The organism is Vibrio xiamenensis (assembly GCF_900100015.1).
GTDB classification, from domain to species: Bacteria; Pseudomonadota; Gammaproteobacteria; order Enterobacterales; family Vibrionaceae; genus Vibrio; species Vibrio xiamenensis.
Window position 1 is genome coordinate 1 of record NZ_FNDD01000005.1, and the last position, 115,343, is coordinate 115,343.

A 115,343-nucleotide genomic window follows, 5' to 3' on the forward strand; every position below is an offset into this window, starting at 1 on the left:
GCTATCCGATTGTTTAATAAATTCCCGCATATTAGAAAGAAATTATGGGGTAATCATTTTTGGGCGAGAGGGTACTTTGTTGACACAGTCGGTGTAAATGAAGAGATCATCAGGCGGTATGTCAGGCATCAAGACAAGAAAGATCAAGAATATGAGGCACAGTTAGAGTTGAAAATGAACTAACAGCGAAGGAATGCCCCCTTTTAGGGGGCTGTAAACCAAAGCCGCCTTCTAAGAAGGCGGATTTTTACTCCGATATAGGATTAGGCAATCTTAGTTAGCCAGTTGTGGGTATCTGGTGCTTTGCCCCATTGAATATCGTTGAGTGCTTGGCGAAGTTTATTCGCGATAGGGCCTTCTTCGCCGCTACCCACTTTGATATCTTCACCGTTGTGGATAAAGGTACCCACTGAAGTTAGGACTGCAGCGGTGCCAGAAAGCATCGCTTCTGTGCCTGGTTTTGCAGCGCGTTCAAGCAGTTCTTCCACTGAAATTTCGCGTTCGCTGACCGTCATACCAAGATCTTCGGCAATGGTCAGAATACTTGAACGTGTTACGCCATGAAGGAACGTTGAATCCAGTGCTTTGGTGATGATTTCATTGCCATCTACCAATAAGAAGTTGGCTGCGCCAGTTTCAGTGATGTAACCATTTGGACAGAACAGGATTTGGTCTGCTTGGTATTGCTGCTTAGCTTCAAGTGTTGGAGCAAGCGCGCTGGCGTAGTTACCACCGCTTTTGATCATACCCATATGCGGTGCGCAGCGTTGACCCGTTTCATCAAGCAGTAAGCGCAGTGCTTTTGAGCCGCCAGCAAAGTAGTCGCCAACAGGAGAAAGCAGCACATAAACCATTGAGGTTAGTGAAGGCGCTGCCGCTTTACCTACAGCCGCTTCAGTACCGATATGCGTTGGGCGAATGTACATTGAGCCAGGAGGAAGTGGCACGTCCTGCGCGTATTTAGCGACGATGTCTTTGATCATTTGCGTCACTTGTTCGTTGTCGAGCTCAGGTAGTGCAAGTAATTTACTGCTTTGCGCAAAGCGTTTGACGTTTTGGTCCATTCGAAACACGTGCACACTGCCGTCTTCATGGCGAAATGCTTTTAGGCCTTCAAAGCAAGTACTTGAATAGTGAAGTACATGGGCGCCTGGGTGTAGTGAAATGCTGTCTGCTGAGACGATGCTCGCGTCAGTCCATTGGTTGTTTTCGAATGATGCTAGTGCCATTTCCGGCATAAATACGCTACCAAAAGCCGCCATTATGATGTCCTACTGTAAGAATTGCGAAGAAGATGAGATTAAGTTTGGTCAGGCGATGAAATTGGATGTCCAAGACTTAAGCTTAAAATACTAAAACTTGTCGAGCTGGTAATAAAGTAAAATTATCCATTTTAGTGAATTATTCTGTTTTGATATGGGTTAACTCAGTGAAATTAGGGTCTTTACTCTAAATTTAGAGGCTAACTCTTTGATCTTGTAAAGGCTCTGACATTAACGGGATGGGTTGAATCTTAAGTTTACTTTTGTGTTTGATGTTAATGGTTATATCGCTGGAATATTAGCGACTCGAATACACTTTTAGGGCTAGTGAAAATTGTTAAATATTTAAAACTTAAGCGCCTAAACGCATATGTATAATGCGCAGATATTTTCTGTGAAATAGAGTTATATAGTATGAGCATATTATTTGGCGAAACCAATCTTGATGGTAAGGGCAGTGCAGCGAATTTGCTAGAAAACGGGCAGATGATCGACTTATCGGTCAAGCAGTTTGATTTCAGTGACTTTCCTCATGAATGGTCTTGGGATGTCGAAGATGGCATGGCACTTGTTTCTTCTACCTTAGATCATTACCACAACATTTTTACTTCGGTGAGCAACACCGGCGAGTGGAATGAAAGCGGCATGAAAGAAGTCTACATTGATTCGAATGACGCAGAAACCTTGACTGGGGAATACAATCTAGAGTCATTGACGGTGGAAAATTACGTTGATGTCTATATTAACCTTACCGAAGAACTCGCGAACGAAAACGGCGAGACTCAAATTAATGTCATTGATGCCAAACGCGGTGAAATCGACACTCAAGATGCCGGTAGCGTTAATATTGAAATTCTGGCTAATAGTAATGGCGATAGCTGGAGCAACCTATTTGATGTCACCACCGGCGACAGTGATGATGAAGTACAACTTTATTACTCTAGCGAATCGTCAATGACCGAATGGACTGAGTTTTCAGTAGCGCTAAACGGTGGGGATGATTCATTCCATTATGATTTAGCGGATGCGGCGTCAGAGTTGCAAACTCGCTTTGTTGATGGTGGTGATGATGAAGATACGCTGGTTCTTTACAGCGATACGGATGACCTTGATTTTGCGAATTTTGAACATATCGAAACTGAAGCGTTAGAAGATGTCACGTTAACGCTTAATCAAGAACTGCTGAGCAATAATGCTGATGGTTTGACCATCTCAGGTGTGGATATCGATTTTTCTGATCAATATGACGAGATTTCTGCCACCGAACAGCTTGATGAAAACGGTCAAGATACCGGTTATTGGGATGTGACCGTAAGCTATGATGACGCTTCTTACACACTCGTTACTGATAGCATTGATCAAGATTGGGCAGCGTAACATTTGCTACTCACTAAAATTGCACAAGCGCCTAATATTAGGCGCTTTTTTATTATTCTAGAATATCTCCTCGCTCTTACGAGTGATGTAATGACCCACCAAATAGCATCATTTTTTTGGTTAAAAAGTGGTCAGAAATTAACCGAAAATTCACCTTCGCGCGACCTATACTCTGAGGCAAAAAGAATCAAAGGGTAGAGGAAATGACATTAATAGTAGGAACAACCAATCTTGATGGTACCGGTAGCGCATCGAATTTGACGGCAGACAACGGCACGGTCATTGATATTGGGGACAGTAACTCGTTTCAAAATGTGCTCAATGAGGAATGGGGCAGCGAACTTATTTTAGACAATATCGAAATCGATAAAGGAGGGGATCATTATGGTTCGCTCAGTGTCTTGATATACAACACCGCCGAATGGAATGCTGAGGGGATGAAAGAAATTTATCTGGATTCTACGGCAATGGAAGCGTTGGATTGCTATCAGGGAGGAATCAGCATATACAACTTTGTCGATGTCTATATCAATTTCTCTGACCCTGATACGTTCGGTGATTACTCGTGGAACATCGGTGTAAATATATATGGTGCCAAACGAGGTGATATCGACCTTAGTTCCCTCGATATCTCCTTAACTTGGCTGAATATCGTACCTTACAGTAACGGTGACAGTTGGAGTAATATGTTTACTGTGACGACGGGCGACTCGGACGACTACGTTACCTTTACTAGCAGTAATTATGCATATACTTCAGACGCGACCCAATGGACAGAGTTTGATGTCTCGCTTAATGGTGGTGATGACACGTTTACCTACGCCCTTGATGCCGCAGCATCTTCAGATCAGACCCGTTATGTCGATGGTGGTGACGGCGATGACACCTTAGAACTAGAAACAGACTCGGGCATATTGGATTTTGCCAATTTTGAAAGCATCGAAAATGGCAGCGATGATGATCTCACCGTAACGCTGAGTGAAGATTTACTTGAGGCGAACTCGGAACTCACTATTACTGATCTGGATATTGAGTTTAGCGACGATTATGACTCGATCACAGTCGAAGAAACCGATTCGGATTACTACACAGTGACCGTCGTTTATGATGATGAGTCTTTTACTCTTTCGACCAATGTGATTAATGATGACTGGTTACTCGCAAGCTAATCGGCAAAAAGCGCCCCGAAGGGCGCTTTTGTTTAGTGAAACATGAGTTGTGGTGCTTAGTTCAACGCGTTTACTGATGGAGAGAACTTCTCTTGCCATTGTGGGTAATCGTTTTTGAACATCTTACCAGGACCAGTCACCAACCAGCTGTACTTCACGCGGCGCTCGTAGCTAACGTCTTCAAATTTATCGAGTTTGTCACCTTGGCGGTTAGAGTAAAGTGGTTGTAGGTTTTCGATATTGATAAAGCGTGGCCACACACTGCTGCCTTCTTTATCGATAACTACGCGGTTTACACCAAACTCCATTGTATCGTCAGGGGTTTTAACCATTTTCTTGCCAGGGATTTCTTGGCTCTTCAAGAACGATACGGCGCTGTTGATAGAATCAACCACTTCTGCCGACGGGTTTTCAACGCTCATTAGGAACTTAATCACGTTGACACTTTCATCGCCACTGATTGAAGCAAGTTCGTAAGAACGGCCGCGTTCACAGGCGAGGGTATCAACGTTGTACTGAGCACACCAACCGGTTTTTTGACCGTTAGAGACCACTTGGTTATCGAGCACAAAGCGTAGGCCTTGATCCATAGATGCTTGCGCACGTTTGGCTAGATCGTTTGGTACGAATGCGAACTCGTCTTTTTGGCTAGCCACATCGCGCATCACGTTGAGGGTATTCGCAATGGCATTATCGTTAAAGGTAACATGGCGATGGTAGCCTTCAGAATTAGGGAAGAATTGTGGCCAGCCGCCATTTTTGTATTGACCGTCAAGCAAGTATTCCACGCCGCGAATTACTGCGTCTTTGTATTCTGCTTTATTGGTGTGTTGGTACACTTTGGCCAACGTCATGATCTGAATGTAGGTCGCGTCATTATCGATGGTCGATTTTTGACGGTAAGTTGGGAAGGTGTCGCGATCATAAACTTGAGCAAGCGAGTCTGAGCTGCCGATCTTAAACCAGCCGCCGTCTTGGTTTTGGTTTTTCAGCATAGCGTCAGCAACCGATTGTGCTTCTGCGCTGCCATACCAATCGTCTTTTTGCTTGCCGATGGTTTTTAGAGAAATCTTGCCTTTTTTCGCTTTGAAAATAGAACCTTCAGGGCGAAGCAGCGTTACTTCAGCAAGTTGGCGTGAAGAGTTCCACTTATATTTGCCACCAAATTGTTCAAACACAAATTTGAACGGTACGTATAGGGCACCTTCGACCAATTTTGCAGCCGCTGGCGCTTCAACTTTCTTACCGTCAACAGACGCAACGGGTGAGCCATCGGTCATCGCAACGGTTTTACCGTTTAGCGTGAATTCGATTTTCTTACCATCAAATTTGGTTACACCGTTAAGTTCATCAATGATGTCGTCAAGTGGTGCCATCACAACTTTATCTTCGGTCATGATTGGTTTTAAGTAGTAAGAATCAAGCAGTTCGTGGTAGCTTCCATCCACTTTCATCATCGGCTCGCTCATCATCAGCGAAACGGTGTGAAGGTTTGCGTTATCCCAAGTCAGTTCTTGAGCTTGGATGGCACCTGTAAAACAGGCAGCGGTTAAAGCGGCAGCGATGTAGGTTTTTTTTAGCATTGTCATTTCACGTCTCCGGGGAGTTTTTCAAAAGCAAACTCGTGTTTCATTATTTATATACGAGATGGCAGATTTTTGAATTTCAAAATAATTTTACACAACCGGAGTCGAAGAAGTAGCGTCAATGTGGCGAGATAAGAGTTGGGTCACGACAAACAGGTTTTAACATTTTAAAACGTTATCTAGCTCTTAGTTGGTATAGGTAAATTAATGAAAAATGCCGATTTTTTGATACATAATCGACGATTTTTATTAACTAAGGCGGGAGTTGAGAAATGTGATTTTAGAGTGCCTTTTGGCAAATTCGCCATGCGCGGCACTCTAAACATGTGGAAATGGAAGCGAAAATAAAAACTAGAAACGCTTGATAGAAAACAAGTTAAGATCAAACTCGCTTGGTTTGCCAAGCACCAAGTCCGCGACCACTTCACCCACCACGCTGCTAAATTTAAAGCCGTGACCAGAGAAACCAGACGCTAACACAACATTTGAGTGGCGCGGGTGACGGTCAATAATAAAGTGCTCATCTGGGGTCATGGTATACATGCATGTTTTACCCACTTTCAGTGCGCCCACTTGCGGCATATGCAAATCAAGGAGCTGACGCAAATCTTTGCTGTCGGCGTCGTTGTCAAACGGTGCAAGCGGTGTATTGGGACTGTGGTCTTCACCGAGATCATGACGACCAATTTTGAGTCCGGCGCCATCAATACTTGGAAATCCGTAATAAATGCCATCGGCGGTATCAAACGAAAACGCCGGAAAAACCGTATCGCCATAAAGGGATTCAGGGGCATTAAACCAAGCAAAGGTTTTTCGAATCGGGCGGATAGGTAAGGTTAAGCCCAGCATATCAAGGATATCATTTGACCAAGCGCCGACTGACACCGCCAATTTATCTGCGCTAAAAGCGTGTCCGTTTGCCGTGATATGAACTTGGTCATCTTTAAGCTCAATATCCGTGACTTTATGGTGGGTGAGTAACGTCGCGCCGTGTTCAAGGGCCAATTCGCGGTAGGCCGAAATGCACTCTTCACACTTAAGCACGCCCGAGGTCGACTCCAAGCACCCAATGTATTGGTCAGGCAGATTTAAACCAGAGAAGCGGGCGTTGGCTTGCTCGGCGGTTAGAATTTCAATCGGCAGTTGGTATTTGGTGGCGCTTTGGATCAGCATTTGAATAAATGGCGATGATTTCGCACCGACATTTAATACCCCGGTTTTCAGTAGCAGCGTTTTACCGGTTTGCGCTTCAAGGTCTTCCCACAAGGCTTTGGCGCGAAGTGCGAGAGGGACGTATTCTGCACCTTCTCCGTAGGCATAACGAATGATGCGTGTTTCGCCATGATGACTGGCATGAGTGTGAGGTGGGTCGAACGCATCCAACAACAACACTTTTTTACCTTGTTTGGCGAGAAAATAGCCGGTTGCCATTCCCATTGAACCTGCGCCAACCACAGCGACATCGTAATGCATTGATACCTCGAATTATTTGCTAATGAAGAATCCAAAATCCTAACACCAAGCATACGCCTTACCAATAGAAAAGCGTCATCGATGTTGCTTAGTTGGTTTGTAAATAGACAATAAAGCCAATCCAGCTAACGATAAGCAGTGCCCAAGGCAGGATGGAACGGTTTGAGGCAGGCGCAGTGCCATCTGCTTGGCTCGGCGCGTTTGGTGTCGATGCGGTTTGTGGCTCTGGATTTGCCGATTTGGTTTTCTGCGCTTTCTTGCGCGCTTTATCCGCTTGGCGACTTTTTTCTTTTTGCTGCTTCTTATACAGCGCGATGCCTTTTTCAATGCCTTGCGCAATCAGTTTGGTTTGCTCTTTGGTTTGGCCCGGTTTCTGGGTGGCGTTGGCGATTTTAAATGCTTCTTGCTGGGTTTGCTCAGACGGTGCGATTTTATTTTTCATTGTGCTGTTATTTTGCCTCGGTGATACAAATTGGCGCTCAGCATAGCATGTTTCGCGTGGCGATCATTTGCTGTTAGGCGTACCGGCGACAATTCGGTACACTAGAGTTCGCTTTTTCTAACCTTAATTCTCAAGGACGTTATGACGGTAGAATTATTTCTTGGCGGCGCGCGTAGTGGAAAATCCTCTTATGCAGAGCAAGCGGCGCTATCTTATTTAGCCGAGCAAGGCCGAGCTGCGAGGCTGCATTATATTGCCACCGCCATCGCTTTCGATGATGAAATGCGCAAGCGTATTGCTCATCATCAGAGCCGCCGCGGAGCAGAGTGGCACAATCACGAATGCCCAGTCGCCTTGGCGCAGAAAGTCGCGCAACTAGAGGCGCACGATATTGTTTTAATTGATTGCCTCACGCTTTGGATCAACAACGTTATCTACAACGATGGCAATACCGCGACGCCAACCGAAATACGCCAGCAGGTTGAAGATTTGGTTGAGGTGCTCGATGCCTGTGCGGCGACTATTTTGTGCGTGTCGAACGAAGTGGGGCTCGGTATCGTGCCGCTTGGCGAAGTATCACGCCTGTATGTGGATCATGCAGGTTGGATGAATCAAGCGATTGCCAAAGTTGCGAGCCGTGTGACGTTTATGGCCGCAGGGTTACCCTTGATCTTAAAAGATAGTCAGGTTGATTCGACCACCAGCAAAGGGACATGCAGTGAGCGTTAATATCTATCTCATTCGCCATGGTAAAACGCTTGGCGCAGCGGCGCTCAATGGTCGAACTGACGTTGAGGTTGCAAAGAAGACTCAGCAGGAAATTTGCCAAAAATTGCTTGAGCAGTATGAATTCACTCAGGTAGTGAGCTCGCCGCTTAGCCGCTGCTGGGAACTTGGTAAACTCCTGCACCAAACCAAACCCAGCTTATCACTGCAATCGGTCGCGGCATTTCAAGAGTTGGACTTTGGCCGCTATGACGGCGTGCCTTATGATGAGCTTGGCGAAAACTGGCGCGATCTTGAAGCCTTTTGGCAAGCGCCAGAAAAAGTGACTTTGCCGGGCGCCGAACCGCTTTCACTGGGTTTTGCACGGGTGCAACTGGCTTGGCAACAACTGGTGTTAGGATGCCAAACCGATACGGCTTTGATTGCTCACGGCGGGACCATTCGTTTTATTTTGGCGGATGTGCTTGGCGTTAACTGGGCCAATCCGAAATGGTACTCCACGCTCGAAATCGCCAATCAAAGCGTCACTCATATCGAAATCAATCGTTATCAAGGCGAGACATTTTTCAAAGTCAAAACCATCGGTGCGCGTTTGTAGGCTAACGCACGCCGCCGTTCACCAGTTTGGTTAAATGAAAATTGGGGTAGTGCTCGGTGGCAATGCCCTGAATATCGTGTATCACGGCTTCGATATCGTGTTTGCTACTATCAAACAACATACCAACCACGCTGCCGCTGTGAGCGACATTAAGGCCATACAAATCATGGCGTTCTACGATATCCAGTAAGCAGGGAAAGCGCGGTTTACGCAGGATCTTCTGGCTTTGCAGGGCACTTATCATGCACGCTTGACCAAATTGACGTGGCGATTGGGTATCCAGCGCTACGCGTAGGGTTTGATAGGCGGTTTCGAGCTGCGGCGCAGAGTCACGCAGCGCTTGGCCGCGATCAATCAAATGGTACAGCGAAGTCTCAACGCAAATTGGACTTTCGAGAATTAAAATATCCAGCGAGCTAAAGCCGCTAAGCTTGGTGACGATCTCGCCGCGGTTGTGGTCAAACAGCGCGAGCGTGCTAATCGGTGTACTGTCGGTTGGTTCAAGATGAGCGCAAAGCAGCGCGATATCTTGTTCGCTGATGGTCTGTTCTAAAAATCGCGTGGTCGCCACTATGGTGGCAGCGATGTCTGCGGTACTGCTGGCCATGCCTTTGGCGACCGGAATCGTCGAATCGAATTCAATACGAAGCTGCGCTTCAAACGTGCTGCTGATTTTAAAGTAGTTCAGGGTTAGCTTAAGCGCTTTGCGCATTAATGGCCGTTCCAGCTGATAGTTGGGCGCGCCTTGTGTGACTGAAACTGTCGAATACCAATCAATCGGGCAAGAAATCAGTTTTTCTCCCCCTTGTAACCAGCCTTGTATCAGTTCCCCGCACGAGGCGGGGCATGCGGCTTCAGCCATTAGGCAAACACTCTTTTAATGCCTCTATAAGCCGTTTGTTATCGACCTCCGATTTGATCGCGACGCGATAAAATTGCTGATTGAGACCCGGATAATTGGCGCAGTGGCGAATTAAAATTTGCTGTTTCATTAACGCACTCTGCAGATCAAAATCCGCGATGTTGAGTTTAAAGAACAGGTAATTGGCGCTGGGTTTGAAGACCTCAAGCGTCGAAAATTCACTCAGTGCTTGGTAGAGATACGCTTGCTGCTCGCCAAGCCAAGAATGGGTCGCCTCTGTGTAATCATCATCGCTAAGCACCACCTGTGCGGAAAGCGCTGCAAAAGCGTTAATGGTCCACGGTTCTCGCTGTTCACGAATGGTATCGAGCAGCAATTGATTCGACGACAACAAATAACCCAGCCTTAGCCCTGGCATGGCGTAAAACTTGGTCATCGAACGCAGAACGTATAGGTGTGGATTGCCGTCAAGCAACTTGCTACAACCGCGATGATTCGGCAGGAAGTCGATAAACGATTCATCAATAAATAGCGCAATGTGCAGTGCTCGGCATTTGTCGATCACCGCTTCAAGCAGTGAGCGACTCGGCATTAATCCGGTTGGATTATTTGGTGTACACAAAAATAGGCAATCCAAGTCGGCGCTTAATGCATCGAGCAATGATTCATCCAGAGTAAAGCCACTTTGCTCTTTAAGATCAAAGGATTGAATTTGGCATTCATAGCGTTCAAGCGCGCGGCGATATTCGCCAAAGCTTGGCTCAACTAACAGTGCGGTTTTGGGGCGAAAGTAGTGCACCCAGAGAAAAATTAACTCAGTCGCTCCATTACCGGGTAACACCCACTCGGTTTGACAACCGACGTGCTGCGCCAAGCTTTGGTTGAGTTCGGTGTAATCGATATCGGGATAGTGTTCAAGGCAGTCAATATTTTCGATAAGTGCTGACTTTAACGAGTCGGGCAGTCCCATCGGATTGATGTTGGCGCTAAAGTCGAGCACCATTCTAGGATCGACGCCAAATTTGTGCGCCATTTGCAGTACATTACCGCCGTGTTGTCCACTTTTTGCCATGCTAACCTGCTTATTATTATGTGTGCGACTAAGCGCGATAGGCTGGTGTTATGCGGTTAAATTTGCCTTTAAGTGGTTATAAATTCAAGCGCTCAATCTTTGCTTGCACAGATTGACCCCGATTTTGTTCACATTATGCACAAAGCGTTTAAGCCGCCGTTTTGAAAGAATAATTATTTCTATGAATTGATTGATGTTTTTTGATAATGGTGGCAGTTTTTGCAAACTAAGTGTGTTGGTGTTTGATTCTAATGGCGCAGTTTCGACGTAAAGCCGCTTTTTTCACCGCATCTGTTTTATCCAGCACCATAAGCTGACAGGAAACCATCAATGAAAGCATTTTTAATTGCAGGGACAAACAGCGGTTGTGGCAAAACCACCATGACCCTTGGCATCATGCGCGCATTGGCGCGCCGAAATTTGAAAGTCCAGCCGTTTAAAGTTGGCCCAGATTATATCGACACAGCCTGGCATACTCGCGTGTCCGGAACCACATCACGCAATCTCGATGGTTTTATGCTTGACGATCAGGCCTTGCTGAATGCGTTTGCTCAGCAGGCGGTCAACGCCGATGTTTCGGTGATTGAAGGGGTGATGGGCATGTATGATGGTTATGGTACCGATCCTTATTACTGCAGCAGTGCCGGGCTTGCGATGGCGCTCGATTGTCCGGTGATTTTAGTGCTCGATGGCAAGGCCGTGTCTACTTCGGCGGCCGCCACAGTGATGGGATTTCAGCATTTTTCCGATAAGGTCAAGGTGGCGGGTGTGCTGGTCAATCACGTCAATTCGGAAACTCACTTTGAGCTGTTGAAAAATGCCATCGAGACTTACTGTAAAATCCCGGTACTTGGCCGACTGCCTAAAGTGCCTGATATTGAATTGCCATCGCGCCATCTTGGATTGTTAACGGCAGAGGAGTCGCAGCAGTTCGATGGCAGCTGGGACAAACTCGCTGATGTGGTGGAACAACATATCGATTTAGATGCGCTGCTTGAGGCGGCAACGATCAAACCGATTACACCAACGGCGTGTAGCGCGATTGAGCAAATCGGCAAAGGGCTGACGGTGGCGGTTGCTCACGATGAAGCGTTTAATTTCTACTACCAAGATAACTTGGATTTGATTGAACAAAGCGGCGCCACGATCGTGCGCTTTAGTCCACTGCATGATTCCGTGCTCCCTGAGTGTGACGCCATTTATATTGGTGGGGGTTATCCAGAAATGCATGCGAAATTGTTGGCCGATAACGTGTCATTACGCGAGCAAATTCTCGCAGCCCATCAAAGCGGTATTCCCATTTACGCAGAATGTGGCGGTTTAATGTATTTGGGCAGCGATCTGTTGGATCATCAAGAGCAACGCTTTGACATGGTGGGGATTTTGCCTGGCACCAGTAGCATGACCTCTTCGCTAAAACGTTTTGGCTATTGTTATGCCAAAGCCAATCAGGCGACGCTACTATGTGACAGCCAAGCGCTGATTCGCGGCCATGAATTTCACTATTCCCAATTTAGTACCGAACTAGAAGCGGCATTCTCTGTGTATAAAGAGCGCGATGGTGAAGTGGTTTCGAGTTGGCAAGGCGGTTATCAAGTCGGTAATACACTTGCTAGCTATTTGCATGTCCATTTTGCGCAGAATCCCAGCTTTTTAAGCCGCTGGTTTGAATGCGCGCGAGCACGTCAATGACGCTGGGGTTGTATTTTGGCGCTTGGGTACTTGATGGCTTGCTTGGCGATCCGGTCAATTGGCCACATCCGATTCGCTGGATAGGATTGCTTATCAGCAAATGTGAAAAGCTTGCGAGGCGAGTATGCCAACACCGCGTCTCGCTTTATATCGCTGGTGGTATGATTTGGCTGGTGGTGGTTGGCACTGCGGGGATCGGCTGTTGGGCGCTACTTGAACTGCTCGGCACTGTTCACCCGATGCTGCGATTGGTGGTCGAGCTTTGGCTGGGTTTTACGACCTTGGCTGGGCGCTGTCTGCGTGACAGTGCTTATGCGGTGATCGACCCGCTTAAACGTGGTGATATTGAAACCAGCCGAGTGATGCTTTCTTATATTGTCGGTCGCGATACTAAAGCGCTCGATGAGCAGCAAATTTGCCGCGCCACAGTCGAGACGGTGGCGGAAAACAGTGTCGATGGCGTTATTGCGCCGCTGTTCTATCTGTTTATCGGTGGCGTACCACTCGCAATGGCGTATAAGGCGATCAATACTTTAGATTCCATGCTTGGCTATAACAACCAAAAATATCGTCAAATTGGCTTTGTTAGCGCCAAAATTGATGATCTCGCGAATTACTTGCCTGCGCGGCTTGGCTGGCTATTACTCAGCGTTTCGGCTTATTTGCTCAAGCTCGATAGCAAGGCGGCATTTAGCATTGGTTGGCGCGATCGCTATAACCATAAAAGCCCGAACAGTGCTTGGTCTGAAGCCACGGTCGCTGGCGCGCTTAATGTGTGTTTGGGTGGGCCAAACCTCTATTTCGGTCAAATGGTTGAGAAACCTTGGATTGGTGATGACATAGAGACCATCGCGCCCAAACATGTTGAATTGGCGTGCAGGCTGATGTTGGCGGCTAGTGCTGTGGCGGTGGTGGTGTTCGCCGCGGTTTGGTATGTCGTTCAATAGCAACACGATGTCGTTATAGTGCGAGTCACTTATGCTCGGTAGTGTCTATTAGTGCGTAATCAATAGTGCGTAATCAAAAGCGCCCAATAAAAAAGCCTGCATAATTGCAGGCTTTTGCGTTTTAACCAACGGAGTTTATTCAGTGACGCTTGGCGACCAGCCTTCACCGTCGTTGTAGCCTGCGAATACCGCTTCGCGAGAGCTGTAGTTTTCGACTTCCTCATCACTTAGCCAATATACGCCTTGGCGAATACTTGAGTCGACTGCAACGCCGTACAGGTCAGTAGTGTTGTATTCACGCCAGCCTGCGGTTGCCGTCGCCGGATCTGGCGTTGGCGCAGGTTGACCATTAGTGCCTTCGACTGCCCAACCGATATCGGCGATGTGAGTATCGGCTTTACAGTTCACCAGTACCACGTTGTCATAGTAGCTAGAGTTGCCGCTACTGCGCGCAAAGTAGGTAGAACCTTCGACAACGCTATTACCTGTTGGGCCTTCACCTTGGGTGAATTCACTATTGATGAATACAAAACCTGGGTCATCGGCGTTAACGGTACGCGCTTGCAATACGTAGCCACCATCGCTGGTAGTGTCGGTGCCAGATTTAGAGTCACCAATGGTGCGAATTTCACTGTTTTCAAACACGGATGTGGTGTTGTTACCCCAGATGAAGTCGACGTTACCTGCCACTAATGTATTGTAGAACCAAGTGTAACCTTTGAGTTGCAATGTATCTTGTTCACTGATGAAGTTGGCATTGATAGCCACTAAACGGTCCGAACTATTAAAGTAGATCGTTTCAGCTTGGTTTGAGTATTCACTTGAGCGAACATGGGAGTTTTTCAGCGTCAAATTCTTGAGCGTTAGCATATCCATGTTTTCTGCAAGGAACACCGCGCGGCCGCCTGATGGCGTGCCTCCAGGAGTTTCGCTCTTACCAGAACCTGAGTTTAGAGTTTCGTAGTTATCGTATTGGATGATGGTACCTTCACGGCTTTCACCTGTGATGGTGACATTATCGTGGTCACGCAGGTACAACAGTTCGTTATAGGTGCCATCGGCGATTGAAATGTCGATCGCATCATCCGTCGAGTTGTTCTCCATAATGTGGTTAAACGCGCCTTGCAGTGTTGAGAAGTCATCGCTGTCATCACTACCCACATTAAAGCTGGTTCCAGACGGTGCGTTCACTTTAGTGGTGAATTCCCAGTTACTGTTTTGACCTAAGCCAACAAAGTCGATGCCGTTAAGCTCGCCATCGGCAACGACGCCATCACCGATCACCACATAGTATGTCTCACCGTAGTCAAGTACGTCACTGTGCAGTTTGACAGTCAGCGTATTGCCCTCAAAGGTTAACGGATTGAAGTAGACAGTACGTTTGTTGGTTTGATCTTGATAACCAATCGAATCGGTTTCTTCCGAGGTTTTAATCGTATCGATCAGTTCATCATCGCTTAGACGATAGATGCGAACCTGGCCGCTAGAGCCGGCTGAAATTTCGTTATCAAAGGTGAGTGATACGCTGGTATCGGTAAATTGTTCGGTGCTATCGATTTGTGGAGTTACTAACGCTGAGATATCACCATAGGTCTGCGTTGGCATTTCAAATTTCGGATCGACACTCACTTCGATGGTTTTCGATAAGCTGCTGTCAGAGCCAGAGTAGAACGTCACCGTAGCATCGCCTTCAGCAAGCGGAGTGAGGGTGACGACGTTATCAACAATGTCGACACTGACAATGTTTTCGTCACTAGACTCGACGGTAAAGGTGTCCGCTGTGGTGCCATCACTTTGTAGTGCAGTAACCGTGACAACTAAAGGATCGCCACCAGCGACCGCGCTGGTCCAAGATGTGGAGCTGTAATCGAGAGTTAACTGAACCGGTTTAATACTTGGATCGCCAACGGTAATGTAGTCGATTTCAAAAGAGCGGTTATTGGTAAAAATACCAAAGTTACCCGGATCAGAATAAAGCGAGTAGTCGGTTGTGGTACCAATAGGCTCACCATCAAGATAAACCGTCAGGGCATTATCGATCATCTCAAAACGGGTTTTGTACCAAGTACCGTCGTCTTCACCACCTTTTTCACCCAGTTCAATCACACGCTTCGCTTGTACAGGTCGGCCAATTGAACCGTCTTGGCTGACCGCCACTTCAACTTGAGTACTAGAGGTGGAGTTTTGCACATTCAAACCGCCGCCATACCAGTTACCCACGCTATCGTAGCGCCCCATGAAATAGATCTGTTTGTTGGCTGTTGTGCTGTTCTGGCGTGGGCGTATTTTTGCTTCGACAAAGTAGTTACCGCTCGCAGGTAGTGCATCTAAGACAGATTCCGCTGCGAGTAACACTTCGCCGCCTGAACTGCCTGCGGTGTAGCGTAAATAGCCTTTGCCTTCAGGGATATCAAAAACGCCATCTGGGCTACCACCGCTGGTGGCCAAAATTTGCCAGTTAGATGTATCTTGAGAATCAAAATCATCACAGAAATACAGGTTGGTCATGTCATCACACACAGAAGTACTGGTTTCTACGTCGGTATCTGTTCCAGTATCTGGATCTGTGGTGGCTTCTTCATCACAGCCGGCAAGTGCGATGATGATGGCTAGTGGCAGAAATCCTAGCTTGGTTTTCATTATTATATTCCTCAATCATTATTATTTTGGCAGTAGGGTAGTAATGAGTGGAATAATATAAAGATCCTATTTTATTTAATTTGTGCGCTTGGTTTTATATAAGGAATTTAATTCTATTTTCACGATCTTTTTATTAAAAAAATGATATAGATCGTTTAATGAACCAATGTTTTATTTTTAATATATATAATTAATAAAAACCTATTAGTTTTATATATTCCTCCATTTAAATAAAAAAGGGCTTATATAAAATATAAGCCCTTTGATGAATGTAAAACTTAATTACTCTTCGATTTTACCAACGCCTGCATTATTAATAACGTGCTGCTTAACCGTATCAACGGATTGCAGCTCATAGTCATAACTTGCCTGCGGTGTCCAGAATGCATCACCGGAGTCTGGGTCGATAATCGTCAGCTCGGTGGAACTGCTTGATGATGTCGAATTGGTGCTGGCAATCGTATTTAAATCAATACTGTCACCGTCCAATGTATTTCCACTGGCGTAGAAATAGGTACCGCATTCATCTTCGTTATAACCTTTAGAGACACATTTGGTTTTATTTGACTCTTTTGAGCTATAACCAATGATTTTGCTCGAAGCGTCTGAACTGGAATTAATTTCAAACACGTTATTCTCAGCAAAAATTTTCGATGCCGTACCTAAAATAATTGCATCGCCCATTGGGTAATAAGGAGACACATCACTGCTGGTATTCAGGTCGTAGTAGTTGTTGTATAAGTGCACACGACCAAAACGTACTCGTGGCAAGCGCTGTCCAGTATTGCTCCAGTAGTTGTTATGGAAGGTGACATCAATCGCACCTGGCCCATAGTCGATGTCTGGTTTCGCAGTATCGCTGCCACCAAGCAGGTTGGTTTTGTCGTGGTTTTCAAATTTGTTGTACGACAAGGTGACTTTGGTTGCTGAGTTGGTGATATCGACTAAGCCATCATGGTGCTGAACTTTTTGCTCTTTGGCGTTGTATGGTTCGTCAAATACGGGCGGGTAGTTGTCATCAGTGCGTTCGCCGTCGCTAAATTCGTTATGGTCAATCCATACTGCTGTGGCGTTGTCGACGCTGATTAAATCGTACTCTGAGTTCCAGCGCCCGCCCTTGATTGTTTCACAACCGTTAGGGTTTACGGTGTCGCTTTCATATTCTTCGCTACAGTTACCTGTACCTACTTCAGAAGACGAAATGCTAAATGAATCACCCGGATCCCAAGCTGGGAACATATCAAACGCATCGGTAAAGGTGACGTTGCGAATAATAATATTTGAAACCGCCTCGGGGCTGGTGGTAGAGGATTTACCCAACACTAAATTACCGTATTTGATTTCAGCGCTATCGCCAATACCAATGATCGATGTATTTGAGCCGACGCGGAACTTGATATATGCCGCTTGTGCTTGTTGGTAACAGCTACGCGCTTCTTCCAGTTCACCGGTCAACTCTGGTGGATCGCCATCGACAAGCGATTGATTATTCCAAACATTTGGATCGTACTCTGCCTCATACGCGGTGTAGAAGGTCTCGTAGTCGGTGTAGTTATCGCCGATGTATTCACTACACTCGGCCATAAAGCTTTCTTCGTCACGAGAGTTGCCTTCATCATCAGCGGTTAGGTCGATACTGCCATTGATATAGATGATTTTTGCCTCATCGCTCGGCGTGTCGTTTAGCGACGCATCTGCATCGCCATAAAGCGCTTCAATAAGCTCGCTACGTGAGGTGACGGTATAGATGTGATCTTCATCGGCATCAGCACCGCCAGTGACACTGCCATCGACTGCAGCCCAACCATCAGCACTGGTAATGACGCTGGTGGTATCTTCGACGGTTGTCGCATCATCTCCAGTGTCGGTTGTATCGTCTTCCAACGTACATCCAGCAAGAATTAATGGCAGCAAAAGGGAGAGGTAAGTCTTCTTCATTTTTCATTAGCCTTTTATTGTTATCTCAAAATGAAACACAATTTCATATTAATAATTAATCTAATTACAAACTGTGGTTTTGATCTAATAAAACTAACAATATATATTATTTATCACAGGCTATGACAAATTGATCTAAGCACTAATTCTTTTTTATTATTAGCGTGAAATAAATAATTGTGATCTAGATGATATTATTAATGAAAGGTTAAATTGGTACCAAGTGAGAAAATAAAAGGCTTTGTAAAAAAAGATGATATTTATAAAACTTAAAATCGTGATATTGATTCAAGAATAGGAGTGAGGTCCATCACACTGATAAACAGCCGCAATTTGCGTTTAAAATACAACTTAAGTTTATTAATTATTTTTTATAGTAAATCTTTTTGGACGCTTAAATAGTGACAACTCGATCGTTTGAATGGTATTTGTCAGTTGGTGGACACATCTGTTCTCCCTGTTTTTCTGAAAGAAACGGCGTTAGCACACTTATTTAAGTTCACTCTGTGGTTACAAAGAAGCAGGCAAAATGAACGTAAAAAGGGTGAGATTGTGTAATTGATAATTCAATAAACAATTAACTTATATTCGCAACATCGTGAGTTCAACGTTGCTTCCTTGAATCTGTTTGTTTCACTTTCACACTGATCGCATCACCTAATCTTGGAGCCACTTTGATGCGTCTAACTCCCATCGCGATAGCATGTCTGTTATCGAGTCCAATTCATACTGTTCATGCTCAATTGCCACCATTATCTGTTATGACCGCAACTGTCTATCATGCTGACCTCAACTTAAGCGAGTATTGGGTCAGCGAAAAGCTTGATGGTATTCGAGCTATTTGGGATGGCAGTTCGTTGAGAACGCGAGGCGGCCGAGAACTCAAGGTTCCGGCGTGGTTTACGCGTCCGCTACCGTCTTATGCGGTCGAAGGTGAGTTGTGGGCAGGTCGAGGCAACTTTCATCTTGTGCAACAAACCGTATTGGATCAAACGCCGGTCGAAAACGCATGGCAAAAAATGCGTTTTGTGTTGTTTGATTTGCCGACCGATAGTGAGTCGTACGCGCATCGTTACTTACGATTGTCTAAGTGGGTACAACCTTTAAAAGGCTCCCATATCGAATTAATTGAGCAACATAAAATTGATAGCGAAACTGCCTTGATGGCCAAGTTAGACGCAATTGTGGAGCAGGGTGGTGAAGGTGTGATGCTTAAGCGTATCGATAGCCTTTATCAATCAGGTCGCTCTTCTGATTTGGTCAAACTGAAAAAGTATCAAGACGGCGAAGCCACCGTGATTGGCTACAAACCTGGCAAAGGAAAGTTGTTAGGGATGATGGGGGCACTTCTAGTGCAACTACCATCTGGACAACAATTTTATCTCGGCGGCGGTTTTAGTGATGAGCAACGTAAGACGCCGCCACCGATTGGTCAGCAAATTACGTTTCGCTTCAATGGATACACTCAAAATGGTATTCCCAAATTTGCCCGTTTTATCCGTCAGCGGAAAGATTGAGTTTACCCCCTAAGTTAACGCGGCAGCGCTTAAACAGCTGTTGCCAATACTTCACATGACGCTGAGTTTGCACTTTGAACTGTTGGTAGTGCTGCTCAAGTGGATAGCGATAACTGGGATGCGTTTGGTTGAGTAGCGTTAGCACGGGCTGATATTGAAAATAGAGACCATTTAGACGTGCGAGGTAAGGCTGAAGTTTTGCAAGGTAAAACTTGCTAAACACGTTGGTGAGATAATTAAGCTGAGTATTATTGCGATTCGCGCCGCACATGATGCGAGCATCATATTGCTCGAGCTGATCATTAAGCACATTAAGCCAAGCGCTGGCGTTACTCAGGGAATAGTCGAGTTTGCCAGTCATCGGCATCGCTTCTAATGTTTGTTGAACGGGCGTGATGTGTATCGGCGCTGCACTGAGTGTGGCAGATTTCAGCGTGGTTAGATGACTTTGCTTAAGGGTGGCAAATGCATGAATGACTTGGCTTGAGTGGCTAAAATCTGCCTCAGTTAACCAATCATGGGCTTCAAGTTGTGTGCGCATTGCTTGGCTGGTGAACATGACATTACTGAGCCGGTGAGGAAGCTGTTTGAATTTAATGGCTTGAATCTCGGCCAGTTGGGATTTAAGCGTAGCGCTAATGGCAGGATTTTCGATACAGCGGCCAAGACCAATAATCAATTGGCGCTGATAATCGTAGTCACGAAACTCATCTTGGACTTTACCAAGAATCGAATTTTTCTCCGCAATTAATTGGAACAGTTGGCAATGCCTAAGTTGGTAGCTGTCAAGCAAACCGAGCGAGGTGGTGCTGAGCGCGAACTTGATATCACGAACCGCTGGCAGACGTGTATAGCGGGTTGTGGGAGTCGCAAGCGGCTCAATGCCCTGGACATTGGCGATACGGCTAAGGTAAGTCGCAAAGTCGTCTTCTATCTGTGCACTTTGGCCTAAACAGCCGCTGATAAGCAGAGATAAAATCAGTGTGGCCAGTTTTCTCACAATGAAGCCTCGCACGGTTTTGGCTTGAGTTCGTCAATATAATCGAAAAGACCAGCGGATGGCTGGTCTTTTTAGCTTAGGTTAGCGAGAGGCGAAAGTGAGCAGTGTCTCGTGGCTTTGGGTGTGCATCCAACGTAGACGTAACCCTAAGAACAGCGCTGCCGAGGATAAACCGACGATGATCCCAATCCAAAAGCCCACCGCGCCCATGGGTTCAACAACCCAGTTGGTCATTGCCAGAATATAGCCGCAAGGTACGCCAAGGAGCCAGTATGCAACGAACGTACGCGAGAAGATTGCCGCCATATCTTTGTATCCGCGCAGCGCGCCAGCGGCGATAACTTGAACGGCATCAGTTAGCTGATAAACTGCCGAGAGCAACAGCAACTGGGTCGCAAGCTCAATCACTTGACGGTTATCGGTGTAAATCAGCGCCACAGGCTCACGCAGCAATGCGGTGATAAGAGCGGTAATCACTGCAGTGCTAACGCCTAAAAACAGTGCGACGCGACACGATATCATTGCACCGTGGGTGTTGTTTTCTCCCAAGCGGTGCCCAACTCGAATACTCACCGCGGCGCCAATACTCATTGGCAGCATAAATATCAATGATGAGAAGTTAATGGCGATTTGGTGTGCGGCGACCGTGGTAGGCCCAAGCGGCGCAATCATCATGGCTATCACCGCAAACAAGGTAACTTCAAAGAACAGTGCGGCGGCGACCGGAAAACCAAGTTTGAATAGTCGAGCTAACGCTTTGAGTTCTGGCTTATGAAAATGGCGAAACATCTCTATGTGCGCAATGCGTTTAGAGGTGAGAATGTAAAACAGCAGCATCAAAAACATTGCCCAATATACAATCATGGTCGCAACGCCACAACCCACGCCGCCTAACGCTGGGGCGCCGAATTTGCCGTAAACAAAAATCCAGTTGAGCGGAATATTGAGCAGTAATCCGATAAAACCAATGATCATTGCTGGTTTCGTGAGGGACATACCGTCGGTAAAACTGCGAAAGGTTTGAAACAGCAAAAACGCCGGGACGGCGTACATCATGGTATGAATGTAGCCGATGGTTTTGTGCGCCATCACAGGCTCGACATCCATCCAGCGTAAAATGGTATTGGTTTGAAACAGCACAGCAAGGGTCGGTATGGCGACCAAAGCGCTGAGCCAAATCCCTTGTTGAACTTCAAATGAGATGCGGTTTTGACGGCCGGAGCCGTTAAGCTGAGCAATAATAGGCACCAAAGCCATTAAAAGCCCCATGCCGAACAAAATGGTGGGAAACCACACGCTACTTGCGATGGATACCGCCGCCATATCCGTGGCACTAACGCCGCCGGCCATGATGGTATCAACAAACCCCATGCTGGTTTGCGCAACCGAGGCGATGAGCACTGGTGTCGCGAGTTGCACTAGGGTGGTGGTTTCTTGTTTATAAAGCTGCACTGATACACTCCGAAATAACGCGCCGTCGGATTGGCGACGCGGCAGGTAATCTCTGTTACCATTGACGAGCATAATAAAGAAATATCCCCCCAAGCTCTACGTAAAATTTGGAGAATCTCACTGTGTTTACCGGAATCGTTCTCGGCATGGCGCAAGTCGTTGCCATCGACAAAAAACAATCTTTCCAAACTCATACACTTAAGCTGACATCTGAAATGCGTGCTGGCCTTGAAATTGGCGCCTCAGTTGCGCACAACGGCTGCTGTTTAACCGTCACTAAAATCGATGCAGATCAGGTCAGTTTTGACCTTATGCAGGCAACCTTGAACACCACAAACTTGGGTGAATTAACGCTGGGGGATTGGGTGAATATTGAGCGTGCCGCCAAGTTTGGCGACGAGATTGGTGGTCACAGCATGTCAGGCCATATCAGCGTCACGGCGAACATCGTTGAGATAATCGATACTCCGAATAATCGAACCGTGTGGTTTGAACTGGATACGCCAGATATGAAGTATGTGTTGGATAAAGGCTACATAGGTTTGGATGGATGTTCGTTAACCATAGGTGACACCAACGGCCAGCGTTTCTGTGTTCATCTGATTCCAGAGACCATGAACAGAACATTATTTGGTCGTAAAGCGGTTGGGGCAGCGGTTAATGTTGAATTTGATCCGCAAACTCAAGCTATCGTCAATACGGTAGAACGCGTTTTGGCGCAGCAAACGCAAAGCTAGACGACTTAGAAAATCTGCTCGTCATCGGCGTCAATACTGAGCTCAATGCTGTCATTGAGCTCATCCACCACCATATTAAAATGTATCGGGTGACAACACGCCGGGCAGTCATCATAGAAATCTTGACTGCCGTTGGAGCAATCGAGCGACACTCGAATCATGTGCCCACAGTGCGGGCAGGTTACCGACTTTTCACTGAACTCTTTCATTGTTGCTGCCTCTTTGTATAATTTATAAAAGTTTATACAAGGAAGCGAAATTGCGCCTGTAATTTACACCCAGTATTAGGGGTATTTTGAGGCGAACGCTCTAACTCAATAGCTCATGACTTCATCAATCATTTTCTGGGCTTGATCTAAATAATGGCCGCCAAAATGATTGTAGTGGTTGAGAATATGGTACAGGTTGTAGATGGTTTTGCGCTGCGGATAGCTATAGGAAAGCGGGGAAATACTCTCGTAACCTTGGTAAAATTCCGCTTGAAAACCGCCAAACAGCTCGGTTAAAGCCAGGTCACATTCTCGATCGCCCCAGTAGCAAGCGGGGTCGAAACACAGCGGGCCGAAGGCGCTAATGGCGGTATTTCCATGCCATAGATCACCATGCAGCAGCGAAGGTTTGGGCTGGTGTCCATTAAGTAACTCACGAATTACTTGAGTAAACTCGGTGATATCAACAAGTTCTATTCCTTTTTCGCGCATCAATTGCAGTTGCCAACCAATGCGCTGCTCGGCGAAAAAGTGCGACCATTTTTTCTCCCATTTGTTGGGCTGCAACATTTCCCCTAAGTAGTTATCAATATCTAAGCCATACTCTTTCTGTTCACCCCAGTTGTGGAGTTTGGCGAGTTGTTGTCCAAACTTATAGCTGTTGGCGGCATCATCAAGTGGTTTAGTGGGCAAATAATTGAGCACCAGAAACGCATGCTCTTTGGTTTTTCCGAGCATGACTAGCTCAGGAACAAAGACGCTTGAGGTTTGGCGCAATAGGGCGATATTTTCGGCTTCTGCCTCAAAGTTGTGTAAACATTCGACACGATTGAGCTTGATAAAATAGCGCTGAGTGTTATCGCTGATCATGTAACATTCACTGATGTCGCCGCCGTGAATTTTCTGTTTTTCAACGATTTGAAAATCAAACATCAGGGTATCAGAAAGTTGCTGCGAAATGGCTTGCCACATAATCACTCCTATGAAGAAGATCTTCTTGGGTTAGAGTTTAGAATAACTTGTAAATAAAACTTTGCCACTGTGTCATTTTCCTTCCTATCGTAGCCAAGTGGAAATGAAAATGTACAATTTGTGACCAAAGCCGAGTGGAAAGTGGTAAAAAGTGGCGATTATAAGCCTATAAGTCATCACTCATTTATAAGTCGCAAGGGTGGAATTGAGGTCAATGTAGAAAATATCACGACGAAATCATCGAATGTTATGAAAATTATTTTTAATCGCTTAGTATTAGGTAAGGATTACAAACTGCCTTATCAATAGATGGAGAAACGATGTGGTTGTAGAGACCGACGGTTATCTGGCGTTAATCGAACACTTAGCTTTTAACTTAGACGTGTTCGCGTCTGACAATGGTGACATTGGTAAAGAAAGTGTCGAAGACGTGGTGACAGATATGGTTGCCAGCAACATTATGGCGATCTTTGAGCAAAACCCAGAGTTACACTCAAGCGTACGTTTTCAACTATTGAAAGAAGCCGATATGGTGGTAGAAGATCTTGGCGAAGTGTTGGCCGGTGTTTGGGCGAAGCCTGCGACTAACGGTCAAATTCTGTTTTTAGACGAATACATCGCACTGGTTAAGAACTTGTTTGACTCGGCAGTCGCAACCTACGATTAAGGGTTGAGCACGCGGCGGAACTGCCAAAACGTCGACGCCCAGTACGGGTTATCCAAACGAGAAATGATCACGCCTTTAGATTGCGAGGCGTGCATAAATTGCTTATTCCCCAGATAGACACCAACATGACGCGAATTGCTGCTTGGTCTGAAGAAGACTAAGTCGCCAGGTTCAGCGTTACGGTAGTCAAGTTGTTCACCGACTTGTACTTGATAGTAAGTGGTGCGAGGCAACTGAGTTTGCGCAGCATCGCGAAATGCAATTTGGACAAATGCAGAGCAATCAATCCCATTCTTTGATGTGCCGCCAAACTGGTAAGGCGCGCCTTCCCAACGATGAAATACCTGCAAAAAAGAACTCAGAACCTGCTGACGTTCATTGACCGTAACTTGATGAGTGTGGTTCACCGATTGCGGCTCAAATTGCGCCTGCTCGGGAGCGCTAGGTGCACTCGAACACCCAGCAAGTACGGTAGATATTGCCAGCGTGACCAACGCTAAAGCGCTGTGGCGTGTTATGTTTAATGATTGTTTTATTGACATATAACTGAAATGTTTTCGCCATAAACTGACGGCATCTAAACTATGGATTGAGTTGTTCAGGTTGTCATGCGTTTAAAAAACAAACAAAACTTCTCACTGTTACAGACCATCAGTGCGTTGTTTATAACTATTACCATACTTGTTGCATTACTGTCTGTAACCAGTGTGAGAAGTGTCGGTCGCATCGAAAATCAATTTTCGCTTCTATCACAACAAGCGTTGCCTCTTGCTTTGACCAATGCCACGTTAACTCAAACGGTATTAGAGCAGATCAAACAGCTAAGTTACGGTACCCAAGCGAGCTCTGAGCAAGAGTTGGCGCCGATTTCACAAAGTATTACCAGCCTCTCACAGCAAGTTACAGAACTGAGTCATCAAGTGTTAGCCACGTCGGCCAATTTCCAAGGTTCAGTGAGCCCTGAACAAAGCCAAGCATTACAACAAAATATCGAAACGCTGTTTAAACTCACTCAGTCAATTCTCGATGATCAGCAAGCGCTGCTGAGTATGCAGGCCCACATCGATGACCAAGTTCAAGAATTTCGCTATGGATTAAGCTCGATAGGGCCAGAAATGAGCCGAATCAGTTCGTTTCTGTCCAATGATGACCCTGAATCAATCGATGCCGCTAACCGCTTTTCTGCCAGTGCCAGTTCGATGGAAGGCACTTTCTTAATGATGTTGATGCAAAAAGACCAGCACCAAGCACAGCAACTGTTTAAAGAGATGCGTACGCGCATCGCTGGCATTAATTTGGCTTATGCGGATTTTGCTGAGTTGCACCCAGACGTTAAAGATTTTGCAAGCTTAACGGCTCCTTACCAGATGGTAATGTCGGGATTTTCTGAAAACGGCGTCTTAAAGCAGATAATGGACAAGCTTGAACGCGCCAGTCAGCAAAAGGCGTCTGTTACACGTGCGATTAGCGCCGCCAATGCAACCATTGCGACATTAAATGAGATTTCTAATACCGCCAATCAATTGATTTCAGGGAGTCAACACGTGGTCGAGCAGTCGATGACGACCATTACCACAGTATTGATGGTTGCAGGGGCATCGTTGGCGCTGTTGATTATCATATCTTGGTTGTTTCTGCGTCGCTGGATTGGGGCGGGTATCGATGCCATCAGTGTGTACTTGACGCGTTTAGTCGACAACGATTTTACCCATCAGGCGAAGCCCGTTGGGCCGCGAGAGCTTCAGCAAATCCGCCGCCAGTTAGATGAGGTCTGTGCAACGATTCGTGATTCTTTGATGACAGTAACTGAGAACTGCGAAATCTTGTATCAAACCGCAGAGCTTAGTCACGGCGCGGCAGAGCGTTCAAATTATGCGCTGAATACCCAAAATGAATCCTTAACCAGTATGGTTTCAACGGTGACAGAACTTGAAGCGTCGATTCGCGAAATTGCCAACGTCACCCTTGATTGTAATCAAGAGACCCAACAAGCAGTTCAACACGCGCAGTCGGGCGTTATCGCGCTTGGTGATAATCGCCAGCGTTTACAATCCCTAGAACAAAGTATGGACATCAATGATGTGGCGATGAAGGAGCTTGATGAGCGCGTGCAGCAAATTAGCGGTATGGTCGAGATGATTGCAGGTATTGCCGAAAGTACCAATCTGCTTGCGCTTAACGCCGCCATCGAAGCGGCCAGAGCCGGAGAACAAGGGCGGGGATTTGCGGTTGTCGCCGATGAAGTAAGAAAACTGGCCCAGGGCACGTCAGAGCAAACCAATAGTATTCGTCATAGCATGGATGAGCTTGTGAACTCAGCGCAGAAATCGCGTCTTGCGGTGCAAACATCGAGGCAGGAAATGGGCCAAGCGCTTGATTCCGGCGAGCATATGAAAATCACGTTTGAACAAATTCAAACCTCCGTTGAGCAAATTCGCGCCCGGGTCGAACAGATTACAGTGGCAACCGAGCAACAACAACGCGCCACTGCGGAGGTCAATCAGTCGATCTCGTATATTTCACAGCAAAGTGACGATACCAAATTACAGCTTGATGCCATGGTTGAAAGTTCACAGCAAGTCGCTGACATAGCAGGTCGTCAGCAAAACATGCTGCAACAATATCAACTTAATTGATTTTTCCGTTGCGAAACGGCTGCGTGAGCATGCGATCTAGCCATTGCTCACGTGGCTGACGAAAAATCGGTAAGCCGATTTGCATCTGTTGATGTCCTTGGCTCGGCATCGCCGTATAGGTGTTAAACCAGCGATCCCAGCAAGATAGGCAAAAGCCAAAATTCGAGTGCGTTTCGCGGGCGATGGTGGAGTGGTGGATACGGTGCATGTCCGGCGTAACGACGACTTTTCTTAGCCAATGGTCAACGCTAAGTGGTAAATGCGCATTACTATGGTTAAACATCGCACACGCATTGAGCACGATTTCAAAGATCAAAACACCGTAAACAGAGACACCGAGTGATAGGACTAACGCGATTTTAAATAGCATGGAGAGCAGAATCTCCACTGGATGAAACCGCGCTCCGGTTGTCACGTCGATATCTTGATCGCTATGATGCATGCGATGCAGTCGCCATAGCCAAGGAACACGGTGGAACAAAACATGCTGCAGGTAAATCGCGAAGTCTAATATGAGTAAACTCAAAACCAGATTCAGCCAAGGAGAAAGCTGGGCTAGGTTCATCAAACCGAGTTGATGGGCATTGGCGTATTGGGCCGCATCAATAGCAAGCAGTGGCATCACAAGTGACAGGATAACGCTATTGAATCCCGTCAACCCAAGGTTATTCAACCAGCGCAGCGATTTCGTCTGGCTAAGCACTCTGCGCGGCGATTGGATTTCCCAAACCGCGCAGGCGCACAATACAAAGCAGAAAATCAAAACACGAATAAGGCTTGGTTCAAACACAGTAAAACCTTTAGATAACTTGCAACTGCACAAACTGTAAGTACAATCCGCAACGAATTCCACTCTTTATCTGCATTTATGAGAATCCATCAATTTCACCGTTTGTATCAACAGCGACTCGCGCAAGCCACCAAACCGTTCAATGCACGGGGCTCAAAAGTCAGGCGATGTTCCTATTGCCAAGTGGTTGAGAAGCATTGCATTTGTGCCATGCAGCCAGACATCGAGACTGAGTTTGCAGCAATGCTATTGCTGTCTGATAACGAAATTCTCAAACCGAGTAATACCGGCCGCCTGATTGCAGACACGGTGAAACAAACGTTTGTATTTAAGTGGCATCGCACCGAACCGGATCCTCAAATGCTCACCTTGCTACAAGACGCCAACTTTCAGCCGATGGTGGTGTTTCCAGATGAATATGTGGATGACAAAACACGTTTGGTCGAACTGCGTGAACATCAATTTGGTGAAAAGACGCCGCTGCTGATTTTCATTGATGGCAGCTGGCGTGAAGCCAAGCGAATCTTTCGCCGCTCAGAATATCTGCAAGGTTTGCCAGTGGTCTCGATCACGCCGCAGCGACTATCACAATATATGATGCGCAAAGCCAGTAAGGACAACCACCTTTCAACAGCAGAAGTGGCTTGTGCTGTAATCGAAGACCTTGGAGATAAATTTGCTTCAACAACGTTATCTTTGTGGTTTGAGGTATTCAAAGAGTCGTATTTATTGAGTAAAACTCGATTAAAAACTGATATTGAGTTACGCGAACAAGCCATTTTACGTTACCAAAACCATGTGGAAATGACGGTTAAAAACGAGAAATGAGCCGAACAATTGAAAATTACGTGCTTTTCGGTGCTCATTTAGCCGCCAAGTAAAGAATAAATACGCTTTGGGTCACGGTATGTAGGCGTAGCTGTATGGATAATGCGGGCAACTTTCGGAATTTTAAAATTAATGAAACTTAGCTTTTGCAGGAGAGATTTCATGTATTACGGCTTTGACGTAGGTGGAACGAAAATTGAGTTTGGCGCGTTTAACCAGCAGCTTGAACGTGTTGCGACAGAACGCGTGCCAACGCCAACCGAAGACTATGATTTGCTGGTGTCCACATTGGCCAATTTGGTTGAAAAATACGATCAGCAGTTTGCCACCAAAGGCAGTGTTGGTCTCGGTTTTCCAGGCATGGAGGATGCGGACACTGGCGCTGTGTTAACAGTCAATGTGCCCGCTGCGAAAGGCAAAACGCTACGTAAAGATTTGGAAGCGAAAATCCAACGCCCTGTCAAAGTCGAAAACGATGCCAACTGCTTTGCGTTGTCAGAAGCGTGGGATGACTCATTGCAATCTGAGCCATCGGTATTGGGCTTAATCCTTGGCACTGGGTTTGGCGGTGGTTTGGTCGTTGGTGGTGAAGTGTTTTCTGGGCGCAACAACGTTGCTGGAGAAGTTGGTCACCAACGATTGCCGATTGATGCGTGGTTTTTATTGGGTGATAGTGGCAGTGCGCCGCTGTTTCAATGTGGTTGTGACAAAAAAGGTTGTTTGGATAATTACCTTTCTGGCCGCGGTTTTGAACAGCTTTATGCCCATTACTATTCAGAACCTAAAAAAGCGTTGGACATCATTGCTGACTACCACAATGGCGAGATCCGTGCCCTCGAATTTGTTGATAAGTTTATGGAACTGCTCGCGATTTGTTTAGGTGGCTTATTAACGAGCATTGACCCGCATGTAGTGGTGCTTGGCGGCGGTTTGTCTAACTTTGAGTTAATTTATGACGAGTTGCCTAAACGCCTACCTAAATACCTGCTTTCGGTGGCTAAAACGCCGCAGATCGTTAAAGCCAAACACGGCGATTCCGGCGGTGTGCGCGGCGCGGCGTTTTTGAATATCAAGCAATAACATCTGGTTTAAGCGCGTAGAAGTTTAAACATGTAAAAGGCTCGCAATTTGCGAGCCTTTTGTGCATATACGCGCCGTCATCGTTGGCTATTTCTTTTTGCCAATCCCGATATTTTCTTTAGGTTTCAACGTGATTTTACCAAAGCCCAATTTTGCGAAATGGTTATCGCGATAGTTCCTTACCGCTTTGGTATCGGAAACCGCTTCAATCTGCTGTTCCATTTTAAGGTATTGCGCAATGTCGATGCCTTCCGCTTCTGCGACCGCTTCATGAATGGAGTGATGTTTTTGATAAGAAAAGGTCAGAGTTTTCTCTTCGCCTTGGTACTCATAAATGATGGTTCGCGCCATGATTGTCTCTCACGTAGCAGGCCTATTCTGACCTCATTAAATTTGGGGCCTAGATTCTGCCTTGAAGCGGGATGATTGTCACGCATTCTCCGACTTTAACGCAGTCAATGTGCGGTGCGATTTCGATAAGGCAGTTTGCCTCACTCATTGAACGCAGCATACCAGAGCCTTGAGCTCCCGTTGTACGTACCGATACACGTCCATCCGGCAAAAATTCAAAATAGCCGCGTGAAAATTCGGTTCGACCCTGGCGAGAGCGCAGATCTTCGGTCGCAAAGGCCACGGTTTTAAGCGGTTGCCAATCAGACTCGCCTTGCATCTTACGGATGGCTGGCTCAACGAAAGTGAGAAACGACACCATAACCGCCACCGGATTGCCGGGAAGGCCAAAAAATGGCTTACCTTGAATATGACCAAAGGCCAGTGGTCGCCCTGGGCGCATATTAATGCGCCAGAAGTTAATTTCACCTAGGGACTCAAGCGCAGATTTGACGAAATCCGCATCGCCAACAGACACGCCGCCCGATGTGATGATGATATCGCATTGGGTTGCAGCCTCACTAAGGGCGCTGACCATGCACGGGTGACTATCTTCAAGAATGCCCAAATCATCAACTAAGCAGCCCATGCGCTGCAAGCGAGAGATTAATACGTAGCGATTTGAATCGTAGATAGCCCCATCTTTAAGCGGCTGACCGGGCGCTTGAACTTCATCGCCTGTAGAAAATACACCCACACGTAGGCGAGGGAAGACGCTGCATTGGGTTAAACCCAGTGATGCGATCATTCCGATCTCCGGCGATCTGAGGCGTTTACCGGTATCAAACACCCGTTGCTGAACTTTTAAGTCTTCTCCGGCAAGGCGTACGTTTTGACCGGCGCGCAAATTTTGCTGACTAAATGTGACAATGTCACCATTTTGAGTGCTTTGTTCGCGCATGATAACGGTATCCGCATTTTTGGGGGTTGGAGCGCCTGTCATGATTTTTACCGCTTCGCCAGCATTGAGCGCGCGGTCAAAAACGTGTCCAGCAAGCACTTCACCAACGACTTTATATTGGTCGCGTCCCAGATCATCACCACGAATCGCATAGCCGTCCATCGCCGAATTGTTATGGGCGGGGACATTAATTGGCGAAACGATCGGGGCTTTGAGTACCCGCAGATCCAACTCATGAAGCTGACATTCTTCGCTTTGTGAAGGTGATGAAATGGTCTCTAAAATAGCCTCGAGACCTTGTTCAACTGATAGATAAGCTGGCGATAGCGTATCACAGCTTGGTGTATTCAAGGCCTTAGTAGATTGATTCGCAAACTCAGTGACAAAACCGGAGATGGCGTCAAGGTCGTTGATATTGAGCTGTGGTAAAGCGCTTTCAATGGTGTCGCAGTCTGAGGCAATGGCGATGATGTTGCCATCGTTTGGGTATAGCCAAGGCTTACCGACAGCTTGGCGATGCAGCTCTATTTTGGGGAAAGCGATATTTTTGCACCCTTCGACCAAAATTAAATCGAGGTGCTGAGCATCAAAGCGACTGAGTAAATAGCTGAACTCGGCCTCTTGCTCGGGCGTTTCAGTCATCAAAGCAAAACGATTTCGTGACGCTATCAACATCTGACTGGCACCGGCTTTTCTCAAGCGGTAGCTGTCTTTACCCGGCTTATCGACATCAAAATTGTGATGCGCGTGTTTGAGCATGCCGACGCGCAGCCCACTTTGGGTAAGTTTTGGCAGTAGCGCTTCAAGTAACGTGGTTTTGCCGGTTCCGGAGTAGGCGGCAAACCCAAGGACAGGAATGGGGTAATCAATCATGGTTAAGTATTCCAAATTGAGCCAATTCGTCAGGCGTATTTAAATTCACGAAACATTCAGGCGAGTCGCTAAAATCAACAAATTGGGTATGACATTCTTGATACAGCAGTGCGATTTTACGATCGCCGCGAGCCAGAAAATCGCTGAGTCTAGCAAGCACTCGTTTGTGAAAAAGGGTAAACACCGGCTGCTGATGGTCGCCATCGTGAGCGACCAGAATCTCACTGTCTTGATTGGCCGCTTGGCAAAATCTGGCGACTAAATCGGTGTTTATTTGAGGGCAATCGCAAGGCACAAACCCCACCCAGTCGGTGTTCGCTGCGTTTAGTCCAGCGTGAATACCGCCAAGAGGCCCGGGAAATTCAGCAATAGAATCGGCAATGACTGGCGCATATTGGGCGTAAAACTCATGATTTCGATTGGCGTTGATCCATATCTGCTCGGTTTGCGGGCGAAGCCGTTGGTAGACATAATCAACAAGTGGCTTGCCGTTTAGCAAAATCAGGCCTTTGTCAGTGCCGCCCATGCGCGTCGCTCGACCCCCGGCTAAAATAACCCAACTAGTTTGTGTTGGTTGAAGCATAATCTTTCTCTGGTTGTGTCTCATCGATAACATGCAGCAGGGGTGTTTCAAATAATTGACCGTCTTTGAGCCACCACTGCTTGCTGCATAAAGCGGTTAGGGCATTATGATGATGGCTGGTAATCACCAAACTGGTGCCAGCGCCAAGCAAATCTTTTGCCATCGCGACTAAGCCGTGGATTGAATCGGCATCCAATGACGCACTCGGTTCATCCATCAGCAATACGGACGGTTTGAGTAACCAAGCTCTGGCCATGGCGACGCGCTGTTTTTCACCTCCAGACAACACCGAAATATGCTCATTGGCGATGGTCTCCAAACCGACCAAGCGCAGCGCTTTAATGACGTTCGCCCGCTTTTGCTGGCGTCCTAACGATTGAAAGCGCAGTCCGTAGGCGACATTGTTAAACACGCTGGTGTCGAATAGGTACGGGGTTTGATGTAAATAAATCACATGCTTACATCCCCAAACGCCGAAATAGCGTTGTAACCAGCGCGAATTAGGCCAATTCAGTGTGCCCGTTGTTGGTTTCACTAGGCCAGATAAAATCTTCAATAAGGTGGTTTTTCCAACGCCGTTGTCACCTTTGAGATAAATCGCTTCAGCAGGACCTATCGATAAGGTGTCAATGTGAAATAAGCCGCGTTGTTTAAAGCGCATTGAAAGCTGATCCGCGCGAATGCGAGTTGTCATGATAACACTCAATCCTCACTTTGACTGAATTCAACAGTATGTTTTTATTATGATTTAGAAAAACTAAGTTTCGAAAATTCGCAATGTAACCGATTTGAATTAACTGCGCAGAATCCCTGTTCCGCGTGCGCTGCTGAGGATGAAATTAAGCAGCAAAGCAAGAGCCAGCAATACCATGCCTAATGCCACACCCTGAGCAAACGCGCCCTTGTGGCTCTCCATTGCAATCGCGGTGGGAATATTGCGTGTAATGCCCATGATGTTGCCACCAACCATCATCGAACAGCCGACTTCGGTTACGATACGAGAAAATGCAGTGATCGTAGCGGCAAACAGTGGAAAGCGGTTCTCCCAAATCATGGTCATGGCAATACGTGGCAGCGATACACCCAGTGTAATGGCGGTCTCAATGGCACGGCGGTCACCAGACTGCAGCGCGCCATGCATTAAAGACACCAGCAGCGGAAAACTTATCAGCATCTGGCCAATAATCATCGCCTGTTGAGTAAACAGAAGCTGCCAATCTCCCATTGGGCCTGAGCGCGATAACAACATATACAGTAGCAGCCCAATCACGACCGTAGGCACCGCTTGTAAGGTGTTGATGATCGCAAGCAGCACCCATTTACCAAAAAACTGAGTGTAGGCGAGCACAAAGGCCAGCAACATTGCCGGAAGTAGCACCAGTGCGATGGCGCTTAACGACACACGAAAAGAGACCAGTACGATTCCCCATAAGGTTTTATCCAAACTGGTCAGCAGAGCAAGTGCATCAAGTGTGGTTTGCCACAAATTCATGGTTAGCCTTTGGCATTCGCGACAAATAGTTGCTTGCCATTGAGACGAAACGCATTAATCAAGGCTTGGCCGCGTTCATTTACAAGCCAATCACTAAACGCTTTTGCACCTTGCGCGTTAATGGTTGGATAGCGGCTTGGGTTGACCAAAATAACTTGATATGGATTGAACAAGACCGGATCACCTTCAAAGACAATCTTAAGGTCTAATTTATTTTGATACGCCAGCCAAGTACCTCGGTCGGTGAGCGTATAGCCTTGCATTTCAGAAGCCATATTGAGCGTTGGCCCCATACCTTGCCCGACAGAGCGGTAACCGCCGAAGTTGGGCTTTATGTTACTTTGCGCCCACAGTGCTTTCTCTTTTTTATCGGTCCCTGAATCATCGCCGCGCGCGATAAATATTTCATCTTGCTGAGCGATTTGACTTAGTGCCTTGATTACAGACGCTTGAGTTTGGGCATTAGCTGGGTCAGATTTTGGGCCGACTAACACAAAGTCGTTATACATGAGCGCCTTTGGAGTGACGCCGTAACCTTTGGCGACAAATTCTGCCTCTGCGTTGGGAGCGTGGGTCATCACTAAGTCAACGTCGCCATTTTCACCCATTTTGAGTGCTTTACCTGTTCCCGCTGCAATAACATCCACTTGATAACCGGTGTCTAGCTGAAACTTAGGAAGCAGATAATTGAGTAAACCTGAATGGTAAGTACTGGTTGTGGTCGCAAGGCGAATATGTTCGGGCTCATTAGCCCAAACATGCGAGGTGAATGAGATCAATGTTGTTAAAACAAAGCTATAGCCAAGACGTTTCATGGGTTTGCTATCCATAGTCGTGATAATGATAAGCCTTCGATTGGGCTGCTCTGGCCCATTTCAATCGGCACGTTATTTAGCCTAGATATTAATGAGTGTAGAACTCTCGCTCTAAAGTTAGGACAAAATGTCGCACATTGTGAACGATGTACTATAAATAAGTGGATGAATTTGTTTATTTCCTTGTTTAATCAAAGAGAAAAACCATGTTTTCTACGCTTGAGCCCAATTTTCCGACCTTAAAATCTCATCCTTTTGGCGCATTTTCGGTATTGGTGGTGGACGATGAACAAGGGCTGCAAACTGTACTGAGTAAAGCGCTAAGTCAGTGGTTCGCTAAAGTTGAAACCGTCAGCAGTGTTGAAGAGGCAGAAAATCTGCGTTGTCAGTATCATTACGATTTGATCTTGCTGGATGTCAATCTGCCTGGGCGCTCTGGCATCGAGTGGCATGAAGTGTTTGCGGCTGATGAAAAACAGTCTGATGTGATACTGATGACGGGCTATGCCGATCTTGAAACCGCCATATCAGCGATAAAATTGGGCGTGACAGATTTTATTCTCAAGCCATTCTCTCTCAATCAGATGCTCAAAGCCGTCGAGCGCTGTATGACGGCGCGGCTTGAACAAAGAAAACAATTCGCGTTAGAGCAACAAGTTGAACGCCACTACGCCAAAGACATCATTGGCAATTCATCCGCAACATTGGCGGTCAAGCAGCTTATTGCCCAGTTTGCACCGTCGAAAGCCGCGGTATTAATTCAGGGCGAGTCGGGGACAGGAAAAGAGTTGGTCGCTCGCGGTATTCATCAAGCCAGTGGTCGCAGCGGGGCGTTTGTGCCAATTAACTGCGCAGCAATTGCGCCAGAACTGCTAGAAAGCGAACTGTTTGGTCATGTTTCTGGGGCATTTACTGGGGCTAAAAACAGCAAAGAAGGGCTGTTTCGCGTTGCCAGCGGTGGCACCTTGTTTCTTGATGAGATAGGTGAAATGCCGCTGACCATGCAATCATCTTTGCTACGGGTGTTAGAGCAAAAAATGGTACGTCCTGTTGGCGGCGAGAAGGAGGTGAGCGTTGATCTTCGGATTGTTGCGGCAACCAACCGCCAATTGGCAAAAGAAGTGGAGTCGGGGCGATTTCGTGAGGATCTGTTTTACAGACTTAATGTGCTGAGCATTGAGATTGCTCCCCTTAGAGAGCGTAAGCAAGACCTAGTTGAACTGGTGCCGTTTTTTACTCACAAACTGGCCAAAGATTTGGGGGTAAAAGCGCCTAAGTGGGCGCACAACGACATGCAGGCGCTCAACAATTATGATTGGCCGGGTAATATTCGAGAGCTCAAAAATCTGCTTGAACGCTGCTTACTATTGGGCACGCCAGTGGCAGAGCACCTGTCGGATAACGTGCTAACGTCTGGCGGCGATTTGACTCAAGTCGAACCTTGTGATGATCAACCTCCTTGCGGCTATCCAAATTCTTGGCCGCTAAAGCGTGTTGAAAAAGCGCATATTCAGCAGGTGGTTGACCTCTATGATGGCAATAAATCCGCAGCCGCTCGAGATCTCGGCGTCGCGCGTAAAACCTTAGAGCGTAAATATCGAGATTGGCAAAGCGAGGCGGAGTTCGATGACAATTAAGCCATTGAAGTTGCGTTTTTTTCACAAGCTTCACGGTGGGTTGTTTAAATGGCGGCATCGATTTACGACCATGGTTCGTTATCGGCTGTTGATACTTGCGGCCGCGCCGCTCGCTGTAACCCTAATGGCGGTTATTTTGGCGATGCTGTATGTTCGAGTCTCGACCACGCTGCAAATGACTCAACAGACGTTAGAGCACAAGATCGTTCTAGCACAGCGCTTTATCGACGAATTCGAAGGCGAAGTTTCGCAGGCGCCAGACAGTGAGTTTTCTATACGTTTAACTTCGCTTGTGTCTCCGGTGATTGCAAAACTGGCTTCACCAAACACCATCGAATCAAGTTTAAATAACACGTCATTATCGAGCTTTTCTATACTGGAGCCTCATCTTCAAGGTGAGGTGTGGGACCCGCAAAGCTGGTCGGTTAGCGCTGCGCTATCGAGCAGTAATCAAACTTATGCCGCGCCATATCTAACCCTTTCTTTAGCGTTGTGGCCAAAGCTTAAAATCGACCTGATTGAGATATTACAGTTGAGCTTGTTTGCTTTGGGATTGGTCATTGTTTTAGCCGCATTCATCTATCGTAGTGCACGCAATTTATTTCGCCCAATCGAGCGTATTCACCGCGTCGTAAAATTGGTGCAATTAGGTAAAGACGTGCGTATCGGTCGATTGAATTTAGACCAAGAACATGAGTTAGCGCTGCTGGCAAAACAATTTGATCATATGCTCGATTTACTGGATCAACGTAATCAAGAGCTTGAATTGGCGGCTTCGCAGCTTGAAGCCAAAGTTCAAAGCCGAACGGAAAGTCTGAGGGATAAAACCGAGCTGCTTGAAACCCATATTGAACTACTCAATCAAACTCGAGATAAGTTGATCATCAATGAAAAGCTGGCTGCGCTCGGTGAACTAACCGCGGGTATTGCCCATGAAATTAACAATCCGGCGGCGGTCATTTTGGGCAACGTTGAATTGATTGAGTTTGCTCTTGGCTCGCGCAGTGAAGACGTGAAAGATGAGATCCAAGCGATTTTATTGCAGATTGACCGAATTCGTAATATTACCCGCAGCCTATTGCAATACAGTCGTCAAGGCGGCTTGCAAGACCAAATTACTTGGCAGCATTTAACCCCAATCATTAATGAAAGTATCACTTTGGTTAAAACCGGGGCGAAGAAGCGCGAAGTTCAGTTTGTCACTCAATTTAACGCCACTGAAGCGGTTGAAATTAATCGACATCACTTGCTGCAAGTGTTGGTCAATCTAATGATGAACGGGATTCATGCCATGGATGGCAAAGGTGTGCTGACCATTATCAGTGAGGACTGGCGAGTCGATGCTATCAATATCGGTGCGATTATCCGCATTCAAGATCAAGGCGCCGGTATTAAACCCGAGTTTATCAATAAAATATTTTCACCGTTTTTTACCACAAAACGCAGCGGTACTGGGCTTGGGCTTTCGGTTTCACAAAGTTTACTTAGTCAAAATGGCGGGGAGATAAAGGTTTCGTCCCAGTTGGGCATCGGCAGCGAATTCTCTATCTATCTCCCCGCTAAAGCCTGTCAGGGATTATTGGTCAAAGCTTAGGCTTAACCGAGTCATTTTTATTTTGGGCTAGGTCTGGCATCGCCTTTGACATCAAATTCTATACGTTCTCCACCAGTATAAACTTGAAATCTTAATCCTTTAGCTCGAGCGATCGTGATGATGCCAAACTTGTCAGCCAGTTCGAGCCCCATCTGAGTGACACCAGAGCGCGATAACAGTAGCGGAATCCCCATCTGAGCGACTTTGATGACCATTTCCGAGGTTAAACGTCCGGTGGTGTAAAAAATTTTGTCGTGCCCTGACTGTTGGTTCTGCCACATCTCACCAGCCAAGGTATCCACCGCGTTGTGGCGCCCAACATCTTCAACAAACGATAACACTTGGTCTGCTTGGCAAATCGCGCAGCCATGCACCGCGCCTGCTTTCTTGTAGGTTTTGTTGTAGTGAGAGAGCGCTTCAAGCGCCCTGTATATATCCGACTGTTTATAATGAATTTGTGGTACTTGGTAACCTTCAAGCGAAGCCATCACATTACCGTACATGGTGCCTTGTCCACACCCAGAGGTGACGGTTTTCTTTTGCATTGCACTTTCAATATGTTCGACGTTTTCGCGCGTGACCAACACCGCGCTTTGGGTTTGCCAATCAATGATTAATGACTCGATATCGGTAATGTCGGAAATGAACCCCTGATTCTTCAAATAGCCAAGTACCAACGACTCTGGTTGAGACCCCAAAGTCATCAAAGTCACCACTTCTTTCCAATTGAGTAAAATCGTCAATGGGCGTTCACAGGCAATGTGCTTGGTCAATCGCTCTCCGAATTCATCAAGAACGTCTATTTCAACCGTGGGGGATGGATTGGCTTGAGTTTTAATTAAGTGAGGAATAACCACAGCAGCTCCCTTTGCTCAGTATCAAAAATGATTCATTTCTCATCTGTGTCTCATCACAAATCGAATGAACTCTAAAATTTAAATTAAGCTTATTTGACTAACTTAAAAGTCAACTAAAGTGTTAATAATTAATATGGCGTTCTGTTTGTGTAAAAGCAAAACTTCGTTGTAATTTTAGCTACAGAATAGGTGATGAATGTCGAATGCAACTAAAATGATCAAAACAGAATGTCTCTGGCCGATAAGCTGCGAACTGGTCAAGCATGAAATCTCTACAGGAATTTGGGTCACCGTGCAGTGGCAACTCAAAGGATTTGATTTGCACGCAAAAGAAACGTTTGGGCCGGTCATTAGCCTACAACTTTATCGTGATGAGCGTACTGACTATCGATTCAATCTCAGTTCACAACAGCCAAAGTTGTTCTTAGTGCTTGATAATGTAACAGATGAACACCACCCGGAGGTTGTGGTGCTGACGGCTTCACAATCGGTGGCCAGCCAATACCTCGATGGTGATTATTTAGTGCTGTCGAACACGATGCCGCTCGCTGTTCAAGCATGGATTGAAGCTTTTATTGGTCGTCATGGTGAGCTCATCGAAACCAAGAAAAGCAAAAAGCGCGACGGAGCAGGTCGTTCGAGTGAGCAATAAATTTATTAAGCGCTGGTCTGAGCAGAAATTGCAGGCCAGCACAGATGAGCAACCACCGCTTCAAGAAACGGCTGTTGAACCTGTGCAAAGCGAAGAAATTGCGCTTGAGCACAGCGATTCGCAACAACCAGTCCAAGACGAAGAGCAAAAAAGCGATTCCCTGGCATCACTTTTAGCGTCCCAAGCGAGCGAAGAAGTTAAAAAACTTGCGTTAAGAAAATTGTTTATGAGTGGTGAATTTCACCATGTCGATCCTCTCAACGACTACGCCCATGATTTTTCATCGGCCAAAAGTCTCTCCGCCGAAGTGGGAAAACAGCTTCGCCAATGGTTGAGTCAGCCTTCTGAAGATGAACTCATCGCTGATTCTGCAGTAGAAAACGAAAACAAAGCGTCATCGTCTGATGTTTCTGTTGATAAACCGCCTTCTTTGCCTAGCGACAACGACAATATAGAGAACGTTTAAACAGCGACAAATCGTCGCATTCGGTTTTTACCTAGACAAAATGTCCCAGCACTACAGAAAAGTTTGGGACTTTTTGTCCACTACTGATTGTTCATAGACATGCCAGTTTAAATTATTACGATTAACTTATTGATAAATAGATAAAAGTTATATTGGTACGCCGTTTGCTTTATGTATCCGAAATGGGTTCGTGCTAGGAAGGGGCGATGCTAAAAGAATTCTTACAACAATCAACGTCAATCAACGGACGTGCTCGAAATCGAGCCGTTACTCAAACGGTTGAACTCGGAAATCTTATTCCGCCTACCGTCAGTTATGAAAGCTCAGGAAGAACGTTACTCATTGGACCAAGCGATATTGTTCAGCGTGTTTACCACCAACTCAGCGGTGTTATGTCCAGTGTCACTTTACTGTCTACCGACGGTGAGCCAAGCGATGTAGAGGGCATGTACTACACTGACAGTGTTGAAATCTCAGGTTTTCTTGGTCAGTTTAATGTTTGGGTTGAACATCAAGCGCAATCACACAATCTCGCCCAAATTGCCATTCAGGCATCACATTTCGATATCGTTGTGGATTTATGTCTGACCAGCTGTATGGATCAACAAGTTGCGGTTCCTGGCTATTACCCAGTCGGACGGGGAACGCCAAAACTGGCAGAGGCGCTTGAGGAAATTCCTACCTTAGTTGGCACTTTTGACAAGCCTAAGTATTTTCGCCTCGATACCGATTTGTGCGCTCATAGCTCAAGAGGAGTAACGGGATGTGAACGCTGTGTTGATGCTTGCCCCGCGGGTGCGTTATCAAGCCAAGGCTCACCTCAAACTGGTTTCAAAATCGACATCAATCCTTATCTATGCCAGGGGATTGGTACATGTGCTACCTCATGTCCTACGGAAGCGATTCACTATGCGCTGCCTGATCCTCACAGTACTCAAAAATTTATCGAGCGTACGCTTAGCAATTATCTAAACGCCCAAGGCAAGAGCCCGGTGGTTTTCTTTTGCTCACAACAAGATGAAGAGCAAACCGTCAAAGCCTTATCAAAGCTTGACGACAATTTTATTCCGATTGAGCTTGAGGAAGTCTCCAGTGTCGGTATCGATACTTGGTTCGCCGCTTTAGCCAATGGTGCGCATCAGGTGTTAATTTCAGTGGATAGCAACATGCCAAGCACTGCGCTTAAAGTGCTTAATCAAGAGCTGTGTATGGCCCATGCACTCCTTGAGCAGCTCAACATCAATTCAAGGCGCATATCACTGGTTTATCGCGATAGCGATTTTAGTGTGACAGGTTTTGATGAGCCTTTATGCGTGCCGATAGGCGAGCTGGAGGGCAATAAACGCGAGCGACTTTTCCAAGCGCTTGAAGCGATTTCTGAGCGTCATATACCTCTCAACAAACAATTTTTACTCCATGAAAACGCGCCATTTGGCAACATCGAATGCGCAAGTGACGATTGTACGTCCTGTATGAGTTGTGTGGCTGTCTGTCCAACCGGGGCGATCCACAGTGACGGCCAATCACCCAAAATAGAATTTATTGAGCAGGATTGTGTGCAATGTGGGTTGTGCGTTAAAGCATGTCCAGAGCAAGTGTTGTCGCGTCAGCCTCGTTTTAACTGGGACCACCAACAGCGTCGAAGTACAGTGATACTTCATCAAGAGCCTGCAGCACATTGTTTACGCTGCCATAAACCATTTGCGCCTCAATCAATGATCACCAAACTGCAAGATAAGTTACGTGGTCACTCTCATTTCTCTAATTCTGCTGCCCTTGATCGTATCGCAATGTGTGAGGACTGCCGTGTCATCGACATGTTCGAATCACTGGCTCACGACCCACTTAAGCAGCTCAACATATAGGAATGTTGTCAATGGATATTGAATACACACCCAGAGTTGAGATCTATTTGCTGCTCGCGACGTTATTTCGTGAACCACCCAATCGAGCCTTGCTGGAATGGCTGAGTGATTTAGAGGTTGAGCCAACAGAGCAGACACTGCAACAAGCATGGCTTGAAATTAAGTCTGCCGCCAAATCGGCGGATCAACAAAGCTGCGCTCAAGAATTTCAGGAACTGTTTATCGGAATTGGCCGTGGTGAAGTGGTGCCTTTTGGTTCGTGGCATCAAACCGGGTTTCTGATGGAAAAGCCATTGGCTAACTTACGTCAAGACCTGAAATCGCTCGGTTTTACGAGGCAAGAACAGGTTAAAGAACCGGAAGATCATATTGCTGCACTTTGTGAAGTGATGTCTTTTCTGGTCGATGACCAAGAAGGTTTAGAGCAGGTTCAAGCGAGGTTGTTCATGGAGCATATAGCGCCATGGTATCAATCTCTGGCAGAGCAAATCCAAGACGCACCGAGTGCGAAGTTTTACCAAGCGGTTAGTAAGTTGATGTTGGCGTTTCTTAGCATAGAGCAAACCAAACTCAGTGTGCACACAATGGATGACCGATATGGCAAACGGGTGGCAGTAAAAAACATTCAACAATATCAGTAACAATCTTTGATAAACGTTGAGAACTAAGGTTCGAAGTCGGTTCAGCGTTGAAAGTAAGGAAAGCATCATGAGTAATCAAAAGCCAAAGCAACACTCTAGACGAGAATTTTTAAAACAGGTGGCAACCGCCGCTGTAGCGACCTCTGTGACCGGTGGTGCGGCTCAAGCAGCGCAAACTGAGCCGTTTGAGCAGCCGGAAAACACCAACAAATTACAGACCAAATATCGTGAAACGCAGCACGTCAAAGATTACTACGACTCGTTATAAAGGAGCCGGACATGAAACTAATCAAACGTTCCAATAACACTCAGACGGATGATACGCAGACTTTGGGATTATCTCGTCGAGCGTTCATGCGCAATAGTTCCATAGCGGCAACCGGTGCGGTAGCGGGAGCCTCGTTATTTTCAGCAACCATGATGAAAAAGGCCAAAGCCGAAACGGTTGACCCAATGGCGAAAACCGAGGTTAAGAGAACGATTTGTTCTCATTGCTCAGTCGGTTGTGGCATTTACGCCGAAGTGCAAAATGGGGTCTGGACAGGACAAGAGCCCGCCTTTGATCATCCGTTCAACGCTGGCGGACATTGCGCCAAAGGCGCTGCGCTGCGCGAACATGGTCATGGTGAGCGCCGCTTGAAATACCCGATGAAATTGGAAAATGGCAAATGGGTAAAAATGAGCTGGGATCAAGCGCTTGATGAGATAAGCCAACAAGTACTGAAAATTCGTGATGAATCAGGTCCAGACTCAGTGTATTGGCTAGGTAGTGCTAAGCACAGTAATGAACAAGCCTATTTATTTCGCAAAATGGCGTCAATTTGGGGGACCAACAATGTTGACCACCAAGCTCGTATTTGTCACTCCACAACGGTAGCGGGGGTTGCAAATACTTGGGGTTATGGAGCCATGACCAACTCTTTCAATGACATGCATAATTGCAAGTCGATCCTTTTTGTTGGCTCTAACCCCGCAGAAGCACATCCGGTTGCGATGCAGCATATTCTTATCGCTAAAGAGAAGAGCAACTGCAAAATCGTCGTCGCCGATCCTCGCCGTACCCGAACCGCAGCCAAATCTGACCACTATGTATCACTTCGCCCGGGTACAGACGTGGCGTTTATCTGGGGTATTTTATGGCATGTATTTGCCAACAAGTGGGAAGATAAACAGTTTATCCAACAGCGCGTATTCGGCATGGATGAAATTCGCCAAGAAGTGGCGAAATGGGCGCCGCAAGAGGTTGAGCGTGTGACTGGCGTCAGTGAAGAAGACATGTATAAAACCGCGAAACTACTGTCTGAGAATCGCCCTGGTTGTGTGGTTTGGTGCATGGGCGGCACACAACATACCACAGGTAACAACAACACTCGTGCCTATTGCGTTCTTGAATTAGCGTTGGGCAATTTGGGGGTATCTGGCGGCGGCGCCAATATTTTCCGTGGGCATGATAATGTGCAGGGTGCAACCGATTTAGGTGTTCTCTCACATACGTTACCCGGATATTACGGGCTCGCTGAAGGCGCGTGGAAACATTGGGCAAGAGTCTGGGATATCGATTACGAGTGGCTTAAAAATCGGTTTGACTCAGGCGAATACCGCGGTACTAATCCAATGTTAAATATGGGAATTCCGGTTTCACGCTGGATCGATGGTGTTTTGGAAAATAAAAACAATATCGAGCAAAAGGATAACATTCGCGCGATGTTCTACTGGGGGCATGCGGTTAACTCGCAAACCCGCGGTGTTGAGATGAAAACCGCAATGCAAAAACTCGACATGATGGTCATTGTTGACCCATATCCAACAGTGGCCGCGATCATGAATGACCGCACCGATGGTATCTATTTGCTTCCTGCAACCACGCAATTTGAAACTTACGGCAGCGTCACTGCATCAAACCGTTCTATTCAATGGCGTGACAAGGTGATTGAGCCACTGTTCGATTCCAAGCCAGACCATGAAATCATGTACTTGCTGAGCAAAAAACTTGGCATCGATGAACCGCTGTTTAAGCATATTAAGGTTGTTGATAACCAACCGGTTATTGAAGACATTACCCGTGAATTTAATCGCGGCATGTGGACAGTGGGTTACACAGGTCAAAGTCCAGAACGTTTAAAACAACACCAACTCAACTGGCACACTTTCCATAAAACCACATTGGAAGCAGAAGGCGGCCCGGTCAATGGCGAAACCTATGGTTTACCTTGGCCATGTTGGGGTACGCCAGAAATGAAGCATCCGGGCACGCATATTCTCTACGATACTTCAAAGCCCGTAGCTCAGGGGGGCGGTACGTTTCGTGCGCGATATGGCGTTGAATTTGAAGGCAAAAACTTACTCGCTGAAGACAGTTACTCTCAAGGTAGTGAGATCAAAGATGGTTATCCAGAATTTAGCGATAAGCTATTGAAACACCTTGGGTGGTGGAACGATTTAACGCCTCAAGAACAGAAAGAAGCGGAAGGAAAAAACTGGAAAACCGATCTCTCTGGCGGAATTCAACGCGTCGCGATTAAGCACGGCTGTATTCCATTTGGCAACGCCAAGGCGAGGGCAATTGTATGGACGTTCCCTGATCGGGTACCACTGCACCGAGAGCCCCTTTATACACCAAGACGTGACCTTGTCACTGATTACCCAACTTGGGACGATAGTGAATCCATTTATCGTCTTCCTACTTTATACAAATCGATTCAACAGCAAGATAAAACGGGTCAATACCCAATCATATTGACGTCTGGACGATTAGTTGAATACGAAGGTGGCGGTGATGAAAGTCGCTCAAACCCTTGGCTTGCAGAACTGCAACAAGAGATGTTTGTCGAGGTTAACCCTAAAGATGCCAACGATCTCGGTTTTCAAGACGGCGATATGGTTTGGGTTGAAGGTGCCGAGCAAGGGAAAATTAAAGTCAAAGCCATGGTCACACGCCGCGTGAAACCTGGATTGGCATTTATACCTTTCCACTTCGGGGGTCACTTCGAAGGCCAAGATTTACGCAGTAAGTACCCTGAGGGAACTGACCCATATGTACTTGGGGAATCGGCAAATATCGCGATGACTTACGGATATGATCCAACCACGCAAATGCAAGAAACCAAAGTTACCTTGTGTAACATTCGCAAAGCGTAAGGAGAGCTCTCATGGCTAGAATGAAATTTCTATGTGACACCAAGCGCTGCATCGAATGTAACGGCTGTGTCACGGCATGTAAAAATGAAAACGATGATGCATTAGAGTGGGGAATCCAGCGCCGACGCGTGGTGACGCTCAACGATGGTGAACCGGGAGAGAACTCTATTTCTGTCGCTTGTATGCATTGTACCGATGCGCCTTGCATGGCGGTATGTCCGGCGGATTGTTTTGTCCATACCGAAGATGGCATTGTGCTGCATAACAAAGATCTGTGTATTGGATGTGGTTACTGCTTGTTTGCTTGTCCATTCGGCGCACCTCAATTCCCTAAACAAACAGCTTTTGGTGAACGCGGCAAAATGGACAAATGTACCTTCTGCGCAGGCGGCCCTGAAACCGAAGCAGGTAGTATTGAAGAGCGGCAAAAATACGGTGCCAACCGCATTGCCGAAGGCAAGCTGCCAATGTGCTCATCGCTTTGTTCAACGAAAGCGCTGCTTGCGGGTGATGCAGAGAAAGTGTCTGATATTTTCCGCCAACGTGTGGTTGAACGTGGGGCTGAAAATGCTGGCTGGACCGACGGAGAAGATCTCTCTTACGACGCGACGAAAAGCTAATTCGGAGACTTGTAATGAACGATCTAATCAAACGTATGCTTCTAGTGACATTGTCACTTATATCTCTGTTTGGTGGACCAGTGCTTGCGGCAGAGAAGACAACGAGTCCCGATGTCGCCCAACGTGAAATCACTCAGCTTGCTGGTGCCGATTATTGGCGCCAGCTTAGGCAAGGTGAGCAAGGGTATACAACCTCATCATTTCCTGAACACGGCGTGTTAATCAGTAAACCGGGCGAAACCTGGTACATTCTAAAAGAAAAATGGATGTCTCCTGCAGGCGCGGTCGCGATATTTGGCAGTCTCGCGATGGTGATTGCCGTGTACTTCTTGATGGGGCCTTTGATGCTCAGTGAGCCGCGAACAGGTACCAAAATCCGCCGCTGGTCGCGATTTGACCGAGCACTTCACTGGAGCATGGCATTTACCTTTCTGACCTTAGCCTTTAGTGGGCTCACGCTTGTGTATGGCAAACATTTCCTCAAACCTTATGTATCCAGTGAGATTTGGGGGGGCGTTATTTATGCTGCGAAGCAATACCACAACTACATTGGTCCGATATTTTTTGTGCTCTTGGTATTAATGCTGGTTAAATGGTGGAAGAAATCCCTATTTAATAAAACCGACTGGGTGTGGTTTAAAAAACTGGGCGGCATGGCTGGTAAATACAAAGGTACTCATCCATCGGCTGGTTTTTCCAACGCGGGTGAGAAGTTGGTGTATTGGCTTCTGATTGTGGTGGGGACTTTTGCGGCGCTCAGTGGGCTGATCCTTGATTTCCCGATTTTTGATCAGACTCGACGTGACATGGAACTCTCTAACTTAGTCCACATGTTCTCAGCTTTAGTGTTAATTTGCGGCTTTATCTTTCATATATACATCGGCTTGTTTGGTATGGAAGGCGCTCTCGAAGGAATGGTAACGGGCGACGTGGATGAGACATGGGCGAAACAGCATCACGATCTCTGGTATGAAGAAGTGCGAGAGCAAGAGCAAAGCTTGGATAAGTCGAATATCAAATCGATGGAGGCCAAAACAGATGAGCGATAAGCAATATAGTGGGGTAAAAATTGCGTATTGGTTGAGTATTTTAACGCCGTTTACTTGTCTGATTTCCGGAGTGATTGCGATTATCTATGCCGGTTATCGGTTGGATAAAGGAGAGGATGGGGAAGTCGTCAATTCCCATTACTATGGACTTATTCGCAGTTTTTTCCTCAACTTAACGTTTTTTGTGGTGCTGATAATCAGCGTGGCCACGGCGAATGGGTTGCTCAAAGGCGTCAACAACTATTGGTATAAAGCGTCATGGATTGATTCGCTAGCAATGATCATTCCTTATATCGGAATGATCATTGGCGCTGCGGCGATATTTGTTTGGTTTGTACGCATGAAGCAAGGAATGGATAAGCTGAGGAATCATCAGCCGATGGCGCCATCGACTGGTCCTAATTTGTAAACTAGAAGAGCCTCGAGTATAACGAGGCTTTTTTATTTTCAAATTGGAAAGATTTTTAATCTCGCAATTGACGGGCTTATCGACCATAGTCTTATTTTTCATCACTACTGTTCATTGCCTGAGAGTGCTAAGCTATTGTCATGATTCACTTTGCAAGGAAGCAGTATGAAATTTCCTTATCGTAATATTGTTGTACTCACTGGCGCGGGCATTTCGGCTGAATCAGGTATTCAAACTTTTCGTGCTCAAGATGGCTTATGGGAAAATCATCGAATTGAAGATGTCGCAACACCTGAAGGTTATGAACGAGATCCCGATTTAGTACAGGATTTCTACAATCAGAGACGACACAAACTCCAAGATCCGAATATACAGCCGAATGCGGCTCACATCGCACTTGGGCGTTTAGAAGACGAGTTGCAAGGCTCAGTGACTGTGGTGACGCAAAACATCGACAATCTTCATGAACGTGGCGGAAGTCAAAATATCATTCATATGCATGGTGAATTGCTTAAAGCGCGATGTACGCAGTCAAACCAAGTGATTGACCAGTTCGGTGACTTAAAAGAAGGGGATTTGTGTCATTGCTGTCAAATCCCGGCTCAGCTCAGGCCTCATATTGTGTGGTTTGGTGAAATGCCACTGAGGATGGGAGAAATTTACCATGCCATTGAACAAGCCGATTTGTTTATTTCGATTGGCACCTCTGGCGTGGTATATCCCGCGGCAGGCTTTGTCCATGATGCGAGAATGCATGGCGCACATACCATCGAAATCAATCTTGAACCTAGTGCGGTTGAATCGGAATTTGAAGAAAAGCGCTATGGAAAAGCCAGCATAGAAGTGCCTAAATTGGTCGAACAACTTCTCAATATGCAATAAAACTGAAAGTGTAAAAAAGCGGCCTAAGCCGCTTTTTTCTTTGTGATTTATATCGATAGCTTCGATATAGATATTAGTTGCCTACTTTGAGTTTTTGGAAGTACTCATCGTAAAGCACGCTGGCTTCGCCGACTTCATCTTGCCACACACCTGAGTCCATGACTTCTTGAGGTGGGAATACGTTAGGGTCGTTAGCGAAATCTTTTGGCAGCATGCTATAAGCGGTTTTCACCGGCGTTGGGTAGCCCGTTTCTACCGCGATTTTGGCTGCATTCTCAGGACGCAATAGGAAATCAATCATCTTATGTGCTGCATCGATATTTTTCGCACCAGATGGAATTGCGAGGCTGTCCATCCAGAAAATAGTGCCTTTTTCTGGCCAAATAATGTCGATTGAAGCACCTTCTTGGCGAGCCATGTAAGCGGAGCCGTTCCACAGCATTCCGAGTGACACTTCACCGGCTAGATAAGGGTTTGCTGGAAAATCTGAGTTAAACACCAATACATTCGGCATCAGTTTTTTTAGCTCTTCATATGCGGCTTTGATTTCATCTGGGTTGGTCGTATTTGGCGAGTAGCCCAATTTGGTCAGTGCAATATGGAATACTTCGCGAGAATCGTCCATCAGCATCAGCTGACCTTCCCATTTGCTGTCCCATAGATCATCCCATTTGGTGACGCTTGATTTATCAAGCATATCGGAATTGATACCGATACCAGTTGCGCCCCAAACGTAAGGAATTGAGTAACTGTTATCTGGGTCAAATGGTTTGTTGAGAAAGTTACTATCCAGATCAGCAAAGTGCTTTAGCTTTGACTTATCGATTTTTTGCAGCATACCTTCTTTGCGCATTTTAGAGACAAAATACGTCGAAGGAACGACGAGATCATAACCCGAACCCTGGGTTTTTAGCTTGGCATACATACTCTCATTGGATTCGTATGTGGAATAAATCACTTTGATGCCCGTCTCTTTTGTAAAGTCTTCAAGGACTTCGTTAGGGATGTATTCAGACCAGTTGTAGAAATAGAGCTCTTGGTCATCAGCCATAGCCGCTGAAGAGAACAAGCTTGCAGCGCATAACGCGCCAGCAAAGAATTTACCTTTCATTTCAATTCCGTTTTATTTGGGCTGCTAAGGTATTGGCTACCCGAGCAGTCTGATAACAATCGTTTTTATCGTGACGATAAAAGTGACAAACAGCGTAAGTATATCAGCGAAGCATGAAATAGGGAGCGGCAACTTGGACGTTTTTGCTCGTAAGCTCAATTATTAATCACTCATTGCTCATCAATGGCAGAGCTGTGTTGTTTGCTGTGAGTTGTCGTGATGTAAAAGTGTGAACGCATAAAAAAACAGAATGGCGAACCATTCTGTTTTTAAAGGTAATTGTTTTTAAAGGTAATCAAGAACAGGATTATTGCCCTGGCTTTTCTCGAGCGATGAGCTGAGAAATGATCACTAGGGTCAGAGAGACCACCAGCATCACCGTCGCGAGCGCATTCACTTCCGGCGAAATTCCGACTTTTACCATAGAGTAAATTTTAAGTGGCAGAATTTCATAGGTTGGTCCGGTGACAAACGAGCTGATAATGACGTCATCAAGAGACAGGGTAAAACTTAGTAGCCATCCGGCGGCAACCGCAGGTTTAGCGAGAGGCAGTAAAATCTGTTTCAAAATCACCCATTCACTGGCACCTAAGTCTTTCGCTGCTTCGAGCATTTTGACATCGAAACCGTTAAGACGGGTGTAAACCGTAACCACAACGAATGGCAAGCAGAACGTCACATGAGCAATAAGTAGCGTCAAAAATCCAAGCTGCGCGCCGATAACCAAAAACAGCGCCAGCAGTGAAATCGCCATCACAATGTCGGGAGACATCATCACCACGAATAGCAGGCCGTTCACCGCAGATTTGCCTTTAAACTGATAGCGAAACAAAGCCACAGCAGTCAGGCTACCGATAATGGTGGCAACGGTTGCTGAAAATATCGCGACATTGATAGAGTGCCAAGCGGCTTGCGTTAAACTGTCGTTATTGACCAGTGTTTGATACCACTTGGTAGTAAATCCATCCCAACGCATGCCGAATTTATTTTGATTAAAAGAATTTACAATCAAAACAATAATGGGCAGATACAGAAATGCGTAGACTAAACCCATAAAGCTAAAACGAATCGTACGCCCCATTAGTTTAACTCCACTTTCTTATTCAAAAGCTTTCCAGCGCGATAGTAGGCGTAAAGCATAATCGCCATGGCAATGGTGAGCGCAATACTGGTTGCCGCGCCAAATGGCCAGTCGCGCGCGTTGAGCACTTGATTCTTTATCACATTACCGATGAGCAAGTTTTTCGCGCCACCAAGTAGATCGGAAATGTAGAACATGCCAAGGGCTGGTAGCATCACCAATAGGCAACCGCCAATAATGCCAGGCATGGTAAGAGGCAACACCACTTTAGTCAGGGTCTGTAACTTGTTTGCTCCTAGATCTCGAGCGGCTTCGATATACGTATTATCGAGTTTTTCTATAGCTGAGTAGAGCGGCAAAATCATAAATGGCAACAGTATATAGACAAGCCCGATCATAACGGCGCTTTCGGTGTACATGATGCGTAGCGGTTTATCAATAATGTCTAAGGCCATTAACGACTTGTTTAAGATTCCTTGTGTGCCCAAAACGATCTTTAACCCGTAGGTACGAATTAAAGAGTTGGTCCAAAATGGCACAATCACCAGAAACAACATAAAAGGTCGCCAATTCGCTGGCATCTTGGCGATAATGTAGGCGAAAGGGTAGCCAATCACTAAACAAAGTAATGTTGCCACCGCCGCCATATAAAACGAATGCCCAAGCACTTTGGCATACAGAGGATCGGCCAATCGAGTGTAGTTGTCTAAAGTAAAAGTCAAATCAATCAGATTCGCTTCATCGCGAGTCAGAAAACTGGTCCCGATGATCATGACGTTAGGAAGCAAGACAAACAAAACCAGCCAGCCAACCACTAACGTGATGATTGCATTTTGTAAATTAAGCTTGCTGCTCATCTTTTAACACCACTTCCCAGCTTTCTACCCAAGTGATTGCGACTTTCTGTCCTAAGGAGTGATCCACATCAGGATCATCTTCATTGAAAAATTCGCTCACCATGACGCGCATGCCAGACTCAAGTTCGACGACCGAATCGAGAGTCATACCTTTATAAGTACGCTCGGCAACATGGCCGACAATTCCGCTATGTTGCTGTGAATCTTTAATTTCTTCGATGCGTAGATCTTCAGGTCGCAAAAGTACTTGGAGCTTTTCGCCTGGTAGCGCGTTTTCTTCGTAGTAGACAACACTATCAACGCCTTCGATTTGGGCGCGAATACACTTGTCGTCAATACGTTCAATCATGGTTGCATTAAAGACATTAATTTCACCGATGAAACGCGCCACAAAGAGATTCTTAGGTTCTTCGTAGATTTCTCTTGGGGTACCGTCTTGTTCAATGACACCGTCGCGCATCACTATGATGCGATCAGACATTGAAAGGGCTTCTTCTTGATCGTGAGTCACGAAGATAAAGGTAATACCCAGTTGGCGTTGCAGTTGTTTGAGTTCGATCTGCATTTGTTTGCGAAGTTTGTAATCCAATGCAGATAATGATTCGTCTAGTAGCAATACTTTTGGCTTGTTGACCACCGCGCGAGCAATAGCGATACGTTGTTGCTGACCACCTGATAATTGATGGGGTTTGCGTTGCGCCATGGATTCTAGGCGCACCATTTTGAGCGCTTCAGTGACTCGAGGTTCGATGTCAGCGGCGGGAACTTTTTGCATACGTAAGCCAAATGCTACGTTGTCAAAGACCGTCATGTGAGGAAATAGCGCGTAGCTTTGGAATACGGTATTGACGTGTCTATTTTCAGCTGGAACTTGGGTAACATCTTGCTTGTCAAGAACAATGCTACCTTTATCAACGGACTCGAAACCTGCAATCATGCGAAGTACCGTTGTTTTACCACACCCGGAAGGACCGAGAATGGTCAAAAACTCACCGTGGTTCACGTCAAGGTTTAACTGACGAATAATTTCCTTACCATCAAAACTTTTGGTTACGTCAGTTAAGCGGATCACTTTGGGATTCGCATGCGTATGCTCATTCAATGCCTGTTTTTCTCCTAAATAGACTCACTCAAAAATGTGATTTTCCGTACAAATGATCAACGAATTTAGGCGCGCATCATAATCATCAAAATGGTGAAATTAAAGCAATTTATGCGTGTTGCAGCGAAAAAAATTTATCAGCAGACTATGACTTTTTTTACCATACTGATTTCAAAGGCGTATAGAGGTCAATTATCATCCATGCTTACAATAAAGCAAGAGAGTTTAACAAGGTTATGATGTTCGTAGCCGCTTGCTTTGAGTATAATAAAGCAAATTTTTATCAACTACTTAGCTCCTTTAGATGACTATACGGAGTTATGGATTATCCGTAATGAATAAAGAGATACAAACCGACCTTAACTTAGGTGGCACCATTGAAACCGCGCTTTCGGGCCAATATGAGTTGAGAGCCAGTGATGTGTTAAAAGAAGCTTGGCAACATACCATTCGACATTTCTTGTCCTTTTCTCCTGCGATCATTTTGCTAGCAGTGGTTCAATTCACGATTTTCTACATTGCATTGAAACTTCAACTCGGTGACTTAGGCGCGTTATTTGAGGCGTTTAGCGGCTCTGAGGTATTGACTGAATCGCCAACTTTTGGCGCAAATATTGTCCAAGCGATCGTGGTCGGTAACTTCAGCTATGAAGTTGTCAGCGCGCCGATATATGCTGGTGTCTGCTTGATGGCAATGAGTCACGCTGCGGGTCTCAAAACGCAACTTTGTCATGTGGGGAAAGGATTGCAATTCACGGTTTCTGTTATCGGAGTGACGCTCATCGGTTTGGTGGTTCAAATTATTGCCGGGATGATACTTCCATTCCTGTCTTTGTATTTTTCGCTTGCATTCAGTAACTCTATTCTGTTGATATGTGAGAAAAATGTTCCACCAGTTCAAGCTTTATTGCTGTCTTTGAGAGCGGCAAACAAGAAGCTACTGACTCTGGTGAGCGTCTATTTGGTCATCTTTGTTATGTTTATTGTTGCCGCGATGTTTTATGGCATAGGGTTGATTTTCGTTTTGCCATTTTTCTTCCATGCGAAGGGCATCATCTATCGCAACATGTTTGGTATCCGTCTAAAAATTGTTTCGACTGGCGCCAACAAATCTAACGATGATGATAACGATAACAACTCACAGGTATTTGATGCGTAAAACTGAATTTTTTGCTCTGCTAGCAACGGTAATCGTTGCTATCTATGGTTATCTTGCTTATCAACACAAATTACAGCAAGCCGAAGATATCGCTTTTGATTGGGCGATTACCCCAAAGAAGGTTGGAAAGGCGCCAGATTTTGGTGCCATTCGTGACACAAGAGCAAAGAAGCAACACTTTTTTGATTACTTGAGACCCGGGATTGCTTTTGAAAATCAACGCATTTTGAAAGAGCGGAATAAGTTGAAAAATATCGAGGCGCGTTTTGATAAGATGGCTTTAACGGCATCGGACAAAGCGTTCTTAGACAAATTGGCTAACCGTTATAATGTGGCCTTTTCAGCCGGCGGAATCGATAAAGTGTTTTTCGAGCAATTACTTAGCCGAGTCAACGTGATTCCTGAGGCATTAGTCTTGGTTCAAGCTGCCAACGAATCCGCTTGGGGAACCTCGCGCTTTGCGCGCAAAGCCAACAATTATTTTGGTCAATGGTGCTATCAACAAGGCTGTGGCTTAGTCCCTAAACAACGTGCCGATGGTATGAGTCATGAGGTGGCTAAGTTTTCTTCTGTTCAAGAATCGATTCACCGTTATTTTATGAATGTGAATCGTAATCGAGCTTATAAAGATCTTAGAGAGCAACGTCGTAAACGTCAGCAATCTGGAAAGGAGTTGCATTCTGTTGCCGCGGCAGTTGACCTTGCAGACGGACTGCTTAAGTATTCTGAACGAGGCGATGATTACGTTAGCGACCTAAAGGTAATGATTCGCCACAACGAACATTTTTGGACTCATAGAGAACAATAAATCACTATCAATATGAATAAGCATCTTCTGAGAATATTGTCTTTAAGTATGGTGTTAGCGGCTAGCTCTTCTGTGCAAGCGCAGCAGTATATGTTTACCTACTCAAAGCTGTATTCTCAGTTAAAAAACAACTTAAAGTCTGGTCATGACGATGTCAAAGTCGGCTTCTTTTTTGTTGATTCACGCACTGAGCAGTTGTGTACCATCTCTAAAGCTTGGATGGAAAAAGAACAACATTACGAAGAGCTAAAAGTGAGCCCGATTAACGAATTAGTAGTGCCGCTAGATCAGAATCTACGCCAAGCGAATCCGTTGATATTTGTTGAGACGCCACGCGCTCAACAATGTAATTTTTCGATGGTTGTGATGGCGAAACAGAATCTATCCGGTACGGTTAGTTATCAGACGCTCGCGCAATTAGTCAGTCAAATGCAAACGACACTTAATGACTTAGGGGGAATGTTTGCGCGTTGGTTTACGCCCGAGATACAAGGTGTCACACTCGAATTTGATGCTGATACTGCAAATGATATTCAACTTTCGAACGGTAAAAAAATTCGTGTAACTCATGGCCAAGCCCAAGTGACATTGAGTGAAATCGGCGAGGGTGGAAGTATCAAACTGCCTCAAACCACCAAGCGTGTATTGCCTTATTTACTTAATACCAATTAAAAAATCAAACAGATAAAAAGCAACCTAATGCACTATATCTAAATATATCTGGTTAACACAGACACAAAAAAGGTGACCAAAGGTCACCTTTTTTGATTCATTCGACTAGAGGTTAGTCACTTTAAGTTGTAAATTCGGATCAAATTCTTGTACTAACTCTTCATCCAAAATTGGTTGCTGTGGAATATCTTCTTTATCAAAACCAATATCACCGCCGTTAATAACACCTGAGCTTTTATCAATCGATTTAAAATCAAACAGTTCGAAGTCGGCTAAATGACTTGGCACCACATTTTGCATTGCTCTGAACATGGTTTCGATGCGTCCAGGGAAGCGTTTATCCCAGTCATTCAGCATTTGTTTAATTGCTTGGCGTTGTAGATTGGGTTGTGAACCACAAAGATTACACGGAATGATTGGGTAGTCTTTCATATCCGAATACTTAATGATGTCTTTCTCACGGCAGTAAGCGAGTGGGCGAATGACAACATGCTCGCCATTATCAGAAACAAGTTTAGGTGGCATTCCTTTCATTTTCCCGCCATGGAACATATTCAAGAATAAGGTTTCAAGAATATCGTCACGGTGATGGCCAAGTGCAATTTTGGTCGCGCCCAACTCATTCGCAGTACGATATAAGATGCCGCGGCGCAGGCGAGAGCATAGCGAACAGGTCGTTTTGCCTTCTGGAATTTTGTCCTGAACGATGGAGTAGGTATCTTCTTCTACAATTTTGTATTCGACACCTAAGCTTTGTAAATATTCAGGAAGAATATGTTCAGGAAAGCCCGGCTGTTTCTGATCGAGGTTAACAGCAATAAGCGAAAAAGAAATCGGCGCACTTTTTTGTAAGCTCATCAACATTTCAAGCATGGTAAAGCTGTCTTTGCCACCAGACAGACACACCATGATGCGATCACCATCTTCGATCATGTTGTAGTCTTGAATCGCTTGGCCAGTATTGCGGCGAATACGTTTTTGCAGCTTGTTGAAGTTATATTGTTGTGCTTTGGTTTGCTCGTTTTTTTGCTCAGTCATTAATGCCGTCTTCATCAATACAAAATGAAGAGGGTATGATACGGATATCTTTTTTAGATTCCACCATAATTGTGACTTGGAATAAAAAAAGTCCTCGCCGATTGGGCAAGGACTCATGTATCAGCTATTTAAATAGCGGTTTTAGGGTCTAGAGGGCTAACATATCCCGTTGGTTTTAACGCCATTATGTCGCAATCGATTTTATCGATAACATGCTCCGCAGTATTACCAATGAACACTGCGGATAATCCGGTACGTCCTGTGGTACCGATAATCACCATCGCCGTATTCAGTCTCTTGGCGGTTTGCGGGATGATCTCTTCAGGCAATCCTTGCTCTACAACGGTTTGTTCTTCATTAAAGCCATGTTTCTGGCGCAGTGCTTTCATGGCGGTCAAATGATGTCCTCGAACCGCATCGGTGTAAGTCGTGGGATCAAACTCTGGCAATTCGATGGTAATGTTAGCGGGCGTAATCGGATAGGCGTTAACCAAATAGGGTTTAGCCGCCAATCTTTCCGATAAGCTTTTTAACTGTTCGACCATCTTATCGTTGAGGTCAATATGAGACTCCATCTCTGAACCTACGTGCACCGAGGCAATAATGCTAGCGTCTTCTGGCCACTTAGCGTTTTTAACCAGTAGAACAGGTGACGGACATTTACGTAATAAATGCCAATCAGTCGGCGTAAAGATAACCGATTCCAAAACATCGTGCTTACGCGTACCTTTAACGACGATATCGTGTTCACCGGAAAACACTTCGGCGATGATCGCTTCATAAGGGCGATTATGCCAAACCACCTTGATATCAAAATTAAACCCATCGTTAAGATAGGGTTCTGCGACAGTTCGCATCCAAGCCTCACGTTGTTGGATTACGCCGCGGCGCATTGCGTCGCGCTCGTCTGAAGACAACATGGAGGTCATGTCATACGAAAAATCGTATATCGATAAGAAAAACGTGATTCGACTGCGTGATCGGCTTTTATCCGCCAATTGAATCGCACGAATTAGGGCAGGTTGTTCGTCGTGATTGATATCTGCGACTACTAAAATCTTACTGTAAATACTCATATTTACTCCTTATACGTGAGGAGACCCTAATGATTACTTTAGCTTAATTTCTGTGGTAGCGATGAGGAAAAAGTGATAGGAAATTGAAGAAGTATGACGTAGCTCTGCTTTGAGCTACGTCATTGAAGTTACTTAGGAATCTTTTGATACACCCGCCAATTCCATCAATGCATCATGATTTAGAATGGTAATGTATTTGCCTTTTACGCTTAGGATTTCTGATTTTTGGAATCGACCAAGCAGACGGCTGATGGTTTCAACAGTCAGACCAAGATAGTTACCGATATCACCACGAGTCATAGTCAAACGAAACTCGCGAGGGCTAAATCCGCGTTGAGAAAAACGGGTCGATAGATTAAATAAAAACGCAGCCAAGCGCTCTTCGGCATTTTTCTTTGACAATAACAGGATCATTTCTTGATCGCCTTTGATTTCACTACTCATCAAACGCATGATTTGCTGACGTAGTTTAGGCATTTTCCCTGAAAGGTCATCGAGAATTTCGTATGGGATTTCACACACCATTGAAGTTTCAAGCGCTTGTGCAAAGCTAGGATGTGAGTCTTCAGTAATAGCGTCAAAGCCAACAAGATCGCCTGCGAGGTGAAAAGCTGTAATCTGTTCGTCACCTTGCTCGGTTATTGTATAGCTTTTGATAGTACCAGAACGAATCGCATAGAGAGATTTTAGGTCATCTCCAGCTTTGAAAAGTTCTTGCCCTTTTTGAATAGGCTTTTTACGCTCGATGATTTCATCAAGTTGGTCAAGCTCTGATTCATTTAGGGTAAACGGGATACAAAGTTGGCTAATACTGCAGTCTTGGCAATGGATAGCACAACCGCCCGATTGGACTCGATGATTTGTTGCTGGTTTTTCTGAAATCATAATAACCTTGCACTAAATTGATATACATCAACATTTTAACACCCCTGCGTTGTAAAGGATAGTGAAAAAATGTCCTTAAAAACAAAGGAATGCTAACTTTAGTGAAGCATATTGATACTTTTAACCAATATATAGGTTGCGTAGAGAAGCAGAAGAATTGCAGCCAAAGAACGAAAATATGCAGAACGTTGAATACGTAAAAAAAACTGTGCTCCGTAGCCGACGGCTAACATTGACGGTAAGGTGCCAAGGCCAAAGCTGAGCATGATCAGAGCGCCATTCAGGCCGCTTCCAGCCACCGCTGCCCAAGTCAACGTCGAATAAACCAAACCACAGGGTAACCAACCCCAAATAAAACCGAACGGTAATGCATCGATAGGGCGTTTCAATGGCAGCAATTTTTTGCCCAGCGGCGAAATATAACGCCATAAACCTTGCCCTAATTGCTCGATTTTAAGCAACCCTGACCACCAACGACCAAGGTATAAAGCCAAGACAACCATAAATAACGCACTGATTAACCTTAACCAGGTAAGAATGTGATTAAACTGGCTGAGTTCAGCAATGGTCGCAACACTGCTGCCGACAATGGTACCGAACACGCCATAACTTAAAATTCGGCCGAGGTTATAGAAAATCGGAATCGATGGTGCAGATGAGTGCGGTGTACCCGACAGTAAACTGGCAATCCCGCCACACATTCCCATGCAGTGACCCGCACCAAGTAGTCCGATAAAAAACGCCGCGATAACATCCGAAGAAATCACGATTTGTCATCACCTTCTTCGTCATCGTCAAATAAAATACTATGCCCTTGGCGCTCTAAATCCTCAAACTGCTCACTCTTGACTGCCCAGATAAAAATGCCAACCGCAAGACACACGAGTAAAACGGCAATTGGGATAAGAATATAGAGGCTTTCCATTAGCGTTTTTCAACCTGCTTAAGGAGACGTAATGAGTTGGATACTACAATAATTGAGCTAACAGACATACCCAAAACGGCAAAATAGGGCGCTATCCAACCACACACCGCAAGAGGTAACACCAAGGCGTTATAACCTAACGCCCAAGCTAAATTTTCGCGAATAATAGTGCGGGTTTTTAGCGCAAGTTCACGAGCTTTGATCAGTTGACTAAGCTTATCACCCAGCAACACCATATCGGCTGACGATTTAGCGATATCTGTACCGCCGCCCATCGCAACCGATAAATGTGCTCCCGCAAGCGTTGGTGCATCGTTTATTCCATCCCCAACCATCATAGTGACACTCTCGGCGGGCATTTGTTGCAAGTATGCCAATTTCTGTTCAGGGGACGCCGCACTCACAACTTGTTCAATACCCGTTTCGCGAGCAACGCGATGACAATTTTCAGAGTTGTCGCCAGACAGCAGGGTGACTTTTACTCCTAACGCCTGAAACGACGCTATCATTGGCTTGGCATCATCACGAATCGGATCGTGATAATCAAAGCGCGCAATAGCCTTACCATCAAGGCTTAAATAAACGCTCGACTCGAAGCTCTCCTCAAGATATGGCGCAGCAAAAGCGCGACGTCCAATACGCAAATGCTGGTTCTGATAGTTGGCTTGAATCCCTGAGCCAATTAGGTTCTCGACATTGTCGAGCTGAATTGAGCTATCGAAATACTCGCTAAACGCATTCGCAATCGGATGGTTCGCGTAGGCTTCTAATGCCGCAGCAAGAGATAATACGCTAGACTCATCCCAACCAGAATAGGTTTGAGTATGCGAGATGGACACATTTCCATGGGTTAAGGTGCCGGTCTTATCTACGACCAGATGATTCACTTCGCATAAAGTTTCAAAAACGTGCCCCTTACGTAAAATAATGCCAAGTTTTCCCATCTGCGAAGCCGAACAGGTAATCGCTGTTGGTGTTGCCAATGATAGGGCACATGGACAAGTGGCGACCAAAACTGACAGCATAATCCAAAACGCATCTTCCGGCTGATGTTGGTGCCAGTAGAACCACGTCATCGCAGCGATAATAAGGATCCCGGCGACAAAATAACGCGCAACCACATCGGCGATATGTGCGATTTTCGGTTTGCTCATTTGCGCTTCATCTTGCAAACGTACGATGCTCGCAAGCCTAGACTCCATCTTGGTATGCGTTACCTCAAATTCAAATGCCTCTTGTTTATTCAAGGTTCCCGCATACACGTATTGGTCGATGCTCTTTCTTATTGGCATTGACTCACCGGTGAGCATAGATTCATCGACGTGTGGGTTACCGGCGATAATTTTGCCATCAGCGGGGATGTGCTCGCCAGGACGAACGCGTAGTCGTTGTCCGGGCTTTAGAGCGCTGACCGCAATATTTTCCCCATCGAGTGTTGTTGCCATAGCCGGAATCAGCTTAAGTAGATTGGCACTCGCGGCGGCGGCTTGACGCCGAGCTCTCATTTCCAAAAAACGGCCAACTAACAGGAAAAAAGTAAACATCGAAATGGATTCGAAAAAGACTTCACCTTGCTTTGTGACTGTCGCAACAAAACTTGCTACATAAGCAAAAATCAAGGCAATGGATACCGGCACATCCATACCCAAAGTTCTGGCTTTTAAACTGCGCCATGCACTGACATAAAAAGGGGACGCAGAATAAAGCAATACTGGTGTAGCAAAAAGAAAACTGACCCAACGGAAAAAATCACGAAAGCTGGTATCTAGGTCGCCAAACACTTCAAAGTACAGTGCAACGGCCAACATCATGACTTGCATGGTCGCAAGTCCTGCCAGCCCAATCCGATACAGATACTGTTTCATGGATTGCTGGTAAAATGTTTCTTGAGTGTTGGCTTCAAATGGAGCAGCTTTATAACCGAGGTGTTGGATCTCGGTAAGCAACTCGCTAAGAGTCACTTGAAGCGGATCCCATTTTAGTAGAGCGCGATGAGTACTGGTGTTGACTTGAATGGACATCACACCGAGATGTTTTGATAAACGTTTTTCAATTAGCCAGGCACATGCAGCACACGAAACGCCATCAAGTGACAGTGTCACCTCCTTTGAGCCGTTATGTTCGATAACAAAGTCTTTTTGCACTTCATCATTGTCATAATGCGTTAACTGGGCAAGTTGCTCAGGCACGATATCGGCTTTGTCTGCCGGCGCAGTGCGATACTGATAATAAGAAACTAAACCGCTTTCAACGATGGTTTGGGCAACCGACTGGCATCCTGGGCAGCACATAGAGCGCTGCTTTCCAAGAATCTCAACACTGTGATCCGTGTCGACTGGTACTTCTTCACCGCAGTGATAACAGGATTGGCTCATAACAACTCAATTTAACAATGATATGGCGACTGGATTTGGAAAGGTGACTTTGCCTTGGATAAGCCACGACTGGTCATGTGGCGTTAACTCAATAAACCAAGGTCCTTGCAGTGGCTGGTCTAACGTTAAACGATAATTGCCTTTTGCATCGGCGGTAATTAACCGCGTAAAATCTCGATCGGGCAGTGTGCGATGAGCAAACATCGCTTGAATTGCGGGAAAGTGAGCAAGCGAACCTTTATCAAACTGAATAATAATACTGTTATCTACTGATACGACCGTTGCGCTTAAGTGCAGAGCCTTAGCCGCATCGATTTTCGATAAATCAATATTGATTCCTTTGCCTTTTTTATAGTAATCCTCGGTCACGAGCGACACCGAATGCTGTGAAAAAACAATCACAGTCACTATTGTCCAACATACAACGGTTGCAGGTAGGATGATTAGAAACCACGGCCAAAACTGCTTATACCAAGGCTTTACCATAAAAATGTTCTCAACTAAGAAAGGAATAAAACAACCAGCCCCATGAAGGGGCTGGAGAAAAGAGCAGGGTTATTGCTCTTCAGTGTTACTTAAGCTCCAAACATACGATGCAACCAGCTGGATTTTATCTTCGCCAAGAATGTCTTTCCAAGCTGGCATAACACCAGAACGTCCGTTCATCACGGTTTCGGTGACATCAGCGCGAGTTCCACCGAACAACCAATCACGATCGGTTAGATCAGGCGCACCAACCGCAGGGTTACCTTTACCATCCGTACCATGACATGCGGCGCACACAACAAAGCGTTTTTTACCTGCTTCAGCTTCTCGAGCGTTCACTTTACGTCCGGATAGGCTAAGAGCATAGCTAACAACTTCTGTCACACCATGTTCGCCAAGAGCATCTTTCCAAGCCGGCATCTGACCAATACGACCGTGAGTAATCGTCGTTACAATCGCTTGAGGTTCGCCACCATAAAGCCATGCTTTATCGGTCAAATTAGGAAAACCTTTTTGCCCTCGAGCATCGGAACCATGACATTGCGAACAGTTTTGTAAAAACAAACGTTGACCGACTTTTACCGCTTCAGGGTCCGAGGCGATGTCAGGAATTGGGCGCAGCTCATTTGTACCTTCAACATAGGCCAATTTCTTAAATGCTTCGCCAAAATAGGCATCAGCATCATCAAGCTCTTTGGCATATTGAACCAGCAATTTATCCTGTTGCGCTTTAGCAATGGAGGCTTTTGATTCAGCCAAAGAACGCACCGTTTGATCTGAGCTTTGCCAACCCAGTAAGCCTTTAAAATTACCAAGACCTGGATAGAGAGCAAGATAGGTGGCCGCGATAATAAACGTACCAATGAACAGGTAAGTCCACCATTTCGGCAGCGGGTTATTAATTTCACGAATACCGTCATATTCATGGCCCATGTCCTGGCCTTCTTCGACACCCATTTTGTCTTTCAGACACCATGCAAGCAGCGCCGCACATCCAAGCAAGGTTCCAACCGTTATGACGATAATCCACAGACTCCAAAACGTTGTCATTGCTTAGTCACTCCTTGTTTATGAGAGGGGCTTGGTACTTCATCATCAAAAATCATTTTGGCGTCTTGTTCGAAGCGCTCTTTACGGCTTTTGCCGAATGCCCACCAAACGACGCCAAAGAAACTGATAAAAAGTACGATGGTCCAGATACTGTGAATTGTTCCAATGTCCATAACCACCTCTTATTTCATTGCATGACCAAGAGACTGTAGATAGGCAATCAGCGCGTCAATTTCCGCTTTGCCTTCAACGTCTTTTGTCGCGTTGTTAATTTGCTCATCCGTGTATGGCACACCAAATTTGTCGCGGAACAGCTCCATTTTCTGTTTGGTGTACTTCCCATCAAGTTGGTTTTCGGCCAACCATGGGAAGCCGGGCATATTTGATTCAGGAACCAATTCTCGAGGATCCATCAAATGCACGCGATGCCATTCGTCGGAATACCGTCCTCCGACACGAGCGAGATCAGGGCCAGTGCGTTTTGAGCCCCACAGAAACGGATGCTCCCACACGCTTTCGCCCGCAACGGAGTAATGACCATAACGCTCAGTTTCAGAACGGAATGGACGAACCATTTGGCTGTGACAAACGTTACACCCCTCACGAATATAAATATCACGTCCTTCGAGTTGAAGCGCGGTATAGGGTTTTAAGTTTTCAACCGGCTCTGTGGTTTGCTTTTGGAAAATCAGTGGCGTAATTTCCACTAAAGCACCAAGACTTATCGCAAACACAATACAGATAGCCAGAAGCCCAACATTGCGTTCGATGATTTCATGACGATTATTAGAATTAGAACTCATTACTCATCATCTCCTTATGCTGGTTCAGGAATAGCTTTAAGGCTATCTTTCGGGGCAGAAATGGTCTTATACGTGTTATAGGCCATTAAGAACATCCCACTTAAGAAGATAAACCCGCCGATAAAGCGCACCGTGTAAAACGGATACGATGCTTGAACCGACTCAACGAAGCTGTAAGTCAATGTTCCATCAGAGTTGACGGCGCGCCACATCAAACCTTGCATAACACCTGAAATCCACATCGCAACGATGTACAGCACCGTACCGATAGTGGCTAACCAGAAATGCGCGTTGACCAAACCAACCGAATACATGCGTTGTTGACCAAACAAACGTGGAATGAGGTGATAAACCGAACCAATAGATACCATTGCAACCCAGCCCAATGCGCCAGAGTGTACGTGGCCTATTGTCCAGTCAGTATAATGGGATAGGGCATTGACGGTTTTTATCGACATCATCGGGCCTTCAAAGGTCGACATACCATAAAATGACAATGACACGATCAAAAAGCGTAAAATCGGGTCGTAGCGCAGTTTATGCCAAGCACCTGATAGCGTCATGATGCCGTTGATCATGCCGCCCCATGATGGCGCGAACAAGACGAGCGACATCACCATACCCAAAGATTGAGTCCAGTCAGGCAGTGCGGTGTAATGAAGGTGGTGAGGACCCGCCCAGATATACAAAGAGATTAAGGCCCAAAAGTGCACGATGGACAAACGGTAGGAATAAACTGGGCGCTCAGCTTGCTTAGGTACGAAGTAATACATCATTCCAAGGAAACCGGCGGTTAAAAGAAAGCCTACCGCATTATGGCCATACCACCACTGAACCATGGCATCCACGGCACCGGAATAGATGCTGTAGGATTTCATCGCAGACAGCGGAATTGCCATACTGTTAACAATATGAAGGACAGCCACTGTAATAATGAATGCGCCAAAGAACCAGTTTGCAACGTAAATATGCGACGTTCTGCGTTTAACGATGGTGCCAAAGAACACCACTGCGTAAGCGACCCAAACAACGGCGATAAGAATATCGATCGGCCATTCAAGCTCCGCATACTCTTTACTGGTGGTATAACCCAAAGGCAAAGAGATAGCCGCAGACACAATAACGGCTTGCCATCCCCAAAACGTAAAGGCTGCGATTGGCCCACCAAACAAGCGAGTTTGACAGGTACGCTGTACCACGTAATAAGAGGTCGCAAACAATGCGCTGGTACCAAAGGCAAAAATAACGGCGTTTGTATGAAGTGGCCGCAGACGACTGTATGTCAGCCACGGCGTATCAAAGTTTAGCTGTGGCCAAACTAATTGAGCGGCAATCAAAACACCCACGCCCATGCCGACAATTCCCCACAAAATAGTCACGAGGGTAAACTGACGAACGACCGTATAGTTGTAGTTTTGCTCAAGCTGCGTTTCTTGGCTCATTTGCATGCTTCCAAATTTGTAATTAACTAAGCTTTACTTCCAACACGACTCATGTCGTAATGCCACCCAAATTATCCAGAAAATCACGCTTATTCATGGAGTTAATTTTCCAAATCGATTTTAAAAAAAGCAGCATTTTCAAGCGATAACTATAATTCATTTAACATTTTAATGACAGGGCAGTAACCCTTACAAACGTTCTGGTTAAGGGCTTTTATGTCAAAACTTTGAACTTTGTTGCATGGAGACCGTAAATCAATGCCAGTACAGAAGCTCACGCCAGCAAGGCTCACACAAATCAGTATCATGTTAGCCATCTTAATTGCGGCATTTATTTGGCGAACGTATCAGCATCAACCCCAAACGACACCAAACAACACATGCGTGATTCAAGACAAGCAATGCAGCAGCGATATTGCTCAAACTAAAATCCAGATAAAACAGATTGACGCACAGCACCTAAGGATTCTAAAACCAAGCTCGAACTGGAAACTGAATCGGTTCGGTAATGAACAGGTACAAGTTGACGCGCGAGACACGCATTGGAATATCACAACAAACGCCAAGCAGTTCAAGGTAGAGTTTCAAGCGCCAGACCAAACACAGCACGTCCTCAACATTTCTATGCCGTAACGTGATTTACAAAAGCAAAACCAGGCGCCTAATAATCAGAGTGTGATTCGTAGATTAACAAACTGATTATTAGGTATTTTATGGTAAATAACAATTATGTTTAATGACAAAGGAAGAAATGAGGATAGAGGGACATGTATCAGCGTAAAAGGTAATGTTCTTATCTACATGGATATATAATTTAACATAATATACATAATGCGAACTAAGATTGCGGTAATTTGAGGCGCTGCTACGTGAAATCTGGCTGTGTTATCAGAGCTAGTCTGGATAGATTTTAAATACGGCGCTGTCGTTTGTAACAAATGGCTGTTTCGAACTGTGTGTTTGATTCTATGGATTGTCTGTTATGTTGGCTTTGTTTGAGATGGTTAGATTAGAAATCGAGTCAGGCTTTATGCTTGATGCTTGTTTTTTTACCTAGCGTAAAGCCTTAACTCATTTTATTGCTTGGCATACATCAATGGTGTTTAACGCGCTTGCCAGATGCACTGAATCCTTGATGAGGAAAGACATTTTTAATTCGCTGTTGTACTTTCTTGGGCATTTGCTTGGAAAATACCAACTTAAACCCAGAGCGGCGCTGATACACTTTAAGATCGCCATCAAACGGCGTAACTTCTGCGATTTCTGCAACGTTGTGTTTAAACTTTGGCGGAAAATGACCTTTTGATTTCGTTATGTGTCCATCTTTAAATTCAACTTTAAGTACCGGTCGGTCGACCACAAAAAGCCAGAAAATAACGATGGCGGCAATCAAAATTACATACAACATAACGATGTTCCTCGCTTAAATGGTTTAATCAGAAAGCAATTTGCTTAAGTCTTCTTTTAAACTGCTGACCGTTCGGCTGGCTTTTTCGCTACGAGATGCTTCTGAAAGCAGATATTCAATGGCATCTGATAAAGTACAGCCAAGTTCGTTCGCACGTTGAGAGAGTTTCTCCCATACACGGTAGTCTAAATCGATTGATTTCTTTTTAGTGTGAACTTGCTCAGCATTAAAGTGACGTTTTCGTTTGGCACGAATCGCTTGTTTGAGTTTATTGTTTAGCTCAAACGCCATATGATTATCAATCCACTCGGTCACTTTGGTGGGCTCATGCTCGATTTCAACGAGAATTTTTATAGCAGCATCAGCTTCACTGGTATCGATATGGCGAGTGATGTTTTCACCCTCTTTCCATTTTTTTATCAGATACTTCCACTTCCAACCACATTCTAGGTTTTCGAGCTGTTGATATTTCATGAGTGTGTTCCTTGATCCTTTGAGTGACAGCGTAACCCAGACAACTGTCAACTACAATTTTTTTTGGTTAAAACTAGATGGAGATCATTAGCTCTATGCCCTGTCTCCCTTTTTCTATATAATTTGCCCCCTTTATAAAGCAATCAGTTACTGTTCGATGAACCAAGAGACCTGGCATTCCCTCGTACCTAATTACGACATTTACGAAAAAAAAATTAATCAAGTTAGCGAGTTAGCATCGCCCAGTTTTTGGTGTGCTCAAAAACGTCTCCAGCAATCGTTGTCGGCATTTGTAAACAGCAACGCTTCAAAGATTTGTTTAGTTAACGCGCCAGATAACGCCTTGTACCGCCGTTTGATCTGCTCTCAGCTACAGACATTCACCAGTGCGCCGGTGTTGACAACAGAGTCCCAAAATATCCAAGACATACTCGGTCATTACTCGGCATCCGAAACGGGTGAACTCAATGTCTATCGGCCTGGTTTATTCGTCGATGCACAAAATGGCTTTCTTATAGTATCTGCGACCCTTTTGCTCAAAAACGGTGATAATTGGCCACATATAAAAGCGGCGTTAATGCAAAATGAATTAAGTCCGTTATCCATCAACAAGAACTTGCTTGCGAATCCAATTACAGAAACCACAAGCGCCAAAATCTTGGTTGTGGGCGATCGCAATCAACTCGCCGATCTCGATTTTATTGAGCCTGATTTATTAACTGGGTTTGGTATGTTCGGCGAGATGGAGCTTGAACTTGCGCTGAATGAACAGTCGATTGATGATTATTTAAGTTTTGTGAAATGGTTGGAATGTGAGTATCAATTGCCAACCTTGGGTTCAAGTGCCATTCAGGCGCTAATGAGCGCCAGTGCAAGGTTTAGCGAAGATCAAAATTACATGTCGCTGGATGTATTTTGGAATCGCGCATTACTCACCGAAGCGTCGGTTTTGGCAACGGATAAACTACAGCTTGATGCCCTTGCGATAGAAACTGCACTCGATAAACGTTACCAGCGAGAGAATTATCTTCCTGAACGTGCTCTTTCAGATATCTTAGATGGCCAAGTGATTATCGAAACTGACGGAGAGCGCGTCGGACAAGTCAATGGTTTAACGGTAGTTGATATTCCTGGGCATCCGTTAGCATACGGTGAACCAGCGCGTATTTCGTGCGTCATTCATTTCGGTGACGGTGATATTGCCGATGTAGAACGAAAAGCAGAGCTTGGCGGTAATCTCCACGCAAAAGGCATGATGATCATGCAAGCATTTGTCAGCAGTGAGCTTAATCTTGATGAACCATTACCCTACTCGGCTTCCGTGGTTTTTGAGCAGTCTTATTGCGAAGTTGACGGTGACAGTGCATCGCTGGCTGAACTATGCAGCTTTGTGAGTGCGCTCTCTGAGTACCCTATTAATCAGCAAATTGCCGTTACTGGTGCAGTTGACCAGTTTGGCCGTGTACAAGCCGTTGGTGGCCTAAACGAAAAAATCGAAGGTTTCTACCGCGTTTGCCAGTATCAAGGCTTCACTGGTCAGCAAGGCGTGATATTACCTAAATCTAACTTGAAGCATTTGGCACTTAATAAAGATGTCATCCATAGTATCAAGAATGGCGACTTTCATATTTGGTCGGTTTCTCATGTTGATGAAGCCATCCCATTAATTATGGGTAAACCGTTTCGCGGTGAAGATGAATCGAGTGTGATAAGTAAAATCGCAGAACGTATTGAAAACTATGAAAAGCATGAACATCCTCCTACTATTGTGGAACATATCAAAAACTGGTTCGTTAAGCACTGATCGGAGTTGTTTAGCTTACACGTGTTCACTAACATGCTGCTATCAAAACTTGGAGTAAGCGAATAATGCAAAACAGACGTGAATCATACAATCGTGACGATCTACTAGCCTCAAGCCAAGGTGAACTTTTTGGCCCAGGTTATCCTCAACTTCCAGCACCAAACATGTTGATGATGGATCGTATTAGCAAGATGTCTGAAACTGAAGGCGAATTCGGTAAAGGTCTTATCCTAGCAGAATTAGATATCACACCAGATTTGTGGTTCTTTGACTGTCACTTCCCTGGAGACCCAGTAATGCCGGGCTGCTTGGGTCTTGATGCTATGTGGCAATTAGTTGGCTTCTTCCTTGGTTGGGTTGGCGGCAAAGGTAAAGGCCGTGCTCTGGGTGTTGGCGAAGTAAAATTCACCGGTCAAATTCTCCCTACGGCGAAAAAAGTCACTTACGAAATCAATATGAAGCGCGTTGTGAACCGTAAATTAGTGATGGGCCTAGCCGATGGCCGCGTGTTAGTGGATGGAAAAGAAATCTACGTAGCGAAAGACTTAAAAGTCGGTCTTTTCCAAGATACTTCTGCGTTTTAAGCATTAACTGATTGATTAAGCGACTCTTCTGAGTCGCTTTTTTGTTACCAAGATAGTTAGTTATAGTGCATTAAAGTGTATTTAAAAGCCCCTAATCAAGGGGCAAATTGTATGTGGAGTAAAAGTTATTTATAGAGACCCATTTGTTTCTCTTCTCTAGCGTCGCGCCAGCCTCCTAACCAATATGATCGTGCATCCATCTGAGAATACGGGCAAGCTTCTACAGAACGCCCATTGAGGCCAGCTTTATAACCTTGAGATTGAGCTCGCTCTAGGCGGTCACGCTTTTGTCTCTTCATCATGTCATCCTCATACACTGTGATTTGTATATTACAAAATACTGTTACGAATTGATGGAGTTTTTGTGACTCCACAATTAAGGATCGATCATTTTTCGGTCTTTCTCAAGGCGAAAAAAAGCACAGATCCATTTTTGTGAACCTGTGCTCTAGATGAAAATTTGACCTATTTTTTACGGAACCGAATAAAGCCTAACAAGGTCAGAGTGATCCAACCAAGCGAGCCGCCACTGCGTGACACGGTCACCTCAGTTTCACCACGAGTTTCGATATCAGAATTGGTCGCGCCACTGATCGGTGTTAAACGTACCGCAACGATTTTTTCATCTTGCGTACCAGCACCACAGGTCGAATCAATATTTGTCGTGTCATACCCACCCGCGCAGTAATACGCTGTCGCAGCAATAACGCCATCATCGTTAATATCAGATGCTTTAAAAATACGATACTGGTTATTGTTTGATGACGCAGAACCATCATTGGTTAAATCATCCAGATAATATGCGGTATTGCCAAACACATCGCGAGGATTATTGGTACTACCAGACACTTTCAAAGGCGCGATAAAGCCGCGCTGCGCGCGTGGGTTACCATTGATTTCTCGATGAGTTTCATAGTCGATGGTACCAACCACTTCGTTGTAGTTGTTAATTGCACCCGCTTCACCATTGGCACCTGAGAAGAAGATGCTGCCTGAGAACTCTTTATAGCTTGGCGATGCAACGTTAGTCACGTAAAACAACCCGTTGGCATAAGCACCGTTACGCGCTTCTTCAAGCTTAGCGGTACCAATAGCAACTTTGTTGTCGTTAACCGATGTCAGTACCGAGTTTGCATAATCGTCTTCTACATCGTATTTAAAGTTACTAACGAAGGTATTACTCCAAGTCGCGCCTGAGTCCGTTGACTTAAACACACTGGCAATCAAACGTTCTTTGCTGTTTGAGTTATAACCCACCGCATACAAAGTGCTGTTGTCGGAATCGTAAATAATGTCACGGGCGCTACCTTGCGGTGCAACACTAGAACTGGCTTCCGCACTTACCCAAGATATTTGCGTAGGCTCGCCATCAACCCAAACTGTCGCTTTAGAAGTACTTGATTCATCGTCATATTCTGTAGAAATACTACCCACTGTATAAGTACTTGACCCATCGCTGATTTGATTCCAAGCATGTGACGCCGTAAAGGTACCCGAAGATGGTAAATCTAACGAAGAACCATCGACAAACGCTGTAGTGCGAAGTGAGTCGCCCTCATACGCGTTACCTATGACTACACCATCACTATTAATAGCATTGACAACCGTATTCTCACTGGCGACTTCACTTGACGTACTATACAAATAGGCAATGGAGTTATCATAATTACCGTTTAACTCGTAAGAATAGCCTTCCCATTGCTCTTCAGCCCAATCTTCACACAGTGAATCGGTGTAGCCCAAGAAAACGTTACAGTAGTCTTCAAAACCATCGTAATCATCAGCTAAATATTCGTAGCCGTAGCGCAAGAAAAACGGCGCTTCATCACGGTAACTAAACCCCTCAGGGTATTTTTTAGTTTCCACCGCAATATCATAGTCGGTCGCCGTACAGCCAGTCGTCCAACACGAAGTACTTGAGTCAGCTTCTGATACCGGCGAGCTTTGACCAATCGCGACACCGTAAGTGTCAACATCTGTGCCTTCCGGTGCGTATTGTGTCACGTTATAAATCGCTGCATTGGCACTTAATGCGGTGAACACCGTAGCTGCGACAGCTGACAATTTAAATGTTTTACTACTCATTTTAATTTTAACTATTCCTGTTGCATCGATTCGAGCTCTTCCCAGCGCTCAAATGCAATTTCTAAATCTTGTTCAGCTTGTGAAAGCTTGTCCAACACGGGTTGCGTTGATTCGACGTCTTGGCTGAAAAAGTTGGGATCATTAACCTGCATTTGCAAGGCTTCAATATCACTTTCCAACTGCTCTAAACGCGCGGGTAACTCTTCAAGCTCACGCTGTAACTTGTAGGATAACTTCTTCGCTTTTGGCTTTTCTGCAGCGATTTGCTTAGTTTCCGACTCGAGCGGCGTTTTCACCACTTTCGCGGGCTCACTGCGTCTTGCGGCTTTGGCTTGCTCACGCTGCTGCTGCGCATCGTGATAGCCACCAACAAACTCTTCGATTTTGCCATCACCTTCGAATATCCAACTGGTGGTCACCGTATTATCGACAAATTGACGATCGTGGCTCACCAGAAGCAAAGTACCCTGATAATTGGCAAGCAAATCTTCCAAAAGTTCCAATGTTTCGATATCTAGATCGTTAGTTGGTTCATCTAACACCAACAAATTGTTTGGTCTCAGGAAAATACGCGCTAATAGTAAGCGGTTTTTCTCGCCGCCAGACAAGGCTTTGACGGGCGTTCTTGCTCGTTTTGGCGCAAATAAGAAATCTTGCAAGTAGCTCAGCGCGTGACGCTGACGACCACCGACCATAACTTCTTGTTTTCCATCGGCCAAATTATCAATGACCGACTTTTCAGGATCGAGCACTTCACGATATTGGTCGAAATAGGCAACCTCAAGCTTAGTACCACAGTGTAAACGACCGCTGTCTGCCTCTAGCGAGCCCAGTAGCAACTTAAGTAAGGTACTTTTACCGCAGCCGTTTGGCCCGATAAGAGCGATACGGTCCCCTCGCATGATATTGAAACTAAAGTCTTTAACAATCGATTTATCATCAATTTGATAACTCAAATGCTCAGCTTCAAAGACGATTTTTCCAGAGCGTGATGCATCATCGATTTGAATGTTTGCTTTCCCCTGCACTTCACGACGATCTTGACGCTCTTCACGGAGTTTTTTCAAGGCACGGACGCGCCCCTCATTGCGAGTACGTCGCGCTTTGATCCCTTGACGAATCCACACTTCTTCTTGAGCGAGCTTTTTGTCAAACTCCGCGTTCTGCATCTCTTCAACACGTAACATTTCTTCTTTTTCAGTCAGATAGTTATCGTAATCACCAGGAAAAGAGTTGAGTTGTCCGCGGTCAAGGTCAACAATGCGTGTTGCCATCGACTTAATAAATGCACGGTCGTGAGAAATAAAGATGATCGAACCGCGAAAGTCTTTTAAAAACGTTTCTAGCCACTCAATGGTGGTAACGTCGAGATGGTTGGTTGGTTCGTCGAGCAATAACACGTCAGGATCCGAAACCAGTGCGCGTGCCAAAGCCGCTTTACGCTGCCAACCACCCGATAAATCCGTCAACTTGGTGTGCGGGTCTAACGCCAGAGCAGAAAGTACGTTTTTGATCCGATCTTCAAATCGCCACGCACCGGAGTGTTCAAGCTGCTCTTGAATACGAGCTAACTTGTTGATATTCGCATCTGATGGGTCGTGAGCAATCAGATCTAATTGATCTTGGTAGATCTTTAAGGTTTCGCCCACCTCGGCAAGCCCACCCGAGACATAATCAAACACTGTACCTTGCTCATTACGCGGTGGATCTTGCTCTAAACGAGATACCACCACATCTTGAGTAATCTGTAGTTTGCCATCATCAAGCTGGACTTCACGTGCCAACACCTTCATCAATGTTGATTTACCCGCGCCATTACGCCCAACCAGACAGACGCGCTCGTTTTCTTGCAAAGCAAAATCAGCATGATCGAGCAACGGATGATCGCCGAAAGCCAAAAGCCCATTATGAATGGTAAGTAACGCCATTTTTATTCAACCACTCTTTCAATTCTTGTAAATTAAACGGCCAAAATAGCTCTTCGCCGTCGATATGTGCTACTGGTATCGTGACGCCGTAACGAGAAAACAGTGCGTCGTTAAATGCGATATCAATAACGTCGATTTTATCTAATATATTCAGCTCTTTAAATAAAGCTAATGCCATCTCACAGAGATGGCATCCAGACGTGCTATATAAAGTAATCATTGGCCCGTTTGGCAATGTTCCACCAACCAACAGTTATGAATTTGCTTGTTACGAGCAAAGTCCATTGGCAATGTTTTCGCTGAAATGTTGCGAGCACTCAAGCCAATCTCTTTAAGTGAATCTTCGTCCATTTTGAAATGACGCTTATTGTTAGAAAACACAATCACTCCGTTTGGACGCAGCAAGCGTTTCAAATTACGCATCAACTGAATGTGGTCACGTTGTACATCAAAGCTCTGCTCCATACGTTTTGAGTTTGAAAACGTTGGTGGGTCAATAAAAATCAGGTCGTATTCACCGCTCGCTTTTTCCAGCCATTGCAGGCAATCCGCTTGAATATATTGGTGCTGACGCCCCACCAAACCATTGAGCTTCATATTTTCTTTAGCCCAATCAAGATAAGTATTAGACATATCTACCGTGGTGGTTGAACGAGCTCCGCCCTTCGCCGCGTGCACGGTCGCAGAGCCGGTATAAGCAAACAGGTTAAGAAAATCTTTGCCGCTCGACATTTCTCCCAGCATTTTGCGGGTTAACTTATGATCAAGGAACAGACCGGTATCGAGATAATCGTATAAATTGACTTGTAACGTGACACCGTATTCATTGACTTGCAGTGTTTCAGATTGTTGAGCCAACTTTTGGTATTGAGCGCGGCCTTTTTGACGTTCACGTACTTTGAGCACCACGTTATTGGCATCCACTTCGGTCACGCCGATCGTCGCACGAATAATATCAGTGAGTCGGCGTTTTGCTGTCTCTTCGGGAATGCTCTTTGGCGCCGAATATTCTTGAATAACCAGATGGTCTTGGTATCTATCAATCGCCACGTTGTAATCGGGTAAATCGGCATCATAAATACGGTAGCAGTCGAGTTTCTCTTTACGTGCCCATTTGCCAATCTTGGCAATGTTCTTCTTGAGACGATTGGAGAAATCCGGCGCAACCACTGCCTGCTCAACAACTTGGTTGCCATCGTTTGCCGTTTGCTGACTACGAGCAGAAATTGAGTAGTTCTTTTGGTGACACGGTAACGCACCATTATTCAATTTAAACTGTTTCTCTGCTCGCATGCGCAAACAGCTGAGCAATTCGTCTGAACTCGAGAAAATGGATGCCTGACAACCACCAAAATGTGCTTTTAGCTGAGCGCCAAATGCAGTGTAGAGCGCAATCAGACCTGGATGCGTGCCTAGGCGTTCGCCGTAAGGCGGGTTACAAATGATCACACCGTTTTCAAAACCTTGTGGGCAAGTCAAGGTTGCCGCATCACCCAGCGAGAAATCGATAAGCTCGTCAACACCGGCACGTTTCGCGTTTTCGCGTGCGATATTTAATACCCGCTCGTCGTTATCGAAACCATAGAACTTAGCGTCAACTTTTTTGACACCACGTCTTGCTTGCACACTGGCTTCAGATTTAATTTGTGCCCAAAGTTCACGGTCAAAATCTTCTAGCGATTCAAAGCACCAATACTTGCGATTCACTCCAGGCGCCATGTTGGCCGCGATCATCGCCGCCTCGATAAGCAGAGTTCCCGAACCACACATAGGGTCTAGCAGTTGTTTACTGTTGTCCCAGCCACTACGTAGCACAATTGCCGCAGCCAAGGTTTCGCGAAGTGGCGCTTTACCAGAAGCAGGACGATAGCCGCGCTGGTGAAGCCCAGCACCCACCATATCAATGCCAAGCAAAGCATTTTCTTTGTGTAAACGAACGTGAATGCGAAGATCAGGTTGATCTTTATCGATCGTCGGGCGCGGTAGATTACGTTTATTGAAAGCATCCACTATCGCGTCTTTGACCTTCATCGCGCCATACTGACTGTTGCGTATTTCGCGATTAGTGCCGTTGAAATCGACGACAAACTTCTTCGAGCTATGGAACTGGCCTACCCAGTTAATCGCTGCGGTCGATAAATACAGATCCATATCATCTTGGCAGTTAAATTCCGACAGAATTCGTACAAAGCGAGATGCAAGCCGACTCCATAAACAACAACGATAAATCTGCTCGTTGGTCGCCTTAAATTTTACGCCAGCTTGAACAGGACTTGGATTTTCGATTCCTAACTGAGCAAGCTCGTCAGCCAGTAAATTTTCCAGCCCGTTAGAAGTAACCGCGAGATAGTGGTGCATAGTGCTCTTTTTTACTCTGAAAATGACTGCTGATTATAAACAATTCCACCTCAAGAACATAAACCTTAACCAAGATAAATCCCAAATAGTCATCTGTTCGGTCATTTAATCGCCACATCAATCGTTTCTGGTCGATATATCGCTTGGCACATTTAGCCGACACTCAATTTCACCGTATTACGTTGCTTAAAAGCGAAGTGAATACTTATTCGCACCCAATTTGGTCTATACCAGCAGTGGTTTTTGGCTGTAATTTAGTTACAAAAAGCACTCAATAGAGGAATATTTGGTGAATTACCGAAGGATGGTCTTAGAAAAAGGTGAAATTTCGAGCTTAAAAAAACAGCTATTTTTCCAACCTATCTCACATTTGAGTGGCAAACATCACCGCTGTGTATCATCCAAGAGGCTCAAAAATTGAGCTTTAATATGAATAAATGGTGACCAATTCAGGATTGAAATTGGTGTTAAGTTCGGAGGATTGTCATTGAGGCAAAAAAAATCGGCCATAGGCCGATTGGGAAAGTAAAACAAAAAGGAACGAAAGGGCTTCAACCTACCATAGCGATAGGTTGAACAAGGAACTCGTGATTGATGCATACCATTCTGTCATGCATCACTTTAATGGCTTCGCCAAATTTCAGCGTTTTACTACCATTTAATGGAAATTCGTCCAAACTTATTGACGCACACAAGCTGGCATTATCGCCGACTTCAAGGACGATACACTGGTTTTCACCATAGCCATTTGCAAGACTGACTAAATCACCTTCTTGCGGTACATAACTGCCGTCTGAACGACGGTCAAAGAACCAACTCTTAGGCTGTACGGGCTTATGGAAACGCTTTGCAGCTACGCAATACAATAGCAACTCCGCTTGTCTTGGCTGACTAAGCGCCAAAAGGCCAACTTGTTCTTTGTAAGTTTGGAAAGCAGAGGCATCATCAACAGAAAACTCATTGACGCCTTGTGCACATTCGACAATCAGTTTTTGAGAAAGGTTGGTCTTAAATACCATGTCTTGACCTAGATCCAGCATTAAATAGCCTTCTCCATCGTCATAGTACCAAGTCCACATATCATTGGGCTTAAGCATTGTTCCAATTCTCTCTAAATGTGATTGATTAAAACAAGGTAAAACGCTTAATTACCTTTCCGAACATGCTGACAATTCTATAAGCGCGTAAAGGAAAAAAAAGAGGAAATGATTTCTCATTCCCTCTTCTAAAAATCAATTATTTAGATAAATGAAACTGTGACGACGTCACTTTCTAGATGTTCTTGACGATCTCCGCAACCAGCCCTGGACCTTTGTAAATAAATCCAGAGTAAACTTGCACAAGTTTAGATCCTGCCATCAGTTTTTCTTTTGCTGACACAAAAGAATCAACACCACCTACCCCAATGATCGGCAATTTATCGCCAAGTTCTTGGTGTAACAAGCGGATCACTTCCGTACTTCGTGATTGCAAAGGACGTCCACTCAAACCGCCCGCTTCATTAGCATGCTTCATGCCTTCAACAATGGTGCGGTCTAGCGTGGTATTAGTTGCAATCACGCCATCGATGTTATTTTTGATCAAAGATTCGCAGATCTGCTTGAGTTCTTGATCACTAAGATCTGGTGCGATCTTTAATGCGACGGGAACATATTTGCCATGTTTTTCAGCAAGTTCCGCCTGCTTATTTTTCAAAGCTACCAAAAGATCATCCAAGGCTTCACCGTATTGCAGCGTTCTCAATCCTGGCGTGTTAGGCGATGAAATATTTACCGCGATATAGCCAGCGTACTCGTACACTTTTTCCATACAGATAAGGTAATCTTGCGCCCCATCTTCAATTGGCGTGTCTTTATTTTTGCCAATATTGATGCCCAGAACACAGTCAAACTTGGCTTTTTTCACATTCTCGATCAAATGATCAACGCCTAGGTTATTGAAACCCATGCGGTTGATAATACCTTCCGCCTCGACAAGACGAAATAAACGAGGTTGATCGTTACCCGGTTGCGGACGTGGTGTCACCGTTCCGACTTCAACAAAACCAAATCCCATCGCATCGAACGCTTCGATACACTCGCCGTTTTTATCAAGCCCAGCGGCCAAACCGACAGGATTACGAAAAGTGATGCCCATGCACTCTACTGGACGATGAGGAAGTTGTTGACGATAGAAAAGATCGAGAGGTGTACCGGTGAAACGTTTGAAATTTTGGATTGCTAGATCATGCGCCTTTTCGGCATCTAGTTGGAAAAAGCCAGCTCTGGCTAAACGGTAAAGCATTGTGCCTCCGAAAGAAAAAACCCCGTATAAACGGGGTCTTATTATTTACTCATTTGCCGAACAATTCAAATTTAAAAGCATTAATTCTCTTAATGCGACTGAGAATTTGGCAAATTCGTGCACGCTACCGACTTTAAATTCGTTAAGAATGTTTTCCCAACGTTTTAGCGCAAGCTCATTGGTTTGGATCCAAACTTGTAAAGCATCAAGTACATCCACTTTATCATCAAGATGACAACTCAACACTTGACCTGTTAATTGGCGCTGCTGCCAATCCAGATCTTCACGAAACGCCGCTCGAGCCAGTGCTTGCCAGTTATTATCCACCGCTTGATGGTTAATTTGCTGCAAGAACCAATGCAATGATAAACGGTCACCCAAGTTAAAGTACAACTTAGCGCTTTGTTCAACAGATTTGCCTTTTTCACGGGATACTGTTGATATATCCAGTACTGACTGTAAACTCGACAAACGCGAAACATAATTGGCCGTTTGTTTATCAATGCCCTGTTCTATCCAGGCTTTGGCCATTTGATTGTGTTCTTCGACTTCACTTGGTACCAACATTTGATCAAGTTGCTCTGTTATGATCAACACATCTGGCTGGTAAAGTTTGACCAAATCTTTGACACTCTGATTGCTGCCTCGGTTATTACGTAGTAACCAACGTGACAAACGGCGCAGCGTACGGCGCACATAGTAGATCACATCATACTGAGCACTGGTCGTGGCTTTATTGTCCAGCAATCGAATCGCCGCAAAAACTTTTTCAAAGCCATAAATTTCTCGCGCCGCCGAATAAGCATTGGCAACTTCAACTACGCTGGCGCCCGTTTCTTCTTGCAAGCGAGTGACGAAATTGCACCCCATTTCATTGACCATCTGATTGGCCAGTGCGGTGGCAATGATTTCTGCACGCAGCGGATGCGTGTTCATCTGTTGCACGTAGTGACGGCGTAACTCAGTTGGGAAGTAATTCGCTAGCTGCTGATGATGGTATTCGTCATTAGCGATATCGTCGTGGGCCAACTCTTCTTTAAGTACCATTTTACCGTACGCAACCAATACAGAGAGTTCTGGACGAGTCAGACCGAACCCCTGCTTTTCGCGTTCGAGCAAGGTTTCGTCATCCGGAATATACTCAAGGGCGCGATCTAGATGACCCGATTTTTCCATTGCATGGATAAAACGAATTTGCTCTTTAACCAAACTAATCCCTTGCTGCTCTGTAACCGAAATCGATTCGGACTGTAAATAAGCATCTTCAAGTACAATATGACCGACTTCTTCTTCCATCGAATTCAGGATCGTATTGCGCTGTTTGATCGTCATATCGCCATTGGCAACCAAGCCATTTAAGAAGATCTTAATGTTGACTTCATTATCCGAGCAATCAACGCCGCCGACGTTATCGACAAAATCGGTGTTGACTCGTCCGCCATTCAACGCATATTCAATACGACTTAACTGCGTCATGCCTAAGTTGCCACCTTCACCGACAACTTTAGCTTTTAACTCGCGGCCATCAACACGCAACACGTCGTTAGCACGGTCGCCGACATCGGTATGAGTCTCTTTTGATGATTTTACGTAAGTGCCGATACCACCATTCCACAGTAAATCAACAGGCATTTTGAGGATCATTTTGATCAGCTCATTCGGTGCCAATGCCGCTTTTTTGGTACCAAGCATCTTTTGAATTTCTGGAGACAGAACGATCGATTTGGCTTTGCGAGAAAAAATGCCGCCGCCTTTTGAAATTAATGCGGAATCATAATCTTCCCAGCTTGAACGCGGTAAGTTGAATAGGCGTTCACGTTCCAGCCAGCTCTTTTGGGCATTCGGTGTTGGGTCGATAAAAATATGCATGTGGTTAAACGCAGCCTGCAGGCAAATGTGTTTCGAAAGCAACATACCGTTACCAAATACATCGCCTGCCATATCGCCAATACCCACCGCAGTGAAATCTGTGGTTTGGCAGTCAATCCCCATTTCACGGAAGTGACGTTTTACCGACTCCCATCCACCTTTTGCGGTGATGCCCATCGCTTTATGGTCGTAACCGTTCGAGCCACCGGATGCAAATGCATCCCCCAGCCAGAAGTTGTATTCAGCAGAAACAGAGTTGGCAAGATCCGAAAACGTCGCCGTTCCTTTATCCGCGGCAACCACCAAATAAGGATCGTCTTCATCATGACGCACCACGTTTTCAGGTGCCACAATATTGCCATCCACAATGTTGTCAGACACATCAAGCAGTGCACGAATAAAACGTTTGTAACAACGTTGACCTTCGGCAAAAATCTCATCACGATTAGATAGCCCAGGTTGACGTTTGCAAACGAAGCCACCTTTGGCACCCACTGGCACAATTACGGTATTCTTAACTTGTTGCGCTTTCACCAAACCGAGGATCTCAGTTCGAAAATCTTCTTGGCGATCCGACCAACGTAATCCGCCACGAGCCACTTTTCCGCCGCGCAGGTGCACGCCTTCGAAATCGGCAGCGTAGACGAAAATCTCAAATGCCGGCACCGGCTGTGGAATTTCGGGGATCTCATTTGGTCGCATTTTCAAAGACAACCAAGCTTTGGCTTGTTGCTGTTCATCACGTTGATAATAGTTGGTGCGCAATGTCGCGACGATCATTTCCATGTAACGACGCACAATACGATCATCATCCAAGCTTTCCACGCGATCCAACTGCTCGGTAATACTATTGATGATCAGTTGCTCTTGCTTACTGCCTTTTGATTGTGGATCAAAACGGGCGGCAAACAAATCCACCAACGCTTTGGCCAAATCAGGATAATGATTCAAGGTCTCTTCGATGTAGTGCTGACTAAATGGGAAGCCGACTTGACGCATATATCTGGCGTAAGCACGTAAAATCGAAATTTCACGTCCGGTCAATGAAGCACCGAGAACCAAACGGTTAAAGCCATCACTTTCAAGTTCGCCCTGCCAAATAGCCGCAAAAGCTTGTTGGAAACGATCACGCGCTTCGCCAAGATCAACACTTTTATCACTCTTATGCAGCATCGAAAAATCAAGGATCCAATAAACTTGACCATTAGCTTTGTGCACTTCATAAGGAGATTCGCCAATCACACGCAGACCTAAATTCTCCAGCATCGGCATCACATCGGATAGATGGATCGGTTCATCACGGTGATAAAGTTTGAAACGCACCGCTTTTGAATCACGGCCCAGTTCTTGTGGCCTGTAGAACAGCATGCCCAATTTGTTGTCATCACTCAGCGCTTCAAGGCGCACGATGTCATCAACCGCGGAACCAGGCATCACATCTTCTTTATACGATCTTGGAAATGCACGCATGTAAGCTTTTGATAATGAAAGACCTTTGCTTTCACCAATGTTTGCAACGATCGCTTCAGAGAGTCTGTCGTCCCAAGTAACGGATGCTTCCATCAAATTTTGCTCTATTGTTTTGACATCGACTGGAATGTTGTTGTTTTCTACACGCACTATGTAGTGTGTACGTGCCAAAGGGCTTTCCGAAAAATACGTGGTGAACTCAACGTCCTGTTCACAGCCGAAAGACTGTTTAAGAATTCGTTGAGTGTGACGGCGTAACTCGGTGTTATAACGGTCTTTGGTGACATAAACCATGCAACTGAAGAAACGTCCGAATGGGTCTTTGCGTACAAAAACACGAATTAAATCGCGGTCTTGCATCTGCACAACACCCATTCCAACTTCGAGAAGTTCTTCTTCCCGCGCTTGAAGCAGTTCGTCACGCGGATAGTTTTCTAAAATATTGTGGAGCGCTTTATAAGAATAGGAACCGTGACGGTATGCACTGGCACTAAGAATGCGTTCAACTTTTTCACGAATCAGAGGAATACTTTCGACGCTTTGGTTATACACGGCTGAAGTGTAAAGCCCGGTAAAACGATGTTCACCGATCACTTTTCCATTGTTATCAAACTTCTTAATCCCAATGTAATCGGTATATGCAGGACGATGAATCCGCGACTGGTAATTGCCTTTGGTCAAAATCAGATAGAAAGGTTTTCTCGCTTCAAGGCGAGCGGACTCTGAAAACTCGGACAATTTTACACTGCGCACACGCGCCGGATTGGAAAATAATCCAAGCCCAGGCTCTTTGGTTGGACACAACTCAGTTTCATCATCTTGATTGACCAAGTCGTATTCTTTGTAACCCATAAACGTAAAATTGTGATTCCCTAACCAACGCAGAAATTCGATGGTTTCTTTTGCGCGGTCACCTTCGATGGCAACTTTGTCTTTCATGGCTTCAACTTCTGCCACGACTTGCGCAAGTTTGTCTGACATTTTTTGCCAATCGTTAACCACTAAACGAGTGTCAGACAAAATACTTAATAATTCTTCCTTGAGTGATGTCATCGCCTGTTTGTCACTGAGACGATCGACTTCAATGTGAAACAGTGAAACCAGCTCACCGTCACCACTGTTAATCGCTGTAATATTCCCTTTTTTAGCGCGTTGAATTTGAGTTGGCCCATGCAACATTAAGTGCGATGCCAGATCCAACCGGCTAAGTGCCATTTTTATCGAGTCAACCAAAAATGGGCTGTCTGGAAGAACAAGTTCCACAATAGTGTGGGTAGATTGCCATCCTTGGCGACTGATGGTTGGGTTGAAAACCCGAACCGAAATATCCGAAGGCGTGATGTCTTTGATGTGCTGCCACAAACTCAGAACAGCACCATATAGATCGGACTCATTCCTTTGCATGAGGTCATCATGCGATATGTTGCTAAAAAGATGTTGGGCGAGTTGGGTTACTAGCGGTTGATCGGCCGGCTCGAGTTTGTCATCAATTAAGTTGTAGACTTTTTCGAGCAGTACCGGCATCAATGTTTCACGAGCGGTCATAATCACACTCCAAGATTAGAATTATCTGTTTTTATTAGGGATATTTTAAGCATAGCGCTTAACACTGGTAATGCGGTTTTATTGTAAAAGCTTTATTGATAAAACGTTATCGCTTTTCCACGCAATGCAGTTGAAATGTTCGAGAATGTGATTGAGGTTCTAATAAAAACTCGGAGCTATAAGCAAGTTATAGCATTTCTAACTTTAGAAATTTATTTTGCTGGTCAGTTGTGAGTCGAAAGCGCCCTTTAACACCTAGTTGAGTCAAAAACGGACGTAATCGTGAGGCGGGAATTTGTAGGCGTAATCCGTTGTCAGCCATTACGACAACAGCACTTGCCACACCAGAATAGTGCGCGAGGAATGATTGATAAGAAACATTGAGATTGAAATAGTAGTAATTCATTTAAAAGTAAAATGGCCAGTAAAACCTAAGTATTACTGGCCATTTTCCATTATGCGTCTAGCGCTGTCGTTACTTTTTCATAAAGATCTTTGGCGAGATTATCCATCGACTTCAATGCTTCAAGTTCCTTTTTGATTAACGCTTGGCGTTCAACATCGTATTTACGGAATTTTAACAATGGATCGATAAGACGTGAGGCAACTTGTGGATTGCTGCTGTTCATCTCACGCAGGATTTCACCCGCAAAACGGTAGCCTTCGCCAGATTTCGCATGGAAACGTACTGGGTTATTGGCTAAAAATGCACCGATTAAGCTACGAGTACGGTTAGGGTTTTTCAAGCTGAACGCTTCGTGTTTCATGGTTTGTTGGATCACTTCCAGCGCATTTTCGGCTGGGTTTGTACCCTGCAACATAAACCACTTGTCCATAACCAAACCATCGTGTTTCCACTTATCACTGTAATCCGCCATCAACGCTTCGCGACATGGTAATTGAGCTTGGTTTGCCGCGCTCATTGCCGCCATCGTGTCTGTCATATTGTTGGCAGATTGATATTGCGCTTCAACCAGGTGATTACCTTGCGCTGTGTGTGCTAGGTAAGAAAGACAAGTATTACGCAGCGAACGTTTGCCGATCGCATCGTGATCAATACTGTATTGCTGTTGTTCTAAACTGCGATACACAGCAAGCAACTCATCTTCTAGACTTGTCGCCAGTGTCTCTTTGATGGATTTCAGTACCAAAGCGATCGCATCAACATCAACGCATTGATACCAGCCTGACACTTCATTATGTGAAGGTAGTGACAACATTTCAGCAATGAACGCAGGTTCCAACTCAGCGCTGAGCAAAACCCCTCTGAAGGCATCAATCACAGACTCTGATAATGTGACAGCGTCACCATTTTGTACTGCCGAAATATTGCTACGAATGTACTTCGCGAGCAACATTTGCCCCGCGTCCCAGCGCGCGAATTCGTTGCGAGCATGTACCATCAAGAAAATCAGTTCTTGGTCTTGGTAATCGTATTCCAAAATAACTGGTGCAGAAAACTCACGCAGTAATGATGGCACAGGTTGCTCAGATACGTTTTCAAATACGAACGTTTGTTTCGCCTCTTTCACATCCAGTACATGATGAACAGGTTTGCCATCGATAATTAATTCAATTACTTCCCCTTTACTGTCGTAAAGTTCGATGTCGAATGGAATATGTAACGGTTGTTTTTCGCTTTGATTGTTTGTTGGTTCAGTCACTTGCTCAATCGTTAACGCGTAAGTTTTTGCGTCAGCGTCGTATTCACTGCTGACAGTAACTTTCGGTGTGCCTGATTGGCTGTACCACAAACGGAACTGAGTTAAATCTACGCCGGAAGCATCTTCCATCGCCGACACAAAATCTTCACAGGTCGCGGCAGTACCATCATGACGCTCAAAATACAGCTTCATGCCTTTTTGGAAACCGTCTTCGCCGAGTAAAGTGTGCATCATACGAATCACTTCACTGCCTTTTTCATACACGGTCAAGGTGTAGAAGTTGTTCATCTCGATCACTTTATCAGGGCGAATCGGATGTGACATTGGGCTTGCATCTTCAGCAAATTGCGGGCCGCGAATAATACGCACATTGTTAATACGATTAACCGCGCGAGAGCCAAGATCAGACGAAAACTCTTGATCGCGAAATACCGTCAAACCTTCTTTCAAACTTAACTGGAACCAGTCGCGACAAGTCACGCGGTTACCTGTCCAGTTATGGAAATATTCGTGACCGATAACCGCCTCGATACCAAGATAGTCGGTATCCGTTGCGGTGTTTTCGTTCGCAAGAACATATTTGGAGTTAAAGACGTTCAGCCCCTTATTCTCCATAGCGCCCATGTTGAAGAAATCGACAGCAACAATCATGTAAATGTCTAAATCGTATTCAAGGCCAAAACGAGTTTCATCCCACTTCATGGAATTAACTAGCGATGTCATCGCATGGGTTGCGCGATCTAAATTGCCTTTATCAACAAAGATTTCAAGCGCCACATCACGGCCAGATTTAGTCACATAATGGTCGCGAAGCACATCAAAATCGCCGGCCACAAGTGCGAATAAATACGCAGGCTTCGGATGCGGATCTTGCCATTTAACAAAATGACGGCCAGATTCTACTTCGCCTTGGTCAATGCGGTTACCATTGCTAAGCAAATATGGGTAGCTCGCTTTATCTGCGATAACCGTTGTGGTGTATTTGGCTAATACATCAGGACGGTCTGGATAATAGGTGATTCGGCGGAAACCTTCGGCTTCACATTGAGTACAAAATGCACCACCGGATTTATATAAACCTTCCAAAGCGGTATTCGCTTCAGGATTAATTTGTGTTACCACAGTCAATTCAAATTGTTGTGGTAAGCCATGGATCTCTATGCCGCCCTCGACCAGTTGGTAGTCAGACCAAGCTTCGCCGTTAATGCTCAGAGCTTTAAGCTCTAATTCTTCACCGTCTAGATACAGAGATGTACTGTCTTTAAGCTGCTTAACTTGCGACACCGCGGCAACCACGGTTTCAGTATCAAACAGATCAAATGTCAAATCGATATCGGTGATGGAATGAGAGGGAGACTGATAATCTTTACGATATTTGGCTTGAGGAGATTGAGCCATGTCTAAATCCTTGTGACTATTTAGGTTTGAACAGTAAGCTTACCTCTCCCAAAACAAAAAAACGAGGCATAATCGCTTTATACCTCGTAAATTTACTAGCGATGATGAAATCACCAGCTACATTGTCTAAATAATACTCAGTGACTAGTTATTACTTAATGCGGTTTAGTACGGCGTAAACATCACCTTCTTCCAATTCCAGCGTCAAGGTATCACGGTTAAGTGTATACCGAGTGTCATGTTCACCATCCTCATACAAAAGCACTAAGTGATCGCCTTCTGTGTAATACACACCTTGATGAATAGCTTCAGTGCCATTGGTATTACTCACGCGGAACATGAACACGAAATCGGGCTGTAATATGAGGTCGACACTATTAAGCTTGCTCGATTCAACATCTTGTCCTGATAAATGTGCACTTGCCCAGATACCAGCGAGCGAATTTGGAAGCGCCTTAGTAAAAGTAATACCATTTAAATTCAGCATGTTATGATTACTTTCATATTGGTAAGCCTGAGGGTCAGAACTGTTCACACCAAGAATCAAAGTTTCATCGTTAGCGGTATATAACCCTTCCCAATGGTCCACGCTGTAGTCAAGTTTCTGTATATCAATCGAAAAGTTGTAGTTGGAATCAAGGCTGAGCTTCACGGCTCGAAAATTCTCAGTCGGATTCTCCATATTAGGATTAATTAAATACCAATCGCCTAATAAAAAAGGCTGATCAAATTGAGTGAGGTCACTATTGTCTTTTAGTTTTGTTCCCAGAGCAGGCAAGCTTAAACAAGCGATGATGATCAATGTCCATCTCATAAAGCAATCCCCCGTGCTTTTCTTTAAGCGTAGGTGCCTTGGTCACAAAAAGCGAAAATATTTGACTTAAATCACATTATTAGAAACATAAAAAAAGCGAGCGGTATCCGCTCGCTTTAATACTTTATTACCAAATTCATCCGTTTAGCATATCGACCATGACAGAAACGGATTCATCTAAATACGCATCTGGCTCTTGATAATCTTTAGGCACGTCGTCCAAAGATTTATAAGTCGGTTTACCTTGCTGTTTTTGACGTTGGTTTATGCGAGATAATTTGCTTTCATCGGCTTCTTTACTTTGCTGCTCACGAACTTTTTCGTTTAGTGACAAAGTATTGTCGTCTTTCTCTGCTTTGTATTTCGCAATATCTTGATCAATAAAGTGGAATTCCAAATCTTTCGCGACACGCGCTTTATGCTCTGTTTGCAATTTAGCAATCAACGCCTTGTTACGGTGTAACTCTTGATACTTAGCTTTATCGATGCTGTCCCAAGGTAGCGCATTATCCTCAACACTTTCCCCTGTTTCGCTTGGCAAAATTGGAGTGGGATATGCGATGTCTGGTGCTACACCGCGATTTTGCGTACTTCCGCCATTGATACGGTAGAATTTCTGAATCGTGTATTGAACGTAGCCCAACTCATTATCAAACAGATCGTAAATATGATTCAGTGAACGATGCTGTTGCACGGTTCCTTTACCATAAGAGTTTTCGCCAAGGATAATCGCACGACCATAATCTTGCATAGCCGCGGCAAAAATTTCAGAAGCCGAGGCGCTGTAACGGTTGATCAGTACCGTCATTGGACCATCGTAACTGCTCTTACCGTCAGTATCGCTATTGACGTTAACACGTCCATAGCTGTCACGAACTTGAACAACAGGACCGCTGGTAATAAACAGACCTGATAATGCTGTCGCTTCGGTTAGCGCGCCACCACCGTTATTTCGTAAATCAACGATGATACCTTGAACACCTTTCTGTTTAAGTTCGGTGATAAGCTTATCGGTATCTTTCGCCAATCCCACGTAGAAACTTGGCACTTCTAAAACGCCGATTTTCTTACCATCTTTTTCAATCAGCTCAGATTTAACCGCTCGGTCTTCCAAACGAATTTTGTCACGAACCAAAGTGATGATTTGCGCTTTCGCATCTTTGCCTTCAGGGAGAATCTGCAAATTAACCTTAGTACCTTTCGGCCCTTTGATTAATTGCACGACATCATCCAAACGCCAACCGATAACATCCACCACATCTTCGCCGTCCTGACCCACACCAATGATGCGATCGCCTTCCGCCAACTGCTTACTGTTAGATGCAGGACCACCAGCGACCAAAGAACGAATCACCGTGTAATCATCGGTCATTTGCAGTACGGCACCGATCCCTTCAAGAGACAGATTCATTTCAGTTTGGAACTGATCTGCGCTGCGAGGAGAAAGATAGCTGGTATGAGGGTCTATCGAACGAGCAAATGCGTTGATGTAAAGTTGGAACACATCTTCGCTATGAGTTTGGCTTAAACGCTTGAGCGCATTATTGTAACGCTTGACCAAGGTTTCTTTGATTTCAGGCCACTCTTTACCCGTCAGTTTGAGATTTAACTCGTCGTATTTGACGCGCTTACGCCACAGCTCATTCAGCTCCGCTTCATTTTTCGGCCATGCTTCTTCACTGCGATCAAGTTCAATCGACTCATCGCTGTCAAACGTCATTTCATTATCAAGCAAAGACAAGGCGTATTTAAAACGCTCATAACGACGTTTGACTGACAAATTGTAAACATCAAACGCAATCTGGTTGTCGCCCGCTTTCAGTTGGTCATCAAGTTGTACTGACCAATCTTTAAACGAGTCGATATCCGCTTGAGTAAAGACATTTTTATTGTAATCAAGCATCTCAACATATCGCTTAAAGATATGCTTAGAAAAATCGTCATTGAGATCGAAGTGCTTGTAATGAGAACGCGTTAAGCGAGAAGTAACACGCTTACTGGCGGTGGTGTGCTGAGCTTCTGGGGCGAGAACCGGTAAGTCACTAAGACTGATATTTGGTTCTACGGCATTTGCTGAGGCAGCTGCTAGCCAAAGGCTAGCAGCGATTAGGGTAATTTTTGAACGGCATTTCATGCGTAGGAGTATCTCCTTTAAGCGCGCAGGTGCTCCGCTTTCACAACCATTTGTAGGCCGTTAGAAAGTTGAACTCGCACATCTTCCTTATTAATTTCAACGATTGTTGCAGCCATATTTCCTTTACCCATGTTGACGTTTACCTGATTACCGACAGTGATTTCGTCTGCATTCAGAGCTCGCGTTTCAACAGGAGCTTCAGATTTTTGGGTTTTAGCTTGTGGGCGACGAGGTTGAGAAGGCTTTTTCTTAGCTGGTTTTGCTTTAGCTTTAGCTTCTTCGCGAACTTTTTGCGCTTGCTCTTTACGACGAGCTTGAACGCGAGCTTTGCTTTCTGCAAGAGCTGTTTGAGCATGTTCAACGTGTTCTGCTTCTAGCTCACCGCACTCATTACCATCGAGATCAACACGAATGGCTCCTGGCTTTACGCCATGAAGATAACGCCATGATGAAGTGTATTGTCTTAACGCCGCACGAAGCTGAGTTTTACTTACCTTAGGATCGTCAGTTAGACGCTCCGCAAGATCTTGAAATATACCAATTTTTAAAGGTTTTGCCTCACCTTCAAGAGTAAAGCATTTAGGGAAACATTCAGCAATATATGCAATGACTTCTTTGCTGTTTTTTAACTTTTCAGTGTTTTCCATGAGGATTCCTGGTTATAACGGGGTTTTCCGCGCGCATTAAGATAAATATTTCAGGTATTATAGAGACCTGTAAGGGAAAAACCACTCCATAAACTCAATTTATCCTTCGATAGCGTGCGAATTAAGCAGCTTTTCGACTTCTTTCATCAAAAACGTTAAACCTTCCTCATCAACCTCACTGAAACGGCCAACTTCTGGACTATCGATATCAAGCACGCCTGCCACTTCTCCATTAATTTCAAATGGAATGACAATCTCAGAGTTACTGGCAGCATCACAAGCAATGTGGCCTTCAAACTGATGAACATCATAAATACGCTGTACTTGGTTTTCTGCAACCGCAGTACCACAAACGCCACGTCCAACTGGAATACGCACACACGCTGGATTACCTTGAAACGGACCTAACACTAATTCGCCCTGTTTCATTAGATAAAAACCTACCCAATTAAGGCGGTCAAGTTCCATATTAATTAAGGCGCTGATATTCGAAAGGTTGGCAATAAGATCGGTTTCTGACTCGATTAGCGCGACAGCTTGTTTAGTCAAGCGTTGATAATGTTCTATTTTCATAACTACATCCATCTGAAAATTAGAGACTTCTATTACTATTGTGCGTACAATTTTTAATCACAATTTAAATAGCATTCATTCTCATTAATAAAATGACACATAATATCAACACTATTAGCCGTTCTTGGTTGATAACTCAAGTAAAAAAGCATAAGTCAAAGTTATTCTTAGCAAATATCGTAGCGATTGCTGCAACATTGCTCAGCGTACCCATACCTTTACTAATGCCTTTAATGGTTGATGAAGTGTTACTTAACCAACCAGGCACGGGAATCCAAATCATGGACGCCCTACTTCCGTTATCCTGGCAAACCCCTGTCGGCTACATTTTTCTCACCCTATTTGCAGTGATCGTCATGCGTGCCGGCAGCCAACTGCTTAATATCGTTCAGAGCCGTCAATTCACCCTAGTATCGAAAACCATTACCTACCAAATGCGTAGCAAGATGATCGATAAACTCGGCCGCATCAGTATTCGTCAATACGAAACCCGCGGCAGCGGCGGAATCAATGCCCATATCATCACAGACATCGAAACCATCGATCAGTTCATTGGCACAACGCTAAGTAAATTTCTCATCGGTGCCCTGACCATCATAGGCACCGCTGTGGTGCTATTGTGGCTCGACTGGCGCTTAGGGTTATTCATTCTATTAGTAAATCCGATAGTTATTTATTTTTCTCGCAAACTTGGGAGTAAAGTCAAACACTTAAAGCAAAGAGAGAACCAATCATTCGAGCGGTTTCAAAATCGCTTAGTGGAAACCTTGGACGGTATCTATCAATTACGTGCTGCAAACAAGGAACGCGAGTTTCTCGCCGAGCTGAAAAAGAACGCCAATCAAATCCGTGTCGATGCCGATAAGTTTGCTTGGCAATCGGAAGCAGCTGGTCGATTGTCCTTCTTATTATTCTTGGTCGGTTTTGAACTGTTTCGCGGCGTTGCGATGCTGATGGTGCTCTTTAGTGACTTAACCATCGGCCAGATCTTCGCCGTATTTGGTTATTTGTGGTTTATGTTGTCCCCGGTACAAGAACTGCTGGGGATTCAATTTTCATGGTATAGCGCCAAAGCCGCTCTGCAGCGCATTAACACCTTACTTGAGATTGAAGAAGAGCCGCGCCCGGTGAGTAAGGTCAATCCCTTTAATCTCGATAAAGAAGTGGATGTCCAAATTGAACATGTCAGCTTTGGTTATCATCAAGGTCATACCGTGTTAAACGATCTTTGCTTAACGATACCGGCGGGAAAAAAGGTTGCGCTAGTTGGGGCAAGCGGCGGCGGTAAATCAACTTTGATACAACTGCTGATTGGTGTCTATCAGCCAGATTCAGGCACGATCAAGTTCAACGGTGAGCCAGCTGACGATATCACTTTTGATATTATTCGTAATCACATCGCGGTGGTACTACAACAGCCTATACTTTTCAATGATACTCTCAGGCACAACCTCACCCTTGGTTCGAATTACGATGATTTACTACTGTGGAGAGCACTCGAAATAGCGCAAATGCAGGATGTTATTTCTCAGTTGAGCGAAGGGCTTGATACACAGATTGGCCGTAGCGGCATTCGCTTATCTGGCGGACAAAGACAGCGTCTTGCTATTGCCAGAATGATATTAACCGATCCGAAATTCGTCATCTTAGATGAGGCAACATCGGCACTGGATACCTCAACCGAGGCAGCGCTGCATCAAGCCTTAGCTGAATTTTTACGAGATCGTACAACGTTAATCGTCGCGCATCGACTCTCGGCAGTAAAACAGGCGGACATCATTTATGTACTTGAAGACGGGAAAGTCGGTCAAACAGGTACTCACGGTGAATTGGTCAATACACAAGGTCTTTATCAAACTCTTTATGGCGCAGTACAACAACACGGCTAAAGTGACAAGGTCACACAACATCATTCCTAAGGCATGCTATGTGTCGTGAAGTGACGAGCCACCAGAGCGACACATCATCGATTCGTCTCTGCCAAGGCTGCGAATTACCTGTGGACGTAGTATCGCTTCCGCGGGGTCGCAGTGCCTACTGCCCACGTTGCGGTACGCAGTTATACCGTGGTGGCGCCCCATCGTTACAAGGTAACTTATCCATCGCAATTACCTGTGTACTGCTGTTTATTCCCTCGCACTTTTTTAACTTCATCAGTATTCGTTTAGTCGGCGTGAATATTCCCGCGACATTGCCATCTGGCGTATTTTCTCTGGCCCACGAAGGTTTCTATTTCTTGGCTTTTTTGGTGCTATTTTGCAGCTCCATTGCGCCGTTTTTAGTGTGTTTATCCGTCGTTGGTGCACATCTTGCCCTGCACTTTCGCCATTTTCAGATGTTTAAGTGGAGCCTGATTTTGGTACAAAAACTCAAACACTGGGCAATGATTGATGTGTTTCTAGCCAGTGTGGCAGTGTCTTGTTTCAAACTTCAAGACTACTCGGATATTTTTATCGGACCGGCGCTTTACGGTTTAGTCCTCCTGCAGCTGTGTACTGTATTGCTCATTACTCGCGTCAGTGTGCGACGTTACTGGGAAGAGTGGGATGAAGAAGCCAATTACTTATTCCACAACAAAAAGATTCACTGCGAGAATTGCCATCTGTCACAACCGGAGAACAGCCATTGTTTACGTTGCGGAGAGCCGCTTCACTATCGCAAACCTCAGTCGCTGCAGAAAACCACCGCGCTGCTTCTCGCAGCAACAATCGCTGTTTTCCCAGCCAATTTAATTTCGATTTCAGTGCTGTTAACTAACGGTCAGAGACTGGAAGATACTATCTTTTCTGGCGTTGCGACCTTGGTCAACACCGGTATGACAGGCATCGCGATCATTATATTTGTCGCCAGTATCGTGGTTCCGATCGCCAAAATTGTCGGACTCGCCTACCTACTATTAGCGATTCGCTTCAAGCGCGAAATATTTCACCGTCAACGTATGGTCATCTACTTCGTCGTCAAGTGGATCGGTAAATGGTCTATGCTGGATTTGTTTGTCATTTCCATCATGATGACCTTGGTCGATCGCGGACAAATCCTCGATTTTACACCTGGATACGGCGCTGTCGCATTCGGACTTGTCGTGGTGTTTACCATGCTTGCCGCTGAAAGCCTCGACCCTAGATTTATTTGGGATAACTACCCCAATGCCTCGCAAGAACAACAAGAGCTGAGTAATGAATAAACCATCCTCTAACCAAACGTCTTATTCACCTGAAATCAAACGTAACCGAGGCATTTCTCCGCTTTGGTTACTGCCGATCGTCACTATGCTGCTTGCCGGCTGGTTGGTGGTGAAAGCGATTCATGATGCGGGGCAAAGCATCCAAATTCATTTTGCCGAAGCACAAGGATTGATAGCAGGCAGAACCCCTATTCGCTATCAAGGCTTAGAAGTGGGTATGGTGAGAGATATCAACTTATCAGACGATTTAGAGAGCATTTACGTCGATGCGGATGTTTATCCGGAAGCAACGCAGCTGCTGTCTAAAGGTACGCGCTTTTGGCTGGTCAAACCGACCGCTAGCTTATCGGGTATTTCAGGATTAGATGCGCTGGTCACAGGTAATTACATTGCGATTCAACCGAGCAATATTGAGGAAGAGCCAGAAACCGTCTTCACCGCCCTTGAACGTGCACCATCGGATATCGTGCCCAAACAAGGACTGAACATCAGTCTACGCTCAGCAGACCTTGGCGGCATTACGGTTGGCTCACACATCATCTATAAAAAAATCCCGATTGGTGAAGTGTATAACTACCAATTAGATAAAGACGCCAAATCGGTGCTCATCCAAGCATCGATTCAAAAAGAATACAGTCGACTGATTACCGATGAGAGCCGGTTTTGGAATGTCAGTGGCGTCGGCGCCAACATTGGTTTTCAAGGCATTGATGTCAAAGTGGATAGCCTGAGTTCATTGATTGGCGGCGCCATTGCGGTCGATTCTCCGGATGGCGGTGAGCCCGTTAAAGACAACGCCCAATTTAAACTCTACCCTGACCTTAAAACTGCCGGTCGTGGTATTCCAGTCAAAATTGCGCTTCCCGATGACAACGGCATCAGTCGCTCTGGCGCCCCAATTATGTACCGCGGCATTGAAATCGGCCAGGTCACCGACTTACAACTGGGCAAAGATAAGAAGAACATCGTGGCATCAGCGGCCATTCAGCCCGCCTTTAGCGACATGCTCAATAGTGGAACCCGCTTTATTCTTGAAGAAGCCAAGGTCTCTCTATCCGGTGTTGAACATATCGGTAACCTAGTGACCGGCAATTTCCTGACCCTAGTACCGGGTAAAGGCGATCGTTCTCGCTACTTTACCGCATATCGAAAAAGTGAAATTGACCGTCAACTGGCACGTTCAATTGCGATTCAACTCGATGCAGATAACTCCTTTGGTCTGGATGCGGGTGCCAATGTACTTTATCGCGGATTTGCGGTTGGTAACGTTAGTAAAGTCAGCCTCAACAATGACAAGGTGCGCTTTGATTTGCTAATCGATAATAAATACGCCAATTTGATTCGTACCCAAAGTCGCTTTTTTGTCACCGGTAGCGCCAGCGCCGAGCTCACTGAGTCTGGGCTTAATGTCACTGTACCGCCTGCGAAACAACTGTTAACCGGGTCAATTAGCTTTACCAGCGAAGGTGAATCGAGTACTAAACATGAATACACCTTGTTCGCTAACCAATCACTGGCCGAATTGGCTAAATACAACTTATCTGGTTCCTACAAAATTTCTCTGTTTGCCAATGAGTTACCGTCGATATCGAAAGGCAGCCCTTTGCTATACCGTAACTTGCAAGTGGGCAAAATAGACGATTTTAAATTGGTCAGCGGCGGCGTTGTTATCTCGGCAACCATTGAGAATCAATACAAATACTTGATCACATCGCAAACGGTATTTTGGAATCGCTCAGGAGTGGATATTGAAGCGTCCCTCACCGAAGGTGTCAGTGTTAAAGCGGCACCACTCAAAACCTTAATTCAAGGTGGTATTGCGTTTGACTCCATGCCGGGCGTCGAAAACAAACAAAATGCCCAGTGGAAGCTCTACCCAGATCTGAAATCAGCACGTAAGTTTGGCCAACTGATCACCCTCATTGCCAAAGGTGAAACTTCGGTGACCGCAGGTACGCCAATCAAATATAACGGCGTCAATATTGGTGAAGTATCCGATGTCAGCCCGGATTTCGAGCATAACCGTGTGGTTCTTAAAGCCCATGTATTACCCGCTTATTCGGCTAAAATCGCGCGCTCGGGTTCCTATTTTTGGCAGCAGAAACCGCAAGTTTCACTGACTGGCGGCGTTAAAAACATCGAAGGCCTTTTTGCGCAGGCCATTCACGTTAAACCAGGTACCGGCACCGCGCGCTATGACTTTACGCTATCGCAGTCGCCATTTAGCCAACAAGGCGTGATGTTTAGCCTGCAAAGCGAGCGTCGCGGTTCTGTCTCTGAAGGTACGCCAGTTTATTACCGCGATATTGAAGTTGGTCATGTCACTAAGGTGAAATTGGGCGATTTTGCCGATCGTGTGCTAACCACTATCTCTATAGAACCTCGATACGCCTACTTAGTGCGCCGTAATACCGTATTTTGGAATACTTCGGGGGTAGATATTTCATTTGGACTTTCTGGCGCGGACATCAAAGCAGGTACCATAGACAGCATTGTACGCGGCGGCATTACCTTTGCCACGCCTGAGCAAAAAACGCTGTCGCCACAAGCACAAGCTGGACAATCCTTCTTCCTCTACCCAGAGCCGGAAGAAACGTGGACCAAGTGGCGCACGGCCATTCCAAAACCTTAATCCCATTCCGACACTTTAGTACATAGATAAAACGCAGCGAAGACGCTGCGTTTTTTGTGTTTTTCAGTATAATTGCTGACAAATTTTATATCGGTACAGACACTTGCATACCAACGTTTACCTTCCAGAAGAATTCCTCGCCGAAATGGCGCGCATCCTGCCATCGAATCTTTCGATGGACGACTTTATCTCCGCTTGTCAGACGCCGCTGCGTAAAAGTATTCGCGTTAATACGCTGAAAATCTCGGTTGGTGATTTTCAAGCTTTGGCGAAACGCAAAGACTGGGAGCTTACGGCGATTCCTTGGTGTGACACAGGTTTTTGGATTGACGCGGATGAATCACAAGTGCCACTCGGTAATACCGCTGAGCACATGACTGGGCTGTTTTACATTCAAGAAGCCTCTTCGATGCTGCCCGTTACCGCGCTATTTCCCGACAGCAAATGCGAATTTGAGTCGGTTCTGGATATGGCCGCAGCCCCCGGTTCTAAAACCACCCAAATCGCAGCGCTAATGGAAAACCAAGGCGTATTGGTGGCTAATGAGTACTCTTCAAGCCGAGTCAAAGTCCTGCACGCCAATATTGAACGCTGCGGCGTTCGTAACGCCGCACTGAGCAATTTTGATGCGCGAGTATTTGGTGGCTGGCTACCTGAGCAGTTTGATGCGGTATTACTCGACGCGCCTTGCTCTGGCGAAGGGACGGTACGCAAAGATGCCGATGCGATGAAAAACTGGAGCAAGGCTTCCACGCTTGAAATCGCTGAAACCCAGAAAGATCTGATAGAGAGTGCATTTCACGCCCTTAAACCTGGCGGCAGCTTGGTTTATTCCACCTGTACCCTCAGCGTTGAAGAGAACCAAGAGGTATGCTTACACCTAAAACAAACCTTTGGCGATTTGGTTGAGTTTGAGTCTTTACAACACCTATTCCCAAATGCTGAAAAAGCGACAACTGAAGAAGGCTTTCTACACGTCTTCCCTCAAATCTTTGACAGTGAAGGCTTTTTTGTTGCCAAGCTACGCAAGCTCGGCTCGGCGCCTGCCCCTAAAGTGAAAAAGCGCCTTGGCAAATTCCCCTTTGTAAAAGCATCAACCAAACAAACTCAAGAGATCGAACAAGCGCTCAATGCGCAGCTGGGTATCGACCTACCGCTACAGAGCCAAATTTGGCTACGTGATGACGATGTATGGCTGTTTCCACAGGCGTTAGAGCCCATGCTCGGCGAATTGCGTTTTTCGCGTATGGGGATCAAAATCGCCCAAACTCATAAAAAGGGTTATCGCTGGCAACATCAGGTCGCAACCAGTTTGGCGACAGGCAAAGAAACCTGCTGCGTAGAACTTTCTATTGAACAAGCGCGGGAATGGTTTATGGGACGCGATATCCGCCCAGAATCGCTGTCTGGCCTCGGCGAAGTGTTGGTCAGCCTAGATAACCACGTGATTGGACTTGGGAAATGGGTCGGCAACCGAATTAAAAATGGTCTGCCTCGTGAACTGGTTAGAGATAAAAACTTATTCTAGCTGGCAAACTATAGGATGAAATTCTGTCTGTGCCTCGCTAAATGGTACTGTTCCACTACACTTTAGGTAAGTAACACATTAGCGCAGGCTCTTTAAGAGCCCTTCCCCTAGGCCCGAAACAGGATCAGTTTTGGGCCTCTTTTTGAGAGCTTTGTTTGTATCAGGCTATCGGCTTAGTTTGGCGCTCGATTTCCTTGAGTACACCCACGCACAGTGCGAAGCCTAGCGTGGGCGTAAACAATTTAAACGCGCGCTTTAAACCAAATAAATCCCATCTTTTTCAATGCGAATTTTGCCTTGTTTCAGCAAACCACCGATGGTTTTTTTATAGGTACCCTTACTGGTACGAAACGCGGCAAAAATCGCCTCTGGAGACGATTTATCGCTTAATGGCAGAAAACCGCCTTTCTTTTCCAAAAGTTCAAGGATTTTCGAACTCAAATCGTCCATTTTGGCCACGCCAACTTTCTGCAAGCTGAGGTCGATTTTGCCATCGGCACGTACTTGTTTGATATACCCTTTGAGCTTTTTGCCAACAAACAGTTTGCCAAACACATCGGATGGGAAAATCATTCCCCAATGCTCACCATTAATAATGGCTTTGAAGCCAAGGTCGCTGCGCTCTGCAATCAGCAAATCCACCGCCTGATTGACCTTGTAGTTGGCTGGCGTGTTATCCAACCACTTATTAAATTTGGTCGTACCAACAATGCGTCCGGATGCTTTATCCGTATAGACGTACACAAGAATAGTTTTGCCTTCGGCCAGACGACCGCGCTGTTCACTAAATGGAATCAAAAGATCTTTACTCTTGATACCCCAATTAACAAACGCGCCTGTGCTATTGACGCCGACTACCTGCATTAATCCCCATTCACCCACTTGGGCAATCGGCGTTTCGGTGGTCGCGACAATTTGGCTATCTGAATCAAAATAAATAAACACATCGACAGATTGTCCTACGTCAAGACCTTCCGGCGCGAGCTTGTAGGGTAATAGGGTCGAGCCATATTCTCCGGCATCTAAAAACACTCCGAACTCCGCTTTGCTTGTCACTTCAAGGCGGTTAATTTGGCCAACTTTAATCATCTCTGGTATCTCGTATTAAATTTGCGGCGATTATACCTAAACTCTGGTATGCTTTCGCTAGATAATTCAACTATTTTAAGGAGTCATTGCTTGGTCACCGTTGATAAACAAGACGGCATTAATTTAAAAATTTCCCATTCGATGACATCCAATAAGAAGTCGACTCTAGATATCTATCTTTTTGTCCCGGGTGAATTGGGACTGTCTGCGGATGTCGTGCAGGAAAACGAATTTTACTATAGCTCGATTACCCAAAAACGCACCTATTACAGTGATCAAACCTTACTGCCTTTGGTTCACAGTCGTCTGGCCAAGCGTGGCCGCCTTTCCTCGACACAATACCGAGTCAGCTTAAGCTTATTTGCCTATCAATATGTGATTGCGCTGGATAAAGCGGTAAGCCAACTTAATAAGCACGAACAAGGACAAGAAGTCAGCGCCGACGAAGTCGACGAAGTTATCGAATTAGCGTTAGACATTCTTAAGCGTTTGAGGCGCAGCATCCCTTATGAAGAAGGGTTAAAACGTTACTACGCGAATATCGATAATTACCTCTCGTGGTATACCGAGCAGCGCTTTTTATCGTTAGTTGCCCACCTACCTCGTGAAGGCGACTATCGCACCATCAAAGAACGTTTGGTGACGATTGTCGAACGTGAAAAAGCCCATCGTAAGCTCAACGATTATAACTCGCAGCACGTACGTGACGACGTCACGCGCATGAGTAATAAAATGCGCTTGTTACGACGCTTGATTGAGCATCCCATTGTACTGAAAGAGAAAACCACGTCTCTTGGCAAGAATGTTAAGCGCGCCGTCAAAGGCATGGCGACCGGTCTGGTGATGGTATTTGTCACCATTACCGCTGTTCTAGCTCGCGATTATTGGGGGGAAATTACCGCCTCATTTATTATTGCGATGTCGTTTGTGTATGCACTGCGGGAAATTTTCAAAGATGACTTACGCGATGTTCTGTGGCGAATGTTTCGCAAAGGCAAACCGAAATGGCGCAAAGTGTATATTGACCCGACGACCAACAAGGCCGTGGGTCAGAAACTGGAATGGCTGGATTATACTTCTCTACTTAAACTGCCCGATCGCATTCAAATGATTCGTAAGAAGCGAGTGGTACAACGCGAAGAAACCATCCTTCACTACAGCTCAGAAACAGAAATGTCGACGTCCAAATTCTTAAGTGGATATGAAGAAACTCGTGAATCGATGATCGTCAATATGCGGGCTATTACTCGATTAATGGATAAGGGCGCCAACAAGGTTTACACCCTAAATAATAACCAAGTCTCCCGTGAATCAGTGGAAAAACGTCACCTGCTTAACTTAATCATTAAAGAAGAAAGTAAGTCGTCAGGCCCTCATTATTATCGCTGGAAGGTTGTCCTCAACCGCAGCAAGATTGTCGCGATCGAGAAAATCCCGCTTCATGATCTGTCTACGAACGACATTTCAACGACAGCGTCAGAGTAAATTCCGCCATCGGTTCGTCGCCATTTAGCGACGGGCAGGTGGCGATAATCGTCACCGCTTGATTGACGCGCTGACCAGTCGCGATGGTTTCTTCTAGCATCTCGTCAATAATATTGCCATCTCGGCAGTGAAAATGAACATCCGCTTCCGGGCGTTTTAAAAACTGTGCATCGACAGCTTTAAATGCCAAAGAGACAGGTTTACTTCTCAGTTTGGCTTTATGCATCGCCAAAAATCCGCCCGCCAAATCGGCACCAATCGCTAGTGCGCCAAAATACATACTGTTGAGGTGATTTTTGGTCTTATGTTTGAGTGGGATTTTTATCTCCACGGCATTGTTATCTAATGCAAGAAGCTTGGGACGGCAGCTCCAAATGAGCGGCACTTTGGAAAACGCAAACCAGTTAAGATAAAAGTTTGCTTTCTGAAGATCAGAGAACATAAAAAAGGCCTAGTCATAAACACACTAGGCCAGTTAACTGTTTTTTTACTTCTATAGCAACAACTTGTTAACAATTGTGCTAACTGAATCAAATAAGGTTACGATGTCACAACCACGTCAAGAGCGCCCTGCTCACTTAGCAGATCCATCAGTTTTGGATAGCCCAGCAATCCACTACTGAGTACCAGCGCAGGTTTAGCGCATTCGCGAGCGGCCGCGATAGTTCCTTTAACCAATTGCAATACCGCATCATTATCGGCATCAAATAGATACTCAAGCAAAGGGCTGTAGCGATCAATACCCAACGTGGTTTGCGCGAGGTTTTCGATATCAACAACCACCCCATCGAAATATGGCAGCAGTTTATCGGCAAGCAATGCTGACGACGGCACATCAACACAATAGGATACTTTCAAGCCATTTTGACCACGAGACAAGCCTTGTTCGGCTAGCAAGTCGATGATTTTTGCCGCATCAGACAGAGTGCGAACAAAAGGCACAACCACTTCCACTTCCACGCCTGTTGCACGAAGTTTTTTCACCACCTCACACTCAAGCGCAAACACTGGCGAATAAGACTCTGTTGCGAATCGAGACACGCCGCGAAGACCTAACGCAGGGTTAATCTCTTCTGGTTCAAACTGGCCACCTAATAGGGTGCGGAACATGTAGCTATCTGAATCACTGAGTGAAACTCGAACGGCTTTATGATTAGCTGTAATAGATTCGGTGATCTTCTCCACCATAGTCGAGACAAAATGCTCAGCTAATGGCTGTGCACCGATAATCGCATCAATCGAGCTTTGATCGATTTCACTGAGCTGAACTTCCGCGCTTTCGTAACCTGGGTGGTAAAAGATATGCTCGGAAATCATATCAGCCAATGAAACATAAATATGTTGTGCGCCGCTGTTTTGCCCATGCGACGGCAGAGCGTCCCCCAATGCTAGCGAAGGATGTAGTGTGTTTGCATTCTCCGTGCTCATCATTGCTCCGTATAAATTATAATAATCAATAGTGTGAACATACCGACAGCCAGCGTGGAACACAAGGCTAAAAATATGTTTAACAACAAAAAGTGAATTTCATTTCACTTTCCCCTCTGACTACAGAGCCAGTTTCACGATAAGTGGTTTATTCCGCAGGCAGTTTCCGTTATCTTTACCGCTTCGAAATAAAAATGACGGCCGATGATATGCCACAGAAAACTGATGAATTAAGAACCCAGGCTTTAGGTCCGATGCCAACGCCCGCAGAGCTTGGTAATACTCACCCGATTACCGATGATGTTGCAGAGCGAATCGCCCATTCTCGTCTGCAAGTCGAAAACATTCTCACCGGTAAAGATTCCAGACTGTTAGTGATTGTCGGCCCATGCTCTGTCCATGATACCGACGCCGCGCTTGATTACGCTCAGCGCCTAGCCAATCTGCAGACGCGTTATAAAGACGAATTATTTATTGTTATGCGCACCTACTTTGAGAAGCCGCGTACAGTGGTAGGTTGGAAAGGCTTAATCACAGATCCAAATCTAGATGGCTCTTACGCACTGGAAAGCGGGCTAAATAAAGCGCGTAAACTGCTGCTCGATGTCAATAAACTGGGCCTTGCCACCGCTACCGAATTTCTCGATATGATCACCGGCCAATACATTGCCGATTTGATCACCTGGGGCGCCATTGGCGCTCGCACCACAGAATCGCAAATTCATCGTGAAATGGCGTCAGCCCTATCATGCCCGGTGGGCTTTAAAAATGGCACCAACGGCAATGTTAAAATCGCCATTGACGCGATTCGAGCCGCCAAAGCGTCGCACTATTTCTATTCCCCAGACAAAAACGGTCGCATGACAGTGTACCGAACCAGCGGGAACCCATTTGGTCACGTAATTTTACGCGGCGGTGACAGTGGCCCAAATTACGATGCCGACTCAGTAGAACACGCTTGTGAGCAGCTCAAGCAATTCGACTTGCCTGCCCGGCTAGTGATCGACTTTAGTCACGCCAACTGTCAAAAACAACATCGTAAACAACTGGATGTTGCCAAAGACATTTGTAAACAAATTCTCTCTGGCAAGAACCAAGTCGCTGGTATTATGGCCGAGAGTTTTATTAAAGAAGGCAACCAATCAATGGAAGACCTTCAAAATCTTGAGTATGGTAAATCCATTACCGACCCTTGTTTGGGTTGGGACGACACCGAAACCATGCTAGAAATGCTGGCAAAAGCCGTAAAACAACGAATGTAATCTTGTAAGGAAAAAACCATGCCTTCATTTGATATTGTTTCTGAAATCGATACTGTCGAACTTCGCAATGCCGTTGAGAACTCAGCGCGTGAACTCACTACTCGATTTGACTTTCGCAATGTCGATGCCACTATCGAAATGCTAAAGGATGAAACCGTAAAACTGAGTGCTGAAGGCGATTTTCAGCTTAAGCAGATACGCGATATTTTGCGTGGACATCTTGCCAAACGCGGTGTCGATGCCGATTCTATGGAATCCAAAGAACCTGAAGCAACAGGAAAAAAATGGCATCAAACTATCGCGTTTAAACAAGGTATTGAAACGGATATGGCGAAGAAGATCGTCAAGCACCTGAAAGAAGCCAAATTGAAAGTCCAAGCGTCAATTCAGGGCGATAAAGTGCGAGTTACCGGTAAGAAGCGTGATGATTTACAAACCGCTATCGCATCGATTCGCCAAGCCGAACTAGGCCAACCCTTCCAGTTTAATAACTTTCGCGATTAACCCACTGTTCATAAACAGTGTCTCGGTTAAAGAAAAATCCCGCTTTCAGCGGGATTTTTTTAGGCTTTGCCAAGGCGAATAAACAGGTCATCGCCGCGCAATAAATGATATTTGGTTGAGTTAGGCGGAATAAACACACATACGCGCAGTTTGTCGCGGCGCACGTCTTCCAAAAACGCAGCTAACTCTATTTCGCTTATGAACCCTTCACGCTCAGCATCACGGCGTACCAAATCCACAAAGCCAAAAGGGCAAAATTGTTCATGAAAAATTTTCTCGGCGCGCTGCATCAAACGCAGTGCTTTCAATGGTAAAAGCTCTACGTCCTCACCGTATTCGATCCAGGTAATCGATGCCTTATCTTCGACTTCTGCATAGAGCATTTCTTGATAAAGCGTTTCAAACTGTTGGCGAGTTTTACAATGCTCAATATCCGGATGGTCGAAAAAGCGCTCCCAAAATTTTCTTCTATCATCAACCGAAGGTAGCACGCGCTTAATATCGTTACGTTTAGACGCCGCATACTCCGCTTGATAACCTAAGTTCTGAGCAAACATCGACTCAAGTTGTTCACGGATATTACGCACTAAAACCGGCGATGCACCACCACTCGAAATGGCGAGCTGTATTCGACCGCGGTTAACCATTGCAGGAGTGATAAAGTCACAAAAAGGTTGATCATCCACAACATTAACAAGGATTCGAGCTTTCTTAGCATCAGCATAAACTTGATGATTGAGCTCGGGATTATTGGTCGTCGCCCAAACTTGCACATATTCTGCTCGTATGTGTTCACTTGAATAAAAATTCTGTATCCAGACACATTTATCTTGTTCTACAAGACGCTGCAAATACGGTTCAATATTCGGTGAAATAATCGTCACTTGTGCACCTGCACGTAGCAAGCTATCGATCTTTCGACAAGCCACCTCCCCACCGCCAACAACGAGGACTGCTCTGTTAGATAAGTCTAAAAATAGAGGAAAATACTGCATTTCATTCCTTGAATATGTTAATTGACCAACAAAACCATACTACCAAAAATAGTGCAAAGACATCACCCCTAGCGGCTCTTAGAATAATTTCCTATCGAATTTATAACTATTATTAGAATTTTATATCGCCAAGCCAAAATCTTATCGATCGTTAACGCTAATGGAATGAATAAAGTTTTCAAAATCATCCTGTTGCACCATTATTGAGAGGTTCTGCACTATTTACATTCAGCTTACATTTCGTCATTCTTGTCAGTAAAGGGATTGCACTACAAAATAAAAATCTTTTCAAATGATACATTTGAGAAATAGCAAAACCCTTTCTAAACTTATAAATAGTTGATTTTTATAGATTGTGAAGTCAATCAAATTTTCAACTCAAAACAACAAAACACAACATCAATAAGTACGCAATTCCAAGTTTTACTTGGTTTAACATGGATCATACAGGAAGGATACACATGGCAAATAAACTAACACTTATTGCTTCAGTCATAGCCGCTTCTACTGCATTAGTTGCAAATACTGCATCAGCAGCAGACAGCACGTTAGACAAAGTAACAAAACAAGGATACTTAACTTGTGGCGTAAGTACTGGTCTACCAGGCTTCTCTAACCCAAACTCTAAAGGTGAATGGGAAGGGATCGACGTAGAATACTGTCAAGCTCTTGCAGCGGCAGTTCTAGGCGATAAGACAAAAGTCAAATATGTTCCTCTAACGGCAAAAGAACGTTTTACTGCACTTCAGTCTGGCGAAATCGATGTCTTGTCTCGTAACACAACTTGGACACTACAACGTGACGCCGCGCTAGGTCTTAACTTCGTAGGTGTAAACTACTACGATGGCCAAGGATTTATGGTTAAGAAAGATCTAGGCATCAAGAGTGCAAAAGAACTGGATGGCGCATCTGTTTGTGTTCAATCTGGTACCACAACAGAATTGAACTTAGCAGACTACTTCCGTAACAACGGTATGTCTTACAAGCCAGTCGTATTTGATACTTCAGCACAAACATCTAAAGGTTTTGACGCAGGTCGTTGTGACGTGCTAACTACTGACCAATCTGGTCTTTACGCACTTCGGCTAAACCTACAAAACCCAGATTCAGCAATGGTACTACCAGAAATCATTTCTAAAGAGCCGCTAGGTCCAGTGGTTCGTCAAGGCGACGACCAATGGTTCAACGTAGCAAAATGGACTCTATTTGCGATGGTTAACGCAGAAGAGTACGGCATCACATCGAAAAACGCTGATGAAATGCTGAAATCTAAAGATCCAAACGTTACTCGTATCCTAGGTGTTGACGGTCCTAAAGGCCAAGGTCTAGGTATTCGTGACGACTGGGGTTACCAAATCATCAAGCAAGTGGGCAACTACGGTGAGAGCTTCGAGCGCACTGTTGGTAAAGGCTCTCCGCTTCAAATCTCTCGTGGTGTAAACGCATTGTGGAATGAAGGCGGCTTTATGTACGCGCCACCAATCCGCTAATTAGTGCATTTACCTACAAAAAAGTAATCTATGGGCGGTGTCGAACATGCACCGCCCTTATGCATACATTGGATTTGAGGTTATAGCTGTATGAAACCTACTAATACTGCTGCGTCTGGGTCTGCTAAGTCACCGACTTCCAACGCTAGCCTTTTATACAATCCCACATTTCGATCTGTTGCTTTCCAAATTATTGCGTTAGCAGCTTTGATCTTCTTCTTCTACACCGCTGTAGATAACGCCCTTAATAACCTAGAAGCTCGCGGCATCGCGACCGGTTTCGACTTTCTAGACAAAAAAGCGGGTTTTGGGATTGGCCTGTCTTTAATTGACTACAACGAAACTTATACTTACGGACGAACTTTCGTGGTCGGCTTACTCAACACCGCGTTGGTCTCTTTCCTCGGTATTATCTTTGCTACCGTTCTCGGATTTACTATTGGTATTGCTCGTCTATCCTCTAACTGGTTGGTCAGCCGTGCAGCCGCTGTTTATATCGAGATTTTCCGTAACATTCCGCTGCTGCTCCAAATTCTATTTTGGTATTTCGCCGTGCTGCAAACGCTTCCGTCGCCAAGACAGAGCATGAGCATTGGTGATTCGGTATTCTTGAACGTTCGCGGTCTGTTTTTGCCTTCGCCAGTGTTTGAATCTGGCAGTGGTATCGTCGGTGCAGCCTTTGTATTCGGCGTGATTGCAACCTTAGTTGTCAGCATCTGGGCCAAAAACAAACAAAAACTGACGGGCCAGCAAACCCCAATGGGACGTATTGTCCTTGGACTTTGTATCGGTTTACCTTTGGTTGTGTACTTCCTTGCAGGTTCCCCCATTCACGCCGACTATCCAGAGCTTAAAGGCTTTAACTTCCGCGGCGGCTTTGCGATCATTCCAGAATTAGCAGCGCTACTGCTTGCGCTGAGCGTCTATACCGCTGCGTTTATTGCTGAAATCGTCCGTTCGGGCATTAACGCCGTCAGCCACGGACAAACTGAAGCGGCAATGTCGCTAGGTTTACCTCGTTCAAAAACGCTGAAATTGGTCGTTATTCCTCAAGCACTGCGAATCATTATTCCACCGCTGACCAGCCAATATCTGAACTTGACCAAAAACTCATCGCTGGCGATGGCGATTGGTTATCCAGATCTAGTCTCCGTTTTTGCAGGTACAACCCTCAACCAGGTAGGCCAATCAATAGAAATCATTGCGATGACAATGGGCGTTTACCTTGCACTAAGCTTGTTTACCTCAGCATTGATGAACCTATACAACCGTAAAGTTGCGTTGGTGGAGAGATAAGATGAAACACGAATTTCAACCTGATCTGCCACCACCAGCAAACACTGTTGGCTTTGTTGGGTGGCTAAGAAAAAACTTGTTTAACAGCCCGCTAAACTCAATTGTTACGGTGATTCTGGCTTATTTGGCATTTTCAGCGATTTGGTCAGTGTTTAACTGGGCAATTTTGGATGCTGATTGGGTCGGCACCACTCGTGATGCATGTACCAGTGATGGCGCGTGTTGGGTATTTATCAGCGTGCGCTGGGAACAGTTCATGTACGGTTTCTACCCAGAAGCGGAACTGTGGCGCCCTCGCCTATTTTACGCAACACTGGCAATTTTTGTTGCGCTGCTCGCTTACGAGAAAACCCCTAAGCGCACTTGGATCTGGCTATTCTTCGTCAATATTTATCCGTTTTTGATTGCAGCATTGCTGTATGGCGGTGTATTTGGCTTGGAAGTGGTTGAGACTCACCGCTGGGGCGGATTGCTCGTCACGCTAGTCATTGCGTTAGTCGGTATCGTGGTGTCACTGCCTATCGGTGTGATTTTGGCACTGGGCCGTCGCTCCGATATGCCAGTCATTCGCAGTCTTTGTACTGTGTACATCGAAGTTTGGCGTGGCGTTCCACTGATTACAGTATTGTTTATGGCATCGGTGATGCTACCGCTGTTCCTTTCTGAAGGGTCAGACATCAATAAATTGCTTCGTGCGTTAATTGGTGTGGTGATGTTCTCGGCCGCTTACATGGCGGAAGTGATTCGCGGCGGTCTACAAGCGATTCCAAAAGGACAATATGAAGCAGCCGATGCTCTAGGGCTAAGCTACTGGAAGAAAATCGGCCTGATTATTCTTCCTCAAGCACTGAAAATTACGATTCCTTCGATCGTAAATACCTTCATCGGCTTATTTAAAGATACCAGTCTGGTACTCATCATCGGGATGTTTGATGTATTAGGTATTGGTCAATCTGCGAACACGGATCCAGATTGGCTTGGTTTTGCCACTGAAAGTTACGTATTTGTCGCGTTGGTGTTCTGGATATTCTGTTTTGGCATGTCGAGATATTCGATTTGGCTCGAGCATAAACTCCACACCGGTCACAAACGATAATTTTAAAGATCAAGGACATATATTATGACTACGCAACAAGATGCTATGATCCAGATTAAAGACATGAACAAGTGGTACGGTGAGTTCCACGTTCTAAAAAACATCAACTTAAACGTTAAAAAAGGCGAAAAGATCGTTATCTGTGGCCCTTCTGGCTCAGGTAAGTCGACGATGATTCGCTGCATCAACCGCCTTGAAGAGCACCAAAAAGGCCAAATCATTGTATCCGGCACAGAACTGACCGAAGATTTGAAAAACATCGAAGCAGTGCGAAAAGAAGTTGGTATGTGTTTCCAACACTTCAACCTTTTCCCTCATTTGACGGTATTACAAAACTGCACGCTCGCACCAATTTGGGTTAAGAAAATGCCTAAAGAAGAAGCAGAAGCGTTAGCGATGAAATACCTAGAGCGTGTTAAAATCCCAGATCAAGCGGATAAATACCCTGGTCAATTGTCTGGTGGTCAGCAGCAACGTGTGGCGATCGCCCGCTCATTGTGTATGAACCCTCAAGTGATGCTGTTTGATGAACCGACATCCGCACTGGACCCAGAAATGGTGCGCGAAGTATTGGACGTGATGGTCGAACTCGCCGAAGAAGGCATGACCATGTTGTGTGTCACCCATGAAATGGGCTTTGCTAAAGAAGTGGCAGACCGCGTTATTTTCATGGATGCTGGCGAAATTATCGAAGAAAACAACCCAATCGATTTCTTTGAAAATCCGCAATCAGACCGCACACAGAACTTCTTGGCTCAGATACTTCACCATTAAAATCAGGCTTTTCTGTAATTTAAAAGAGGCGTTTATCGCCTCTTTTTTTTTGTTATATTGTGTTACATTCTAATCAATACTTAAGCCTTTATTTCCATTATTATTTTCATAAGTTCTATACAATAAAGGGCTTGAAATTTTGAACTTTCAAGCCCATATATGTACATATAAGTAAAACACTCCGATGAGGAAGATTATGAACAGTCCTATGTATACTCGCACTTCTACCCAAGACAGTGCGTTACAAACGAACAAGGTGCTACGCAATACTTATGCACTGCTTTCGATGACGTTGGTTTGGTCAGCAGTAGTGGCTGGCATCTCAATGGCAATGAACCTACCTCGCCCAGGAATTATTATTATGCTGGTGGGCTTTTACGGTCTGCTGTTCCTGACTGAGAAAAACCGCAACAACGGTCTTGGTTTGGTATTTACCTTCCTGTTTACCGGTTTCCTTGGCTACACGCTAGGTCCAATCCTTAACATGTATGTTGGCGCTGGTATGGGCGATGTGGTCGTTACTGCTCTAGGTGGTACCGCCTTGGCATTTATGGGCGCTTCAGCTTACGCGCTTACCACTAAACGTGACCTTTCTTTCCTAGGTGGCGTGTTGATGGCGGGCTTTGTGGTACTGCTTGTCGGTATGGTTGCAAACATCTTCTTGCAAATGCCAATGCTGTATCTTGCAATGAGTGGCTTGTTCATCCTGTTCTCTGTAGGTGCGATTCTTCTGACCACACAGCAAATTGTGCGTGGCGGTGAAACCAACTACATCTCAGCCACCATTACTTTATATGTATCAATCTACAACTTGTTCATCAGCCTACTAAGCATTCTTGGCGTAATGAACGACGACTAATTGGTTGCTCGAACATAAAAAGCCCGTCTTAAAGACGGGCTTTTTTTATCACTAAAATATTGACCCAAGCGCTGGCTTCGCTACTCTATAGCCAATTTTGCACAGCAGTCGGAATACAAAGCAATGTTTGAGTACAAAGGCAAATCCATTGAAACAGATAAACAAGGTTATTTGCTCGATTATACCCAATGGGAAGAAGGCATGATTGAGACCCTTGCCACGCAAGAAGGCATTGAGCTCACTCCCGCACACCTTGAAGTCGTTTTGTTTGTGCGCCATTTCTATGAAGAGTTCAACACCTCGCCCGCAATTCGTATGTTGGTAAAGGCGATGGAAAAAGAACATGGTCCAGAGAAAGGCAACAGCAAATACCTGTTTAAACTCTTTCGCCAAGGGCCTGCCAAACAAGCGACCAAATTAGCTGGGCTACCAAAACCGGCTAAATGCCTATAACCCAGCTGTCTTCAAATTACAGTATTTCAAAACCGTCAAAACGCGTGGGAGTCAATGACTCACGCACCACATTCTCTACCCACGCATTTCTTGGTCCGGTTTTTATCCATTCAGCAAACAGTTCGACATTTTTGGGGTCACCACTGACCACCACTTCCACATCACCGTTATTGAGGTTTTTTGCATAACCAACTAAGCCAAATTTTAAGCCTTGATGACAAGTTTGATAGCGAAAACCAACGCCTTGCACCAACCCTGACACTTGAAACTTTTCACTTTTAATATCCATATTATGTTCCTAGTAAACTTTCTTTCTCGCTCCTCACATTGGTAGACAACACAACACTCATTTAGTGCCCAGTTTCATATGTTGCCTTTCGGTATTTTATTTGCTTTTCCCTCTTCATTCCTCGACAATGTTCCCCCTTTTTAAACTCGACCTGTTGAAGCAATGACTCCTGCTATTTATCTAGTCAAAGGACGTGAGAAATCTTTACGTCGCAAGCATCCATGGATCTTCTCTCGCGGCATCCAAAAAATCCAAGGCGAACCACAACTTGGTGAAACGATTGACGTTTTTACTCATGACGGTCAATGGTTAGCCAAAGCCGCCTACTCACCTCATTCTCAAATCCGTGCTCGAGTATGGAGTTTTGAAGCGCAAGAGATCAATCAAGCCTTTTTTGAGCAACGTATCCAAGATGCGCTCATCCTTAGACAAGATATTATCCAGCGTGACGGTCTTACCGGTTTTCGACTGATTGCGGCTGAATCCGATGCTCTACCTGGCATCACTATCGACAAATATCAAAATTACTTAGTTTGCCAACTGCTCAGCGCAGGTGCAGAGTATCAAAAGACGAACTTAGTTAACGCTCTTACAGCCATTTTCCCAGATTGCCATATTTACGAACGCTCAGATGTGGCGGTACGTAAAAAAGAAGGCCTAGAAGAATCGGTTGGCGTGTTGCATGGTGACGTTCCACCAGCTTCCGTCGTAATTGAAGAAAACGGCGTTAAAATTAGCGTAGATATCGTAAATGGCCATAAAACTGGTTTCTACCTTGACCAACGCGACAGTCGCCAACAATCGATGAAATACGTCAAAGATAAAGAAGTCCTTAACTGCTTCTCATACACTGGCGGGTTTGGGCTTTACGCACTTAAAGGCGGTGCAAAACGGGTTATCAATGCCGATGTTTCTCAACCAGCATTAGATACTGCCAAGCACAATGCCGAGCTCAACCAGTTTGATATTTCTAAAAAACGCGCGGTATTTTTGAACGCTGATGTGTTTAAACTGCTGCGTGAGTATCGCGATCAAGGCACCAAATTTGATGTGGTTATCATGGACCCGCCAAAATTTGCCGAGTCTAAAGCTCAACTGAACGGCGCCTGCCGCGGATATAAAGACATCAACATGTTAGCCATGCAGATCCTAAAACCAGGCGGCACATTACTGACCTACTCGTGCTCTGGCTTAATGGACCAAGTGCTTTTTCAAAAAATTATTGCTGATGCTGCGCTTGATGCTGGACGAAGCGTCAAGTTTGTCGAGCGTTTTGAACAAGCTGCCGATCACCCAACCGATACCGCCTATCCGGAAGGTTTTTATTTAAAAGGCTTTGCGTGTAAAGTTTTATAGCGCGATAATCTAAAACAATATGACACAAGAGATCTCAAACATGAGTAAATTAACTGCCGATCTTCAAGCGAATCTTGATCTGTTTATCCAAGAAACCAAACAAACTGAACTGGTTTGGGGTATGCGTAACGAAGAAGGTTGGCTATGCTGTGATTCGACTGAATTCGAAAACAGCGAAGTCATGCCGTTTTGGTCATCAAAAGAAGAAGCCAAACTGCACAACGTTGAAGAATGGGCGGATTTTGAAGTACTGGAAATTCCACTCGACATTTTTGTTGAAGATTGGCTGATTACCCTTGATGAAGACGGCGTTCTTATCGGCACCAACTGGAACAATGAATTGCAAGGTAAAGAAGTTGAGCCATCTGATTTGGCCAAAATGTACTTAGACTAATCGCCTTATTTAGGACGGTTCAAAATTTAAAAAAAGCTGAGCGCTCGGCTTTTTTGTTACTTTATCAGCGCTCAGTTTAGTTAGCACAAATAAAGCGGCATAGAACGCCGCTTGCAGACTTCAGTCGAAATCGGATTATGCCGATTTCTGCTTAGCGGTTAACTGCGCCATCACTGCCTCGCGATTATCAAGATAATCATTTAACCCGGCGCGGCGTAAATCGCACGACGGGCAATCTCCACAACCGTCCCCAATCACGCCGTTATAGCATGTCAATGTGTGATTACGAACCAAATCAAGCGCTTGGTATTGATCTGCCAATGCCCATGTTTGCGCCTTGTTTAACCACATCAGCGGCGTTTTGATCTCTAGCTCGCGGTCCATACCTTGTACAAGAGCGCGATTCATCGCTTTGACAAACTCATCACGACAATCCGGATAACCCGAAAAATCGGTTTCACACACACCGGTAATCACCGTCTGCGCGCCAATTTGATAGGCGTAAATGCCTGCGAGAGTTAAAAACAGAATATTACGCCCGGGAACAAACGAATTTGGCAGGCCATTTTCTTGTAATTCATGAGAGACAGGAATGTCATCACGGGTCAAAGAGCTTATCGCCAACTCGTTAAGCAATCCGACATCCATGACCTTATGTGCTTTGACACCAAGCTGCTTGGCGAGCTGCTCAGCCACTTCAATTTCCAATTTATGGCGCTGCCCATAGTCAAACGTGATTGCGTGCACTTCGTCGTACTCTTGCATCGCCTGCACTAAACAGGTGGTAGAGTCTTGACCACCGCTAAAAACGACCACTGCCTTTTTCATTATTTTCCTTCCTAAGCAATACTTAAATACTTATGGGTTTGCACCGACAAGCGCCAATTACGTTCAATACACGTATCAATGCACAATTGTGTTGCGCGTGGCTTCTGACTGATCGGCTGCAATGCAATCACGGTATTTGGCGCAATATTGGCGCCCGCAAGTAACACATCTAACTGGTCGATGTCTTTTTGAGTCCCCACCGGATGCTTAATTTCATTGGCACGCTCAAGTGCACTATTGAGCACAGGCAGCTTACCTTTCATGGCCACTTTTGGTGACACTGTCACCCAAGTTTTTGCAGACACCAACACTTCGCTGGTACCACTGGTTTCAATTTGGCACTGGCAGCCAAGATGTTCAAATGCCGCCGTTAACGGGCGTAAATCGTAAATGCAAGGTTCACCGCCGGTAATCACTATGTGTTTGGCGTGATAACCTTGCTGTTGATACTGCGCCACAATCTCCTCGGCACTCATTGCACACCAAGTTGGAGAATCTTGGGTTTTGACAATGATTTGCTCAAAAGTACGCTCGTCTTCCGGCTCCGCTGTCCAAGTTTGTTTGGTGTCACACCAAGCGCACCCAACTGGGCAGACTTGTAAGCGCACAAACACAGAAGGTACGCCAGTAAAGGTACCTTCGCCTTGGATGGTTTCAAACATCTCGTTAATTTTGTACAAGGGCTACTTCGCTAAATTGGTCTGGATCACATTTCTGGAACGAGACCTTAATAGAGACAACCAATAAGATCAACTCATTCATCAATTGATCAAAATGCTCAGCTAATCTAATCTGCTGTTTTGTTCTCTAATTTAAGGTAAGACATGTACAAATTAATCGCGCTCGATATGGATGGCACATTACTTCGCTCAGACAAAACCATCTCGCCAAGAACGAAAAAAGCCATTGCTCAAGCACGTGCGCAAGGCGTGACCGTCGTATTAGCGTCAGGTCGCCCGCTTGAAGGTATCGTCGATAAGCTTGCCGAATTGGACATTCACGGCGAGAACGAATTCGTCGCATGCTTTAATGGTTCTATTATTCGTGAACTCGGAGATAACCGCGTAGTACATCGCGGAATCATCGACGGCGCCGCCGCAAAACGCGTGGCAAAGTTAGCTCAAACGCTGGGTTTAGAGTGTCATGCTTTTAGTGAAGAGCTGGGACTGATTGCACCGCGTAACAGCACTTATACCGAACACGAAGCGCAGATTAATAATATCTCAATGACGATTGTCGATTTCAATCAATTGGCCGATGACCACCCGATCATTAAAGTGATGATCATTGGTGAACCCGACAAACTGAGTGCGGCGATTGGCGATATTCCAAACGAATTTGAGCAAGACTTTACCATTTTGCAAAGTGCGCCCTTCTTCCTTGAGTTCTTAAACCCTGTAAGTAACAAAGGTGCAGGCATCGCCGCGATCGCTGAAAAACTTGGCATTAGCGCCAGCGAAGTGATTTGCATGGGCGATGCGGAAAATGACCATCATATGTTGGAATACGCAGGGCTTGGCGTTGCAATGGCGAATGCCATGCCAGAAACCAAACGAATCGCCGATCTGATTACTGACAGTAACGATGACGACGGCGTGGCTAAAGTCATTGAACAATACGTATTGAACCAATAGGTGTTGAACCAATAGGTTGTTAGCGCTATCGCTGTACGCAAATCGTTAACGCAGCCAACGCATGCAAAAAAGCCCCAATTACTATCTATACAATCAATATATAAATAATTGGGGCTTTTCAGACAATGAGATTTTCGCTAGTGGGTTTTATGGGTTCGCTGAGCGGAGACATTAAACACCAGCAGTAACAGAGGAAAACGCAGCGTTTGCGCAGCCAGTGACATCAAACTGCTGGTTGAAACCAACGTCGCCGAGAACGACACCACTTCATTGACAAACAGCAGCAATAAAATCACAAACACCATTTCACGGAAACTAATATA

General features: G+C 45.4%; 107 protein-coding genes (1 of these 107 running past the window's edge). 47 read left to right on the forward strand and 60 right to left on the reverse strand.

Annotated features, from left to right (window positions below; translation table 11 throughout):
• On the forward strand, positions 1–183 hold a 183-nt coding region (locus BLS03_RS05560), incomplete at its 5' end, for a transposase (RefSeq protein ID WP_176765531.1).
• A gap of 80 nt (positions 184–263) precedes the next feature.
• On the opposite strand, the gene BLS03_RS05565 is transcribed toward BLS03_RS05560, so the two are convergent.
• Positions 264–1,262: a branched-chain amino acid aminotransferase gene (locus BLS03_RS05565; RefSeq protein WP_093270583.1), complete on the reverse strand. Its 999-nt coding sequence runs from the start codon at positions 1,260–1,262 to the stop codon at positions 264–266.
• Between the two features lie 414 nt (positions 1,263–1,676).
• Here BLS03_RS05565 and BLS03_RS05570 point away from each other — a divergent pair, with 414 nt between their 5' ends.
• Positions 1,677–2,639, forward strand: coding sequence for a hypothetical protein (locus BLS03_RS05570; RefSeq protein ID WP_093270586.1), 963 nt, complete (start codon positions 1,677–1,679; stop codon positions 2,637–2,639).
• A gap of 203 nt (positions 2,640–2,842) precedes the next feature.
• Positions 2,843–3,808, forward strand: coding sequence for a hypothetical protein (locus BLS03_RS05575; RefSeq protein ID WP_093270589.1), 966 nt, complete (start codon positions 2,843–2,845; stop codon positions 3,806–3,808).
• A gap of 56 nt (positions 3,809–3,864) precedes the next feature.
• On the opposite strand, the gene pelA is transcribed toward BLS03_RS05575, so the two are convergent.
• From pelA to BLS03_RS05590, 3 genes are all read right to left on the reverse strand, one after another.
• Positions 3,865–5,397, reverse strand: a complete 1,533-nt coding sequence (gene pelA, locus BLS03_RS05580) for a pectate lyase (RefSeq protein ID WP_093270592.1) — start codon at positions 5,395–5,397, stop codon at positions 3,865–3,867.
• A 348-nt stretch (positions 5,398–5,745) separates the two neighbouring features.
• The gene (solA, locus tag BLS03_RS05585) at positions 5,746–6,867 is read right to left on the reverse strand and encodes an N-methyl-L-tryptophan oxidase (protein WP_093270595.1); all 1,122 of its coding nucleotides are present in this window, start codon (positions 6,865–6,867) and stop codon (positions 5,746–5,748) included.
• 88 nt (positions 6,868–6,955) lie between these two features.
• The gene (locus BLS03_RS05590; RefSeq protein WP_093270597.1) at positions 6,956–7,309 is read right to left on the reverse strand and encodes a DUF2956 domain-containing protein; all 354 of its coding nucleotides are present in this window, start codon (positions 7,307–7,309) and stop codon (positions 6,956–6,958) included.
• 141 nt (positions 7,310–7,450) lie between these two features.
• Between BLS03_RS05590 and cobU the strand changes: the two genes are divergently transcribed.
• Positions 7,451–8,038 (forward strand): bifunctional adenosylcobinamide kinase/adenosylcobinamide-phosphate guanylyltransferase, encoded by a 588-nt coding sequence (gene cobU, locus BLS03_RS05595; protein ID WP_093270600.1) that lies wholly within the window; start codon positions 7,451–7,453, stop codon positions 8,036–8,038.
• Complete coding sequence (locus BLS03_RS05600; RefSeq protein ID WP_093270603.1) at positions 8,028–8,633, forward strand: histidine phosphatase family protein; 606 nt, start codon at positions 8,028–8,030, stop codon at positions 8,631–8,633. The genes cobU and BLS03_RS05600 overlap by 11 nt, the downstream gene beginning before the upstream one ends.
• A gap of 1 nt (position 8,634) precedes the next feature.
• Here the strand turns inward: BLS03_RS05600 and BLS03_RS05605 are convergent, their stop codons facing one another.
• Positions 8,635–9,495 carry a GHMP family kinase ATP-binding protein gene (locus BLS03_RS05605; protein ID WP_093270606.1) on the reverse strand — a complete coding sequence of 287 codons (861 nt, stop codon included), beginning with the start codon at positions 9,493–9,495 and terminating at the stop codon, positions 8,635–8,637.
• Positions 9,488–10,567, reverse strand: coding sequence for a threonine-phosphate decarboxylase CobD (gene cobD, locus BLS03_RS05610; RefSeq protein ID WP_093270610.1), 1,080 nt, complete (start codon positions 10,565–10,567; stop codon positions 9,488–9,490). Before cobD ends, BLS03_RS05605 begins: the two co-directional genes overlap by 8 nt.
• A gap of 330 nt (positions 10,568–10,897) precedes the next feature.
• Here cobD and BLS03_RS05615 point away from each other — a divergent pair, with 330 nt between their 5' ends.
• Both BLS03_RS05615 and cbiB read left to right on the forward strand, forming a co-directional pair.
• Complete coding sequence (locus BLS03_RS05615; protein ID WP_093270613.1) at positions 10,898–12,259, forward strand: cobyrinic acid a,c-diamide synthase CobB; 1,362 nt, start codon at positions 10,898–10,900, stop codon at positions 12,257–12,259.
• A complete protein-coding gene (gene cbiB, locus BLS03_RS05620; RefSeq protein WP_093270616.1) occupies positions 12,256–13,206 on the forward strand; it encodes an adenosylcobinamide-phosphate synthase CbiB in 951 nt (316 codons plus the stop codon). The genes BLS03_RS05615 and cbiB overlap by 4 nt, the downstream gene beginning before the upstream one ends.
• A 135-nt stretch (positions 13,207–13,341) precedes the next feature.
• Here the strand turns inward: cbiB and BLS03_RS05625 are convergent, their stop codons facing one another.
• Positions 13,342–15,846, reverse strand: a complete 2,505-nt coding sequence (locus BLS03_RS05625) for a pectinesterase family protein (protein ID WP_093270618.1) — start codon at positions 15,844–15,846, stop codon at positions 13,342–13,344.
• Between the two features lie 282 nt (positions 15,847–16,128).
• A complete protein-coding gene (locus BLS03_RS05630) occupies positions 16,129–17,784 on the reverse strand; it encodes a pectate lyase family protein (protein WP_093270621.1) in 1,656 nt (551 codons plus the stop codon).
• A gap of 677 nt (positions 17,785–18,461) precedes the next feature.
• Between BLS03_RS05630 and BLS03_RS05635 the strand changes: the two genes are divergently transcribed.
• Positions 18,462–19,301 carry a DNA ligase gene (locus BLS03_RS05635; protein WP_093270624.1) on the forward strand — a complete coding sequence of 280 codons (840 nt, stop codon included), beginning with the start codon at positions 18,462–18,464 and terminating at the stop codon, positions 19,299–19,301.
• Here the strand turns inward: BLS03_RS05635 and BLS03_RS05640 are convergent.
• Together BLS03_RS05640 and BLS03_RS05645 are read right to left on the reverse strand one after the other, a co-directional pair.
• Positions 19,279–20,301 (reverse strand): DUF3080 family protein, encoded by a 1,023-nt coding sequence (locus tag BLS03_RS05640; protein WP_176765532.1) that lies wholly within the window; start codon positions 20,299–20,301, stop codon positions 19,279–19,281. The two genes, BLS03_RS05635 and BLS03_RS05640, sit on opposite strands and share 23 nt — an antisense overlap.
• 81 nt (positions 20,302–20,382) lie before the next feature.
• Positions 20,383–21,753, reverse strand: coding sequence for an MATE family efflux transporter (locus BLS03_RS05645; RefSeq protein ID WP_143015598.1), 1,371 nt, complete (start codon positions 21,751–21,753; stop codon positions 20,383–20,385).
• 122 nt (positions 21,754–21,875) lie between these two features.
• Between BLS03_RS05645 and BLS03_RS05650 the strand changes: the two genes are divergently transcribed.
• Positions 21,876–22,490 carry a riboflavin synthase subunit alpha gene (locus BLS03_RS05650; RefSeq protein WP_093270633.1) on the forward strand — a complete coding sequence of 205 codons (615 nt, stop codon included), beginning with the start codon at positions 21,876–21,878 and terminating at the stop codon, positions 22,488–22,490.
• Between the two features lie 5 nt (positions 22,491–22,495).
• Here the strand turns inward: BLS03_RS05650 and BLS03_RS05655 are convergent, their stop codons facing one another.
• Together BLS03_RS05655 and BLS03_RS05660 are read right to left on the reverse strand one after the other, a co-directional pair.
• Positions 22,496–22,699, reverse strand: coding sequence for a CPXCG motif-containing cysteine-rich protein (locus tag BLS03_RS05655; RefSeq protein WP_093270636.1), 204 nt, complete (start codon positions 22,697–22,699; stop codon positions 22,496–22,498).
• Positions 22,700–22,804: 105 nt separating this feature from the next.
• Positions 22,805–23,671, reverse strand: a complete 867-nt coding sequence (locus BLS03_RS05660; RefSeq protein ID WP_093270639.1) for a fructosamine kinase family protein — start codon at positions 23,669–23,671, stop codon at positions 22,805–22,807.
• Between the two features lie 322 nt (positions 23,672–23,993).
• Here BLS03_RS05660 and BLS03_RS05665 point away from each other — a divergent pair, with 322 nt between their 5' ends.
• The gene (locus BLS03_RS05665) at positions 23,994–24,338 is read left to right on the forward strand and encodes a DUF3802 family protein (RefSeq protein WP_093270642.1); all 345 of its coding nucleotides are present in this window, start codon (positions 23,994–23,996) and stop codon (positions 24,336–24,338) included.
• Here BLS03_RS05665 and BLS03_RS05670 read toward each other — a convergent pair.
• Entirely contained in the window at positions 24,335–24,880 is a 546-nt protein-coding gene (locus tag BLS03_RS05670; protein ID WP_093270645.1) for an NlpC/P60 family protein, read from the reverse strand. The two genes, BLS03_RS05665 and BLS03_RS05670, sit on opposite strands and share 4 nt — an antisense overlap.
• Positions 24,881–24,946: 66 nt before the next feature.
• On the opposite strand from BLS03_RS05670, the gene BLS03_RS05675 reads away from it, so the two are divergent.
• Complete coding sequence (locus BLS03_RS05675) at positions 24,947–26,974, forward strand: methyl-accepting chemotaxis protein (protein ID WP_093270648.1); 2,028 nt, start codon at positions 24,947–24,949, stop codon at positions 26,972–26,974.
• Here BLS03_RS05675 and BLS03_RS05680 read toward each other — a convergent pair.
• Positions 26,967–27,764 (reverse strand): sterol desaturase family protein, encoded by a 798-nt coding sequence (locus BLS03_RS05680; protein ID WP_093270651.1) that lies wholly within the window; start codon positions 27,762–27,764, stop codon positions 26,967–26,969. The two genes, BLS03_RS05675 and BLS03_RS05680, sit on opposite strands and share 8 nt — an antisense overlap.
• A 78-nt stretch (positions 27,765–27,842) precedes the next feature.
• Between BLS03_RS05680 and BLS03_RS05685 the strand changes: the two genes are divergently transcribed.
• Together BLS03_RS05685 and nagK are read left to right on the forward strand one after the other, a co-directional pair.
• Positions 27,843–28,592, forward strand: coding sequence for a tRNA-uridine aminocarboxypropyltransferase (locus tag BLS03_RS05685; protein WP_093270653.1), 750 nt, complete (start codon positions 27,843–27,845; stop codon positions 28,590–28,592).
• A gap of 162 nt (positions 28,593–28,754) precedes the next feature.
• Positions 28,755–29,672: an N-acetylglucosamine kinase gene (gene nagK / locus BLS03_RS05690; protein WP_093270655.1), complete on the forward strand. Its 918-nt coding sequence runs from the start codon at positions 28,755–28,757 to the stop codon at positions 29,670–29,672.
• An 87-nt stretch (positions 29,673–29,759) separates the two neighbouring features.
• Here the strand turns inward: nagK and BLS03_RS05695 are convergent, their stop codons facing one another.
• The 6 genes from BLS03_RS05695 to BLS03_RS05720 form a co-directional block, all read right to left on the reverse strand.
• Positions 29,760–30,023 (reverse strand): DUF2960 domain-containing protein, encoded by a 264-nt coding sequence (locus BLS03_RS05695; protein ID WP_093270658.1) that lies wholly within the window; start codon positions 30,021–30,023, stop codon positions 29,760–29,762.
• 49 nt (positions 30,024–30,072) lie between these two features.
• Positions 30,073–31,836: a bifunctional molybdopterin-guanine dinucleotide biosynthesis adaptor protein MobB/molybdopterin molybdotransferase MoeA gene (locus tag BLS03_RS05700; protein ID WP_093270661.1), complete on the reverse strand. Its 1,764-nt coding sequence runs from the start codon at positions 31,834–31,836 to the stop codon at positions 30,073–30,075.
• Positions 31,829–32,419: a molybdenum cofactor guanylyltransferase MobA gene (gene mobA / locus BLS03_RS05705; protein WP_093270664.1), complete on the reverse strand. Its 591-nt coding sequence runs from the start codon at positions 32,417–32,419 to the stop codon at positions 31,829–31,831. Before mobA ends, BLS03_RS05700 begins: the two co-directional genes overlap by 8 nt.
• The gene (locus BLS03_RS05710; protein ID WP_093270666.1) at positions 32,397–33,113 is read right to left on the reverse strand and encodes an energy-coupling factor ABC transporter ATP-binding protein; all 717 of its coding nucleotides are present in this window, start codon (positions 33,111–33,113) and stop codon (positions 32,397–32,399) included. The genes mobA and BLS03_RS05710 overlap by 23 nt, the downstream gene beginning before the upstream one ends.
• 99 nt (positions 33,114–33,212) lie before the next feature.
• Entirely contained in the window at positions 33,213–33,911 is a 699-nt protein-coding gene (locus BLS03_RS05715; RefSeq protein WP_093270671.1) for an ABC transporter permease, read from the reverse strand.
• Positions 33,912–33,913: 2 nt separating this feature from the next.
• Positions 33,914–34,726: an ABC transporter substrate-binding protein gene (locus tag BLS03_RS05720; protein WP_093270674.1), complete on the reverse strand. Its 813-nt coding sequence runs from the start codon at positions 34,724–34,726 to the stop codon at positions 33,914–33,916.
• 206 nt (positions 34,727–34,932) lie between these two features.
• Here BLS03_RS05720 and BLS03_RS05725 point away from each other — a divergent pair, with 206 nt between their 5' ends.
• The gene (locus tag BLS03_RS05725; RefSeq protein ID WP_093270677.1) at positions 34,933–36,363 is read left to right on the forward strand and encodes a sigma-54-dependent transcriptional regulator; all 1,431 of its coding nucleotides are present in this window, start codon (positions 34,933–34,935) and stop codon (positions 36,361–36,363) included.
• On the forward strand, positions 36,353–37,957 hold the full coding sequence (locus BLS03_RS05730; protein WP_093270681.1) for a sensor histidine kinase: 1,605 nt from the start codon (positions 36,353–36,355) through the stop codon (positions 37,955–37,957). Before BLS03_RS05725 ends, BLS03_RS05730 begins: the two co-directional genes overlap by 11 nt.
• A 17-nt stretch (positions 37,958–37,974) precedes the next feature.
• On the opposite strand, the gene fdhD is transcribed toward BLS03_RS05730, so the two are convergent.
• Complete coding sequence (fdhD, locus tag BLS03_RS05735) at positions 37,975–38,814, reverse strand: formate dehydrogenase accessory sulfurtransferase FdhD (protein ID WP_093270685.1); 840 nt, start codon at positions 38,812–38,814, stop codon at positions 37,975–37,977.
• A gap of 196 nt (positions 38,815–39,010) precedes the next feature.
• Here fdhD and BLS03_RS05740 point away from each other — a divergent pair, with 196 nt between their 5' ends.
• The 10 genes from BLS03_RS05740 to cobB all read left to right on the forward strand — a co-directional run bounded on the left by BLS03_RS05740 (position 39,011) and on the right by cobB (position 48,536).
• Positions 39,011–39,466, forward strand: a complete 456-nt coding sequence (locus BLS03_RS05740) for a DUF3305 domain-containing protein (RefSeq protein WP_093270688.1) — start codon at positions 39,011–39,013, stop codon at positions 39,464–39,466.
• Positions 39,456–39,932, forward strand: a complete 477-nt coding sequence (locus BLS03_RS05745; RefSeq protein ID WP_176765533.1) for a DUF3306 domain-containing protein — start codon at positions 39,456–39,458, stop codon at positions 39,930–39,932. The genes BLS03_RS05740 and BLS03_RS05745 overlap by 11 nt, the downstream gene beginning before the upstream one ends.
• Positions 39,933–40,138: 206 nt before the next feature.
• Positions 40,139–41,797: a 4Fe-4S dicluster domain-containing protein gene (locus BLS03_RS05750; RefSeq protein ID WP_093270693.1), complete on the forward strand. Its 1,659-nt coding sequence runs from the start codon at positions 40,139–40,141 to the stop codon at positions 41,795–41,797.
• Between the two features lie 11 nt (positions 41,798–41,808).
• Entirely contained in the window at positions 41,809–42,438 is a 630-nt protein-coding gene (locus BLS03_RS05755) for a TorD/DmsD family molecular chaperone (protein WP_093270697.1), read from the forward strand.
• A gap of 67 nt (positions 42,439–42,505) precedes the next feature.
• Positions 42,506–42,706 (forward strand): twin-arginine translocation signal domain-containing protein, encoded by a 201-nt coding sequence (locus tag BLS03_RS05760; protein ID WP_093270700.1) that lies wholly within the window; start codon positions 42,506–42,508, stop codon positions 42,704–42,706.
• Positions 42,707–42,717: 11 nt separating this feature from the next.
• Positions 42,718–45,576 carry a formate dehydrogenase subunit alpha gene (locus tag BLS03_RS05765; RefSeq protein WP_093270703.1) on the forward strand — a complete coding sequence of 953 codons (2,859 nt, stop codon included), beginning with the start codon at positions 42,718–42,720 and terminating at the stop codon, positions 45,574–45,576.
• 11 nt (positions 45,577–45,587) lie between these two features.
• Complete coding sequence (gene fdh3B / locus BLS03_RS05770; protein ID WP_093270707.1) at positions 45,588–46,196, forward strand: formate dehydrogenase FDH3 subunit beta; 609 nt, start codon at positions 45,588–45,590, stop codon at positions 46,194–46,196.
• A gap of 14 nt (positions 46,197–46,210) precedes the next feature.
• Positions 46,211–47,245: a formate dehydrogenase subunit gamma gene (locus BLS03_RS05775; RefSeq protein WP_093270711.1), complete on the forward strand. Its 1,035-nt coding sequence runs from the start codon at positions 46,211–46,213 to the stop codon at positions 47,243–47,245.
• The gene (locus BLS03_RS05780; protein WP_093270713.1) at positions 47,235–47,654 is read left to right on the forward strand and encodes a hypothetical protein; all 420 of its coding nucleotides are present in this window, start codon (positions 47,235–47,237) and stop codon (positions 47,652–47,654) included. Before BLS03_RS05775 ends, BLS03_RS05780 begins: the two co-directional genes overlap by 11 nt.
• Before the next feature lie 165 nt (positions 47,655–47,819).
• Entirely contained in the window at positions 47,820–48,536 is a 717-nt protein-coding gene (cobB, locus tag BLS03_RS05785; RefSeq protein ID WP_093270716.1) for a Sir2 family NAD+-dependent deacetylase, read from the forward strand.
• A gap of 73 nt (positions 48,537–48,609) precedes the next feature.
• Here the strand turns inward: cobB and BLS03_RS05790 are convergent, their stop codons facing one another.
• From BLS03_RS05790 to potA, 4 genes are all read right to left on the reverse strand, one after another.
• The gene (locus tag BLS03_RS05790) at positions 48,610–49,647 is read right to left on the reverse strand and encodes an extracellular solute-binding protein (RefSeq protein WP_093270719.1); all 1,038 of its coding nucleotides are present in this window, start codon (positions 49,645–49,647) and stop codon (positions 48,610–48,612) included.
• Between the two features lie 307 nt (positions 49,648–49,954).
• On the reverse strand, positions 49,955–50,728 hold the full coding sequence (potC, locus tag BLS03_RS05795; protein ID WP_093270721.1) for a spermidine/putrescine ABC transporter permease PotC: 774 nt from the start codon (positions 50,726–50,728) through the stop codon (positions 49,955–49,957).
• Complete coding sequence (gene potB / locus BLS03_RS05800; RefSeq protein ID WP_093270724.1) at positions 50,728–51,585, reverse strand: spermidine/putrescine ABC transporter permease PotB; 858 nt, start codon at positions 51,583–51,585, stop codon at positions 50,728–50,730. Before potB ends, potC begins: the two co-directional genes overlap by 1 nt.
• Entirely contained in the window at positions 51,569–52,687 is a 1,119-nt protein-coding gene (gene potA / locus BLS03_RS05805; protein ID WP_093270727.1) for a spermidine/putrescine ABC transporter ATP-binding protein PotA, read from the reverse strand. Before potA ends, potB begins: the two co-directional genes overlap by 17 nt.
• A 334-nt stretch (positions 52,688–53,021) precedes the next feature.
• On the opposite strand from potA, the gene BLS03_RS05810 reads away from it, so the two are divergent.
• From BLS03_RS05810 to BLS03_RS05820, 3 genes are read left to right on the forward strand one after another with little or no spacing between them, the layout of a single operon-like run.
• Positions 53,022–53,846, forward strand: a complete 825-nt coding sequence (locus tag BLS03_RS05810; protein WP_093270729.1) for a DUF2189 domain-containing protein — start codon at positions 53,022–53,024, stop codon at positions 53,844–53,846.
• Positions 53,839–54,654 (forward strand): glucosaminidase domain-containing protein, encoded by an 816-nt coding sequence (locus BLS03_RS05815; protein WP_093270731.1) that lies wholly within the window; start codon positions 53,839–53,841, stop codon positions 54,652–54,654. Before BLS03_RS05810 ends, BLS03_RS05815 begins: the two co-directional genes overlap by 8 nt.
• Positions 54,655–54,666: 12 nt before the next feature.
• Positions 54,667–55,326 carry a DUF2987 domain-containing protein gene (locus BLS03_RS05820; RefSeq protein ID WP_093270733.1) on the forward strand — a complete coding sequence of 220 codons (660 nt, stop codon included), beginning with the start codon at positions 54,667–54,669 and terminating at the stop codon, positions 55,324–55,326.
• A gap of 105 nt (positions 55,327–55,431) precedes the next feature.
• On the opposite strand, the gene ttcA is transcribed toward BLS03_RS05820, so the two are convergent.
• From ttcA to ccoN, 11 genes are all read right to left on the reverse strand, one after another.
• Positions 55,432–56,364 (reverse strand): tRNA 2-thiocytidine(32) synthetase TtcA, encoded by a 933-nt coding sequence (gene ttcA / locus BLS03_RS05825; protein ID WP_093270735.1) that lies wholly within the window; start codon positions 56,362–56,364, stop codon positions 55,432–55,434.
• Between the two features lie 128 nt (positions 56,365–56,492).
• Positions 56,493–57,440, reverse strand: a complete 948-nt coding sequence (uspE, locus tag BLS03_RS05830; RefSeq protein ID WP_093270737.1) for a universal stress protein UspE — start codon at positions 57,438–57,440, stop codon at positions 56,493–56,495.
• A gap of 132 nt (positions 57,441–57,572) precedes the next feature.
• On the reverse strand, positions 57,573–58,325 hold the full coding sequence (locus tag BLS03_RS05835) for a fumarate/nitrate reduction transcriptional regulator Fnr (protein ID WP_093270740.1): 753 nt from the start codon (positions 58,323–58,325) through the stop codon (positions 57,573–57,575).
• 98 nt (positions 58,326–58,423) lie between these two features.
• Positions 58,424–59,089: a sulfite exporter TauE/SafE family protein gene (locus BLS03_RS05840; protein ID WP_093271106.1), complete on the reverse strand. Its 666-nt coding sequence runs from the start codon at positions 59,087–59,089 to the stop codon at positions 58,424–58,426.
• Positions 59,089–59,250, reverse strand: coding sequence for a cbb3-type cytochrome oxidase assembly protein CcoS (ccoS, locus tag BLS03_RS05845; RefSeq protein ID WP_093270743.1), 162 nt, complete (start codon positions 59,248–59,250; stop codon positions 59,089–59,091). The genes BLS03_RS05840 and ccoS overlap by 1 nt, the downstream gene beginning before the upstream one ends.
• Positions 59,250–61,625, reverse strand: coding sequence for a heavy metal translocating P-type ATPase (locus BLS03_RS05850; protein ID WP_093270746.1), 2,376 nt, complete (start codon positions 61,623–61,625; stop codon positions 59,250–59,252). Before BLS03_RS05850 ends, ccoS begins: the two co-directional genes overlap by 1 nt.
• A gap of 6 nt (positions 61,626–61,631) precedes the next feature.
• Positions 61,632–62,111: a FixH family protein gene (locus tag BLS03_RS05855; RefSeq protein ID WP_093270749.1), complete on the reverse strand. Its 480-nt coding sequence runs from the start codon at positions 62,109–62,111 to the stop codon at positions 61,632–61,634.
• A 69-nt stretch (positions 62,112–62,180) separates the two neighbouring features.
• Entirely contained in the window at positions 62,181–63,161 is a 981-nt protein-coding gene (gene ccoP, locus BLS03_RS05860; protein WP_093270752.1) for a cytochrome-c oxidase, cbb3-type subunit III, read from the reverse strand.
• Positions 63,158–63,334: a cbb3-type cytochrome oxidase subunit 3 gene (locus BLS03_RS05865; RefSeq protein WP_093270755.1), complete on the reverse strand. Its 177-nt coding sequence runs from the start codon at positions 63,332–63,334 to the stop codon at positions 63,158–63,160. The genes ccoP and BLS03_RS05865 overlap by 4 nt, the downstream gene beginning before the upstream one ends.
• 9 nt (positions 63,335–63,343) lie before the next feature.
• Complete coding sequence (gene ccoO, locus BLS03_RS05870; RefSeq protein ID WP_093270758.1) at positions 63,344–63,964, reverse strand: cytochrome-c oxidase, cbb3-type subunit II; 621 nt, start codon at positions 63,962–63,964, stop codon at positions 63,344–63,346.
• 14 nt (positions 63,965–63,978) lie between these two features.
• Positions 63,979–65,406, reverse strand: coding sequence for a cytochrome-c oxidase, cbb3-type subunit I (ccoN, locus tag BLS03_RS05875; protein WP_176765534.1), 1,428 nt, complete (start codon positions 65,404–65,406; stop codon positions 63,979–63,981).
• A 258-nt stretch (positions 65,407–65,664) separates the two neighbouring features.
• Here ccoN and BLS03_RS05880 point away from each other — a divergent pair, with 258 nt between their 5' ends.
• A complete protein-coding gene (locus BLS03_RS05880) occupies positions 65,665–66,039 on the forward strand; it encodes a hypothetical protein (protein WP_093270764.1) in 375 nt (124 codons plus the stop codon).
• A gap of 460 nt (positions 66,040–66,499) precedes the next feature.
• Here the strand turns inward: BLS03_RS05880 and BLS03_RS05885 are convergent, their stop codons facing one another.
• Together BLS03_RS05885 and matP are read right to left on the reverse strand one after the other, a co-directional pair.
• Positions 66,500–66,814, reverse strand: coding sequence for a DUF3634 family protein (locus BLS03_RS05885; protein WP_093270767.1), 315 nt, complete (start codon positions 66,812–66,814; stop codon positions 66,500–66,502).
• Between the two features lie 24 nt (positions 66,815–66,838).
• Positions 66,839–67,288 (reverse strand): macrodomain Ter protein MatP, encoded by a 450-nt coding sequence (matP, locus tag BLS03_RS05890; RefSeq protein ID WP_093270770.1) that lies wholly within the window; start codon positions 67,286–67,288, stop codon positions 66,839–66,841.
• Between the two features lie 157 nt (positions 67,289–67,445).
• On the opposite strand from matP, the gene BLS03_RS05895 reads away from it, so the two are divergent.
• Both BLS03_RS05895 and fabA read left to right on the forward strand, forming a co-directional pair.
• Complete coding sequence (locus BLS03_RS05895; protein ID WP_093270772.1) at positions 67,446–69,092, forward strand: S16 family serine protease; 1,647 nt, start codon at positions 67,446–67,448, stop codon at positions 69,090–69,092.
• Positions 69,093–69,157: 65 nt separating this feature from the next.
• Positions 69,158–69,676 carry a bifunctional 3-hydroxydecanoyl-ACP dehydratase/trans-2-decenoyl-ACP isomerase gene (gene fabA / locus BLS03_RS05900; protein WP_093270775.1) on the forward strand — a complete coding sequence of 173 codons (519 nt, stop codon included), beginning with the start codon at positions 69,158–69,160 and terminating at the stop codon, positions 69,674–69,676.
• A gap of 125 nt (positions 69,677–69,801) precedes the next feature.
• On the opposite strand, the gene rmf is transcribed toward fabA, so the two are convergent.
• From rmf to BLS03_RS05970, 14 genes are all read right to left on the reverse strand, one after another.
• Complete coding sequence (gene rmf / locus BLS03_RS05905; RefSeq protein WP_093271109.1) at positions 69,802–69,975, reverse strand: ribosome modulation factor; 174 nt, start codon at positions 69,973–69,975, stop codon at positions 69,802–69,804.
• A 166-nt stretch (positions 69,976–70,141) separates the two neighbouring features.
• Positions 70,142–71,761: a DUF3466 family protein gene (locus BLS03_RS05910; protein WP_093270778.1), complete on the reverse strand. Its 1,620-nt coding sequence runs from the start codon at positions 71,759–71,761 to the stop codon at positions 70,142–70,144.
• Positions 71,762–71,772: 11 nt separating this feature from the next.
• A complete protein-coding gene (locus BLS03_RS05915) occupies positions 71,773–73,689 on the reverse strand; it encodes an ABC transporter ATP-binding protein (protein ID WP_093270781.1) in 1,917 nt (638 codons plus the stop codon).
• Entirely contained in the window at positions 73,667–73,909 is a 243-nt protein-coding gene (locus BLS03_RS05920) for a glutaredoxin family protein (RefSeq protein ID WP_093270784.1), read from the reverse strand. The genes BLS03_RS05915 and BLS03_RS05920 overlap by 23 nt, the downstream gene beginning before the upstream one ends.
• Positions 73,906–76,047, reverse strand: a complete 2,142-nt coding sequence (rlmKL, locus tag BLS03_RS05925) for a bifunctional 23S rRNA (guanine(2069)-N(7))-methyltransferase RlmK/23S rRNA (guanine(2445)-N(2))-methyltransferase RlmL (RefSeq protein ID WP_093270788.1) — start codon at positions 76,045–76,047, stop codon at positions 73,906–73,908. The genes BLS03_RS05920 and rlmKL overlap by 4 nt, the downstream gene beginning before the upstream one ends.
• Positions 76,048–76,598: 551 nt before the next feature.
• A complete protein-coding gene (locus BLS03_RS05930; protein ID WP_093270791.1) occupies positions 76,599–77,144 on the reverse strand; it encodes a cell division protein ZapC in 546 nt (181 codons plus the stop codon).
• 175 nt (positions 77,145–77,319) lie between these two features.
• The gene (gene pyrD / locus BLS03_RS05935) at positions 77,320–78,330 is read right to left on the reverse strand and encodes a quinone-dependent dihydroorotate dehydrogenase (RefSeq protein ID WP_093270794.1); all 1,011 of its coding nucleotides are present in this window, start codon (positions 78,328–78,330) and stop codon (positions 77,320–77,322) included.
• A gap of 45 nt (positions 78,331–78,375) precedes the next feature.
• Positions 78,376–83,214, reverse strand: coding sequence for an NAD-glutamate dehydrogenase (locus BLS03_RS05940; protein WP_093270796.1), 4,839 nt, complete (start codon positions 83,212–83,214; stop codon positions 78,376–78,378).
• Between the two features lie 187 nt (positions 83,215–83,401).
• On the reverse strand, positions 83,402–83,620 hold the full coding sequence (locus tag BLS03_RS05945; protein ID WP_093270799.1) for a DUF2835 domain-containing protein: 219 nt from the start codon (positions 83,618–83,620) through the stop codon (positions 83,402–83,404).
• A gap of 49 nt (positions 83,621–83,669) precedes the next feature.
• Positions 83,670–86,276 (reverse strand): aminopeptidase N, encoded by a 2,607-nt coding sequence (gene pepN / locus BLS03_RS05950; protein WP_093270802.1) that lies wholly within the window; start codon positions 86,274–86,276, stop codon positions 83,670–83,672.
• A gap of 151 nt (positions 86,277–86,427) precedes the next feature.
• Positions 86,428–87,090 (reverse strand): hypothetical protein, encoded by a 663-nt coding sequence (locus BLS03_RS05955; RefSeq protein ID WP_093270805.1) that lies wholly within the window; start codon positions 87,088–87,090, stop codon positions 86,428–86,430.
• 136 nt (positions 87,091–87,226) lie between these two features.
• On the reverse strand, positions 87,227–89,224 hold the full coding sequence (gene prc, locus BLS03_RS05960; RefSeq protein WP_093270808.1) for a carboxy terminal-processing peptidase: 1,998 nt from the start codon (positions 89,222–89,224) through the stop codon (positions 87,227–87,229).
• A 17-nt stretch (positions 89,225–89,241) separates the two neighbouring features.
• Positions 89,242–89,871, reverse strand: a complete 630-nt coding sequence (proQ, locus tag BLS03_RS05965; RefSeq protein ID WP_093270811.1) for an RNA chaperone ProQ — start codon at positions 89,869–89,871, stop codon at positions 89,242–89,244.
• 99 nt (positions 89,872–89,970) lie between these two features.
• Positions 89,971–90,444, reverse strand: coding sequence for a GAF domain-containing protein (locus BLS03_RS05970; protein WP_093270813.1), 474 nt, complete (start codon positions 90,442–90,444; stop codon positions 89,971–89,973).
• A gap of 92 nt (positions 90,445–90,536) precedes the next feature.
• Here BLS03_RS05970 and BLS03_RS05975 point away from each other — a divergent pair, with 92 nt between their 5' ends.
• The 4 genes from BLS03_RS05975 (at position 90,537) to rsmF (ending at position 97,788) form a co-directional block, all read left to right on the forward strand.
• Positions 90,537–92,333 carry an ABC transporter ATP-binding protein gene (locus tag BLS03_RS05975; protein WP_093270816.1) on the forward strand — a complete coding sequence of 599 codons (1,797 nt, stop codon included), beginning with the start codon at positions 90,537–90,539 and terminating at the stop codon, positions 92,331–92,333.
• A 38-nt stretch (positions 92,334–92,371) separates the two neighbouring features.
• Positions 92,372–93,628: a paraquat-inducible protein A gene (locus BLS03_RS05980; protein WP_093270818.1), complete on the forward strand. Its 1,257-nt coding sequence runs from the start codon at positions 92,372–92,374 to the stop codon at positions 93,626–93,628.
• Positions 93,621–96,260, forward strand: coding sequence for an MlaD family protein (locus tag BLS03_RS05985; RefSeq protein WP_093270821.1), 2,640 nt, complete (start codon positions 93,621–93,623; stop codon positions 96,258–96,260). Before BLS03_RS05980 ends, BLS03_RS05985 begins: the two co-directional genes overlap by 8 nt.
• A 103-nt stretch (positions 96,261–96,363) precedes the next feature.
• Positions 96,364–97,788 (forward strand): 16S rRNA (cytosine(1407)-C(5))-methyltransferase RsmF, encoded by a 1,425-nt coding sequence (gene rsmF / locus BLS03_RS05990; RefSeq protein ID WP_093270824.1) that lies wholly within the window; start codon positions 96,364–96,366, stop codon positions 97,786–97,788.
• Between the two features lie 255 nt (positions 97,789–98,043).
• Here the strand turns inward: rsmF and BLS03_RS05995 are convergent, their stop codons facing one another.
• Entirely contained in the window at positions 98,044–98,877 is an 834-nt protein-coding gene (locus BLS03_RS05995) for a CvfB family protein (protein WP_093270827.1), read from the reverse strand.
• Positions 98,878–98,967: 90 nt separating this feature from the next.
• Here BLS03_RS05995 and BLS03_RS06000 point away from each other — a divergent pair, with 90 nt between their 5' ends.
• A complete protein-coding gene (locus tag BLS03_RS06000) occupies positions 98,968–100,362 on the forward strand; it encodes a hypothetical protein (RefSeq protein WP_093270829.1) in 1,395 nt (464 codons plus the stop codon).
• Here BLS03_RS06000 and BLS03_RS06005 read toward each other — a convergent pair.
• Together BLS03_RS06005 and BLS03_RS06010 are read right to left on the reverse strand one after the other, a co-directional pair.
• Positions 100,328–100,804, reverse strand: coding sequence for a PaaI family thioesterase (locus tag BLS03_RS06005; protein WP_093270832.1), 477 nt, complete (start codon positions 100,802–100,804; stop codon positions 100,328–100,330). The genes BLS03_RS06000 and BLS03_RS06005 overlap by 35 nt on opposite strands.
• A 98-nt stretch (positions 100,805–100,902) precedes the next feature.
• Positions 100,903–101,790 (reverse strand): putative PEP-binding protein, encoded by an 888-nt coding sequence (locus tag BLS03_RS06010; protein WP_093270835.1) that lies wholly within the window; start codon positions 101,788–101,790, stop codon positions 100,903–100,905.
• Between the two features lie 209 nt (positions 101,791–101,999).
• Here BLS03_RS06010 and BLS03_RS06015 point away from each other — a divergent pair, with 209 nt between their 5' ends.
• Together BLS03_RS06015 and BLS03_RS06020 are read left to right on the forward strand one after the other, a co-directional pair.
• Positions 102,000–103,052 (forward strand): 3-deoxy-7-phosphoheptulonate synthase, encoded by a 1,053-nt coding sequence (locus BLS03_RS06015; protein ID WP_093271111.1) that lies wholly within the window; start codon positions 102,000–102,002, stop codon positions 103,050–103,052.
• Between the two features lie 18 nt (positions 103,053–103,070).
• Positions 103,071–103,556, forward strand: a complete 486-nt coding sequence (locus BLS03_RS06020; protein WP_093270837.1) for a YajQ family cyclic di-GMP-binding protein — start codon at positions 103,071–103,073, stop codon at positions 103,554–103,556.
• A gap of 59 nt (positions 103,557–103,615) precedes the next feature.
• Here the strand turns inward: BLS03_RS06020 and BLS03_RS06025 are convergent, their stop codons facing one another.
• The gene (locus BLS03_RS06025; RefSeq protein WP_093270840.1) at positions 103,616–104,551 is read right to left on the reverse strand and encodes a precorrin-2 dehydrogenase/sirohydrochlorin ferrochelatase family protein; all 936 of its coding nucleotides are present in this window, start codon (positions 104,549–104,551) and stop codon (positions 103,616–103,618) included.
• A gap of 461 nt (positions 104,552–105,012) precedes the next feature.
• On the opposite strand from BLS03_RS06025, the gene BLS03_RS06030 reads away from it, so the two are divergent.
• The 6 genes from BLS03_RS06030 (at position 105,013) to BLS03_RS06055 (ending at position 110,519) form a co-directional block, all read left to right on the forward strand.
• On the forward strand, positions 105,013–106,041 hold the full coding sequence (locus BLS03_RS06030; protein WP_093270843.1) for an amino acid ABC transporter substrate-binding protein: 1,029 nt from the start codon (positions 105,013–105,015) through the stop codon (positions 106,039–106,041).
• Between the two features lie 90 nt (positions 106,042–106,131).
• On the forward strand, positions 106,132–107,337 hold the full coding sequence (locus BLS03_RS06035) for an amino acid ABC transporter permease (RefSeq protein ID WP_093270846.1): 1,206 nt from the start codon (positions 106,132–106,134) through the stop codon (positions 107,335–107,337).
• 1 nt (position 107,338) lies between these two features.
• Positions 107,339–108,433 (forward strand): amino acid ABC transporter permease, encoded by a 1,095-nt coding sequence (locus BLS03_RS06040; protein ID WP_093270849.1) that lies wholly within the window; start codon positions 107,339–107,341, stop codon positions 108,431–108,433.
• 24 nt (positions 108,434–108,457) lie between these two features.
• Positions 108,458–109,207: an amino acid ABC transporter ATP-binding protein gene (locus tag BLS03_RS06045; RefSeq protein WP_093270851.1), complete on the forward strand. Its 750-nt coding sequence runs from the start codon at positions 108,458–108,460 to the stop codon at positions 109,205–109,207.
• Between the two features lie 196 nt (positions 109,208–109,403).
• A complete protein-coding gene (locus BLS03_RS06050) occupies positions 109,404–110,066 on the forward strand; it encodes a Bax inhibitor-1/YccA family protein (protein WP_093270854.1) in 663 nt (220 codons plus the stop codon).
• A gap of 123 nt (positions 110,067–110,189) precedes the next feature.
• Entirely contained in the window at positions 110,190–110,519 is a 330-nt protein-coding gene (locus BLS03_RS06055) for a TusE/DsrC/DsvC family sulfur relay protein (protein WP_093270857.1), read from the forward strand.
• Between the two features lie 16 nt (positions 110,520–110,535).
• Here BLS03_RS06055 and yccX read toward each other — a convergent pair whose 3' ends face one another.
• A complete protein-coding gene (gene yccX, locus BLS03_RS06060; RefSeq protein WP_093270860.1) occupies positions 110,536–110,808 on the reverse strand; it encodes an acylphosphatase in 273 nt (90 codons plus the stop codon).
• 162 nt (positions 110,809–110,970) lie between these two features.
• Here yccX and BLS03_RS06065 point away from each other — a divergent pair, with 162 nt between their 5' ends.
• A complete protein-coding gene (locus BLS03_RS06065; protein WP_093270862.1) occupies positions 110,971–112,164 on the forward strand; it encodes a class I SAM-dependent methyltransferase in 1,194 nt (397 codons plus the stop codon).
• A 40-nt stretch (positions 112,165–112,204) separates the two neighbouring features.
• A complete protein-coding gene (locus BLS03_RS06070; protein ID WP_093270865.1) occupies positions 112,205–112,558 on the forward strand; it encodes a DUF2750 domain-containing protein in 354 nt (117 codons plus the stop codon).
• Between the two features lie 135 nt (positions 112,559–112,693).
• Here the strand turns inward: BLS03_RS06070 and queC are convergent, their stop codons facing one another.
• Together queC and queE are read right to left on the reverse strand one after the other, a co-directional pair.
• The gene (gene queC, locus BLS03_RS06075) at positions 112,694–113,386 is read right to left on the reverse strand and encodes a 7-cyano-7-deazaguanine synthase QueC (RefSeq protein ID WP_093270867.1); all 693 of its coding nucleotides are present in this window, start codon (positions 113,384–113,386) and stop codon (positions 112,694–112,696) included.
• An 11-nt stretch (positions 113,387–113,397) separates the two neighbouring features.
• Positions 113,398–114,048 (reverse strand): 7-carboxy-7-deazaguanine synthase QueE, encoded by a 651-nt coding sequence (gene queE, locus BLS03_RS06080; RefSeq protein WP_176765535.1) that lies wholly within the window; start codon positions 114,046–114,048, stop codon positions 113,398–113,400.
• Between the two features lie 162 nt (positions 114,049–114,210).
• Here queE and BLS03_RS06085 point away from each other — a divergent pair, with 162 nt between their 5' ends.
• Positions 114,211–115,020: a Cof-type HAD-IIB family hydrolase gene (locus tag BLS03_RS06085; protein WP_093270873.1), complete on the forward strand. Its 810-nt coding sequence runs from the start codon at positions 114,211–114,213 to the stop codon at positions 115,018–115,020.
• A 137-nt stretch (positions 115,021–115,157) separates the two neighbouring features.
• On the opposite strand, the gene BLS03_RS06090 is transcribed toward BLS03_RS06085, so the two are convergent.
• Positions 115,158–115,343: the final stretch of a bifunctional NUDIX hydrolase/phosphatase PAP2 family protein gene (locus BLS03_RS06090; protein WP_093270875.1), read on the reverse strand. The gene runs 1,242 nt beyond the window's last position; only the last 186 of its 1,428 coding nucleotides appear in the window; its start codon lies off the right edge, out of view; it ends in the stop codon at positions 115,158–115,160.

Coding starts and splice junctions, on each gene's coding strand:
- BLS03_RS05765 (WP_093270703.1), top strand. CDS start 42,718: ATGAAACTAATCAAACGTTCCAATAACACTCAGACGGATGATACGCAG.
- BLS03_RS05980 (WP_093270818.1), top strand. CDS start 92,372: ATGTGTCGTGAAGTGACGAGCCACCAGAGCGACACATCATCGATTCGT.
- BLS03_RS05575 (WP_093270589.1), top strand. CDS start 2,843: ATGACATTAATAGTAGGAACAACCAATCTTGATGGTACCGGTAGCGCA.
- nagK (WP_093270655.1), top strand. CDS start 28,755: ATGTATTACGGCTTTGACGTAGGTGGAACGAAAATTGAGTTTGGCGCG.
- BLS03_RS05995 (WP_093270827.1), bottom strand. CDS start 98,877: ATGATTAAAGTTGGCCAAATTAACCGCCTTGAAGTGACAAGCAAAGCG.
- ccoS (WP_093270743.1), bottom strand. CDS start 59,250: ATGGAAAGCCTCTATATTCTTATCCCAATTGCCGTTTTACTCGTGTGT.
- BLS03_RS05685 (WP_093270653.1), top strand. CDS start 27,843: ATGAGAATCCATCAATTTCACCGTTTGTATCAACAGCGACTCGCGCAA.
- BLS03_RS05590 (WP_093270597.1), bottom strand. CDS start 7,309: ATGAAAAATAAAATCGCACCGTCTGAGCAAACCCAGCAAGAAGCATTT.
- BLS03_RS05780 (WP_093270713.1), top strand. CDS start 47,235: ATGAGCGATAAGCAATATAGTGGGGTAAAAATTGCGTATTGGTTGAGT.
- solA (WP_093270595.1), bottom strand. CDS start 6,867: ATGCATTACGATGTCGCTGTGGTTGGCGCAGGTTCAATGGGAATGGCA.
- prc (WP_093270808.1), bottom strand. CDS start 89,224: ATGAAATGCCGTTCAAAAATTACCCTAATCGCTGCTAGCCTTTGGCTA.
- pepN (WP_093270802.1), bottom strand. CDS start 86,276: ATGGCTCAATCTCCTCAAGCCAAATATCGTAAAGATTATCAGTCTCCC.
- BLS03_RS06045 (WP_093270851.1), top strand. CDS start 108,458: ATGACTACGCAACAAGATGCTATGATCCAGATTAAAGACATGAACAAG.
- BLS03_RS05730 (WP_093270681.1), top strand. CDS start 36,353: ATGACAATTAAGCCATTGAAGTTGCGTTTTTTTCACAAGCTTCACGGT.
- BLS03_RS05915 (WP_093270781.1), bottom strand. CDS start 73,689: ATGGCGTTACTTACCATTCATAATGGGCTTTTGGCTTTCGGCGATCAT.
- BLS03_RS06050 (WP_093270854.1), top strand. CDS start 109,404: ATGAACAGTCCTATGTATACTCGCACTTCTACCCAAGACAGTGCGTTA.
- BLS03_RS05940 (WP_093270796.1), bottom strand. CDS start 83,214: ATGACCGCTCGTGAAACATTGATGCCGGTACTGCTCGAAAAAGTCTAC.
- BLS03_RS05930 (WP_093270791.1), bottom strand. CDS start 77,144: ATGCTTAAGCCCAATGATATGTGGACTTGGTACTATGACGATGGAGAA.
- BLS03_RS05655 (WP_093270636.1), bottom strand. CDS start 22,699: ATGAAAGAGTTCAGTGAAAAGTCGGTAACCTGCCCGCACTGTGGGCAC.
- BLS03_RS06085 (WP_093270873.1), top strand. CDS start 114,211: ATGTACAAATTAATCGCGCTCGATATGGATGGCACATTACTTCGCTCA.
- BLS03_RS06025 (WP_093270840.1), bottom strand. CDS start 104,551: ATGCAGTATTTTCCTCTATTTTTAGACTTATCTAACAGAGCAGTCCTC.
- BLS03_RS05625 (WP_093270618.1), bottom strand. CDS start 15,846: ATGAAAACCAAGCTAGGATTTCTGCCACTAGCCATCATCATCGCACTT.
- BLS03_RS05865 (WP_093270755.1), bottom strand. CDS start 63,334: ATGGACATTGGAACAATTCACAGTATCTGGACCATCGTACTTTTTATC.
- BLS03_RS05895 (WP_093270772.1), top strand. CDS start 67,446: ATGAACCAAGAGACCTGGCATTCCCTCGTACCTAATTACGACATTTAC.
- BLS03_RS05835 (WP_093270740.1), bottom strand. CDS start 58,325: ATGATTTCAGAAAAACCAGCAACAAATCATCGAGTCCAATCGGGCGGT.
- ccoN (WP_176765534.1), bottom strand. CDS start 65,406: ATGAGCCAAGAAACGCAGCTTGAGCAAAACTACAACTATACGGTCGTT.
- BLS03_RS05605 (WP_093270606.1), bottom strand. CDS start 9,495: ATGGCTGAAGCCGCATGCCCCGCCTCGTGCGGGGAACTGATACAAGGC.
- cobU (WP_093270600.1), top strand. CDS start 7,451: ATGACGGTAGAATTATTTCTTGGCGGCGCGCGTAGTGGAAAATCCTCT.
- BLS03_RS06005 (WP_093270832.1), bottom strand. CDS start 100,804: ATGTTCTCTGATCTTCAGAAAGCAAACTTTTATCTTAACTGGTTTGCG.
- BLS03_RS05615 (WP_093270613.1), top strand. CDS start 10,898: ATGAAAGCATTTTTAATTGCAGGGACAAACAGCGGTTGTGGCAAAACC.
- BLS03_RS05810 (WP_093270729.1), top strand. CDS start 53,022: ATGAATAAAGAGATACAAACCGACCTTAACTTAGGTGGCACCATTGAA.
- BLS03_RS05670 (WP_093270645.1), bottom strand. CDS start 24,880: ATGTCAATAAAACAATCATTAAACATAACACGCCACAGCGCTTTAGCG.
- BLS03_RS06030 (WP_093270843.1), top strand. CDS start 105,013: ATGGCAAATAAACTAACACTTATTGCTTCAGTCATAGCCGCTTCTACT.
- queE (WP_176765535.1), bottom strand. CDS start 114,048: ATGTTTGAAACCATCCAAGGCGAAGGTACCTTTACTGGCGTACCTTCT.
- potB (WP_093270724.1), bottom strand. CDS start 51,585: ATGAGCAGCAAGCTTAATTTACAAAATGCAATCATCACGTTAGTGGTT.
- pelA (WP_093270592.1), bottom strand. CDS start 5,397: ATGACAATGCTAAAAAAAACCTACATCGCTGCCGCTTTAACCGCTGCC.
- BLS03_RS05700 (WP_093270661.1), bottom strand. CDS start 31,836: ATGATTGATTACCCCATTCCTGTCCTTGGGTTTGCCGCCTACTCCGGA.
- BLS03_RS05725 (WP_093270677.1), top strand. CDS start 34,933: ATGTTTTCTACGCTTGAGCCCAATTTTCCGACCTTAAAATCTCATCCT.
- BLS03_RS05710 (WP_093270666.1), bottom strand. CDS start 33,113: ATGACAACTCGCATTCGCGCGGATCAGCTTTCAATGCGCTTTAAACAA.
- BLS03_RS06020 (WP_093270837.1), top strand. CDS start 103,071: ATGCCTTCATTTGATATTGTTTCTGAAATCGATACTGTCGAACTTCGC.
- BLS03_RS05945 (WP_093270799.1), bottom strand. CDS start 83,620: ATGAATTACTACTATTTCAATCTCAATGTTTCTTATCAATCATTCCTC.
- BLS03_RS05970 (WP_093270813.1), bottom strand. CDS start 90,444: ATGAAAATAGAACATTATCAACGCTTGACTAAACAAGCTGTCGCGCTA.
- BLS03_RS05955 (WP_093270805.1), bottom strand. CDS start 87,090: ATGAGATGGACATTGATCATCATCGCTTGTTTAAGCTTGCCTGCTCTG.
- BLS03_RS05755 (WP_093270697.1), top strand. CDS start 41,809: ATGGATATTGAATACACACCCAGAGTTGAGATCTATTTGCTGCTCGCG.
- cbiB (WP_093270616.1), top strand. CDS start 12,256: ATGACGCTGGGGTTGTATTTTGGCGCTTGGGTACTTGATGGCTTGCTT.
- BLS03_RS05565 (WP_093270583.1), bottom strand. CDS start 1,262: ATGGCGGCTTTTGGTAGCGTATTTATGCCGGAAATGGCACTAGCATCA.
- BLS03_RS05790 (WP_093270719.1), bottom strand. CDS start 49,647: ATGAAAGGTAAATTCTTTGCTGGCGCGTTATGCGCTGCAAGCTTGTTC.
- BLS03_RS05695 (WP_093270658.1), bottom strand. CDS start 30,023: ATGGCGCGAACCATCATTTATGAGTACCAAGGCGAAGAGAAAACTCTG.
- BLS03_RS05760 (WP_093270700.1), top strand. CDS start 42,506: ATGAGTAATCAAAAGCCAAAGCAACACTCTAGACGAGAATTTTTAAAA.
- BLS03_RS06040 (WP_093270849.1), top strand. CDS start 107,339: ATGAAACACGAATTTCAACCTGATCTGCCACCACCAGCAAACACTGTT.
- BLS03_RS06015 (WP_093271111.1), top strand. CDS start 102,000: ATGCCACAGAAAACTGATGAATTAAGAACCCAGGCTTTAGGTCCGATG.
- potC (WP_093270721.1), bottom strand. CDS start 50,728: ATGGGGCGTACGATTCGTTTTAGCTTTATGGGTTTAGTCTACGCATTT.
- ccoP (WP_093270752.1), bottom strand. CDS start 63,161: ATGACAACGTTTTGGAGTCTGTGGATTATCGTCATAACGGTTGGAACC.
- BLS03_RS05975 (WP_093270816.1), top strand. CDS start 90,537: ATGACACATAATATCAACACTATTAGCCGTTCTTGGTTGATAACTCAA.
- BLS03_RS05635 (WP_093270624.1), top strand. CDS start 18,462: ATGCGTCTAACTCCCATCGCGATAGCATGTCTGTTATCGAGTCCAATT.
- BLS03_RS06070 (WP_093270865.1), top strand. CDS start 112,205: ATGAGTAAATTAACTGCCGATCTTCAAGCGAATCTTGATCTGTTTATC.
- uspE (WP_093270737.1), bottom strand. CDS start 57,440: ATGAGTATTTACAGTAAGATTTTAGTAGTCGCAGATATCAATCACGAC.
- BLS03_RS05880 (WP_093270764.1), top strand. CDS start 65,665: ATGCCAGTACAGAAGCTCACGCCAGCAAGGCTCACACAAATCAGTATC.
- BLS03_RS05985 (WP_093270821.1), top strand. CDS start 93,621: ATGAATAAACCATCCTCTAACCAAACGTCTTATTCACCTGAAATCAAA.
- BLS03_RS05740 (WP_093270688.1), top strand. CDS start 39,011: ATGTCGAATGCAACTAAAATGATCAAAACAGAATGTCTCTGGCCGATA.
- BLS03_RS05660 (WP_093270639.1), bottom strand. CDS start 23,671: ATGTGGCAAGCCATTTCGCAGCAACTTTCTGATACCCTGATGTTTGAT.
- fabA (WP_093270775.1), top strand. CDS start 69,158: ATGCAAAACAGACGTGAATCATACAATCGTGACGATCTACTAGCCTCA.
- BLS03_RS05720 (WP_093270674.1), bottom strand. CDS start 34,726: ATGAAACGTCTTGGCTATAGCTTTGTTTTAACAACATTGATCTCATTC.
- BLS03_RS06065 (WP_093270862.1), top strand. CDS start 110,971: ATGACTCCTGCTATTTATCTAGTCAAAGGACGTGAGAAATCTTTACGT.
- BLS03_RS06035 (WP_093270846.1), top strand. CDS start 106,132: ATGAAACCTACTAATACTGCTGCGTCTGGGTCTGCTAAGTCACCGACT.
- rlmKL (WP_093270788.1), bottom strand. CDS start 76,047: ATGCACCACTATCTCGCGGTTACTTCTAACGGGCTGGAAAATTTACTG.
- BLS03_RS05715 (WP_093270671.1), bottom strand. CDS start 33,911: ATGAATTTGTGGCAAACCACACTTGATGCACTTGCTCTGCTGACCAGT.
- BLS03_RS05675 (WP_093270648.1), top strand. CDS start 24,947: ATGCGTTTAAAAAACAAACAAAACTTCTCACTGTTACAGACCATCAGT.
- BLS03_RS05815 (WP_093270731.1), top strand. CDS start 53,839: ATGCGTAAAACTGAATTTTTTGCTCTGCTAGCAACGGTAATCGTTGCT.
- BLS03_RS05820 (WP_093270733.1), top strand. CDS start 54,667: ATGAATAAGCATCTTCTGAGAATATTGTCTTTAAGTATGGTGTTAGCG.
- BLS03_RS06010 (WP_093270835.1), bottom strand. CDS start 101,790: ATGAGCACGGAGAATGCAAACACACTACATCCTTCGCTAGCATTGGGG.
- BLS03_RS06055 (WP_093270857.1), top strand. CDS start 110,190: ATGTTTGAGTACAAAGGCAAATCCATTGAAACAGATAAACAAGGTTAT.
- BLS03_RS05750 (WP_093270693.1), top strand. CDS start 40,139: ATGCTAAAAGAATTCTTACAACAATCAACGTCAATCAACGGACGTGCT.
- queC (WP_093270867.1), bottom strand. CDS start 113,386: ATGAAAAAGGCAGTGGTCGTTTTTAGCGGTGGTCAAGACTCTACCACC.
- BLS03_RS05570 (WP_093270586.1), top strand. CDS start 1,677: ATGAGCATATTATTTGGCGAAACCAATCTTGATGGTAAGGGCAGTGCA.
- pyrD (WP_093270794.1), bottom strand. CDS start 78,330: ATGCTTTACCGTTTAGCCAGAGCTGGCTTTTTCCAACTAGATGCCGAA.
- ttcA (WP_093270735.1), bottom strand. CDS start 56,364: ATGACTGAGCAAAAAAACGAGCAAACCAAAGCACAACAATATAACTTC.
- cobB (WP_093270716.1), top strand. CDS start 47,820: ATGAAATTTCCTTATCGTAATATTGTTGTACTCACTGGCGCGGGCATT.
- yccX (WP_093270860.1), bottom strand. CDS start 110,808: ATGGATATTAAAAGTGAAAAGTTTCAAGTGTCAGGGTTGGTGCAAGGC.
- BLS03_RS05850 (WP_093270746.1), bottom strand. CDS start 61,625: ATGAGCCAATCCTGTTATCACTGCGGTGAAGAAGTACCAGTCGACACG.
- proQ (WP_093270811.1), bottom strand. CDS start 89,871: ATGGAAAACACTGAAAAGTTAAAAAACAGCAAAGAAGTCATTGCATAT.
- fdh3B (WP_093270707.1), top strand. CDS start 45,588: ATGGCTAGAATGAAATTTCTATGTGACACCAAGCGCTGCATCGAATGT.
- mobA (WP_093270664.1), bottom strand. CDS start 32,419: ATGCTTCAACCAACACAAACTAGTTGGGTTATTTTAGCCGGGGGTCGA.
- ccoO (WP_093270758.1), bottom strand. CDS start 63,964: ATGAGTTCTAATTCTAATAATCGTCATGAAATCATCGAACGCAATGTT.
- cobD (WP_093270610.1), bottom strand. CDS start 10,567: ATGGCAAAAAGTGGACAACACGGCGGTAATGTACTGCAAATGGCGCAC.
- matP (WP_093270770.1), bottom strand. CDS start 67,288: ATGAAATATCAACAGCTCGAAAACCTAGAATGTGGTTGGAAGTGGAAG.
- BLS03_RS05910 (WP_093270778.1), bottom strand. CDS start 71,761: ATGAGTAGTAAAACATTTAAATTGTCAGCTGTCGCAGCTACGGTGTTC.
- BLS03_RS05630 (WP_093270621.1), bottom strand. CDS start 17,784: ATGAAGAAGACTTACCTCTCCCTTTTGCTGCCATTAATTCTTGCTGGA.
- BLS03_RS05775 (WP_093270711.1), top strand. CDS start 46,211: ATGAACGATCTAATCAAACGTATGCTTCTAGTGACATTGTCACTTATA.
- BLS03_RS05855 (WP_093270749.1), bottom strand. CDS start 62,111: ATGGTAAAGCCTTGGTATAAGCAGTTTTGGCCGTGGTTTCTAATCATC.
- rmf (WP_093271109.1), bottom strand. CDS start 69,975: ATGAAGAGACAAAAGCGTGACCGCCTAGAGCGAGCTCAATCTCAAGGT.
- BLS03_RS05885 (WP_093270767.1), bottom strand. CDS start 66,814: ATGTTGTATGTAATTTTGATTGCCGCCATCGTTATTTTCTGGCTTTTT.
- BLS03_RS05920 (WP_093270784.1), bottom strand. CDS start 73,909: ATGATTACTTTATATAGCACGTCTGGATGCCATCTCTGTGAGATGGCA.